General features: G+C 43.1%; 91 protein-coding genes and 2 pseudogenes (1 of these 93 running past the window's edge). 78 read left to right on the forward strand and 15 right to left on the reverse strand.

Translation table 11 applies throughout. The features are described from left to right. The 19 genes from dnaA (at position 1) to N4597_RS00095 (ending at position 24492) form a co-directional block, all read left to right on the forward strand. Complete coding sequence (gene dnaA, locus N4597_RS00005; RefSeq protein ID WP_089144520.1) at positions 1-1365, forward strand: chromosomal replication initiator protein DnaA; 1365 nt, start codon at positions 1-3, stop codon at positions 1363-1365. Between the two features lie 150 nt (positions 1366-1515). After that, entirely contained in the window at positions 1516-2661 is a 1146-nt protein-coding gene (dnaN, locus tag N4597_RS00010) for a DNA polymerase III subunit beta (protein WP_260903960.1), read from the forward strand. A 192-nt stretch (positions 2662-2853) separates the two neighbouring features. Next, complete coding sequence (gene yaaA / locus N4597_RS00015; protein ID WP_056975570.1) at positions 2854-3075, forward strand: S4 domain-containing protein YaaA; 222 nt, start codon at positions 2854-2856, stop codon at positions 3073-3075. A gap of 1 nt (position 3076) precedes the next feature. Continuing rightward, the gene (recF, locus tag N4597_RS00020; protein WP_260903965.1) at positions 3077-4261 is read left to right on the forward strand and encodes a DNA replication/repair protein RecF; all 1185 of its coding nucleotides are present in this window, start codon (positions 3077-3079) and stop codon (positions 4259-4261) included. Positions 4262-4356: 95 nt separating this feature from the next. Further along, a complete protein-coding gene (gene gyrB / locus N4597_RS00025; RefSeq protein ID WP_371864101.1) occupies positions 4357-6243 on the forward strand; it encodes a DNA topoisomerase (ATP-hydrolyzing) subunit B in 1887 nt (628 codons plus the stop codon). A gap of 18 nt (positions 6244-6261) precedes the next feature. Beyond that, a complete protein-coding gene (gene gyrA / locus N4597_RS00030) occupies positions 6262-8730 on the forward strand; it encodes a DNA gyrase subunit A (RefSeq protein WP_260903968.1) in 2469 nt (822 codons plus the stop codon). Positions 8731-8912: 182 nt separating this feature from the next. Beyond that, a complete protein-coding gene (rpsF, locus tag N4597_RS00035) occupies positions 8913-9203 on the forward strand; it encodes a 30S ribosomal protein S6 (RefSeq protein ID WP_260903970.1) in 291 nt (96 codons plus the stop codon). A gap of 49 nt (positions 9204-9252) precedes the next feature. Further along, positions 9253-9789 (forward strand): single-stranded DNA-binding protein, encoded by a 537-nt coding sequence (gene ssb, locus N4597_RS00040; RefSeq protein ID WP_050611466.1) that lies wholly within the window; start codon positions 9253-9255, stop codon positions 9787-9789. Positions 9790-9809: 20 nt separating this feature from the next. Further along, entirely contained in the window at positions 9810-10046 is a 237-nt protein-coding gene (rpsR, locus tag N4597_RS00045) for a 30S ribosomal protein S18 (protein WP_006500881.1), read from the forward strand. A gap of 259 nt (positions 10047-10305) precedes the next feature. After that, positions 10306-11766 carry an MFS transporter gene (locus N4597_RS00050; RefSeq protein WP_172579567.1) on the forward strand — a complete coding sequence of 487 codons (1461 nt, stop codon included), beginning with the start codon at positions 10306-10308 and terminating at the stop codon, positions 11764-11766. Positions 11767-12000: 234 nt separating this feature from the next. Then, the gene (locus N4597_RS00055; RefSeq protein ID WP_172579568.1) at positions 12001-13161 is read left to right on the forward strand and encodes an MFS transporter; all 1161 of its coding nucleotides are present in this window, start codon (positions 12001-12003) and stop codon (positions 13159-13161) included. Between the two features lie 351 nt (positions 13162-13512). Then, on the forward strand, positions 13513-14625 hold the full coding sequence (locus N4597_RS00060) for a PTS transporter subunit IIC (protein ID WP_172579569.1): 1113 nt from the start codon (positions 13513-13515) through the stop codon (positions 14623-14625). 137 nt (positions 14626-14762) lie between these two features. Continuing rightward, the gene (locus N4597_RS00065) at positions 14763-15464 is read left to right on the forward strand and encodes a response regulator transcription factor (RefSeq protein WP_056975556.1); all 702 of its coding nucleotides are present in this window, start codon (positions 14763-14765) and stop codon (positions 15462-15464) included. 3 nt (positions 15465-15467) lie between these two features. Beyond that, entirely contained in the window at positions 15468-16919 is a 1452-nt protein-coding gene (locus N4597_RS00070; RefSeq protein WP_172584660.1) for a sensor histidine kinase, read from the forward strand. A 151-nt stretch (positions 16920-17070) separates the two neighbouring features. Next, a complete protein-coding gene (asnB, locus tag N4597_RS00075) occupies positions 17071-18963 on the forward strand; it encodes an asparagine synthase (glutamine-hydrolyzing) (protein WP_260903977.1) in 1893 nt (630 codons plus the stop codon). A 758-nt stretch (positions 18964-19721) separates the two neighbouring features. Further along, positions 19722-21656, forward strand: a complete 1935-nt coding sequence (locus tag N4597_RS00080) for a fructose-1,6-bisphosphatase (RefSeq protein ID WP_225363608.1) — start codon at positions 19722-19724, stop codon at positions 21654-21656. Positions 21657-21827: 171 nt separating this feature from the next. Further along, positions 21828-22631 (forward strand): TrmB family transcriptional regulator, encoded by an 804-nt coding sequence (locus tag N4597_RS00085; protein ID WP_172573730.1) that lies wholly within the window; start codon positions 21828-21830, stop codon positions 22629-22631. A gap of 24 nt (positions 22632-22655) precedes the next feature. After that, entirely contained in the window at positions 22656-23522 is an 867-nt protein-coding gene (locus N4597_RS00090) for a sulfite exporter TauE/SafE family protein (protein WP_192944450.1), read from the forward strand. A 4-nt stretch (positions 23523-23526) separates the two neighbouring features. After that, positions 23527-24492, forward strand: coding sequence for an ornithine cyclodeaminase family protein (locus N4597_RS00095; protein WP_192944451.1), 966 nt, complete (start codon positions 23527-23529; stop codon positions 24490-24492). An 85-nt stretch (positions 24493-24577) separates the two neighbouring features. Here the strand turns inward: N4597_RS00095 and N4597_RS00100 are convergent, their stop codons facing one another. Beyond that, complete coding sequence (locus N4597_RS00100; RefSeq protein ID WP_050611456.1) at positions 24578-24817, reverse strand: SemiSWEET transporter; 240 nt, start codon at positions 24815-24817, stop codon at positions 24578-24580. 103 nt (positions 24818-24920) lie between these two features. Here N4597_RS00100 and N4597_RS00105 point away from each other — a divergent pair, with 103 nt between their 5' ends. The 5 genes from N4597_RS00105 (at position 24921) to celB (ending at position 27992) form a co-directional block, all read left to right on the forward strand. Then, complete coding sequence (locus N4597_RS00105) at positions 24921-25256, forward strand: PTS sugar transporter subunit IIB (RefSeq protein WP_056975543.1); 336 nt, start codon at positions 24921-24923, stop codon at positions 25254-25256. 93 nt (positions 25257-25349) lie between these two features. Continuing rightward, complete coding sequence (locus N4597_RS00110; protein WP_050611454.1) at positions 25350-25685, forward strand: PTS sugar transporter subunit IIB; 336 nt, start codon at positions 25350-25352, stop codon at positions 25683-25685. A gap of 22 nt (positions 25686-25707) precedes the next feature. Beyond that, entirely contained in the window at positions 25708-26076 is a 369-nt protein-coding gene (locus N4597_RS00115) for a PTS lactose/cellobiose transporter subunit IIA (RefSeq protein ID WP_170091155.1), read from the forward strand. A 28-nt stretch (positions 26077-26104) separates the two neighbouring features. Continuing rightward, on the forward strand, positions 26105-26602 hold the full coding sequence (locus N4597_RS00120; protein WP_056975538.1) for a hypothetical protein: 498 nt from the start codon (positions 26105-26107) through the stop codon (positions 26600-26602). Between the two features lie 16 nt (positions 26603-26618). Continuing rightward, positions 26619-27992, forward strand: coding sequence for a PTS cellobiose transporter subunit IIC (gene celB, locus N4597_RS00125; RefSeq protein ID WP_056975536.1), 1374 nt, complete (start codon positions 26619-26621; stop codon positions 27990-27992). A gap of 78 nt (positions 27993-28070) precedes the next feature. Here celB and N4597_RS00130 read toward each other — a convergent pair whose 3' ends face one another. From N4597_RS00130 to treR, 4 genes are all read right to left on the reverse strand, one after another. Then, a complete protein-coding gene (locus tag N4597_RS00130) occupies positions 28071-28781 on the reverse strand; it encodes a GntR family transcriptional regulator (RefSeq protein WP_260903986.1) in 711 nt (236 codons plus the stop codon). Between the two features lie 281 nt (positions 28782-29062). Next, positions 29063-29716, reverse strand: coding sequence for a nitroreductase (locus tag N4597_RS00135; RefSeq protein ID WP_260903989.1), 654 nt, complete (start codon positions 29714-29716; stop codon positions 29063-29065). A 117-nt stretch (positions 29717-29833) separates the two neighbouring features. Then, positions 29834-31492, reverse strand: a complete 1659-nt coding sequence (treC, locus tag N4597_RS00140; protein ID WP_260903992.1) for an alpha,alpha-phosphotrehalase — start codon at positions 31490-31492, stop codon at positions 29834-29836. 11 nt (positions 31493-31503) lie between these two features. Next, positions 31504-32220 (reverse strand): trehalose operon repressor, encoded by a 717-nt coding sequence (gene treR, locus N4597_RS00145; protein ID WP_172575627.1) that lies wholly within the window; start codon positions 32218-32220, stop codon positions 31504-31506. A gap of 196 nt (positions 32221-32416) precedes the next feature. On the opposite strand from treR, the gene N4597_RS00150 reads away from it, so the two are divergent. Both N4597_RS00150 and N4597_RS00155 read left to right on the forward strand, forming a co-directional pair. Next, the gene (locus N4597_RS00150; protein WP_260903996.1) at positions 32417-34300 is read left to right on the forward strand and encodes a glucose PTS transporter subunit IIA; all 1884 of its coding nucleotides are present in this window, start codon (positions 32417-32419) and stop codon (positions 34298-34300) included. 59 nt (positions 34301-34359) lie between these two features. Then, a complete protein-coding gene (locus tag N4597_RS00155) occupies positions 34360-35160 on the forward strand; it encodes a Cof-type HAD-IIB family hydrolase (RefSeq protein ID WP_172575629.1) in 801 nt (266 codons plus the stop codon). Between the two features lie 51 nt (positions 35161-35211). Here the strand turns inward: N4597_RS00155 and N4597_RS00160 are convergent, their stop codons facing one another. Continuing rightward, complete coding sequence (locus N4597_RS00160) at positions 35212-35925, reverse strand: GntR family transcriptional regulator (protein ID WP_260904001.1); 714 nt, start codon at positions 35923-35925, stop codon at positions 35212-35214. 610 nt (positions 35926-36535) lie between these two features. On the opposite strand from N4597_RS00160, the gene adhE reads away from it, so the two are divergent. Continuing rightward, the gene (gene adhE, locus N4597_RS00165) at positions 36536-39220 is read left to right on the forward strand and encodes a bifunctional acetaldehyde-CoA/alcohol dehydrogenase (protein ID WP_056975521.1); all 2685 of its coding nucleotides are present in this window, start codon (positions 36536-36538) and stop codon (positions 39218-39220) included. Between the two features lie 188 nt (positions 39221-39408). Here adhE and N4597_RS00170 read toward each other — a convergent pair whose 3' ends face one another. Further along, the gene (locus N4597_RS00170; protein ID WP_101811461.1) at positions 39409-40713 is read right to left on the reverse strand and encodes an MFS transporter; all 1305 of its coding nucleotides are present in this window, start codon (positions 40711-40713) and stop codon (positions 39409-39411) included. Positions 40714-41112: 399 nt separating this feature from the next. On the opposite strand from N4597_RS00170, the gene N4597_RS00175 reads away from it, so the two are divergent. The 10 genes from N4597_RS00175 to N4597_RS00220 all read left to right on the forward strand — a co-directional run bounded on the left by N4597_RS00175 (position 41113) and on the right by N4597_RS00220 (position 51312). Further along, positions 41113-41511: a hypothetical protein gene (locus N4597_RS00175; protein WP_172576903.1), complete on the forward strand. Its 399-nt coding sequence runs from the start codon at positions 41113-41115 to the stop codon at positions 41509-41511. A gap of 12 nt (positions 41512-41523) precedes the next feature. Further along, positions 41524-44337: a sigma-54-dependent transcriptional regulator gene (locus tag N4597_RS00180; protein ID WP_260904005.1), complete on the forward strand. Its 2814-nt coding sequence runs from the start codon at positions 41524-41526 to the stop codon at positions 44335-44337. Between the two features lie 184 nt (positions 44338-44521). Continuing rightward, positions 44522-44962 (forward strand): PTS sugar transporter subunit IIA, encoded by a 441-nt coding sequence (locus N4597_RS00185; RefSeq protein WP_056975513.1) that lies wholly within the window; start codon positions 44522-44524, stop codon positions 44960-44962. Beyond that, positions 44962-45450 (forward strand): PTS system mannose/fructose/N-acetylgalactosamine-transporter subunit IIB, encoded by a 489-nt coding sequence (locus N4597_RS00190; protein ID WP_056975511.1) that lies wholly within the window; start codon positions 44962-44964, stop codon positions 45448-45450. The genes N4597_RS00185 and N4597_RS00190 overlap by 1 nt, the downstream gene beginning before the upstream one ends. A 21-nt stretch (positions 45451-45471) precedes the next feature. Further along, positions 45472-46290, forward strand: a complete 819-nt coding sequence (locus N4597_RS00195; protein WP_056975509.1) for a PTS mannose/fructose/sorbose transporter subunit IIC — start codon at positions 45472-45474, stop codon at positions 46288-46290. Positions 46291-46301: 11 nt separating this feature from the next. Continuing rightward, positions 46302-47135 carry a PTS system mannose/fructose/sorbose family transporter subunit IID gene (locus tag N4597_RS00200; protein WP_056975507.1) on the forward strand — a complete coding sequence of 278 codons (834 nt, stop codon included), beginning with the start codon at positions 46302-46304 and terminating at the stop codon, positions 47133-47135. Between the two features lie 339 nt (positions 47136-47474). Beyond that, positions 47475-47876, forward strand: coding sequence for a hypothetical protein (locus N4597_RS00205; protein ID WP_172585770.1), 402 nt, complete (start codon positions 47475-47477; stop codon positions 47874-47876). Between the two features lie 365 nt (positions 47877-48241). Next, entirely contained in the window at positions 48242-50173 is a 1932-nt protein-coding gene (locus tag N4597_RS00210) for a PTS sugar transporter subunit IIA (RefSeq protein ID WP_050611437.1), read from the forward strand. 217 nt (positions 50174-50390) lie between these two features. After that, complete coding sequence (locus N4597_RS00215; protein ID WP_260904007.1) at positions 50391-50912, forward strand: hypothetical protein; 522 nt, start codon at positions 50391-50393, stop codon at positions 50910-50912. Positions 50913-50925: 13 nt separating this feature from the next. Continuing rightward, positions 50926-51312: a hypothetical protein gene (locus tag N4597_RS00220; RefSeq protein ID WP_260904009.1), complete on the forward strand. Its 387-nt coding sequence runs from the start codon at positions 50926-50928 to the stop codon at positions 51310-51312. Between the two features lie 82 nt (positions 51313-51394). Here N4597_RS00220 and N4597_RS00225 read toward each other — a convergent pair whose 3' ends face one another. Then, the gene (locus N4597_RS00225) at positions 51395-51925 is read right to left on the reverse strand and encodes a GNAT family N-acetyltransferase (protein WP_202021546.1); all 531 of its coding nucleotides are present in this window, start codon (positions 51923-51925) and stop codon (positions 51395-51397) included. Positions 51926-51935: 10 nt separating this feature from the next. Continuing rightward, complete coding sequence (locus N4597_RS00230; RefSeq protein ID WP_260904012.1) at positions 51936-52940, reverse strand: LacI family DNA-binding transcriptional regulator; 1005 nt, start codon at positions 52938-52940, stop codon at positions 51936-51938. A gap of 165 nt (positions 52941-53105) precedes the next feature. On the opposite strand from N4597_RS00230, the gene N4597_RS00235 reads away from it, so the two are divergent. The 5 genes from N4597_RS00235 to N4597_RS00255 all read left to right on the forward strand — a co-directional run bounded on the left by N4597_RS00235 (position 53106) and on the right by N4597_RS00255 (position 61802). Further along, positions 53106-55301: an alpha-galactosidase gene (locus N4597_RS00235; RefSeq protein WP_260904014.1), complete on the forward strand. Its 2196-nt coding sequence runs from the start codon at positions 53106-53108 to the stop codon at positions 55299-55301. Positions 55302-55314: 13 nt separating this feature from the next. Continuing rightward, the gene (locus N4597_RS00240; protein WP_260904018.1) at positions 55315-58323 is read left to right on the forward strand and encodes a glycoside hydrolase family 2 TIM barrel-domain containing protein; all 3009 of its coding nucleotides are present in this window, start codon (positions 55315-55317) and stop codon (positions 58321-58323) included. Between the two features lie 194 nt (positions 58324-58517). Then, positions 58518-59681 (forward strand): galactokinase, encoded by a 1164-nt coding sequence (locus N4597_RS00245; RefSeq protein ID WP_204784121.1) that lies wholly within the window; start codon positions 58518-58520, stop codon positions 59679-59681. Positions 59682-59705: 24 nt separating this feature from the next. Next, complete coding sequence (galT, locus tag N4597_RS00250) at positions 59706-61190, forward strand: UDP-glucose--hexose-1-phosphate uridylyltransferase (RefSeq protein ID WP_260904022.1); 1485 nt, start codon at positions 59706-59708, stop codon at positions 61188-61190. A 300-nt stretch (positions 61191-61490) separates the two neighbouring features. Further along, positions 61491-61802: a hypothetical protein gene (locus tag N4597_RS00255; protein WP_260904025.1), complete on the forward strand. Its 312-nt coding sequence runs from the start codon at positions 61491-61493 to the stop codon at positions 61800-61802. A gap of 46 nt (positions 61803-61848) precedes the next feature. Here N4597_RS00255 and N4597_RS00260 read toward each other — a convergent pair whose 3' ends face one another. Next, the gene (locus N4597_RS00260) at positions 61849-62217 is read right to left on the reverse strand and encodes a hypothetical protein (protein ID WP_101811471.1); all 369 of its coding nucleotides are present in this window, start codon (positions 62215-62217) and stop codon (positions 61849-61851) included. After that, positions 62213-62602: a VOC family protein gene (locus N4597_RS00265; RefSeq protein WP_204784117.1), complete on the reverse strand. Its 390-nt coding sequence runs from the start codon at positions 62600-62602 to the stop codon at positions 62213-62215. Before N4597_RS00265 ends, N4597_RS00260 begins: the two co-directional genes overlap by 5 nt. Before the next feature lie 89 nt (positions 62603-62691). Between N4597_RS00265 and N4597_RS00270 the strand changes: the two are divergent. The 19 genes and pseudogenes from N4597_RS00270 to N4597_RS00355 all read left to right on the forward strand — a co-directional run. Next, a pseudogene (locus tag N4597_RS00270) lies at positions 62692-62823 on the forward strand (nitroreductase family protein); the annotation flags it as partial. Between the two features lie 160 nt (positions 62824-62983). After that, a complete protein-coding gene (locus N4597_RS00275) occupies positions 62984-64309 on the forward strand; it encodes a hypothetical protein (protein ID WP_260904029.1) in 1326 nt (441 codons plus the stop codon). 552 nt (positions 64310-64861) lie between these two features. Continuing rightward, the gene (locus N4597_RS00280; protein WP_260904031.1) at positions 64862-68137 is read left to right on the forward strand and encodes a KxYKxGKxW signal peptide domain-containing protein; all 3276 of its coding nucleotides are present in this window, start codon (positions 64862-64864) and stop codon (positions 68135-68137) included. A gap of 1403 nt (positions 68138-69540) precedes the next feature. Beyond that, positions 69541-70344 (forward strand): annotated as a pseudogene (locus N4597_RS10755) (LPXTG cell wall anchor domain-containing protein); the annotation flags it as partial. Positions 70345-72267: 1923 nt separating this feature from the next. Then, complete coding sequence (locus N4597_RS10760; RefSeq protein ID WP_204773572.1) at positions 72268-72447, forward strand: LPXTG cell wall anchor domain-containing protein; 180 nt, start codon at positions 72268-72270, stop codon at positions 72445-72447. A gap of 129 nt (positions 72448-72576) precedes the next feature. After that, complete coding sequence (secY2, locus tag N4597_RS00290) at positions 72577-73806, forward strand: accessory Sec system protein translocase subunit SecY2 (protein ID WP_192944474.1); 1230 nt, start codon at positions 72577-72579, stop codon at positions 73804-73806. Positions 73807-73817: 11 nt separating this feature from the next. Beyond that, positions 73818-75362, forward strand: a complete 1545-nt coding sequence (asp1, locus tag N4597_RS00295; protein ID WP_260904037.1) for an accessory Sec system protein Asp1 — start codon at positions 73818-73820, stop codon at positions 75360-75362. Between the two features lies 1 nt (position 75363). Further along, positions 75364-76914 carry an accessory Sec system protein Asp2 gene (asp2, locus tag N4597_RS00300; RefSeq protein ID WP_242511015.1) on the forward strand — a complete coding sequence of 517 codons (1551 nt, stop codon included), beginning with the start codon at positions 75364-75366 and terminating at the stop codon, positions 76912-76914. Continuing rightward, the gene (asp3, locus tag N4597_RS00305) at positions 76911-77870 is read left to right on the forward strand and encodes an accessory Sec system protein Asp3 (RefSeq protein ID WP_192944477.1); all 960 of its coding nucleotides are present in this window, start codon (positions 76911-76913) and stop codon (positions 77868-77870) included. Before asp2 ends, asp3 begins: the two co-directional genes overlap by 4 nt. Next, positions 77871-80228, forward strand: a complete 2358-nt coding sequence (secA2, locus tag N4597_RS00310; protein WP_244138516.1) for an accessory Sec system translocase SecA2 — start codon at positions 77871-77873, stop codon at positions 80226-80228. It begins immediately after the preceding gene. 17 nt (positions 80229-80245) lie between these two features. Then, complete coding sequence (locus N4597_RS00315) at positions 80246-80425, forward strand: hypothetical protein (RefSeq protein WP_094051258.1); 180 nt, start codon at positions 80246-80248, stop codon at positions 80423-80425. Positions 80426-80447: 22 nt separating this feature from the next. Beyond that, positions 80448-81953, forward strand: a complete 1506-nt coding sequence (gtfA, locus tag N4597_RS00320) for an accessory Sec system glycosyltransferase GtfA (RefSeq protein WP_192944478.1) — start codon at positions 80448-80450, stop codon at positions 81951-81953. Continuing rightward, positions 81946-83277 (forward strand): accessory Sec system glycosylation chaperone GtfB, encoded by a 1332-nt coding sequence (gtfB, locus tag N4597_RS00325; RefSeq protein WP_192944479.1) that lies wholly within the window; start codon positions 81946-81948, stop codon positions 83275-83277. The genes gtfA (N4597_RS00320) and gtfB (N4597_RS00325) overlap by 8 nt, the downstream gene beginning before the upstream one ends. A 15-nt stretch (positions 83278-83292) precedes the next feature. Continuing rightward, positions 83293-85344: a PilZ domain-containing protein gene (locus N4597_RS00330; protein ID WP_192944480.1), complete on the forward strand. Its 2052-nt coding sequence runs from the start codon at positions 83293-83295 to the stop codon at positions 85342-85344. A gap of 29 nt (positions 85345-85373) precedes the next feature. After that, entirely contained in the window at positions 85374-85643 is a 270-nt protein-coding gene (locus N4597_RS00335) for an SdpI family protein (RefSeq protein ID WP_260904046.1), read from the forward strand. Between the two features lie 12 nt (positions 85644-85655). Beyond that, positions 85656-86102, forward strand: a complete 447-nt coding sequence (locus N4597_RS00340; RefSeq protein WP_260904048.1) for an ASCH domain-containing protein — start codon at positions 85656-85658, stop codon at positions 86100-86102. A gap of 21 nt (positions 86103-86123) precedes the next feature. Further along, a complete protein-coding gene (locus tag N4597_RS00345) occupies positions 86124-86987 on the forward strand; it encodes a glycosyltransferase family 2 protein (RefSeq protein ID WP_192944483.1) in 864 nt (287 codons plus the stop codon). 174 nt (positions 86988-87161) lie between these two features. Further along, positions 87162-88331 (forward strand): glycosyltransferase family 8 protein, encoded by a 1170-nt coding sequence (locus N4597_RS00350; protein ID WP_192944484.1) that lies wholly within the window; start codon positions 87162-87164, stop codon positions 88329-88331. A gap of 185 nt (positions 88332-88516) precedes the next feature. Continuing rightward, the gene (locus N4597_RS00355) at positions 88517-89395 is read left to right on the forward strand and encodes an Rpn family recombination-promoting nuclease/putative transposase (RefSeq protein ID WP_260904052.1); all 879 of its coding nucleotides are present in this window, start codon (positions 88517-88519) and stop codon (positions 89393-89395) included. 135 nt (positions 89396-89530) lie between these two features. On the opposite strand, the gene N4597_RS00360 is transcribed toward N4597_RS00355, so the two are convergent. After that, positions 89531-90970: a 6-phospho-beta-glucosidase gene (locus tag N4597_RS00360; RefSeq protein WP_192944486.1), complete on the reverse strand. Its 1440-nt coding sequence runs from the start codon at positions 90968-90970 to the stop codon at positions 89531-89533. Positions 90971-91135: 165 nt separating this feature from the next. Here N4597_RS00360 and N4597_RS00365 point away from each other — a divergent pair, with 165 nt between their 5' ends. The 7 genes from N4597_RS00365 (at position 91136) to N4597_RS00395 (ending at position 98870) form a co-directional block, all read left to right on the forward strand. Further along, the gene (locus tag N4597_RS00365; RefSeq protein WP_156313902.1) at positions 91136-91294 is read left to right on the forward strand and encodes a hypothetical protein; all 159 of its coding nucleotides are present in this window, start codon (positions 91136-91138) and stop codon (positions 91292-91294) included. Between the two features lie 24 nt (positions 91295-91318). Continuing rightward, complete coding sequence (locus N4597_RS00370) at positions 91319-92332, forward strand: sugar transferase (RefSeq protein WP_192944487.1); 1014 nt, start codon at positions 91319-91321, stop codon at positions 92330-92332. A gap of 28 nt (positions 92333-92360) precedes the next feature. Then, a complete protein-coding gene (gene gtfA / locus N4597_RS00375) occupies positions 92361-93878 on the forward strand; it encodes an accessory Sec system glycosyltransferase GtfA (RefSeq protein WP_192944488.1) in 1518 nt (505 codons plus the stop codon). Further along, positions 93871-95199 (forward strand): accessory Sec system glycosylation chaperone GtfB, encoded by a 1329-nt coding sequence (gtfB, locus tag N4597_RS00380; RefSeq protein ID WP_192944489.1) that lies wholly within the window; start codon positions 93871-93873, stop codon positions 95197-95199. Before gtfA (N4597_RS00375) ends, gtfB (N4597_RS00380) begins: the two co-directional genes overlap by 8 nt. Before the next feature lie 220 nt (positions 95200-95419). Continuing rightward, positions 95420-96742 carry an FAD-dependent oxidoreductase gene (locus N4597_RS00385; protein WP_192944490.1) on the forward strand — a complete coding sequence of 441 codons (1323 nt, stop codon included), beginning with the start codon at positions 95420-95422 and terminating at the stop codon, positions 96740-96742. 143 nt (positions 96743-96885) lie between these two features. Further along, positions 96886-98007 (forward strand): NAD(P)-dependent alcohol dehydrogenase, encoded by a 1122-nt coding sequence (locus tag N4597_RS00390; RefSeq protein ID WP_192944491.1) that lies wholly within the window; start codon positions 96886-96888, stop codon positions 98005-98007. Between the two features lie 320 nt (positions 98008-98327). Next, positions 98328-98870 carry a hypothetical protein gene (locus N4597_RS00395; protein ID WP_260904057.1) on the forward strand — a complete coding sequence of 181 codons (543 nt, stop codon included), beginning with the start codon at positions 98328-98330 and terminating at the stop codon, positions 98868-98870. Between the two features lie 240 nt (positions 98871-99110). Here the strand turns inward: N4597_RS00395 and N4597_RS00400 are convergent, their stop codons facing one another. Beyond that, entirely contained in the window at positions 99111-100004 is an 894-nt protein-coding gene (locus N4597_RS00400) for a glycosyltransferase family 2 protein (protein WP_260904059.1), read from the reverse strand. A 259-nt stretch (positions 100005-100263) separates the two neighbouring features. On the opposite strand from N4597_RS00400, the gene N4597_RS00405 reads away from it, so the two are divergent. From N4597_RS00405 to N4597_RS00430, 6 genes are all read left to right on the forward strand, one after another. Continuing rightward, positions 100264-101721, forward strand: a complete 1458-nt coding sequence (locus tag N4597_RS00405; RefSeq protein ID WP_192944494.1) for an amidase family protein — start codon at positions 100264-100266, stop codon at positions 101719-101721. Between the two features lie 91 nt (positions 101722-101812). Continuing rightward, entirely contained in the window at positions 101813-103963 is a 2151-nt protein-coding gene (locus N4597_RS00410; protein WP_260904063.1) for a glycosyltransferase, read from the forward strand. Next, on the forward strand, positions 103956-106076 hold the full coding sequence (locus N4597_RS00415) for a glycosyltransferase (RefSeq protein ID WP_260904064.1): 2121 nt from the start codon (positions 103956-103958) through the stop codon (positions 106074-106076). The genes N4597_RS00410 and N4597_RS00415 overlap by 8 nt, the downstream gene beginning before the upstream one ends. Positions 106077-106094: 18 nt before the next feature. Then, a complete protein-coding gene (locus N4597_RS00420; RefSeq protein WP_260904066.1) occupies positions 106095-107210 on the forward strand; it encodes an aminotransferase in 1116 nt (371 codons plus the stop codon). A 14-nt stretch (positions 107211-107224) separates the two neighbouring features. After that, entirely contained in the window at positions 107225-109384 is a 2160-nt protein-coding gene (locus tag N4597_RS00425; protein ID WP_260904068.1) for a glycosyltransferase, read from the forward strand. Positions 109385-109542: 158 nt separating this feature from the next. Next, on the forward strand, positions 109543-109815 hold the full coding sequence (locus N4597_RS00430; protein ID WP_260904070.1) for a hypothetical protein: 273 nt from the start codon (positions 109543-109545) through the stop codon (positions 109813-109815). 119 nt (positions 109816-109934) lie between these two features. Here the strand turns inward: N4597_RS00430 and N4597_RS00435 are convergent, their stop codons facing one another. Both N4597_RS00435 and N4597_RS00440 read right to left on the reverse strand, forming a co-directional pair. Next, positions 109935-110795, reverse strand: coding sequence for an NAD(P)-dependent oxidoreductase (locus N4597_RS00435; protein WP_260904071.1), 861 nt, complete (start codon positions 110793-110795; stop codon positions 109935-109937). A gap of 69 nt (positions 110796-110864) precedes the next feature. Then, entirely contained in the window at positions 110865-111173 is a 309-nt protein-coding gene (locus tag N4597_RS00440) for an ArsR/SmtB family transcription factor (protein ID WP_050611404.1), read from the reverse strand. A 159-nt stretch (positions 111174-111332) separates the two neighbouring features. Here N4597_RS00440 and N4597_RS00445 point away from each other — a divergent pair, with 159 nt between their 5' ends. From N4597_RS00445 to N4597_RS00460, 4 genes are all read left to right on the forward strand, one after another. Further along, the gene (locus N4597_RS00445) at positions 111333-113192 is read left to right on the forward strand and encodes a heavy metal translocating P-type ATPase (protein WP_192944500.1); all 1860 of its coding nucleotides are present in this window, start codon (positions 111333-111335) and stop codon (positions 113190-113192) included. A gap of 105 nt (positions 113193-113297) precedes the next feature. Beyond that, positions 113298-114326: a BMP family lipoprotein gene (locus N4597_RS00450; protein ID WP_260904077.1), complete on the forward strand. Its 1029-nt coding sequence runs from the start codon at positions 113298-113300 to the stop codon at positions 114324-114326. 42 nt (positions 114327-114368) lie between these two features. After that, positions 114369-115247, forward strand: coding sequence for an endonuclease/exonuclease/phosphatase family protein (locus N4597_RS00455; protein ID WP_167588892.1), 879 nt, complete (start codon positions 114369-114371; stop codon positions 115245-115247). 41 nt (positions 115248-115288) lie between these two features. After that, positions 115289-115343: the start of a DJ-1 family glyoxalase III gene (locus N4597_RS00460; protein ID WP_260904079.1), read on the forward strand. 521 nt of this gene lie beyond the right edge of the window; only the first 55 of its 576 coding nucleotides appear in the window; its start codon is at positions 115289-115291; its stop codon lies beyond the right edge, outside the window.

Raw genomic sequence — 115343 nt, forward strand, 5'->3', positions numbered from 1 at the left:
GTGCCGAATCTCGATGCACTGTGGCAATTTATCTGTGATAATTTCCATGAGACCTTGTCACTTGTTTCCTATGACACTTGGATTAAAACGGCTGAACCGTTGCAATTTACCGACAACACCCTTGTCATCCAAGTCCCTTCCGATTTCCATCGTGATTACTGGAAACAACGCTTAATTACTAAAGTTAATCAGCTAGTTAATGATAACTTTCAAACAGAAATTGTTGTTTTAATCTTGATTCCTGGAGAAAAAAATCCTTTAGCCAGCGTTGCACCTGTAGTTGAAAAGAAAGCAGCTCAACCAGAAGCTGAAACCACAGGACTATTACGTAATTCACCTTTAAATAAGGCTTATACGTTTGAATCCTTTGTTGTCGGCGATGGCAACCAAATGGCTCACGCGGCTGCGTTAGCTGTTTCAGAAGAACTGGGTACCCTTTACAACCCACTTTACTTTTATGGGGGTGTAGGCCTTGGTAAAACGCACTTAATGCACGCCATTGGTAACCAACTTCTTAAAAACCAGCCAAACGCTAAGGTCAAATATGTCTCTAGTGAAACCTTCACTAATGACTTCGTCAACTCAATCAAAAATAAGCAGCAAGAAGAATTCAGACGCGCTTACCGCAACGTTGACCTCTTATTAGTAGATGATGTCCAATTCTTCGCTAAAAAGCCAGGAACGATTGACGAATTTTTCCACACCTTTAATGACTTGTATGACGATAAGAAACAAATCGTCCTCTCGTCAGACCGGCTGCCAAATATGATTGAAAATTTGGGCGACCGCCTAATTTCGCGCTTTAAGTGGGGCTTACCTGTTGAAATTACCCCCCCAGATTACGAGACTAGAATTGCCATCCTCGAAACAAAGGCAACGTCTGAAAGCCTAACTATCCCTAATGACGTCTTAAAGTTTATCGCCGGGCGCTTTGAAACTAACGTCCGCGAACTTGAAGGGGGCTTAACTAGGGTCAAGGCCTATGCTCAGATGAAAAAGGCGCCGATTACCATCGATTTAGCGGATGAAGCATTACAAAACCTAACGGATATGCCTGCTAAGCGGATTTTGGATATCCATTCCATCCAAACTGCGGTTGCTAAATTCTATAATGTAACTGTGGCTGAAATCGTGGGTAAAAAGCGGGTTAAGCGCATTGTGGTCCCCCGCCAGGTGGCAATGTATCTTGCTAGAGAATTAACGGATGCCTCCCTCCCTAAAATTGGGAAGGCTTTTGGTGGCAAAGACCACACCACCGTTTTACATGCTTGTGACAAAATCGCCGAAGCCATCCTAAACGATGACAAACTTCAAGAAGAAGTCGCCACCCTTAAAAAGCGGCTTGATGTTGAAACTGTGAATTAGTGTGGACAAACTCAAAACTTATCCACAAGCTATCCACAGGGCGATATCCTTGATTTGCCAATGATAGGCGGACTTTTTAACAGTATCCACAAGCCCTAATACTACTACTAATTTTATATAATATATATAATAATAAACAGGAGGATAACTATGAAATTTTCTGTCCAACGAACTGCATTTATCAAATATCTAACTGATGTTCAACGTGCTATTTCCTCAAAAGTTACCCTAGAAATTTTACGTAATATCAAATTAGATTTATTTTCAGATGGCTTAACTTTGACAGGGAGTAACGCTGATATTTCTATCGAAACAATTATTTCAATTGCTGATGAAGATGCTAACTTACAAATCTTTGAAGAAGGCTCAGTTGCATTGCCAGCCAGATTCTTCAGTGAAATTGTTAAAAAGTTACCAGCGGACACAATTACAATTGAAACTGATCCTAACCGCTTTATCACCAAGATTACTTCTGGTTCAACAGAATTTTCCATTAATGGGGTCGATCCAGATAGTTTTCCCCACTTACCAGAAGTTGGTGCTACCCAAAGCTTGCAAATTCCAAGCGATATCTTAAAACAAGTTATTAACCAAACGGTAATGGCAGTTTCCAAGCAAGAAAGCCGGCCAATGTTAATGGGGGTTCACCTCATTATTCAAGATGGCACACTACTAGCAGTCGCAACCGATTCTCACCGTCTAAGTCAACGGAAGATTCAATTAGACTCAGCTAAGAATGCCAACTACAACATTATTGTGCCAGGTAAATCACTGGATGAATTAGCCAAAATGTTGACTGATTCTAGCGAAGAAATCGAAATTCAAATTGCTGAAAATCAAATTCTCTTCATCTTAGGGCATACTTCCTTCTATTCCCGCTTACTAGAAGGAAACTATCCTGATACAGAGCGCTTAATTCCGGCTACATCAGAAACCCAGGTTGAATTCAACGCCTCAGAATTATTAAAGGCAATTGACAGGGCCTCCTTACTATCTCATGCAGGTAGAAGTAACGTCGTTAAGTTAAGTATTGATGTGGATAAACAAGCGGTAATGATTTCAAGTAATTCTCCAGAAGTCGGGATGGTGGAAGAAGCACTTGAATTTACCAATTTGAATGGAAACAGCCTAGAAATTTCGTTTAACCCAGATTATATGAAAGAAGCGCTACGGTCCTTTGGTCAGACGCAAACGACTCTTTCATTTACAATGGCCCTCCGTCCATTTACTTTGGTGCCAACTGAATCGGAGGGAGATTTCGTCCAATTAATCACCCCAATGAGAACAGCCAACTAACCATAAGCGAAAAGCTCTGGAGACTAGCAATAGTTTCCAGAGCTTTTTTTGACGCGTTAAAGTTAAGACCAGTACCTAACCATTACCAAGGTAAAAAAACGCTAAAAACGCAAAATATTGGCGCTAAAATTGTTTTTAACCGCTAAAAAGGGTATAATTAGAAGGTAAAACTATCAAAGTGAGGTTCACCAATTGCAAACAGAAATCAAATTGAAAACACCATATATTACTTTAGGTCAGTTATTGAAAATTGCCGACATTATTTCATCTGGTGGCCAAGCTAAGTTTTTCTTGCAAGAATATGCTGGGAAAATTTTGGTAAATGGTCAACCTGAAAATCGGCGGGGAAAGAAACTCTATCCCGATGATTTAGTGGAAATTGCCGATTTTGGGACCTACATAATGAAGGCTTAAAATGTATTTAAAACAAATTACACTCACTGATTTTCGGAATTATCAAAAGCAAAAGCTAGACTTTTCCCCAGCTGTTAATGTCTTGATTGGGAAAAATGCGCAAGGAAAAACCAACCTGCTAGAAGCCATCTTTGTCTTGGCAATGGCTAAAAGCCACCGGACTAGTAAGGATAAGGAGCTAATTCGCTTTAAACAAGAGGCGGCCCGGCTTGAGGGGACGATTAACCGGAGATTAGGGGACTTAAAGCTAGAGTTAATTTTAAGCAAAAAAGGTAAGATTGCTAAGGTCAACCACTTAGAACGGCCCAAGCTTTCCGAATACATTGGCCAATTAAATGTAATCTTGTTTGCGCCTGAAGACCTGGCCTTGGTTAAGGGGGCGCCCCAGGAGCGACGGCGGTTTATTGATATGGAATTTAGTCAAATAGACCCCCTTTACCTCCATGATTTAAGTCAGTATAAACAAGTTTTACGCCAACGCAATAAATATTTAAAGGCCCTGCAATTAAAACAGGCTAATGATTTGGTTTACCTAGATATTTTAACGGAGCAATTAGCTAACTTGGGTGGCAAGGTCATCGCTAAACGCTTAATCTATCTAAAGCGTTTAGAAACTTACGCTAAGGACTTACACGCCCAGATTACCCAGGGCAAAGAACAGTTGACCCTCAGGTATAAAACGAATTTAAAGGACCTAGGCACTCAAACCGAAAGTAATTTGGCAACTAACCTGTTGGCTAAGTTTCAGCAGTTACGCCAAAAAGAGCTCTCACAGGGAACGAGCTTAGCCGGTCCCCATCGGGACGACCTTAGTTTTTATCTTAATGACAATAACGTGCAAACCTACGGCTCCCAAGGCCAGCAACGGACAACAGCTTTGTCAGTCAAGTTGGCAGAGATTGAACTAATGCATGAACAAACGGGGGAATATCCAGTCTTATTACTAGATGATGTTTTGTCGGAATTGGATGGCCAACGCCAAACCCACCTGTTAAAGACAATTCAAGATAAGGTCCAAACTTTTTTAACCACCCCGGGCCTAAACGATATTGCCCAGCAGTTGATAAAAGAACCAAAAATTTTTCATGTCAATAATGGAAAAATTTCCACAGATAATGAAAACACTTTGCAAGTAGAAATTTTTTATCCCCATAAGGATGAAAATGATGAAAGCACAAAAAACTAATTTGAGGAGGAATTAGCGTGACGGAAGAAGAAAGAACAACAGCCCAACTTGAAGAAAGCAAGGAAGAAAAGGCTAAGGAATACGATGCCAGCCAAATTCAAGTGTTAGAAGGGCTAGAAGCTGTTAGGAAGCGCCCCGGGATGTACATTGGCTCAACTAGCTCCCAAGGCTTACACCACTTGGTTTGGGAAATTATTGACAACGGGATTGATGAAGCCCTAGCCGGTTTTGCCAGTGAAATTAATGTCACTGTGGAAAAAGATAATAGTATCACGGTTATCGACAATGGTCGGGGGATTCCTGTGGATATTCAACCTAAAACAGGGCGCCCTGCTTTGGAAACAGTGTTTACAGTGCTTCACGCCGGAGGTAAGTTTGGCGGTGGTGGCTATAAGGTTTCAGGGGGACTCCACGGGGTTGGTGCTTCCGTAGTTAACGCTTTATCCACAGAATTAGACGTTGAAGTTTACCGCGAGGGTAAAATCTACGGCATGGACTTCAAGTTAGGTAAAGTTGCCCACCCAATGGAAGTGAAGGGGACTTGTGGCAGCCACCAACACGGCACCAAGGTTCACTTCTTACCAGACCCAGATATTTTTACGGAAACTACTATTTATGATATTAAGGTCCTAACCACCCGGATTAGGGAGTTGGCTTTCTTAAATAAGGGTCTAAAAATTACAATCGAAGATAAGCGTCCCGAAGAACCAACCTACCAAGAATTCCACTACGCCGGTGGGATTCGCCACTACGTTGAATTCTTAAACAAGGGCAAAGAACCCTTATTTGAAGAACCTATCTACGTTGAAGGGGAACAAAAGGGAATTACGGTCGAAGTAGCTTTACAGTATACAAATGATTTCACTTCGACTTTACTAACCTTTACGAACAACATCCATACCTATGAAGGGGGGACCCACGAAGCCGGCTTTAAGACTGCGTTAACACGGGTAATTAATGACTACGCCCGCAAGGTGGGCTTACTAAAGGAAAATGATGCTAACCTCAGTGGGGAAGATGTGCGGGAAGGTTTAACAGCTGTTATTTCCATTAAGCACCCTAATCCACAGTTTGAAGGCCAAACCAAGACGAAGCTGGGGAATTCTGACGCACGGGCGGTCACTGATAAAACCTTCTCCGAAACTTTCAACAAGTTCCTGTTGGAAAATCCAACTGTGGCTAAAAAGATTGTGGAAAAAGGAACGGTTGCTGCTAAGGCCCGGGTGGCTGCTAGAAGAGCCCGGGAAATGACTAGAAAGAAAAATGGCCTCGAAATTTCTAATCTGCCTGGTAAGTTAGCGGATAATACCAGCAAGGATCCGGCTATTTCAGAACTCTTCATCGTCGAAGGGGACTCCGCCGGTGGGTCTGCTAAGCAAGGTCGTTCTCGCTTAACCCAAGCTATCTTACCTATTCGGGGGAAGATTTTAAACGTTGAAAAGGCTAGTCTTGATCGGATTTTGGCCAATGAAGAAATTCGTTCCCTCTTCACAGCGCTAGGAACAGGGTTTGGTAAAGATTTTGACGTTACTAAAGCCAACTACCATAAGTTGATCATCATGACTGATGCCGATGTCGATGGGGCCCATATTCGGACCTTGCTGTTGACGCTCTTTTACCGCTTTATGCGCCCAATGATTGACGCAGGTTACGTCTACATTGCCCAACCACCTTTGTACCAGGTGCGGCAAGGTAAGATGGTGCGCTACATTGACTCGGATGCTGAATTAAATGAAGTTTTAGGTCAATTACCACCTTCACCTAAGCCTGCCATTCAACGCTATAAAGGGTTAGGTGAAATGGACGCGGAACAACTATGGGAAACAACCATGGATCCGGAAAATCGGCGCTTATTGCGGGTAGAGTTGTCTGACGCCGAGGAAGCCAACGCCGTATTTGAAATGTTAATGGGTGACCATGTGGGACCAAGACGCCAATTTATCGAAGATAATGCAACCTTTGTTGAAAACTTGGATGCCTAATTAAGGAAGGTGAAATAAGTGGTAGATTTACCAAATCGAATTAAAAATGTTGATCTTTCGAAAGTCATGCGCACGTCCTTTTTAGACTACGCTATGAGTGTTATCGTAGCCCGGGCTTTGCCGGATGTTCGTGATGGGCTAAAGCCGGTTCACCGCCGGATTTTATATGGGATGAATGAACTGGGTGTGACTCCCGATAAACCGTATAAGAAATCGGCCAGAATCGTTGGGGAAGTCATGGGGAAATTCCACCCCCACGGGGACTCAGCTATCTATGAATCCATGGTCCGGATGGCGCAAGACTTTAGCTACCGTTACATGTTAGTCGATGGTCACGGGAACTTTGGGTCTGTCGATGGTGATGGTGCCGCAGCGATGCGTTATACCGAAGCGCGGATGAGCAAGATTACCTTGGAAATGTTGCGGGACATTAATAAGGACACAATCGACTTCCAAGACAACTATGATGGGACCGAAAGGGAACCTAAGGTCTTACCGGCTCGTTTCCCTAACCTCTTAGTCAATGGGGCCACGGGGATTGCGGTTGGGATGACAACTAATATTCCGCCTCATAATTTAGGCGAAGTAATCTCTGGGTTACATATCTTAATGAAGAATCCGGATGCAACCACGGCCGACTTGATGGAAGCCATTCCTGGGCCGGACTTCCCAACCGGGGGAATTGTCATGGGTAAATCTGGAATTCGGAAGGCCTATGAAACTGGTAAGGGTCAGGTAACATTAAGGGCCAAGGTTGATATTGAGGAGCTCAAAAATGGGCGCCAACAAATTATCGTGCACGAACTTCCTTACATGGTAAATAAGGCCCGCTTGATTGAACGGATTGCCGAATTAGCCCGGGAAAAGAAGATTGAAGGAATTACTGATATTAAAGATGAATCCGACCGGGAAGGGATGCGGATTACGATTGATATTAGGCGTGATGTCAGTGCCTCAGTCGTTTTAAATAACTTATATAAATTAACTTTGATGCAATCTTCCTTTGGCTTCAATATGTTAGCCATCGTTGATGGTACGCCTAAGGTCTTGAGTTTAAAGCAAATACTGCAATATTACTTAAATCACCAAGAAAGCGTAATTCGGCGGCGGACAGAGTTTGAATTAAAGAAGGCTAAGGCAAGAGCCCACATCCTGGAAGGGTTACGGATTGCCCTAGACCATATTCAAGCCATTATTGATATCATCCGCAAATCACCAAGTGGAGACGTGGCCAAGGATCGGTTAATTAACGAGTATTCCTTGAGTGACAAGCAAGCCCAAGCCATCTTAGATATGCGGTTAGTTCGCCTAACCGGTTTGGAAAGAGATAAGGTTGAAGCCGAGTATCAAAAGACGATGGAAGCCATTGCCGATTACGAAGATATTTTGGCTAAGCCAGAACGGATTCACCAAATCATCTACGAAGAATTACTCGACATTCAAGCCCGCTTTGGGGATGAACGGCGGACAGAATTAATGGTCGGGGAAGTCCTAAGCATTGAGGATGAAGACTTAATCGAAGAAGAATCTGTTGCCATCACCGTTACCCATAATGGTTACATTAAGCGGATTCCAACCAGTGATTTCAAGCAACAAAATCGTGGTGGTCGTGGGGTTCAAGGAATGGGTGTACATGATGATGACTTTATCGAACAACTCATTACTAGTTCGACCCATGATGAACTCCTCTTCTTTACCAACCTAGGTAAGGTTTACAGCATGAAGGGCTATGAAATTCCTGAGTATGGTCGAGCTGCCAAGGGGATTCCGGTAATCAACCTGTTAAATATTGAAGGTGACGAAAAGATTACCACCGTCATCAATGTGCCAAAAGATAGTAAAGTAGAGCAACCAGATGATTTAGCCCTCTTCTTTACCACTAAACTTGGGGTGGTTAAGCGGACGAGTGTAGCCGAATTTACTAACATCAGAAAGAACGGACTCAAAGCCTTGAATCTCCATGAGGGCGATGAACTAATCAATGTGGTTGCTGTTAAAGCCGACGCTAACGTAATCATTGGGACTCACCAAGGCTACAGCGTTTCATTTGCGGTCGAAAATGTTCGGTTGATGGGCCGGGCAGCCGCCGGGGTTCGTGGAATTCGCTTGCGTGAAGCTGATTATGTAGTCGGCTCAGACGTCTTAGCCGCGGATAGTAAGGTCTTTGTCATTTCAGAAAAAGGTTACGGCAAGCAAACCCTAGCATCTGAATATCCAATTAAAGGTCGCGGTGGTAAAGGGATTAAGACTGCGAATATTGGAACTAAGAATGGGCCGTTAGTCGGTTTAACCACGGTTAAGGGTGACGAAGACATCATGGTCATTACCGATAAAGGGGTTATGATTCGCTTTAACATTGAAACGGTCTCCCAAACCGGTCGTGCTACCATGGGGGTTCACCTGATTAACCTTGATGAAGATTCGGTTGTTTCAACCATGGCTAAGGTCGAACCGGAAGAAAATTCTGAAATTTCTGAAGAAAAATAAATTAATCGTGGATTTTTTGCGTATATTAAATATAGGTGAACTGTATTCAGGATTTTACTTGTTTTTTTAAATTTTTAATGTTATAATTTTTACTCGTGAGTATCTAAATAGCAAAAGTTTAGATTCTCCTTGTTCTCAAATTATATTTAGAACCAATAGTCCATAAGGAGGTGCAAACAGTCATGACAAATTACGAAATTACTTACATCATCAACCCATCACTTGATGAAGCTGCTAAGAACGACTTAGTAGAACGCTTCGACAGCGTGTTAAAGAATGATGGTGCTGAAGTTGTAGATTCAAAAGACTGGTCTAAGCGTCGTTTTGCTTACGAAATTGCTGGTTACACGGAAGGTGTCTACCACATCGTAAACATTAAGGCTGAAAACGCTGATGCAATCAACGAATTTGACCGTCTTGCAAAGATCAACGACGGTATCTTACGTCACATGATTGTTAAGCGTGAAGCTTAATTTTAACTGATTGAATACAATTAACTAATATAAAAAGGAGGAGTAGACTTTGATTAATAATGTCGTACTTGTAGGTCGCCTGACCAGAGATCCTGATTTACGGTTCACCCCCTCTGGTGTTGCAACTGCTAACTTTACGTTGGCGGTTGACCGCAACTTTACTAACCAACAAGGTCAAAGAGATGCAGATTTTATTAACTGTGTCGTTTGGCGTAAGGCTGCGGAAAACTTTGCTAACTATACCCACAAAGGTTCTTTAGTTGGAATCGAAGGCCGGATTCAAACACGGAATTACGAAAACCAACAAGGCCAACGGGTGTACGTTACAGAAGTGGTGGTATCAAACTTCAGCTTCCTCGAATCTAAGGCACAAGCCGATGCTTACCGGCAACAAAACGGCGGTGGTCAAGGTTATGCTCCACAAGGTCAAGGCTATCAAGCTAACCCATACGGGACACCAGCTGCAAACCAAGCGCAACCAGGTGGCTTTACTAACAACAATACTAGTGAAGCACAACCAAGCGCGGATCCATTTGCAGATAACGGTGATACGATTGATATCGCGGATAATGACCTACCATTCTAGATTAGAGGAGGGACACCGACATGGCACAACAACGTAGAGGTGGTCGTCGTCGTCGTAAGGTTGACTTTATCGCAGCTAACCACATCGAATACATCGACTACAAAGATACTGATTTATTGAAGCGTTTCATCTCAGAACGCGGTAAGATTTTACCTCGTCGTGTGACAGGTACTAGCGCTAAGAACCAACGTCGTTTAACAGTTGCTATTAAGCGTGCGCGGATTATGGGCTTATTACCATTCGTTGCTGAAGATTAAGCAAAAGTAAAATACTCCAACTAAGTACGAGTTACTTGGTTGGAGTATTTTTTAGTTATCAACAAACAAGTTATCCACAGTTAGAAATAAAAGAAAGTTACACAGACTTTTATTTCAATAATCCACTTGTGGATTATTGAAAATGAGCACATTCTGAGCAAGTAAGGGCTCTCTTATGAGAACTTGCCCACTTTACTTGTGAATAAGTTCAACCTTGTTTAAGATAAAGGGTGGACTTTTTAACAAGTGAGGGAAAAAGATGACTAGTAAACAAATTAAGTGGGTCACAGCCGGCTTATTATTAGCCAGTGTAATTGCCGGTTTGGACGCAACGATTATTAATACGGCTTTGCCAGCCATTATCAGTGACTTAAACGGAATTGAATATATGGGTTGGATTATTGCCGTCTTTTTATTGGGAATGGCTGTCTTTACCCCTTTATGGAGTAAGTTAGGTGAAAATTGGGGTAACAAAAAGGCTTTTCAGCTGTCGGTAGTATTATTCTTGGCTGGCTCTTTATTGGAAGGGTTGGCGCCTAATATTGGCTTTTTCATTGCCGCCCGTACCTTAATGGGGATTGGGGCCGGCGGAATGGGAGCACTGCCTTACATTATCATCGGTTACGTGTTCGAAAATATTAACAAGCGGGCCCATATTTTAGGGCTCATTTCAGCTTCTTTTAGTGCCGGCTCAATTATCGGTCCACTATTAGGTGGCTGGATTGTGGATACCCTAAGTTGGAATTGGATCTTTTACATCAACGTTCCTTTGGGCCTAGTAACTATCAGCTTGATTCAAGCGGCTTATAAAGAAAAAGTCCGTCAAACTAAGCAAGCCTTCGATTATCGCGGGGCTTGGCTGATGGTCTTAGGCTTAGTAGCCTTTCTATTAGGGATTCAATTATTAGGGATGGTTAGTTGGTATTATTGTGCTGGCTTAGTCTTAGTAGGTAGTTTATTAATTTGGCGCCTATTCAAGGTGGAAGCCAAGCAACAGACTCCCTTAATTCCAGGCCACCTCTTTAAGAATAAGGCCTTAGTGGTTGACTTCATCTTATTTGGGATTGCTTGGGGGGCGTCAATTGCCTTTAATACCTACGTCCCAATGTGGGCGCAAGGCTTGTTAGCAGCTACGGCCTTGGTCGGGGGGTTAACCCAAGTTCCTGGGGCTTTAACCGACTTTTTAGGTGCTAACTTGGCTCCGGCCTTTCAACGGAAATTCCGGGATCTAACGGTAGTTAACCTGGGCCTAATCGGGATCATGGTTTCAGTGTTGGGTTTATATTTCCTAGATGCTAAGGCTGCCTATGGCTGGCTTTTATTTTTAAGTGCCTTTTATGGTTTTGGGGTGGGGCTAGTCTTTGTTGTGTTGCAGATTCGGGTGCAACAAGACGTAGATATAAAGGACATGCCCGCAGCCACTTCCTTGAGCTACCTGCTCAGAATTTTGGCTCAGACCTTAATGGCAGCCGTCTATGGGGTGTTATTAAACTTCGAGCTTGCCAGAGGAGTGGCACAGACTAAGGGCAAGATTAGCTTAGAAATGATGAATAAGCTCAGTAACCCAGTGACTAACAAGGAATTACCCCTAAACTTAATTCCCCAAATGCAACTTATCTTGCATCAGGGTTTACACACCATTATGTTAACAGCTACGGGCTTATTGTTAGTAGGTTTAGCCTTTTCGCTTTGGGCGCAAAAGAAAGTCTTTAAAAATTAGTCGGAATTTCACCCCTAAATGTTCATATAATCTTCATACATTCTAGTTAATATATAACCATACCTAATATCCAAAAACAATTTTTCATTTGCTTTTCTCCCTAAACAAAAGTAATGAGATTATAAAGTTCCCCTAGCTTTGTAATAAATAACTCCTTTTTCCTCCGCAATTTTTTTAAATTGCGGAGTTTTTTATGTTAGAATTGTTTAGATTATCTATAGTAAGGAGTTTCTTATGAAAATTTTCAAAAATGTTGCCTTGGTAATTATTGTGGCCTTTAACCTCCGGTGGGGAATTACCAGTGTTTCTCCCGTGGTAGACTATTTGAAGCTAAAGATGGGCCTCAGTAATTTTCAGGTCAGCCTACTAACCAGTATCCCAGTTTTTTGTATGGGAATTTTTGCCTTTTTTGTCGGGCTACTTCAGACTAAATATGGGCGCAAGCGGAGTATCTTTTACCTCTTGCTCTTGATGTTTATTGCGGCGGCTACACGTTTAGGTAGCCACTCTTTTATTAGTTTATGCTTGTCAGCCTTTATCATTGGTTTAACAATCGCAATCATTGGTCCAATGCTATCTGGCTTTATCAAGGAACAATTTCCCCACCACCAAGGCAGTATGGTGGGAGTTTACTCACTTTCAATGGGGGTCGGGGCTACGGTTGCCTCAGGGACAGCTCTTAGTCTAAGTCACCGTTACTCTTGGCAAGTTGGCCTGGGGATTTGGAGTGTAATCGCCTTAGTTTCAGCCCTAGTTTGGCAGTTTGGGGCAGCCGATGATAAAAAAGCCCCCAAGCTTACTAGCCAAACTTCTTCGCCCTTAAAAGTGAGCGAACTTTTACAAACAAAGCAGATGTGGGCGTTAATCCTCTACTTTGGTTTCCAATCGGGAATTTATTACAGTGCAGTTGCCTGGACCACGTCGTTTTTTTCAAGTCGGAACCTGCCACCGGCAAAAAATACACTTTACTTAACCGTGATGATGGTGCTGATTACGGCTTGCAGTTTCATTATCCCAAGTTTAATGGACCGGTTTGGCTCAACCAAAAACTGGAATATTTTCTGTACCGCGGCAGCCTTTTTTAGTGGCTTGATCTTTTGGTTAGGAAGCAATGAATGGGCCTACCTCTTAGCTATCCTCCTATTTGCGATTGGAAGTGGGGGACTATTTCCAATTTCCTTGCTGTTACCTTTGCAATTTTCAACTCAGGCTGATGAAGCGAGTTTAAAAACAGGGTTAATGCAGGCTGGAGGCTACATTATGGCTGGAATTATTCCTTTGGCCCTAGGCTCTTTGATGGATTGGACCGGTAATTATCTCTATTTGCCGCTTAACTACGTACTTTCTTCGGTTATCATGTTGATAATTGGAACTCGGCTGCTTTCTGAAAAATAAATGAAAAAATTCTTAAAAAAGCCTTGCAATTATTTTTTTATCTGTTATTATAATACTCAACAAAGGAAAAACTAATTTAATTTTAATCTTTATTTAAGAAGGGAGTCGGTCGCAATGACAAACTTGGTAACAGTTTTCGCTACAGTTGAATACATTATTCTCAGCCTAGTCATTATCAACGCGCGTCTGGTGCGATCGAATGTCTCGGCTTATTAGTCTAGGAGCATTTAATCCACGGCGCGCTAACCAAAAGGTAACGAGCGGTGGAATAAGAAGGTAAGCATCCACCGTTTGTAACGGAGGATGCTTTTTTTGTTGGAATTATAAGGGCAAGATAAAAGGAGAAAGAATATGGAAGCAACTACAAAGACGAGTGCCTTTGCGAATGCAGGCCAAGATAGAACAACTGTTAAAGAATACGCCTATAATATCTCAGCTGCGGTAGCTAATGCAATTTTAGTTACCTTAGGGATGGGGTTGTTGATGCAAACCATTGCTGGTTTTGTTCATTTTCAACCACTTTATCAAGCTGGGACGCTGGCACAAGATTTATTAGCACCAGCCTTAGGGCTAGCAGTTGCCTCACAATTACGAGTAACCACTTTGGTAATGTTTAGTTCGATGATTGCCGCAACAGTTGGGGCAAACGCGGTTCACTTTGTTACTGCAGCAAATGGGGTCGCAACCGTAACTGCGACTGGTCAAACCGCAGTTCAAGCCGCTGGCACCGGGGTCTTTTCAACCGGGCAACCTATCTCTGCGGTAGCGGCAGGGTTAGTGGCAGCCTTGGTTGGGAAGTATCTTTCTGGTAAGACTCCACTTGACATGGTGTTAGTACCATTTGGTGCTACCATGATCGGGACTTTAGTCGGACTAGGCTTAGCGGCAGTTGTAACTCCAGCTTTACTTAGTGTTAGTGCCTTTATCGCTGAATCTATGAAGGTTAATCCGTTTGTCGGTTCGGTTTGCATCTCAATGGTGTGGGCGTTATTCTTAATGACCCCAGCTTCATCGGCGGCCTTGGCAGTCGCCTTAACCTTGGATCCCGTTTCAGCTGCGGCGGCAGCAATTGGGACAACGGCTCAATTCGTAGGCTTCACAGCTATGTCATACAAGCAAAATACCATCGGAGCAAACGTTGCTCAATTTGTAGTTACACCTAAATTACAATTCCCTAACTTAATCGTGAATCCTTGGCAATTGTTACCACCGTTGGTTTCAGCCATGGTTTGTGCTCCGTTAGCAACAGTGGTCTTTGGTTTCCAAGCTCCGTACACTGTTGGGGGGTTAGGGCTTAACTCCTTTATCGCGCCAATCTACTTCTGGGGCCAAGGTTTAGGAACATTTGGCGTTTACGTTCTTTGTGGGATTGTTTTACCAGCGTTATTCTCTGTTGTGGGCTTCAAGCTGATGAAGAAAGTTGGCTTGGTAAGAGATAACGAATTACATTTAAACATCCTTTAGGATTGAAAGAGACAGGAAGCTGAAGTACACTTCCTGTCTTTTTATTTGGCTAGCGAGTAATTCAAGTCAGTTCTTATTATTTCCTGGGAAATAATGCTATAATGTAGGTAATTTTTGATTAGTTAAGGGGATTTTTGATGAAGAAAATACTAATTATTGAAGACGAAGAAGCAATCGCTATGATTGAACAGGATTACTTAGAATTAAGTAATTTTGAAACAGAAGTGGTTGGTGATGGGGCTAGTGCCTTACAAAAATTAAACGATAATAGTTACGATTTAATTTTGCTCGACTTGATGCTTCCCGGGGGAATGAGTGGGTACGACGTTTGCAAGAAAATTAGGGGACAAGTCGACATTCCCATTATCATGGTAACGGCTAAAACGGAATCGTTAGATAAGGTGTTGGGCTTGGAACTAGGGGCCGATGACTACTTGACAAAACCTTTTGACCCGGCCGAATTGGTTGCCCGGGTTAAGGCTAACCTCAACCAGTATGAGCGTTTGAAGGGGCAAACTGCTCAAGCTGAAGAAAAGTTGGTTATTGGTAACGGAATTGTAATGGAATTAGGAAGTTATAAGGTGACTAAGGACGGCAAGGAGCTCCGTTTTCCCAATAAGGAATTTGAGTTACTCCGCTTCTTAGCACAAAATCCCAACTACGTTTACTCTAAGGAACAGCTTTTTGAAAAAATTTGGGGCTACGATTACATTGGTGATCCAGCCACAGTAGCTGTTCATATCAACCGGATTCGCGAAAAAATCGAACAGGATAGCAATAACCCCAAGTTGATTGAAACGGTGTGGGGAGTTGGCTACCGTTTTAACGGAGGCAAGTAAAAAATGAGTCTACAAAGGCGAATTGTGACCTCATATGTGATTATTATTGTGTTGGCTTTGTTAACCCTGTTAGGAATCGGGGGGGCTTTCATGGTAGCCTACTATGCTAAGTATGACGAATATGCAACGGATGTCCGTTACTTTCAGATTGAAAAGAATGGCCATAAGGTTAAGCAATTAGTAACTAGTAGCCAGTATAGTAAGGCTAACCAGGCCCAAATAATTAGGGACCTCCACGCTTATCATTACCGGGTTCGGATTTTTAATCAAAAGACCGGCAAGATAATCTATACCGATAAATTTGCGGAAGATGAACTTTACTTCGTAAACTCTATCAGAACTGATGATTTTTCAACCAAGAAGGCCAAGCGTTACCAATGGTCTAATTCTGCCTTTGTTAGCCGCCTCTATAATTATCAGGGGCAAAAGATTGGCTTGGTAGCCACTAAGTTAACCCACTACCGCCCGAAAAAGTATAATACCCATATTTCCAAACTAGATTTAAGAAATCGGATTATCTTTACCTTATGGGCAGGGGTGTTGATTATCGTCATTGTAGCCTTAACGGTGCTCTTCTTTTCCAAACGAACCTTACGCAGAATTATGGCCCCCTTGGATAAGTTAGTCGCAGCTTCTAGGCGAATTGAAGAGGGCCAGGAGTTCAAACCAGTCGTCTATACGGGGGGCGATTATGAAATGGAAGTTTTAATCAAATCATTTAATGATATGCAGACCAGTATTAAGGAATATATGGATAAGACTGCAGCTTATGAACGAGCTAGGACTAAGATGATTTCTGGTATCTCCCATGACTTAAATACCCCCTTAACCTCGATTAAGGGCTGTTTAAAGGGGATAATCGATGGAGTCGCCAGGACACCTGAACGGCAGAAGAAATATATCGAAATTGCTTACAATAAGGCCGCTGAGATGGAAGGTTTGCTTCAACAACTCTTCTATTTATCTAAGCTAGAAACAGGGAATATGCCGGCTAACCCGATTGTTTTGGATTTACGCACCTTCGTTAGCGACTTAGTGGCTAAGAATCGGTTAGCTTGGGAGGAAGAAGGTGCCCAGCTGAGTTTGCGGTTAGGAACAGAGACTAGTCAGGTGAAGATAGACGCAGAGCAATTACGGCGGGTATTGGTTAATATTATCGAAAATGCAATTAAGTATAACGATAAGAACACAGCCCTAGTTACAATCGATTTAATTACCAGCGCTGATGAGGTAAAACTTTGCCTAGGAGATAATGGTCCCGGTGTTCCAGAAGATAAGTTAGGCGAAGTCTTTAATGAATTTTACCGGGGTGACGAATCACGAAACACTAAGAAGAAGGGGAGCGGCTTAGGCCTATACATTGCCCGTACGATTATTAACCAAGCCGGCGGGACAATCTCGGCTAGAAATGAACAGGGCTTAAAGATTACGCTGACCCTACCAAGGATAAATTAAGCAAGGTAATTGCAATTTGGACTGAGAAGAGTAGAATTTAGAGTATGTTTAAAATACTTAAGGTTTGCCAAGAACTTTTTATGTTATGATAAATACTAGGTAGATTTGAACCAATCTAAGTTTAAGGGAAAAATAAAGAGGAGTTTAAAATATGTGTGGATTTGTTGGCTGTCTGACAACAATTAAAAATACCAAAGATCTTAATGATCAGCTGACCGTCAGCGATATGAATTCAATGATTGTTCACCGGGGACCTGATGATTCAGGTTACTTTGAAGATGAACACATCACAATGGGTTTTCGCCGTTTAAGTATTATTGACTTAGAAGGGGGTCACCAACCTCTATCTTACGATAACGACCGTTATTGGATGACCTTCAACGGGGAAATTTATAACTATCTTGAATTAAGAGCCGACTTGAAAAAGGAAGGCTACGAATTTAAAACTGACTCCGATTCAGAAGTTATTATCGCAATGTACGCGCGTTATAAAGAAAAGTGTGTCGACTTCCTGCGGGGAATGTATGCCTTTGTAATTTGGGATCGTGATACCAAGACGATGTTTGCAGCCCGGGATCACTTTGGAATTAAGCCGCTTTACTACGCTGAAGAGGGCGATAAGTTCTACTATGCTTCAGAAGGTAAGGCTATTTACAAGGTTTTGAAGGACAAGAGCTTTGATAAGGCTGCGCTTCAAGATTACATGACCTTCCAATTTGTACCCGAACCTAAGACGTTAACTAAAGAAATTAAGGCCGTCTTACCAGGCCATTACATTATTAAAAAACCAGGCCAAGCCGTCGTTACTAAGCGCTACTTTAAGCCAGAATTCAATGTAATCGCCCGGCCAGAAGAAGAATACGTGAAGCGGGTCCGTAACGTCTTATTGGACTCGGTTGAAAAACACATGCGGGCTGATGTTACCGTCGGTTCCTTCCTTTCGGGTGGGATTGACTCATCCATCGTGGTGGCTTTGGCAAGACAACTAAGTCCGAAGTTAAAGACCTTCTCCGTTGGGTTTGAACGGGAAGGCTATAATGAAATCGATGTTGCTAAGGAAACTGCGGCTAAACTAGACGTGGAAAACTTTAGCACAGTCATCACCCCCCAACGTTTTGTTGAGGCTTTTCCTTGTTTCATCTGGAACATGGATGATCCTTTGGCTGACCCAGCTGCTGTGCCTCAATACTTTGTGGCTAAGGAAGCTCGTAAGCAAGTCAAGGTTGCCTTAACCGGTGAAGGGGCCGATGAGTTATTTGGTGGTTACACTATTTACCACGAACCATACTCACTTAAGATGTTTAATTACACTAAACCATTAAATGGTGCGCTCCATGCCCTAGCCCGTATCATTCCAGAAGGGGTTAAGGGTAAGAGCTTCTTACTTCGGGGGACGACTCCGCTAGAAGAACGTTATGTTGGTAACGCCTTTATCTTTAATGAAAAAGAAAAGCAGCAGTTTATGACCCAATATGATGCTAACCAACCATTTGTAGATGTAACTAAACCATATTACGATATTGCTAAGAACTATGACCCTGTGACGAAGATGCAGTTTGTGGATATTAATCAGTGGCTTAACGGCGACTTGCTCCATAATGCCGATCGCACAACAATGGCGCACAGTCTTGAGTTGCGGACCCCGTTCTTAGATAAGGAAGTCTTTGCCGTTGCCCGGGAAATTCCGGCCGACTTACGGATTGCCAATAATACCACTAAGTACATCTTACGTAAGGCGGTTGAAGGGATTGTTCCTGACCACGTCTTACACAGAAAAAAGCTAGGTTTCCCAGTACCACTCAGATTCTGGCTTAAGGATGAACTTTACGATTGGGCTAAAGACCAAATTTTGGCTTCCCAAACAGACAAGTACTTAGACAAGACATACATGCTTAAGTTATTAGATGACCACCGGGATGGTAAGGCTGATAATTCACGGAAATTATGGACGGTCTTAGCCTTCATGATGTGGCATAAGATTTACGTCGAAAACGATTATTTACCAGACGCTGAAGAAATTCAAGCAACTGCAGCTAAAATTTAATAAGCACATCAACCTGGTTACCCTCGTGGGTAACCAGGTTTTTTTAGCTTGACTTAGACCTTAAATTGACTCCGGAAGAAGTAGCTTACCTAGAGGAATTGTACCAACCACATGAAATCAAGGGGGCACTTAAGCAAAATCCGCCGGCAGGAACGGTTTTAATTGATAAAAGATAAGCTGAAGGAAAAGGGTCGCCATTGGTAGGCGACTCTTTTTTTCTCATAATTAGCTAATAAAACCCTTTCGAGTATAGACAAGTTTCGAAAAAAGATAATTTACAACTTATTGAACTTTAGATTAAAAATTTAGGAAAGAAACCAAACTAGACAAGCTTTAAAACTTGTATATGCTTGTTATGAAGGGCTTTATATTAGTTATACCAATCTCAACTTGTATATATATGACCCTTAAAATTACCTTGATAATTGCTTGCTTTTAGGGGGGAGTATCCATATAATCGTAAGTGTTTTAGGGATACTTGTTTAGGTAAGGACAAAGTTATTGTTTGTTGTTAGTTGTTAGTGTCTTTACCCAAACGATACAAAGGGAAAGCCTTTGGAGAAAAAGGGATTTTAGGATAATTGAATATGAACCTTTTAGGATGTCGGGTTCGTATTATTACATAGTGAGACTTGGAATTTGCGGATTCCGAGTCTTTTTTTATTACCTTTTACGTAAATACTTAAAAATAAAGTTTGAAAATAACGATAGTAAGGAATATAATAAAAACATTCTTTTAATTACTAGGGGGCTTTAAAATGTCACAAACAAGTTTAAAGCAAAGCGATTATATGACCTATACCCGCCGCTTGCTGGCTGAAAAATTTCCGACTAGGGAAGCGGTTGTTACTGAAATAATGAACCTAGAGGCAATTTTACACCTGCCTAAGGCAACTGAGCACTTTGTTTCGGATTTACACGGAGAATATTCGGCCTTTGACCATATTTTGCGTAACGGGTCAGGCAACGTCTATCAAAAAATCAAGGAGACCTTCGGTAGTCGCTTGACTCAAAAGAGTTTGCAAGACTTTGCCTTACTGATTTATTATCCCGAAGATAAGTTACACTTGCAGGAACAAAAGTTAAGCCAAGTGGACCTAGAACAATGGTATTTAGATACAATTATCCGCCTGCTAGAGCTGTTGAAGATGGTTGCTAGCAAGTATACTCGGTCTAAGGTTAGAAAGGCCCTGGACCCTAATTTTGTTTACATAACCGAAGAGTTGCTTTACACCGATCAAGCCCAAGAAGATAAGCGCAACTACTTCAACCAACTCTTGAAAAACCTGGTTAAGATGGGGGTGGTTAAGGAGTTCATTAAAGAAAGTTGCTACACAATCCAAAGGTTGGTGGTAGACCACCTACATGTTATTGGCGACATTTATGACCGGGGTGAGCATCCCGATTTAATTATGGAAACCTTAATGAATTACCATTCCGTCGATATCCAGTGGGGCAACCACGACATGCTTTGGATCGGGGCTGCCAGTGGCTCTGAGCTGTGCATGCTAAACCTCTTACGGATTTGTGCACGCTATAATAACTTGGCGACGGTCGAAGACGCTTACGGTATTAGCTTGCGGCACCTATCGAAGTTTGCCGAGGAAACCTATGGCCTAAACCCTGCTTTTTTGCCTAACTTAGTCAAGGGCGACTCATTTAGCTTTCGCGGGGAGCAGTTACAGTTAACGCAGCTCCAACAAGCCCTGGCGATTATGCAATTTAAATTAGAGGGGCAAGTAATCGCGCGCCAACCAGATTTTAAGATGGAACAAACCGCCCTCCTGTCTAAAATCGACTACCAGGCTCAAACGATTAAGTTAAACAAGCGGACCTATCAGCTAGAAAATACTTGTTTTGATACGATTGATCCTAAGCACCCCTACCAATTAACCCCAGAAGAAGAACAGATTATTTTAGGGTTACGGCAATCCTTTGTGAATTCCAAGGCCCTAAGAAAACACCTAGACTTTTTAGTTAATAAGGGCAGCATGTACTTAACTTACAATGGTAACCTCTTGGTTCACGGCTGCTTACCGGTAGATGAAGCCGGTAACTTTTTAGCCTTTAACTACCAAGGCAAAGCTTATGTGGGCCGGGCCTTACTGGATTTCTTTGATGACCAGGTCCGTTATGCCTATAATCACCCTGAAGGTGACCAAACGGCGCAGGATCTAATTTGGTACTTGTGGCAGGGGCCGATTTCACCTTTGTTTGGCAAACAACAGATGACGACCTTTGCCCGCTACTTTATCAAGGATAAGGCCAGTCACGAAGAAGTCCGTAACCCTTATTTCAAATTGAGAAAGCAAGAGGAGTTCGTTAAGAAGCTCTTAAGTGAATTTGGCCTAGACGTTAGTGGCCACGTTATTAACGGCCACACTCCGGTTAAGCGGGGCCACGAGGCCATCTTAGCCAACGGCCGCATGATTGTGATTGATGGGGGGTATTCTAAGGCTTATCAGCCCACGACAGGCTTTGGTGGTTACACCTTATTGTATAACTCATACGGCCTACAGTTAGTTGCCCACCATCCCTTTACTTCCAAGGAGGAAACCTTAAAGAGTGGGCAAGACATTATTTCCACCACCCGGGTGGTCAACCATGAGCTAAAACGGAAGTTAGTGGCGGATACGGATATTGGCCGGCAGTTGCAGGAAAATATTGCTTTACTCAAGACAATGTTACAGTAAAAAAAGATTGTGAAATAAAAGTTAAATAACCTAAGTTAGACGGGAATTATCATTTGTGAACCACTAACTTAGGTTATTTTTAATGTGAAAAAAATCACTTTTTCACTAGACAAATCGTTTTCAAAGCTATATAGTAGTTACCGTAAGGAACTACTAAAAGAAGGTGTGATTTTGGAAGAAGCACTTACAGCTTTAGAAAAAATTGGGCTCAGTCCCAATGAAGCCCGGGTTTTTTTAACGATTTATAAGGAAGATGGCAAGACGGGCTATAAGATTAGTAAGGATTCGGGGATTGCGCGCTCAAAAATTTATCCCCTTTTATCTAGTCTAGTCGAAAAGGGCCTAATTTTCCAATCGAAGGAAGAACCCATCGTTTATCGGAGTTTAACCTTAAAGGAGTTAGTGGCTAAGTTGGATTTGGATCGGCAAAAGCATATTCAAGACGTAAGGGAAAACTTAACCCAGCTAGACACCAAGGTTGATAAGGCTCCGGTTTGGCAGTTAGCAAGCTATGAGCAAGCCATGGAGCGGGCCTTGTATGAGATTCAGACTGCGCAAAAAAGTCTGTACGTTCAGATATACACCGAGGATTTAACCCCGCCGTTAATTAAAGCTTTAGAGCGAGCTGAAAGTAGACTGCATGATTTTGTGGTCATTCTTTTCAGTCAGCACCATCGCTACTCATTGCCCTTTAGGCGCTATTATAAACACTACTTTGAAGCAGCTAAAAAGGCCGATTATCACGGTCGTTGGCTTAGCGTGGTAGCGGATAGTCAAGCCGTTGTTTCGGGGCGCATTAGTGAGGAAGCAGGTAGTGACTTACTGTGGACGCAAAATAGCTCGATGGTCTTTATGGCCCAAGAATATGTTTTGCATGATGCTTATAATCTAAGAACACTGAATAAATTAGATAAAGAGGCTAGGGAGGTCTTTGGGGCTGATTTAGCAGATGTTCGCAACATTTATTTTGATTGATAAACATCGAGGGGGAAAAGCCTTATGTTAACGATTTTATTAACTGCAATCGTAATTATTAACTTGTTATTTATCTATACCTTAGTTAAGGATTTAATCAAGCACAAGGATGAAGTGATGTCAGAACCAGCAAGCACAATTTGGACACCAATTGCGCAAGTAATTATTTATTTCTTGTCGACCTTTGGAATTTCCGACTTTGCGATTTCTACGGCACTCTATCCGAAAGCTAAGTGGGTCTCAATGAAGAAATTACCAGGAACACTTAACACTCAGTGTGTAATTCCTGTCTTTGTAATGGCTTTGGCCTACATTAACAGTATTTCAGTTGGGGTAACCACCCTATTGGTTTGTATCGTCTGCCAAGTTATCGGCGCTTATGTCGGGCCATACTTTGTGGTTAAGTTACCAGAAAAGGTAATCAAGAATTTCGTGGTGGTCGGGTTATTAGTAGCCAGTCTCTTAATTTTAGCTGGAAAATTCAACTGGATTCCTGCTAACGGGACCGCAACGGAATTAACTGGAACTAAGCTGGTCCTAACTGGTTTGTTGATGTTTGTTTATGGGGCTTTAAATAATATTGGGATTGGTTCTTATGCCCTAACGATGGCGACTGTTTACGCGATGGGGATGAACCCCGCAGCCGCCTTCCCAATCATGATGGGGGCATGTACCTTCTCTGTTTCAATTGGAAGTATGCAATTTATCAAGTTACAAGACTACTCGCGCAAGATTACCATGACGTCAGTTTTCGGGGTAATCGGCGTCTTAATTGCCGTCTTCTTAGTTAAGAGTTTGAATACCCAAATGCTCCAATGGGTGGTTTTAGTTGTGTTACTCTATTCAGCCGTATCATTATTTATGGCTGGTCGTAAAGAAAGTGAGGCTTAAGCTAATGCAATATTTAGACAAAGAACAAATTGCTGCTAATTTTTCCATGGAAGAAGCGATCGCCGCTTGTAAGGAAGCCCTAGAGCTCTATTCCGCTGGCCGGGCCGACATTCCCTTACGGACTAACATTGATGTGCCGGAGAATAACGGCCAAGCCCTCTTTATGCCTGGCTACGTAAGTGGTAGCACCCCAGCCTTGGGAATTAAGATTGTCTCTGTTTTTCCAGATAATATTAAGGCTAACCTGCCATCAGTTCCGGCCACCATGCTGACAATGGATGCGAAAACAGGGATTGTTAACGCGGTTTTAGATGGGACCTTTTTAACCCAGTTACGAACTGGGGCGGTTCAAGGGGCAGCCACCGATTTATTGGCTAGAAAAGATGCAAAAATCGGACTTTTAATCGGGACCGGGGGCCAAGGCTTCCAACAGCTCCGGGCGATGTTGACTGTGCGCAATTTTGAAAAAATGTATATCTTTGACATTGACCAAGCTCGCGCCCAAGCCTTTGCCAAGGAAGTTGCAACTAGTTTAGCTGCCTTTGGGGTTGAATTTGAAGCCGTAGCCGACGTTAATGCCGTTGTGGCTGAATGTGACGTAATTACCACCGTTACAACCGCTAAGGTGCCAACTTTTGATGGGAGTCTAGTTAAGCCGGGGTGTCATATCAATGGGGTAGGTGCTTATACCTTAGAGATGCACGAGCTACCAGAAACAGCCTTGGCTAAAGCTGCGAAAATTTTCACCGATACCGACGATGGGGTCTTAGCAGAAGCTGGTGACGTGGTTGGTGCCTTAGAAAAAGGAACCATCACAAAAGAGGACCTTAGTGGCGAGTTAGGCCAGTTGGTCTCACACCCAGAGCTAGGCCGGCAAAGTGCCAAAGACATCACGGTCTTTAAGACGGTCGGGACCTCGGCTTTAGACGTGGTTGTTGCAGATAAGGTTGTCCGTAAAATTCAAGGATAAATAAAAGTAAGTAAATATAAAGGACGCTAAAGTCGACAATGATGTTGGCTTTAGCGTCTTTTATTTTAGAAAGTTAGTCAGATTACTAACGATAGCGCAATTTATAACCAAGGATGGTTAGTGATAAGCAGAGGGTGACAGCATTGGCTGAAATCAAGGCGAAGTCGCTAATAGATAGGCCATAGATTAACCAGAGGGCAATACCGAGAACTTGAATGGAATACATACCTAATGACAGCGCAGCTGTATCTTTAGTTTTGACAACTTTAATTACTTGGGGAACAAAGGCGAGGGTGGTTAGGATTCCAGCGATAGTACCAATCATAAAGTTTACCTCCGTAAGTAAGCGGTTTATTTTGTTTTTCAAAAGTATTATAATTTGTTGGTATTAATTATTCAAGTACCAACTAGATTACGGAGGTTTTTTTATGAAAATCATGATTTGTTGCGGGGCGGGAATGAGTTCAAGCGTTTTAGTTGAACAGATGAAAAAGGCTGCTCGTAAGCAGGGAGATGATGTAGAAATTAGGGCAATGGCAGCCGAAGCATTAATGCAACATTTGCAGTTTGAAACTTATGATGTGGTTATGTTAGGGCCGCAATTAGCTTTTATGGCTGCAAGACTAGAAGAATTCCTTAAGGATAAAGGTCCAAATGGAAAAGCAATTCCTTTTGAAGTCATTAATTCCTTGGATTACGGCCGCTTACGTGGCGCGGCTGTTTTGGCTAGGGCGAAGCAATTAATTAAAGAAAATCAAAAATAAAAATTCCTTGGGTCTTTACAAATTTGTACCAACGTGTTATATTTATACCGTTGAAAGCGGTTAATAACCGAAAGATTTTAGGAGGCTTTTATTATGGCAAAAGAAACTATTATGTTAAACTGCGCTGCTGGTATGAGTACTAGTGTATTGGTTAAGAAGATGCAAGATGAAGCAAAGGCTCAAGGGCGCGATACTGAAATCTTTGCATGCTCAGCTAGTGAAGCTGACCAAAAACTGGATACAATGAAGATTGACGTAGTTTTATTAGGACCACAAGTTGCATATATGCGTGCTGATTTTGAAAACAAACTAAAAGGCCGTGGTGAAGGCGGTAAGGATATCCCATTTGATGTGATTGATATGCGTGCTTACGGTATGATGGATGGAAAAACTGTACTTGCACAAGCAGATAAACTAATGGGGAAATAATTTAGAGTTAGAGGGTTTAACTATGGCAGAAGAAAAGAAATTAACGCCTGAAGAAGAAGAACAAAAGCAGTTAGAAGTAACTATGGGCTTGATTATTAATGGCGGTAACGCTAAAAGCCTATCTTTTGAAGCTATTCGTGCGGCTAAAGCGGGCAAGATTGAAGAAGCTCGCACAAAATTAAAAGCAGCTGATGAAGCTTTAGTAGAAGCCCATAATACCCAAACAGATATGTTAACTAAAGAAGCACAAGGGCAACATGCCAAGGTCACTTTGTTAACAGTTCACTCCCAAGATCATATGATGAACGCCATTACGTTCCGTGACCTAGCAGGAGAAATGGTTGATTTATATGAATTACTGTATAAGTCAAAAAGTTTAACTACTGAGTAAACGTTAATTCCTAGTAGGAGGTATTAAGATGACTAGAGAAGAAAGAGTAGATAAGCAAAAGCTAGAAGAAAGCTTAAAGTACATGCACTTTAACCGTTTCATGATGGTGCGGTATCTTTCAGCGGCTTATTTCTTTGTTAATGCGGCTTGGGCCTTAGTGGCTTTTTCTTATCAAAGTTGGACATTATATATTCCGTTAGTGATGGTTGTTTTAAACTTACTATCTTCAATGGAGATAGCTGGTAAGTTGCAAAGCAAAACAACGGATGCACCTAAGACGACTTTTTACTTTCTAGTTCAACTGACGCTGAACTTACTACTAGGGATTATTTGTTTTACACCCTTGGCAGCTAGTGTATTTCCGTTTGTAAGCGCTAAAAATGCTAGAGCTATTATTACGATGATTTTATTAATCGGGATTTTTGGTGCAATCATGGTGTTGAATAGACTTCAAGCTGTCAAAACAAATTCAGATAAGTATTACAAGGTTATTTCCGCTTTTAAGAAAAATCACATTAAAAATTAGTTGAGGAGGATTTCTCATGGCATCAAGTTCTGGCTTTCAAGATTTTTTGAACAAGCATATTGTGGGTCCGATGGGGAAGTTTGCTAACTTCCGCTTTGTCCGTGCCGTTATGGCCGCCGGATTTACGGTTATTTCATTTACTATTGTTGGTTCTATGTTTTTGATTTTGAGTAACTTGCAACTGATTATTACTGCTGACTGGTTTGTAGATTTTTATAACAATACTTTAGGTCGCTTCCAAGACCTCTACTCTAACATCTACAATGCCGTTATGGGCTTTATCGCTATTTACTTTGCAGGTTCGTTTGCGTTTAACTTCACTAAGATTTATCGTGACGAAGAAAAGATTGATGTTGATCCATTAAACGGGATGTTTTTAGCACTCTTTGGTTTCTTTATCACCATCCCTCAATATGTGTGGACAGATGGTAAAGCATCTTTCTTGACCAACGCAAGTAAAAAAGCGGTTGAATCTGGAAGCGCTGTTATTAGCGGGTATGGTGCTAGTGCCTCAGGTTTTGCCCGGTTGGGAGCTACTGGGATCTTTACTGGTTTAATCATTGGAACCTTAGCAGTTCAAATTTACCGGATGGTTGTTAAAAAAGGTTGGGGTATTAAAATGCCTGACTCGGTGCCAAAGGGTGTTGCTGATTCCTTCACTGCCTTATTGCCTGGCTTCATGATTGCTTTTGTTGTTGGGATTATTGATGGAATTTTAGTCATGATGGGAACAGATATTTTCAACGTTCTTTATATCCCATTCTCCTTCGTTTCTAAGTTAGTTGATTCTTGGTGGGGAGTTGCAATTATCTTCTTCTTAATTGCTTTGCTATGGTTCGTTGGTATTCACGGTGCCACTATCATTTCAAGTTTCTACCAAGCATTTACACTTTCTAACTTAGCTGCTAATAACGCTGGTGGCTACCATGTTTTCGCTGGTGAATTTGCTAATGCCTTTGTTTTACTTGGTGGTTCAGGTGCAACTTTAGGGGTTGTTTTGTACATGTGCTTTAGAGCTCGTTCTGTGCAATTACGTGAGTTAGGTAAACTGGCTATTGTTCCAGGATTATTCAACATCAATGAACCAATCTTGTTTGGGCTACCAATCGTTTACAACATTGATGTTGCCATTCCATTTGCACTTGCACCAATGACTACGGCCGTAGTTACTTACGCTGCAATCGCTAGTCACCTTGTTCCTAAGATTACCGTTCAACAACCTTGGCCAACTCCAATCGGTTTAGGGGGCTTCATTGCAACCCAAAGTTGGCGTGGTGCTGTCTTAGCCGTTGTAACAGCTGTTATCGCAGCCGTAATTTGGTATCCATTTATCAAACGTTACGACAACAAGCTTTACAAGAATGAACAAGCTGCTAGTCAAGCTAAATAATAGTTAAAAATAACCCAGGAAATTAAAGGGCTTCATACTTGTTAGTAACATAGCTAGCAAGTATGAAGCCCTTTTTTGTTAGTGAAGGTGATTTCTGACATGGTAGTAGAAAGTAAGTTTAGGCTTTAGGTAAAGGGTTTTAGAGTAATTAAAAGGTTGCTCGTTTTTTAAATAATCAACTTCTTCGATGCACATAGCTGGTGTTCCCGCGGGTAAACCAGTTAGACTTGCTTCCTGTTCGGATAAGACGTGTACCTGGGAATATTCATCACCACTGATGATTTCTAAATTATAATGTTCAATAATGAAAGCGTAGATGGCCTTTTGGCAAATCTTTTCGTCTAAATAAGGGACGACATCTTTAAGGTAGTAGGCATCTTCGAGACTAATTAATTCATTGTTTTTGTAGCGTAGTCTGAGCACGTGGTATAAAGGTGTCCCCGGTCGACATTGGAGAAAGTCTGCGGTTCGCTTGGTAGCTGGGATGACTTCGAGAGTGAGAACCTTAGAAATAATGGGTGTTTCAACGCCTAAATCCCGTAAACCATATTTATTTGACATATTAATCACGTTATTCAAACGATCAGGATGAAAACTAACAAAGTAGCCACTACCCTGGATGCGTCGAATAATCCCCTGGTTTGTTAAAATGTCAAGGGCAGACCTAATGGTATTACGACTAACCCCGTAAGCGGAGATTAGTTCCTCCTCTTTAGGTAGTCGTTCCGGATAGACCTTTGCCTCGATTTTTTGGGCTAAATCATTTGCAACTTTTTGATACTTTAACATATTTGAATCCCCCCGATTATAAAAAGAAACCGCTTACTATAAGTTTATATAAATATTATACCCTAATAATAGGTTATTGGTGCTAAAATTTATTCACTAGTTGCCAATAAGGTGACTAGTAAACTTTTATTGGCTAAAAAGCATTTTCGGATAGTATCGTTGACAATTATTAACTTACAACTTAAACCATAGTCTAAGTCAATAGCTAGAAAGGAAAATTTTAAATAGCAGTAACCCCCGTAATGACACAAGGAATTGAAGTGCTATTACGGGGGTCTTTATTAATCAAAAGTATGCACAAATTCGGCTAGCGGCCGGCGGGGTGATTGGTAATCGTTTAGGGCGTGGGAGTCGCGGTAGCCGAGGGCGATACCGGCAATTAGGTTCTCGCTAGCTGGAATTTGGAGGGTAGCTTTGAGTTGGTCGGTATACTTGATTAGCTCATAGGCGATGATGCTATCGACGCCGCGGGACTTGGCAGCAAGGGTTAGGCTTTGGCTGAAAAGTCCTAGGTCAAATAAGGACCAGTCTGGGGCCTTTTGAGGAATGGTCAAGTAACAGATGACGGGGGCATTAAAGAGGTCGATTTGTGCCTGATTAAATTCGGTTAGATTTTCAGCCCCGCCGACAAAAGCCCGCATAGCTTCGCTATTGTTATGCATGTTTTCGCGGGCGAAATCTTCCCAGAAGCGGCGACGCATGGGAGCAAGGGTCGGGCTAGTGGCTAGTTTAGCTGCGGTTGCCTTTTGGTGGGTGGCTTTAATTTTAGCTAAGGTCTCGCCTTGAACCAGGTAGACCTGCCAAGGTTGAGAGTCAGACCAAGAGGGGGCGTAGTTAGCTAAGGTTAAAATTTCGGTTAGTAGGTCGGTTGCCACCGGCTTAGAACTAAAGAAACGGATTGACCGGCGGCTAGTGATAATTTGATCGAAGTCCATATTAATTCCTCCACAAAGAAAATTTAATTCTATTAATATCATAACAGATTTTAGGGTAAACGTTTTCTTTTTAGGAATAAAAAAAGCCCGAATTTTGAGGTATTCGGGCTAAGTTGCTTAGATTTCCCAGGCAATAGTTTCGTACGGACGCAGGGTTAACTTGGCTGGTAACTTGGTTAGGTCTTGGTCGTAGTTGCTGATGACGAGGCGGCAAGCTCTGTCAGCGTAAGTACCTAAATCAAGTTCTGTTTCTTGGCCGTAGAAGTTATTGATAACCAGAAGTTCTTTAGCTTGGTTATCAAGGTAGCGCCGGTAGGCAAAAACCTGTGGGTGGTCTTTGAAGACGGTTTGGAAGTGTCCTGCGGAAATGAGGGGCATTTCTTTTCGGAGCTTGATTAGCTGTTGGTAGTAAGTGAAGATTTGACCACTAGCTAGCTCTTTTTCAACGTTGATTTCTGCTTGGTCAGTTGGCTTTAACCACGGAGTTACGGTAGAAAAACCAGCGTATTTATCGGCATTCCAGTGCATTGGGACCCGGGAATTATCGCGGGCCTTGAGGCTTACGAGGTGGAAGGCCTCTGCAGGTGACTTACCAGCTTCGATGAGGGCTTGGTAGGCGTTCAAAGCTTCAACGTCAACGTATTCGGAGATATCCGTGTAGCTAGGGTCCATCATCCCTAATTCTTCACCCTGATAGATGTAAGGGGTCCCCCGCATCAAGTGGAGGGCAGAAGCCAGCATTTGAGCTGATTCCACCCGGAAGTTAACGGGGTCGCCAAAGCGGTTGAGGGCCCAAGGTTGGTCGTGGTTATTCCAGAAGAGGGCGTTCCAGCCGCCACCTTGGTCCATTTTTTCTTGCCAGTCGGTGAAAAGTTGCTTTAACTTCATGAAGTCAAAGGGATAGTCGCTCCACTTTTCGCCGTCTTTATAATCGACCTTGAGGTGGTGGAAGGTGAAAACCATTGAGAGTTCATGCTCGGCTGGATTGGAGTATGCGATTGAGTTAGGGATAGTTGCCGATGACATTTCCCCTACGGTGATAGCATCTTTATCTTGACCAAAGCTAGTCCGATTCAGCTCTTTAAGGTAATCATGCACGACGGGCGTATCGGTGTAGAGGGCTTTTTCTTCATTAATATCGGTTGAATCAACTAGGACGGTGTCTTTACCAGTAACGTTGATTACGTCAAACCGGAAACCAGCTACGCCCTTACTTCTCCAAAAGTTGATAATTTTACTTGCTTCTTTTCTGACGTTTTCGTTGTGCCAGTCAAGGTCGGCTTGGGTCTTATCGTAGAGGTGGAGGTAGTAGAGGTTAGTGTCGCCAAATTTCTCCCAGGCTGGACCACCAAACTTAGAAGACCAGTTATTAGGGAGACTACCGTCGGCCTTGGCCGGTCTTAAGTAGAAGAAGTCTTGGTAGTACTTGTCGCCGGCTAGGGCCTTCTTAAACCATTCGTGTTCGGTGGAGCAGTGGTTTAACACCATATCGAGCATCACACCCACGTTAATCTCCTTGAGTTTAGCTACTAGTTCTTCAAAATCAGCCATGGTCCCAAACCGGGGATCGATTTGGTAGTAATCGGCGATGTCATAACCATTATCGTTTTGGGGCGAGACAAAGAAGGGGTTAAACCAAATCATGTCGATGTTTAACTTAGCGATATAAGGAATCTTGGCAATAATTCCTCGTAAATCGCCAATGCCATCGTTGTTACTATCATAAAATGACTTAGGGTAAATTTGATAAATTACTTTTTGACCGAGTGTTTGCATAAGAGCCTCCTTTATATTTTTCGTCTGCGGGCAAAATCAAAAAAGCTGAAATCGTCGGGATGGTGATAAGATTCGGTGATTTCAAAGAGCCTAGTGTCTTCTAAGTAAGTTTTACTTGAAACTAAGACCGCACGCCGGTCTGCTTCTAACTTGAGCTTACTAGCGATATAATCATCAACCTTACGGACGGTGATTTCTTTTGTTGCGTAAGAAATTACAAAGCCTAACTTATCTTCCAGGTAAGCGTAAATCGAATTTTGGGCTTCCTCCATAGGTAGGAAATTAACCGGGGGACTTAAGAGGTAGTCACGGTCCAAGACTTTTGGTTGGTCATTGATTAACCGCAGTCTTTCCAAGAAGATGAACTTATCTGCGTCAACCTGTTCGACTTTGATGTTTGCAGGTAACTGTTCAATTTCTTCTAGACGTAAGACCTCTGTTTTAGCCTTCATCCCTAAGGTTTCATTTAATTCCTTAAAAGAAGTGATCCCAGCAACTGGAAAGGCATAGCGACTGCTGTCTAAGACTAACGAGCCCTTTCCCTTGATTTTTTGAATTAAACCTAAGTCTGTTAAGTCCCCGAGCGATTTACGGACGGTATTTCTAGCTGCGCCGTAAAGTTCCGCTAGCTGGTTTTCGCTGGGAAGGTAGTCACCGGGTTTATAAAGTTGATGCTTAATTTTTAAAGCAATATCTTGGGTAATGATTTCTTGTTTACTTTTAACCATCATCAATCATCCTTTAAAAGTAATTCTATGTTTATTATATTATCAGATGTGCGCACAAGCAAGATGAGAGTTATAAAAAAGCTTACATTCTTGTTTTAATAACTTTTTTAGTAAATATGTTGACACATGTGCGCACAGGTTGTAAGATAAATTCGAAGAGTTAAGAAAACGTTTTTGTAAAATGGAGGAAAAGCTTATGGCGAAAAAGGACTACACTAAGTTAGCTCAAACCATTATTGAAAATGTCGGTGGGCAAGAGAATATCGCCAACGTTATTCATTGTATCACTCGCTTACGTTTTTATCTAAAGGATGAAGGTAAGGCTAACGATGATGTTTTGAAGAATACGACTGGGGTGTTAGATGTAATTCACGCTTCCGGCCAATACCAAGTCGTAATCGGAAACGAAGTTACTAACGTGTTTGATGCCGTTGTTAGTCAATTAGGACCTGGCTTTAGCGGGGAAGCAAGCCCTGCTCCCGCTGAAGACGATGGCAAAAACCCGGTTAGTCGTGCAATGGGGAACCTAATTGGGTTTATTACTGGGTCAATGAGTCCGGTTGTTGGGGTAATCGCAGCTTCTGGTATTATTAAAGGGATTTTAGCATTATTAACTTTACCTCAACTAGGCTCATTACTTAGTCCCACTAGTTTAGTTTATATCTCTGTTAGCGCGATGGCTGACTCGGCCTTTTTCTTCTTGCCAATTTTGGTAGGGTTTGCAGCCGCTAAACGCTTGGGAAGTGACCCAATTGTCGCCGCTGTTATCGGTGGGGTTTTAACTTACCCACAACTAGTAACCTTTGGGAAGGCCTTTAAGTTAATGTTTGAAGTTGGGGGCTTTAAGTTCCAATTCCTAAACTATACTTACTCAATTTTCCCAATGATTTTAGCAGCTTGGTTAGCTAAAAAAGTTGGTGACTGGCTCAAAGATCACCTCCCAAGCTACCTACAAATGATTTTCAACCCATTGATTACGATCTTAGTTGTTTCTACGATTACTTTAGTTGTAACTGGCCCAGTTATCCAAGGGTTCGCCAACGGCATTGCGGACTTAATTAACTGGATGGTGCACGTATCCGGTTGGTTAGGTGGGCTTCTAATTGGTGGCTTCTACCAATTACTTGTTATCTTCGGTCTACACTGGGGCGTTGTGCCTTTGGTGGCTCAACAAATTACCGGTAGTGGGGAAAGTGCCCTAAACGCAATTATTTCCACAACGATGGTTTCTCAAGGTGCCGCTGTTTTAGCTGTTGCTATCAAGTCAAGAAAAGATGATATTAAGGAATTAGGTTTTGCCGCTACCATCTCCGCTTTCTGTGGGGTAACTGAACCAGCTATTTACGGGATTAACTTGCGCTTCCGCCGGGTATTTATCTCTGGTTTAATTGGGTCTGCAGTCGGGGGCTTCATTACCGGCTTAATGCACGGGACAATGTACGGCTTCACTGGGTCATTAATCGGTTTTTCTTCCTTCTTCAACCCTAAGAACCCAAGTGACTTAAATAGTTTCTATGCCTTCTTACTTTCATCTGCAGCTGCTTTAGTCGTTTCCTTTGTAATTGCCTGGGTTTGGGGTTACAACGACAAGATGGAAATGGGTAAAAAGGTTGAAAAGAAGCAACGGCCAGGCTCAACTCCTAAGCCAGCAGCTAACTTAGACGCTAAGGCTTCAGAAGAAACATTGGTTGCCCCTGTTGAAGGACAAATCATTCCTTTAGCCGAAGTAAAAGATCAGGTCTTCTCAACTGGGATGATGGGTCAAGGTTTCGGAGTGATTCCAAGTAAAGGCGTGTTGACAGCACCAGCGGATGCAGAAGTAACAGTTGCTTATGAAACGGGTCATGCGATTGGTTTGACTACCACTGCCGGGGCAGAAGTCCTCTTACACATTGGTTTAGACACTGTCATGCTAAAAGGGCAAGGATTTGACGTTAAGGTTAAGCAAGGGCAATTTGTCAAAGCCGGGGATGTTTTGGTAGAATTTGATAAAGCTCAAATTGAAAAAGCAGGTTATGATACGACTGTCATCTGCGTGGTCACAGATCCACATGATGTTAAAGTCAACTTGCCTAAGTAAAAATTAAAAATAACGGGCTGGGATTGTTACCGGCCCGTTTTGTTTAAGGAGGAATTTTGATGGCACCATTTAAAGCGATTGCAGTTGATATGGATGGGACTTTTTTGGATGATCAAAAAAACTACGATAAGGAACTTTTCGCTTATCTGTTAACCAAGATGAACGAGCAGGGCATCCATTTCATTGTGGCTAGCGGTAACCAGTACGAGCGCTTGCGCTTGGACTTTGTGGAACACTACCAAGACTTGGCCTTCGTAGCCGAAAATGGTGCCTATCTGATTGACCGGACACAAGCGGTGTTAACGCAAGCGCTAGATTTAGATGTGATTAAGCAGGTAGTAACCTTTAAGCAGGCCTACCCAGAATTGCACCTAGCAGCTTGTGGGGTCAAGGCAGCTTATATTCCCCATGACGAAGAAACGGATTTTGTGGAAGGGATGAAGTACTATTGTCCCAAACACGAATTGATTGAGAGTTTGGAGAAGTTACCGGTTGATGCCTACCTAAAGTTGACAGCGGGCATGAGGGCTGAAGACACTAAGCCACTATTAGCAGCCTTGCAAGCCGAATTTGGGCAGGTCTTAAAGATTACCTCGTCAGGCTTTGGTAGCATCGACCTCATGAAAAAAGGGGTTAATAAGGCTCAAGGCTTAGATTTAATGCTTAAGCGCTGGAACTTAGGCCATGATGACTTAATCGCCTTTGGGGACGGGGGCAATGACATTGAAATGTTAACCCACGCTAAGTATGGTTACGCCATGGAAAACGGTGATCCTAAGGTTAAAGCCATTGCGGACTATATTGCTCCTGCTAACAACGAAGCGGGCGTATTACAAGTCCTTAAGGGCTACCTCGAATAATTAATAAAAAAGACCAGCTCAGAAGTAAATTACTTCCGGGCTGGTTTTTAATTAGTTAAGGTAGTTACTTACGTGGTAGTAAAGGGTTAAGTCGCTTTGAAGGTAGAGCGTCTTGGAGTAGTTAAACGGCTGCTCGTTTTTAAGGTAGTTAACCTCTGTTAGGTGTAAGGCCGGGGTGGCTACTTCTAGGCCGGTTAAGTCGGCTTCCGCTTTAGTTAGGCGGGCTAGCTTAATGAATTCATCCCCATTTTTAATTTCCACCCCGTAGGTTTTAGTGATGAAATTAAAGATGGATTCACGACAGACTTCTTCGGTCAAGTAAGGCACAACACTTTTGAGGTAGTAAGCATCTTCCAGGCTGACAACTTCCTTGCTATTTGAACGCAGACGTTTAACGTGGTAAATATCTGTTGCAAGTGGGCATTGCAAGCGCGTGGCAATTTCTTGGTCGGCGGGAATTACTTCCAGGCTCAGAACCTTAGAAGAGATGGGGTCGGCCTTTTCCAAGTCATAGAGGCCTTTTTTAGACCCACCGTTAACGATTAATTCCCCTGGTTGAGCACTAGTGTTAACGAAGTAGCCGCTCCCTTGGATCGAACGCACCATGCCTTGGTTATAAAGGAGGTTTAAAGCGTTTCTGATGGTGTTACGACTAACTTGGTAGTGGTTAATCAGTTCTTGTTCACTCGGCAGTTTATCTGTATAAACTTGGTCGTCGATTTTTTGCGCAATGTTCTTAGCAACTAATTTGTATTTTAATGTCATATTGATCCCTTCTCTTTGATTCTTTCTAACTAATCATTTTTATGCTAATAACTTTATTATACAGGTTAAGCTGGAAAAAGGTAAGGCGGCTTAGGTGGGAAAAATAAGGGATATTTAAGGGGATGATAGTTAAAAATCTCACAATTTCAGTGGGAAATTAAGCGTCCCTGTGGGAACAAATCCCTTTAAAATAAGGAAGTCAAAGGTTTGACCAAAATATTTAAATATAATAAAAATCACTTTATGTAATCTTTTTTAAGGATATTCCACGGATTTGAGCGTAATTTGTCTGAAAAAAGATTTGAAAACAAAAAAATAAAAATTTTTTTGCAGGAATTTTTAAATTTGAAAACCATAAAAAATTTAAATTAAAAACTAAATTGAGTATTTGGGAAATGTTATTAGATAAACTTTTGTAACGAAAACGCTTAAGTTTTATGAAAGAAAACCATTCCAAAAAAATTAAGTTTTCCTCAACGTAACAAGCGTGATAAGTCACAAACTACAATTATTTTTAAAAAATTACCGTTGAAAAGCAATTCTTTTTGCGTTATATTGTTAGTGAAGAAATTCACATTATGCTTTTTAAATTATTGGAGGTATTTGATATATGGCTGCAAAAGAAAAGAAAGTTCCTACAGCTGAAGAAAAGGCTGCTGAAATGGAAAAGGCACGTGCCTACACAGATAGTTTAGTTCAAAAAGCATTGAAGGCGGAAGCAGAATTCGCAACCTTCACTCAAGAACAAGTAGATAAGATTGTGGCTGCTGCTGCGTTAGCCGGTTCAGAAGCTGCTTTAATGTTAGCACACGAAGCCGTTGATGAAACAGGTCGTGGGGTTGTTGAAGATAAGGATACTAAGAACCGCTTTGCGACAGAAAATGTTTACCACGCTATCAAGAATGATAAAACAGTTGGAATTATTGAAGAAGATAAAACCAAAGGTGAAGTTAAGATTGCCGCTCCACTAGGGGTGTTAGCAGGGATTGTTCCTACGACTAACCCAACTTCAACCGCAATGTTTAAGTCAATCATTACTTTGAAGACTAGAAATGCGATTGTCTTTGCTTTCCACCCACAAGCTCAAAAATGTTCTGCACACGCTGCTAAGATTGTTTACGATGCAGCCGTAGCAGCTGGGGCTCCTAAGGACATCATCCAATGGATTGAAACCCCATCATTGGCCAATACCACCGCATTAATTCAAAACCCTAAGATTGCTTCTATCTTAGCAACTGGGGGTCCTGGGATGGTTAACGCCGCCCTCAAATCAGGGAACCCATCACTCGGGGTTGGTGCTGGTAACGGGGCTATCTACGTTGACCACACAGCTCACCTTGACCGGGCGGTAGAAGATTTACTTCTTTCCAAGCGGTTTGATAACGGGATGATTTGTGCAACTGAAAACTCGGCCGTTGTTGAAGCTCCAATCTATGACGAATGGTTAAAGAAGATGCAAGAAAAGGGTGCTTACTTAGTACCTAAGAAGGACTACCAAAAGATTGCGGACTTTGTCTTCAACGACCGCCACGGGGTTAACGGTCCAGTTGCCGGGATGCCAGCTAAGTGGATTGCAGAACATGCCGGGGTAGACCTTCCAGCCGGTAAGGATGTCATGCTCTTTGAACTTGATGAAAAGAACATTGGCGAAAAACTTTCCTCTGAAAAATTATCTCCATTATTGTCAGTTTATAAGGCTAAGGACCGTGAAAATGGGGTTCAAATCGTAGCCAAGTTACTTGACTACCAAGGGGCCGGCCACAACGCCGCTATCCAAATTGGTTCTCAAGCAGACCCATTCGTAACAGAATTTGGTGACAGAACTAAGGCTGCCCGGATCTTGGTTAACCAACCAGACTCCATCGGTGGTATTGGTGATGTTTACACAGACGCATTACGTGCAAGTTTAACTCTTGGAACAGGATCATGGGGGAAGAATTCATTGTCACACAACTTATCAACTGCAGACCTCTTGAACGTCAAAACTGTTGCAAAACGGCGTAACCGTCCACAATGGGTCCGCCTACCAGAAAAGATTTACTATGAAAAGAATGCTATCTCTTACTTACAAGATGAATATGAAGACATCAACCGTGCCTTCATCGTAGCCGACCCAGGAATGGTTCAATTCGGCTTTGTTGATAAGGTATACGCTCAACTTGAAGTAAGAAATAACGAAGTTAAGACTGCTATTTACGGGACAGTTCGTCCTGACCCAACCTTAGGCCAAACAATCGAAATTGCTAAGCAAATGGCTCAATTTAAGCCAGATACAGTTATTGCTATCGGTGGTGGGTCAGCCCTTGATGCAGCTAAGATTGCACGCTACATCTACGAATACTCACTAGACCAAGAACCAGGCTTCTTGGAAAGCTACGAAGCAGTAAGTGAACTCTTTACCCGCTTACAACAAAAGTACTTGGATATCCGGAAGAGAATTGTTAAGTTCCACCACTCAACTAACACGAAGCTCTTCGCAATCCCAACTACTTCAGGGACAGGTTCAGAAGTAACTCCATTTGCGGTTATCACTGACGACCATACTCACGTAAAATACCCACTTGCTGACTACGAATTGACACCACAAGTTGCAATCGTTGACCCAGAATTTGTTATGACTGTGCCTAAGAGAACCGTTGCACTTTCAGGGTTAGACTCATTGTCACACGCTTTAGAATCATACGTATCCGTAATGGCTTCAGACTTTACCCGTCCATGGGCCTTACAAGCCATCAAGTTAGTCTTTGAAAACTTGGAAACATCTTACAAGTACGATCCTAAGCACCCAACCCTTGAAGGGGAAACAGCCCGTGAAAACATGCACTATGCTGCAACCTTAGCCGGGATGTCATTTGCTAATGCCTTCTTAGGAATTAACCACTCATTAGCTCACAAGACTGGTGGGGAATTCGGGTTACCACACGGGTTAGCAATTTCAATCGCAATGCAACACGTTATTCGTTTCAACGGTGCTTCTGGTAACGTTAAACGGACACCATTCCCTCGTTACGAAGTATACCGTGGTCAAAAGGACTACGCCGACATCGCTCGTTACCTTGGTTTGAAGGGTAAGGACGACGCTGAATTAGTTGAAGCACTTTGCGCTAAGATTGCCGAATTAATGAAGGCCTTAGACGTAGAACCTAAGTTATCAGCTAATGGTGTTACTAAGGAACAATTTGACAAGTCACTTGATAAGTTGGTTGACCTTGTTTACAACGACCAATGTACACCAGCTAACCCACGGCAACCATACTTGTCAGAAATCAGACAAATGTTGATTGACCAATTCTAGTCGCTAGCCATATATCAAAAGGTCGGAAACTATTGTTTCCGACCTTTTTAATGTCTAAAAAATACCCACCCTAACTTATGTAAGTGTACAAATAGGAAAGTTTAGGGTGGGTACATGTTGGTTAAAACATGTATATTATATCATGTTAGTTGACATGTTGTTGTAACAAAAACAACTGAGTGTAGCGTTTATTTACTGAAGTCCATGTCCTTAGTTTCCTTGGTTAAAACAAGGGCAACGACTGCCAAGACGGCTAAGGCGCCCATGTAGTATCCGGCTGACATTAAGCCAAACTTGCTGATGCACCAAGTGGTGATGGAAGGAGCCAAGGCTGCCCCAACTACCGCCGCCATGTTATAAGCAATACCGGCTCCGGAATAACGAACGTTGGTTGGGAAGAGTTCTGGAAGTAAGGCACCAACGGGACCGTAAAGGGTACCCATGATGACGAACCCAACCCCTAGGAAGGTGAGCATCCCAGCCATGTTGTGTTGGCCCTTCAGTAAGACTGGAAAGACAAAGGAGAAGACCAGTAGGGCAACCGTTGTCCATAAGAGGACGGATTTACGACCAACTTTATCAGCGTAAAGGCATGATAATAAGATCATGACTGCAAAGATGACGATGGCCATCATCAACAAGAAGAGGAATTCTTGGTGACCGAAGCCAAGGGCAGTCGTGGCATAAGAAAGTGACCAGGTTGTTAGGGTGAAGAAGAAAGCGTAAGTTGAGCCCATGATGAAAGTTCCTTGAAGGATTTGCTTCCAGTGGTGCTTTAAGACAACCTTTAATGGGGAGTGGTTAACTTCGGCCTTTTCTTGGGCTAACCTAAAGAGTGGTGTTTCTTGAAGTTTATGCCGGACGTAAAGGCCAACTACCACGAGGACAGCTGAGGCCCAGAAAGGAATCCGCCAGCCAAAGCTCATCATTTGGGCAGGACTTAGGAAACTTTCTAAGACGAAGAAGAGCCCGTTGCAAAGGAAGAAACCGATAGGAGCCCCTAGTTCGGGGAAAGAACCATAGAGGGCGCGTTTTTCCTTAGGAGCATTTTCTGTGGCGACTAAAACGGCCCCAGACCATTCACCCCCAAGACCTACCCCTTGAACGAAGCGGAGTAAGCAAAGTAGTAAGACGGCTGCTACCCCTAAAGTGCGGTAACCGGGCAGAAAACCGATTAAAACGGTGGATAACCCCATCAATAAGAGGGAAACGACTAGGGTCTTCTTACGACCCATCTTATCGCCGAAGTGACCGAAGACAAAGGAACCGACTGGGCGGGCAACAAAGGCAACCCCGAATGTTAATAATGAGAGCATGGTTGCGATTAAGGGGGTCATTGCTGGGAAGAAAATTTTAGGGAAATAAGCGGCCGCTGCGGTCCCGTAGGCGTAAAAATCAAAGAATTCAATGGCGGTGCCCACCATCGAAGCGGCAATAACAGTTTTCACCGGGTCTTTTTCTACTTTAAAGTTGGTACTTTCTACTGATTCCATAGACGTCACATCCATTCTAAAAAAATTTCAACAAAACAAACAAAAAAGCGCCGGTGACTGTGGATAGTCACCAGCGCTTGGCTAACTCCTACCCGCATCTTCTTGCAAGCGATGCGGGCACAACCATGCAAGCCGCATCATTAACTAATAATGACCCGAATGCTTGCAATAATAATGTTGTTGAAGTTAGTCTTTTTCATAATCAATTACCTCGTTCATCTTGTTGGTTATTAATTTAGCATGAAATAAATTAAAAATCAATAACAAAATGCGGAAAAATTAATTATTTTACCAACCGAGTTGAAACACTTAAAACACTTACCTTGAAATTTTTATTGAAAGTGTTTTAAAAACTGGGTATAGTTGAATTTGTAATAACGTTTTCAGAAGGTGAGTCAGATGGGATTATTTATTAAACGGGAAAAATTTAAAGAGTATATGTTGGATGACCAACCAGACATTAAGTATGATGAAAATGCAGTGCTCTTATCTTTGAACACGGTTCGGGGCAAGGCGGTTACTAACTGTATTCACTTCTCTAAGGAAGCGGGTTTGTATGCAGCTCAATATGAGAGTATGTGGGATATCTTTGGGGATGGCTTTTATATCCCGGCTGCTAAGATTAAGAAGGTTTACCGCAAGGAACAGCTGCTTTCAACCTACCTCTACATTGAAACAACTCAAGAGGTCAACGGCCAGTTGATGAAGCTTAAGCTCAACTTGCCTAAATTAAACCGTACCCCTTGGCACATTAAGAATTTGAAACGCCTCCAAGCCCAGGTTCCGGTAGCAAAATAAGGGGTGTTACACATGAAACGAATTGATAAGGTTTACCAAGGACTAGTGACCAAATGGCAGGCGGCCACTAAGGAAGAAGTCTTAGCCAAGCAGGGCAGCGCGGCTAAAGAATTGGCGGCGGAATTAGGCTTAACCCGGGCTAATACGTCCTTAGAATTAAATAAGCTAGTCAGACAGGCCCAGGTTGTTAAGATTAAGACCTTTCCGGTACGCTATTTGCCGATGATAGTGATTGAACAGCATTTTGGTCTAAAGCAACTAGATTACTATGAAGTGGCCTCCTTAACGGCCCTAACTAAAAAAACAGCCAAACCGACTGCAAAACCAGAGGCTATCAAGGAAGCTGCTTCTGAGCAGGTTAACCAGACAGATCCGCTTGAATCAATGATAGGTTACCGGGGCAGCCTCCATAACGCTGTTTCCCAAGCCAAGGCGGCCTTAATGTACCCCCCACACGGCTTACATATGATGCTTTTGGGCCAAACTGGGGTAGGGAAGACCTACTTTGCCAATAAGATTTACGCTTACGCAAAGTTTGCCCAGATTCTTAAGGAAGATGCCCCCTTTGTCTCCTTTAACTGCGCCGATTATTACAATAATCCGCAACTGTTGATGGCTACGCTTTTTGGTCACGCTAAGGGAGCTTACACCGGGGCTGAACAAGAAAAAGCCGGCTTAGTCGAACAGGCTAACGGGGGGATTTTGCTCTTAGACGAAGTCCACCGCCTCCCGCCTGAAGGCCAGGAAATGCTCTTTTATTTTATTGATAACGGGGTCTTTAATCGCTTGGGTGAGAGCCAAAAGAAGCGGCACGCCCAAGTCTTGATTATTTGCGCAACAACAGAAAATCCAGATTCTGCCATGCTGGCTACCTTCTTACGGCGTATTCCAATGTCAATTACCATTCCGGCTTTAGATGAGCGGCCAATTACCGAGCGGATTGAGTTAGCCCACTTCCTCTTTCAAACCGAAACCAAACGTATTAAACGGGCGTTAAGCGTTAAGCGTAGCGTCTTTGAGATTATCCTAAATGAGGATAACTATGGCAATGTCGGCCAGTTAAAATCGCAGATTCAGCTTACCTGTGCCCAAGCCTTTTTGAATAGCATGGGGGAAAAGACGACGATTAGTGTCACCGATAACGACCTACCGGAAAAACTACGGCAAAGTTGGCTGGCGGTTAGTAGGGCCGAACGTAAGCAAAGCGACCTGTCCCGTTACCTAAAAAGTCAGATTTTAATCGAGGTGGGGCAACCTAGCCTTGATAAGTTAGACAACGAGGAAAACATCTACAGTACGATTGAAACTAAGGTTCATAAGCTCCGCGCTGAAGGGATTAATGAAAAAGAAATTCACCAGTACATTATGACTGACCTGCATTTGCACATTAAAAACTTCTTTAAACAGGAAATCAACGAGGAAAACTTTAGTAAGTTTGTAGACCCGGCGGCAATTAAGTTAGCCGAGAAATTAAAGTTAATTGCGGAAGAAGAAATGGACCTCCGCTTTGACGCTAGCTTTATCCATTACTTCAGCCTCCACCTAGATGCTTTCTTTAAACGGGGCAGTAAAAATGACCTGCTGATGTCTGCCGAGATTGAAAATATCAAGCGCGAACATGGATTAGAGTATCAGGTAGCCAAGCTGTTTCAAACGGAAATCCTCAAGGAGACTGGGACCGCCATCCCGGATATTGAAGTTATTTACCTAACGATGCTTTTAACCTCGATTGAATCGATGTCGGCGACTAAAAAGATTGGCTTACTAGTGGTGGCTCACGGCAATTCGACCGCGACTTCCATGGTGAATGTGGCGACAGAACTGTTGGGTAAAGGCAACATTGACGCCTTAGACATGCCCCTAACCGTTTCGCCTTCCACCATTTATGAACAGATGAAAGCCAAGGTAAGGGAGCTCAACCAAGGAAAAGGGGTCTTATTACTGGTGGACATGGGGTCGTTAGGGATGTTTACCCAAAAGTTAGCCACCGAAACGGGTATTCCCGTGCGGGCAGTCCAAAATGTAACGACCTCCATTATTTTGGAGGCCTTACGTAAGGTCAACTATATTGATATGGACCTTAATAGTTTGGCTAACCAGTTGCGGCGCGACTTCATTAAAAACTTCGCAGTCCAAGAAAAAAGCACGGGCAAGAAGCGGGCGATTGTGTCAATCTGTATGACCGGGAGTGGGACGGCCCTTAAATTGAAAAAATTAATCGAGGGCATTATTAGAAAAACAACCACCGAAAATATCGAGGTAAAAACTGTTTCAGCGCTAAAGATGAGCGAATCCATTCCACCTTTAGCCAAGGAGTATGAATTAATCGCCACCGTCGGCACCAAGGAACCAAGTGTGGCGGTGCCCTTTATTTCCCTAGAAGACTTAATCGCTAGCAATGGCGAGGCCCGCTTAGAAGCGATTATTCGCCAGCAGACGCCGCCTGCGAAAGAAAAACAGTCGCAAAGTAACGTAGTTGTTTCGCAGATGTGTGAAGATATTTTAAATGAGCACTTAGTCTATCTCAATCCTCGTCCGGTTAACCAGATGTTACAAAACTGGTTAGAAGATCTTAGGAGAAGGCTTAAGATAGAGATGTCCAATAGTCAGCAGATTGCTTGCATTGTGCATACTGCCTTTGCCTTGGAACGGGCATCACATCACCAGACTAGTCTCAATTACGATGAAACACCTAGTCCGGAGCTGTTAGAACTATTGCCGGTGGTTAAGCAAACCCTAGATCACGCGGTTTCGTCCTTGAAATTAACGCTCCCGCAAGATGAATACTACTTTATTGCCGAGACTGTTATTGATAATCAACGCTAACCTGTTTCAAGTAAAGACAAACCTGTTTTATTTTAAAATACTTAAGAGCAAATTAAGGCTGGACCTGTTTTGATTAGTAAAAAACGGGTCCGGCCTTGTTATTGGTTTAAAAGCGTTTTCTAAAATTGGCACGCAAATTGCTATATAAAAAGTGTAGCTAAGTTGAAAGAAGGGAGTTTCAAAAATGGTTTCGTTAATTGTTTCTGGTCACGGCCAGTTGGCGCCCGGGTTGCTAAGCGCAGCCGAGATGATTTTTGGCACCAACGATACGATTAAGGCCGTGCCATTTAAAAAAGAAGAAGGGCTAGAGGATCTCAAAGCGCACTTTGAAGAAGCGCTCCAAAGCTTTGAACCTAACAGCGAAGTGCTATTTTTAATAGACCTGTTTGGGGGCAGCCCTTATAATGCGGCAGTTTCCTTAGCCTATGGGAAGGATAATTTGGACGTAGTGACAGGTGTTAGTTTACCAATGGTCTTAGAAGCGTTAGCCAATGCGCCAATGATGAGCTTAAAAGAATTGACCAGTCACCTACAAACCGTAAATCAAGACAGTTTTAAGGTCTTCTCACTTGAAGCAGCCAAGCTAGCTCAAGCCCAAGAAGACGAAGAGGAGGACGAATTATAATGAAAATTACCGTTGCAAGAATTGATGATCGTTACATTCATGGTCAAGTTTTGACTAAGTGGATTAAGTTATTACCAGCAGAAAGAATTATTGTCGTAAGTAATGAAGTAGCTAACGACCCAATGAGAAAAACCTTAGTTTTATCGGTTGCCCCTTCTAACGTTAAGGCCAGCGCCGTAACCCCTGAAAAGATGGGCCGGGTCTTCAAGAACCCTAAGTATGCCGATACTACGGCCATGCTATTGTTTGGTAATCCAAGCGAAATTGTAACTGCGGTGGAAGCAGGAGTTGATATTAAGGTTGTTAATGTCGGGGGAATGCGTTTTGATCCAAGCAAGAAGCAAGTAACGGAAGCCGTTAGTGTTACACCAGAAGATGTAGCTGCTTTCAAGAAACTGCATGAATTAGGGGTTGAATTGGAACTACGTCAATTACCAGGAGATAGCAAGCAAGACTTTATGAAAATCTTAGATACAAAATTAGGCTAGGCCTCAAAGGAGGAGATTGTAGTGAATGCTCTACAAATTGTATTAATCTTAATTGTTGCCGGGATTGCCGGGATGGGATCCGTTTTAGACGAAGCCCAAACACACAGACCCTTAGTGGTTTGTACCTTAATCGGTTTGATTTTAGGGGATCTCAAGATGGGGATTATCTTAGGTGGGACCCTAGAAATGATGGCCCTTGGTTGGATGAACGTTGGGTTAGCAATGGCACCTGATACTGCCTTAGCTTCAGCAATTTCTACTTTAATCGTTATTAATACTCATACCAGTGTTGGTGAAGGGATTGCCATTGCCGTACCATTGGCCGCAGCCGGTCAAGCTTTAACCATCTTTGTGCGGACAATCGTTGTTTTCTTTGTTCACAAAGGTGATGACTTCGCTGCTAAGGGGAACTACCGGGCTATTGAATGGATGCACGGGATTGCCTTAGCCTTGCAAGCCTTGCGGGTAATGATTCCAACCGCAATTATCATGACTTTGAGTACCGCAGCTGTGCAACACATGTTAGCTGCGATTCCAACCGTGATTACCAAGGGGCTCCAAATTGGTGGGGGTATCATCGTGGTTGTAGGTTATGCGATGGTTATTAATATGATGGATGTTCCGCAATTAAAACCATTCTTCTACATGGGCTTCCTCTTTGCCGCCTTCACTAACTTCAACTTAGTTGGTTTTGGTGGCTTAGGTCTAATCATGGCCTTGCTTTACTTACAATTAGAATACCGCAATGAAAATAAGGCTCCTAGGGTAGCAACTGTAAGTAATACCAGTGCTAGCGATGACGACTTAGACGATGATCTAGACGACGACTTGGATGACTAGGAGGGATTTTGATGCAAACACCAGCAGACTTAAACAACAAACAAGTAAAATTAACTAAAGGCGATATTCGCAATATGTATATCCGGTCTTGGTTCTTGCTAGGGTCATTTAACTTTGAACGGGCCCAAAACATGGGTTACTGCTTCACCATGATTCCAGCCATCAAGCGCTTATACAAGCCAGGTAAGGAAAGAAACGAAGCTTTGGTTCGGCACATGGAATGGTTCAACACCCACCCATGGTTAACCGCTCCAATCTTTGGGGTAACAGCCGCTATGGAAGAAGAAAAGGCCAACGGTGGTAACATTGACGGGACTGCCATTGCTGCCATGAAGATTGGGTTGATGGGGCCCCTTGCCGGGGTTGGTGACCCACTATTCTGGGGGACGGCTCGGCCCGTGTTAGCCGCCTTAGGGGCTGGGATTGCCATGACTGGTAGCATCCTGGGACCATTATTGTTCTTCGTCTTAATCAATGCCATTCGCTTGACCATGAAATGGTACTTCCTCCGTTACGGTTACGTTAAGGGAAGCGAAATCATCCAAGACATGGCCGGCAACCGGATTAAGAAATTAACTGAAGGTGCTTCAATTGTAGGGTTATTCGTTATGGGGGCGCTGGTATCTAAGTGGACCACAATTAACATTCCAATTGTGGCAACTAAGATTAACGGTAAGACCCAAACGGTGCAAGACATCTTGGATTCCGTGATGCCTGGGATGTTAGCCTTACTGTTAACCCTCTTTGTTTCCTGGTTACTTAAGAAGGGTGTAAACCCAATGTTAATTATCGTGGCAATCTTTGCCCTTGGTATCTTAGGTAAATGGTTAGGTTTCTTAGGCTAAATTAGCACTAAAACTTTAGTTGCTAATAAGAAAGAATCCTTCGTAATGACAGGCTCATTGCGAAGGATTTTTTACTATTATTTATAAGTTAAAATTTGAACATTGATTATCAAATTAGTATAAGTAACTTTTAATATCGCAGGCAAGTCAAACACTTATAAGCGGTTAATGTTACATTAGTATATACCATTGTAACAATGACGGTAGCTAATTTAAAGGCTTTAAGATTTTAATTAAAAAAGCGGTAGATTTTGTGCAATTTAACTAAAAAAGAATTGCAAAAAGTTACACAAAATGATAGTTTTAGGGTAAATAGTGTTGGCAGAATGGAGGTGTGGAATGGAGTTTAGATTTTCACATCGTGAAAAATTCCGGGATTACATGCAGTCGGTAATTCCCGAGGTAACATATCAACCTGAAGCAGTTTTGCTTTCCGTTAACGCCCTGCGTAAGGATAAGGTTGAGACTAGTTACGTCCACATTTCGCGTTTAGGGGGTTTTTTCACCGCGGAATATGAAAGCAAGCAAGGGACGTTTCATGATGGACTATATATACCCGCTGAAAAGATTGCAAAGGCGTCAATTTATGAACGAGAACTGGCCACTAGCTTAGTGCTAGAACTAACTGAGCAGGCTAGGGATGGTGAAGGGGTCAAGTTGTTTGTTGATTTTCCTAAGTTGAGTATGATTGGTTGGCACAACAAAAATTTAAAGAGGCTACGTGAGGCACTAGGTGCGTAACTATCTGAGGCTGAATATTTTAATCCTTTTTTTGAATGTTAGAAAACATTGCTTTTTAAATAGGTTTCCATTTTATTTAATTCCCAGTGTTTATGGTTTAATTTCTTCGGTAATTTTTGTAGTAAATATTAGTTAAAAAGTCCGAGGAAATCATCCAAGGACTTTTTGTTATGGTTAGAAAGTACATCTTATATATAGTAGAAAGTAGTTACCAGTGAGACAGCGGTGAGGTAACTACTATTTTTTTGTGGTAAAAAACAATAAATATTTCACTAAAAATTTACTAAAAAGTATTGAAAAATTTCTTGAAATCGTTTACTATAATGCTTGTAAAGAAATTATAGTAGAAAAGGGGATAGACTCCTATGGAAAGTACTAGTCAAGCTGTACCTCAAACAAGCGGTAACGCTAAATCACGGATTGCGTACTCATTTGGGGCATTTGGTCACGATATTTTTTATGCGACCTTATCAACATTCTTCATTACTTTTGTTACCTCGCACCTATTTAACACGGGGAACGAAGCCCAAAATGACCGGATGGTTTTATACATTACCAACATTATCGCGGCCTTACGAATTGTCGAATTAGTAATTGACCCATTTATTGGAAACGCTATCGACAACACTAAGACCCGCTGGGGTAAATTTAAGCCTTGGGTTGTAATTGGTGGATTAATCAGTTCTGTTTCGTTGTTAATTTTATTTACCGACATGGGTGGTTTAAACAAGACTAATCCAGGCTTATACCTAATCTTATTTGCAATTATTTACATCACCATGGATATCTTTTATTCCTTTAAAGATATTGGTTTTTGGTCCATGATTCCCGCCTTATCCTTCTCATCACAGGAACGGGAAAAGACAGCGACCTTCGCCCGGATTGGTTCTACCATCGGTGGTAACATTGTCAGTGTGGTTATCATGCCAATCGTCCTCTTCTTCTCAATGAGTAGAAATGGTGGGGCCGGTGATAATCGGGGTTGGTTCTGGTTTGCCTTTATTGTGGCTGCTATCTCCTTCTTGACTGCCGTCGGGGTTGGACTTGGTACCCATGAAATTGATTCAGACTTGCGGAAAAACACTGAAAAAACTGGGTTTAAAGACGTTTTGAAAGTGTTAGTGAAAAATGATCAGTTAATGGCAATTGCCTTGTCTTACGTTTTATATACAACTGGGGTAAGTATCTTAAACGCTTCCGAGCTTTACTACTTTACCTACGTATTGGGTCACGCAGCTCAATTCACATTACTAGGGACCATCAACACCTTAGTGGGGTTGTTATCAGTATCGCTTTTCCCTAAACTAGCAGACAAGATTAACAGAAGAAACCTCTTCTTCATTTGCATCTTCATCATGCTTTGCGGGATTGGGGTCTTCACGATTGCCGGCACCTCATTGGCAATGGTCTTAGTTGCAGCCGAACTCTTCTTCATCCCACAACCATTAGTATTCTTAGTAGTTTTAATGACAATTACTGACTGCGTTGAATACGGGCAACTTAAGTTAGGTCACCGTGACGAATCACTTACCTTATCAGTTCGTCCTTTACTTGATAAATTCGGGGGTGCGGTTTCTAACTCAGTCATCGGGATTGCGGCCGTAGCTGCCGGAATGACCACTGGGGCAACCGCTAAGACAATGACTGCTCACGGAATTATGTCCTTCAAGTTATATGTATTTGGGATTCCATTTGTTTTAATCATCTTAGGGGCCCTAGTCTTCTTCTTCAAGGTTAAGTTAACCGAAGAAAAGCACGCCGAAATTGTGGCTGAACTTGAAAAGACTTGGGATGAATACTTAGGTGAAGGCGAAACGGAAGCCGTTTCTAGCCAAGCATTAAGTGTCAAGGCTCCAATCGCAGGCCAATTAATTTCCCTAGCAGAAGTTAATGATGCAACCTTTGCTAGCGGCAAATTAGGCCAAGGTTTTGCAATTAAGCCTAGTGACGGCCGCGTCTTTGCTCCATTTGACGCTACCGTTCGCCAAGCCTTCACTACCCGCCACGCCGTGGGCTTAGTGTCAGATGATGGGGTCGTCCTTTTGATTCACGTTGGGTTAGGAACAGTTAAGCTAAAGGGCACGGGCTTTGTTTCCTACGTGACAGAAGGGCAGCGCGTTAAGGCTGGCCAAGAAATTCTAGAGTTCTGGGATCCAACCATTAAGAAAGCCGGTTTAGATGACACCGTGATTGTGACGGTTACTAACTCCGATGCTTTCAAAGACATTGACCTCAAGCTAGCTAGTGGCACCATGGTCAGCGCCAAAGATGAAGTACTAAGTTTACAAAGTAAATAGCAAGTTGGTTTAACCAAACCTTGAACCAACGTCACTGAAATAGGCTACCACTGCAGAAGTTGGTAGCCTATTTTTTAGTAGTAGTGGCATTAATTGGTAGCTAAATAGTTAGCGGAGTTGGTAATCTGACAAGAGAGGGTTATAATTAACCTACGGCCCTATTTTAGGGATTTGACTAGGAGTGTTTAGCTGTCAAGCTACTGAGGAGGTTACGGAGTTGTTAAAAAATTTAAAATTAGCGCTTGATTTGATAAGTCTAGTACTGCTTACACTAATTGCTGCTTTACCTAAATTAATCCAAGCTTTGCGATTAAATGCATTTTTTATGTTGATCCTATTTTTAGCACTACTAATTTTGAGTACGATTTTTTTAACAAGGATTGCAGTATGTATTATAAAAATTAGAAAATTAAGAACTAGAGTTATTAGACAAGGACTGAGCAAGAAAAAAGTTACGTCAGATGAAGCGGATGCAAAATCAGAAGAAAGAAAAGCGACAGAAGTTGAAATTATTTCGTTGAGAAGAATACTTTTCCAGCGGGCTACTATGGCTCAGCGTAAGAGTAATTTAAAAAAGTGGTGGAAAGATGCAAAAAAATATTGGCAAGATGCTAAAAAAGAAGTGACGAGGGTATGGAGAGTTAGCAAGCAGAGAATTAAAAAGAAGAAGCAAATCCGAAAAGATGTCCGCCAACAAATCAAAAAAGAAAATATGTTTTATTGGTATATAGATAGATAGGGGATTACGGATAGTGATTCTGATAGTCCTTGGTGGTGTCGTCGTCTTAATGATTGGAAATATAAGTGGTATTATTCCAAATAGCATGTCAAAATATAGTCTATGGATACTAAGCGTACTTTTTGTGCTTATTAGCTGCCAAGCTTCTATAATGGTAGCTATAAATGATAAAACACCGGGAATACTGAAAGCGTATTTTGCTAAACTTGAGGAGCGTAAAGGACTTGAGGAATATAAAGAATACGAGCAGTATAAAGAATACGAGCAGTATAAAGAATATGTTCTCAACTATGTAAAAGATGTGTTAACAGAATATAGACTACTTCAAAAAAAGATAGCTCATTTGAGTTTGTGGCTAGCGTTGTGGTTGTTTTTGCTAGGAGTAGTGCTGCCGATTTAGAAAATCTACTAAATTCAATTTTTCAATAGAAAAAGGTTGAAATCAACTTGGAGGTAAGCTGATTTCAACCTTTTTTGTTGGGCTAGTCTAGGTAAAAAGCATAGAGGTTAGCCGAATGAATTGTGCCATCGTAGTGTTTGAGGCGGTGCTTGAGGCAGGCTTCAAAAGTGAAATTGAGTCGCTTGGCAACATTATTACTGCGGGTGTTGGCTACGTCTGCTAGTAATTCCAAGCGTTTAATGTGGGGATAATCTTCTTTGACTAAGGAGATGAGGCCAGCGACTGACCGACTCATGATGCCGCGACCTTCAAACTCTTGCCCGAGCCAGTAACCAATGTCGGCGTGGCAATCATGGATGCTATTTAGGCTAAGCGTACCGACGACTTGGTTGCGGTAGTGGATGACTAGGTTTAAAGAGCGCCCCTTGGCCCAGTGTTCATTACATTGGCGTAGAAAACTCTCTTCATCAGCCGCCACTTTAGTAAGTTTAACCCAGGGAAGAAAGTCGCCTAGGTTGGGACTGGCCTGGATTAGCGCAAAGAGCTTAGGGCCGTCGATTTCTGGGCGGGGTAGGGCTAGTTTGATTTCGGAATCAACATTATAGGTTAGCATAGAATTCCCCCTAGTTAAGGCTACTGCCACGTAAGGTCAACTTGGTAGCAATTTTAATCATCCGCGGTACGCCTAGGTCCTGTTGATCTAGTTTACGCTTGAGTAAATCGACGGCCGCTTGGCCCATTTCCTTAGTGTAGACCGTGACTGCAGATAAAGGGGGGTAGACGAACTTAGCTGCAGAGGTGTCGTTAAAGGAAATGAGGCTGACACGGTCAGGAACACTGAGATTGGCTTCTTGTAAGGCACGTAAAGCCCCGATAGCTAAGGCGTCATTAGCGGCGAAGAAAGCTTGGGGTAGGTCGGCTCCTAGTTCATTGATGGCGGCCTTCATCATTTTATAGCCGGTATCGGTAGTGAAGGGACCTACGTAGACGTACTTAGAATTATAGAGGCCATTTTCACTGAGGTAGTGTTTGAAGGTGGAAAAACGTGGGTCAATCAAGGATAGCTTGCGGTCAGAGGTGGCTTCTTCACCGGCTAACATCCCAATTTTGGTTTGCCCTTGGTTAATGAAGTGGTCCAAAACGTTGGTGACCGAATTTTGGAAGTCGGTGCAAACGCAACTGTAACCTGCATTTAAGGTGTCGCTATCGACAAAAACCAGGTTGCTATTGAGTTTGGCTAGGCTCTTGATTTGGCTGGCGGAAAATTTACCGATGGCGATGATGCCGTCCACATTTTGAGCGTCGGTTAACGGATCGTTGTTGAAGATTCGGACGAGGTCAAAGCCTAGCTCCTGGGCATGTTTTTCGAGCCCGACCCGAATGGAGTAGTAGTATAAATCATCTAATTCTTCTTCTTTGGTATACCATTGAACAATTGCTAGCTTATTAGTTGCCGTTTTGCTTGGATGTTGCTTTTTATGCTTGGTGTAGTCTAATTCATCGGCAACTTCAAAAATACGTTGTTTAGTTTCAGCGCTAACTGACATGGACTTGTCATTATTGAGGACCCGGGAAACGGTTGCGGTCGAAACCTGGGCGCGCTCAGCAATGTCTTTAATTGTAGCCATGAGAAAACCCCCTTAGAACAGTTCTTAATTAAAAATATTGTAGCATAGATAAGTTAAAAATAAAATCGTTAACTAAATTAATTGAAACATTAAGTAAAATATAGTAAAATTTACTAGTAAGCGTTTTCTGAAATAGTAGAAACGACAGTTGGAGGAGGTTTTTTGATGACCGCATTAATTACTTTTGATGAACAGCAAGGCGTTTTTCACCTACATAACTGCAAAATATCCTATTTATTGGCGCTGGAAGAAGGAGGCGTTTTGAGTCACCTATACTTTGGGAGCGCTATTGATAGTTACCATGGTCAATTGAGGTATCCGCGGGTTGACCGGGGTTTTTCAGGAAATTTACCTGGGCACACAGACCGGACTTATTCGCTAGATACTTTACCACAAGAATATAGTGCCAGTGGGGATAGTGATTACCGCTTGCCAGCAGCTATCATTGAACATGCTGATGGCAGCCGGGCAGCTAGGTGGATTTTTAAAGACTACCAAATTGTGGACGGCAAGCCAGAATTAGCTGGCTTACCCCAAGCCTTTGTGGAAGATAAGACGGAAGCTCAAACCTTAATTATTAACTTAGTCGATGAAGTCAGCCACTTAGAGCTAGCGTTGAACTATACGATTTACCGAGATCAGGCCATTATTACTCGGTCTAGCAAGCTGACTAACTTGGGGAGCCAGGCGGTTACGATTAAAAAGTTAGCCTCACTGCAGATAGACTTTGTTGCCAAGGACTTTGAATCGATTTGCCTACCGGGCGCGCACGCTAATGAACGCCACTTAACGCGGGCTAAGGTGACGGCGGGGGTGAAGAGTTTTGAAAGCCGCCGGGGCAGTTCCAGTCACCACATGAACCCGTTTTTGGCCTTGGTTGAACCGAAAACGGATGAATTTAGTGGGGAAGCCTATGGTTTTGCCTTGGTTTATTCCGGTAACCACAAATTCGAACTGGAACAAGATCAAATTGACCAAACCCGCTTATTGATTGGAATTAACGATTATAACTTTAGTTGGGACCTACAGCCCCAGGCAAGTTTTACGACGCCGGAAGTGTTAATGACTTACTCGGAGGCCGGCTTAAACCGAATGAGTCAAGCCTTCCACCAAATTATTCAAGAGCGGGTGGTTAGAAGTAAGTTTAAGCACCAAGCACGCCCAATTTTAGTGAATAATTGGGAGGCGACTTACTTTGATTTTGACGAAGAAAAGCTCAAACCAATTGTGGCTGACGCTAAGAAGTTAGGGATTGAAATGTTTGTCTTAGATGATGGTTGGTTTGGCCACCGGGATGATGACACCAGTTCGTTAGGTGATTGGTCCGTTTATAAAAAGAAGTTTCCTCAAGGAATTAAGCATTTTAGCGACTACGTACATGAACAGGGATTGAAATTTGGAATCTGGGTTGAACCTGAAATGATTTCGCTTGATTCGGACTTGTACCGGCAACACCCAGACTACCTAATGCAAGTTCCAGGTCGTGCCCCTAGTCCGTCACGGAGCCAATTTGTTTTAGATATGAGTCGGCCTGAGGTGCAAGCTAATGTCTACCAACAATTAAGCCAGGTTTTAGACCAAGGAATTGACTACATTAAGTGGGACATGAACCGCAATATCTCTGATGTTTACTCGGTGGGCCTACCAGCAAGCAGACAGGGGGAAGTTTATCACCGCTACATTTTAGGAGTATATGCCCTCTTAGAGAAGCTAACCACGAACTATCCGGACGTCTTATTTGAAGGCTGCTCTGGTGGTGGGGGCCGTTTCGATGCCGGCTGGGCTTATTACATGCCACAATCATGGGCGAGTGATAATACCGACGCAATTGCCCGCTTAACCATCCAATACGGGACTTCGCTAGCCTACCCAATTTCAACGATGACAGCCCACGTTTCAGCCGTGCCTAATCACCAAACAGGGCGGCAAACACCACTGAAAACTAGGGGGGCCGTAGCGATGAGCGGGGTCTTTGGTTATGAACTAGACTTAACGAAGATGAGTCAAGCAGAGCAGGCTGCCGTCAAAAAGCAGGTTGCTAGCTACCAGCGGATTCGGACCTTAATCCAGTATGGTAAGTTCTACCGCTTGAAGGGCCCACACGAAGGAAATCAAACGGCCTGGATGTTTGTCAGTCCGGACCAAAGAGAAGCGATGCTCTTTACCTTCCAGGAGCAAGCTTTTGCTCAGGGGGCGCTGACTAAGACACACTTAGCCGGGTTAAAGCCAGAATTGCTCTATCGTGAAGAAGCCACGGGGCAAGTATATAGTGGGGCCGAGTTAATGAAGCTGGGTCTTTATGATCCGGTGGTCCACCAAGATTACACGTCAAAAAGTTATCATTTTAAGGCACTAGATTAGGAGGTTACATTTAATGGAAGCAAGTTTAGCATGGTTAGAAGATCCGGAAGTTTTTGCGGTTAATAAAATTCCCGCCCATTCAGACCATAAGTACTATCAATCTTATGAAGAGGCGGCGACTAAGCAGATGAAGTTGCGCCAGTCGCTAAATGGCACCTGGCAATTTAGTTACGCTCAAAACCCCAGCTTACGGGTCAAGGATTTTTACCGACTTGATTTTGATACGACTGGTTTTGATAAAATTCAAGTTCCAGGGCACATTCAGATGCAAGGTTATGATAAAAACCAATACATTAATACGATGTATCCGTGGGATGGCTTAGATGAGCTACGACCACCTAAGATTTCTAAAGACTATAACCCAGTTGGATCTTATGTCAAAACCTTTGAACTTGATGAAGCCTTACAGCAAAAAGAGGTCTTTATCTCATTTCAGGGGGTGGAAACAGCCTTTTACGTTTGGTTAAACGGTCACTTTGTTGGTTACGGGGAAGATGCTTTTAGTCCAACCGAATTTAGACTGAGCGACTACCTGGTAGCTGGGGAAAACAAGCTGGCGGTGGAAGTCTACAAGCGCTCGGCTGCTAGTTGGATTGAGGACCAAGATTTTTGGCGCTTTTCCGGTATCTTCCGGGATGTCTACCTTTACGCAGTTCCTAAGACCCACTTGGAAGATGTCTTTGTCAAAGCGACTATGGGGACCGATTATCAAAAGGGTCAGCTGGAGCTAGCAGGCAAGTTGACTGGTGATTTGGCTGAAGTGACGGTTTCTTACGCTTTGAGAGACCAAGAAAACCATTTAATCACAGAGGGCTTTGTGGATGGTCAACCAGAGATTGGCTTTAAACTGACAGACCTTGCTGTGGCTGCTTGGAGCGCAGAAAGCCCTACCTTATACACGCTGGAATTGGCAATCTTAAAAGACTCTCAGTTAGTCGAAGTTGTCCAACAACCAGTAGGGTTTAGGACCTTTGAACTCAAAGACGGCTTGATGCTCTTGAATGGCCACCGCCTCATTTTTAAAGGAATTAACCGTCATGAGTTCTCCTATAAGAAGGGCCGGGCCATTGGGGAAGAGGAGATGCTGTGGGACATTAAGTTTATGAAGGCCCACAACATTAACGCGGTTAGGACCTCTCATTACCCTAACCAGAGTCGCTGGTATGAGCTTTGTGATGAATACGGCCTGTACATGATTGACGAAACGAACCTAGAAAGTCACGGCTCTTGGCAAAAGCTAGGTCAATGTGAACCAAGTTGGAATGTACCGGGCAATAAACCTGAGTGGCAGGCTAACGTTTTAGATCGAGCTAATAGCCTCTTTCAGCGGGATAAGAACCACGCGGCCGTTTTGATTTGGTCTTGTGGAAATGAGTCTTACGCCGGGAGCGATATTTTAGCGATGACCAAGTTCTTCCACCGGGTAGACGACAGCCGGCTAGTTCACTATGAAGGGGTCTTTTGGAACCGGGATTATGATGAAATTTCCGATATGGAAAGTCGGATGTATGCTAAGCCGCAAGAAATTGCAGCCTACCTAGAAACCAAGCCGAAAAAACCTTACCTTTCCTGTGAATACATGCACGCGATGGGTAATTCCTTGGGCGGGATGAGCCTGTATACTGACTTGGAAGACAAGTACCAACAGTATCAAGGAGGGTTCATCTGGGATTACATTGACCAAGCCCTCCTCAAGCACAATGAATTTGGCCAGGAAGTCTTAACCTACGGTGGTGATTGGGATGACCGGGCTACCGACTATGAATTTTGTGGGGACGGGATTGTCTTTGCCGACCGGACTCCCTCGCCTAAGGCCCAAGAAGTAAAGCAACTATATGCCAACGTTAAGCTGAGTCTAACTGACAAGGAAGTCACCGTTAGAAATACTAACTTATTTGTTGATACCAGTGACAGTTACTTTGAAGTTAGCTTGAAAAAAGCTGGGCAATCGATCTGGCACAAGGATTACCAGTGGGTAGTGCCAGCTGGGCAAACAGCTAGTTTCAAGGTGGACTTTCCAAAAGCACTTGCGCCGGGTGAGTATACTTATGAGGTTAGTCAAAAATTGCGCCAGGCTACAAATTGGGCTCCGGCTGGTTATGAACTAACCTTTGGCCAATTTATTAAGCAGGTTGCAGGTCAAACCAAGCCTGCTAAGCCAGCCACACTTAAGGTTGTTCACGGCGACGTTAACATTGGCGTGCACGGGCCAAACTTTAGCGTGCTACTCTCCTTAGCCGAAGGAGGTTTGGTTTCCTATGTCTACGCCGGCAAAGAATACATTACCCGGACGCCGAAGACGAGCTTTTGGCGGGCCCAAACCGATAATGACCGCGGGGTTAAACATGGTTTTGACCGGGGGATGTGGTTAGCAGCTGGTCTTTACCAAAAGCACGTTGACGCTAAGATTGAAGAACAGGCAGATTGTGTCACGGTTACCTTTAAACACCAACTAGCACTAGCTGGTGAATACTACCACACGGTGGCTTATACCGTTGATAGTCACGGTAAGGTTACGATTAAGTTGAGCTATCCAGGCTATGAAAACTTACCGTCAATTCCCGCATACGGGATGGACTTTAAACTAAAGGCCCCTTACCAAAACGTGCGCTACTATGGTTACGGTCCATCTGAAAATTATTGCGACCGGAAAGCCGGTGCCCGCTTAGGGATTTTTGAGACCACCGCTAAGGAAAATAAGGCGCCTTACCTGGTTCCCCAAGAAACAGGGAACCGGACTGGCCTACGCTGGTTGGAAGTTACCGATGAATTAGGACACGGCCTGCGGTTTAGTGCTGGCGACCAGGCCTTTGAAGGCAGTGTCTTACCTAACTCGGTTTACGAATTAGAAACTGCCAGTCACCAGGAAGAATTACCAGCCGCTCACTTTGTTTGGGTCCGGATTTTAGCGGCCCAAATGGGAGTTGGGGGCGATGACTCTTGGGGCGCGCCAGTGCATAAGCGCTACTGGCTGGATGCAGCCAAGCCGTTAACCGTCACCTTTAGTTTGGAAGGAATTTAGGCATAAAGTTTAAACGAGCTCTCTTTGTAAAAAGAGGTTCGTTTTTTTACTGGCCAAAATTATTTGGTAAATAAATTCGGTTAAGTTAGTAAAAATTAACTAAATAATACTTGAAATTTTACTCAGTTAAGGATAGAATAAGCTTGTAAATAAAAACGCTTTCTGATAATACGACTTAAAGGGGTAAATTAATTATGAATAAAGCAGATTTAAAAGCAGAATTTAGTAAAATTTTTCAACAAGAAGCAGATGCAACTTTCTTCTCACCTGGACGGATTAATTTAATTGGTGAACATACCGACTATAACGGGGGCCACGTATTCCCATGTGCGATTACCCTAGGTACATACGGAGCTGCGCGGAAGCGTGACGACCAAACACTCCGTTTCTACTCAGCTAACTTTGCAGACCAAGGGATTGTGGAAGTGCCTTTGGCCGACTTACATTTTGATAAGGCTGATGGTTGGACTAACTACCTTAAAGGGATGATTCACTTCTTAAAGGAAGCTGGTTATCCAATCGACAAGGGGATGGATATTTACCTAAATGGTAATATTCCTAACGGTTCGGGGCTTTCATCTTCAGCCTCAATCGAAATGTTGATGGGGGTTATCGCCCAAGAGTTATTCGACCTAGACATTGAACGCCTTGAAATCGTCAAAATCGGGATGAAGACTGAAAACGACTTTATCGGGGTTAACTCAGGGATTATGGATCAATTCGCAGTCGGGATGGGGGCAGCCAACCGGGCCATCTTGTTAGATACTAACACCCTAGACTATGAATTAGTTCCCCTTGATTTAAAGGATAACGTAATTGTGATTATGAACACCAACAAGCGCCGGGAATTGGCTGATTCTAAGTACAATGAACGGCGGGGTGAATGTGAACAAGCTTTGGCCGAACTCCAAACTAAGTTAGATGTTCAAAGCTTGGGTCAATTAGATGCCCAAACCTTTGACGAATATAGCTACTTAATCGCTGACGAAAACCGTTTGAAGCGCGCTCGTCACGCTGTTTGGGAAAACCAACGGACCTTGCAAGCCCAAGAAGCTTTGCAAGCAGGTGATTTGGACAAGTTTGGTCGCCTAGTCAACGCTTCCCACGTTTCATTAGAGCATGACTACGAAGTAACTGGGGTTGAGTTAGATACCTTGGCACACACAGCTTGGAAGCAAGCTGGTGTCCTTGGTGCCCGCATGACCGGGGCTGGATTTGGTGGTTGCGGAATCGCAATTGTTGCCAAAGACAAGGTAGCAGCCTTTACAGAAGAAGTGGGTAAGGTTTATACAGCTAAAATTGGTTACGCCCCAGCCTTCTACATTGCAGAAATCGCTGATGGCACCAAGGTATTGTAATTTTTAATTAAGGACGGGATTGAGATGGCAGGTAAATTAGTAGATGAATTTGTAGCGCAGGTAATTGCTAATAGTGATTACACTGACCTAGACGCAGTTTATTTGAAGAATCGGGTGCTAGCCCTAGTTGGTGAAGCTGGTGCTGACCGCACTACCACTAAAGAAGCAATCATTGATTTGAAAGATGAGTTGGTAGCCCTTGCGCAAGCAAACGGCAAGGTGGGAGCAAGTTTTAACGAAGGCGATACGTTGGGGGCAGAGTTAATGAACTTCATCACCCCTAGACCGAGTGTGGTTAACCAACGCTTCTGGGAAACTTATCATCAGAATCCAAGTCAAGCCATCAGTGATTTTTATGCCTTAAGTAGGCAAAACGACTATGTTAAGGTAAAGGCCATCGCCAAGAATATCTACTACCAAGTGCCAACCGAGTATGGTGAGATTGAAATTACCATCAACCTCTCTAAGCCAGAAAAGGACCCTAAGGCCATCGCGCTTGCTAAAAAGATGAAGCAAGCTGGCTATCCTAAGTGCCAACTGTGCTTAGAAAATGAGGGGTATCAAGGGCGGGTTGACTACCCTGCGCGGGCTAACCACCGAATTATTCGCTTTAAGCTCGGACGAGAAACCTGGGGCTTCCAATATTCACCTTACGCTTACTTTAACGAGCACTGCATCTTCCTAGATAGCCAACATGAGCCGATGGAAATTAACCAGGCAACCTTTGAACGCCTGTTGAGTATTGTCAATCAGTTTGACGGTTACTTTGTAGGAAGCAACGCCGACTTACCAATCGTTGGGGGATCAATTTTAACCCACGAACATTATCAAGGTGGGCGGCACGTGTTCGCCATGGAAAAGGCCCCAGTTGAAAAACAGTTACAATTCGCTGGTTATCCTAACGTCGCAGCCGGGATTGTTAAGTGGCCAATGTCTGTCATCCGCTTGAGTTCAGACAGTAAGGAAGAGCTAGTGGCACTGGCAAGCAAGATTTTGGCTAAGTGGCGTACTTACTCCGATGAGGACTTACAAATCGTGGCCGAATCGGAGGGAGAGTTGCACCATACAATCACACCGATTGCCCGTAAGCGGGATGGCAAGTTTGAGTTAGACCTGGTTTTACGGGATAACCAAACTTCAGCCAAGTACCCCGATGGAATCTACCATCCTCACCAAGACGTCCAACACATTAAGAAGGAAAACATTGGGCTTATTGAAGTCATGGGCTTGGCAATCTTGCCGCCGCGCTTGAAAGCAGAACTAGCTGAAGTAGCCAAGTACCTGTTAGGGCAGCCTAATGAAATCAAGGCCTACCACCAAGCTTGGGCCGATGAAATTAAGGCTAAGCATCCGGAATTAACGCCTGCTAATGCTAGCGAAATCGTCAAGGCAGAGGTGGGGCAAGTCTTCAAGCGGGTGCTTGAGGATGCTGGTGTATATAAGCGTACGAAAGCTGGTCAGGCAGGCTTCATGCGCTTCGCCCACTATGTGGGTTTAGTTGGCGACTAAGTTAGCTGAACTTAGTCGGTGCGCCTGAATTTAACAGCAAATCAAAAAATATTTTAAGCAAAATCTACAAAAATAAATTGTCTACCAAATAGGCCTCGCAAAGCCGAAACTGACTTTGCGAGGCTTTTATTTAGTTTGCTTTTAGAAAGCTTGCACTGCCTAAGTAAATAGCACAACTTAGTAGGCAAAAGACTAAAGAAGCGCCGACTTGTTCGAACATTTTATAATCTGAGCGTTGTGTTAAACTTTAGGTGGTAGCGGTGAGTGGATATTTTTTTTGACACAGTTAGGTGATGGCAAATGAAAAAGAGTTACTTGGAGTATGTGTTAGTTATTTTTATAGATACCTTGGGGATTGGGGACTTGCCATCCGCTAACGTACTAGAAATGCTGACTAGCGTTACATTAGAAATGTTAGTAGTGTTGGTATTAGTAGTGCCGGTCCCCAAGAAATGGAGGTTTGCACCACTGCCAGCTTTTCTAGTCTGCTGTTACTTTTTACTACTGGTGAACTATTTAAACTGGACTAATTGGTTAGCAAATCTGACGAACTGTCTAATGATTATTGGTTCTTGCTATGGCTTATACGGATATTTACAAAGGCCGAAATGAGAAAATAAGCTCGCAAAGTCAGAAACAATGGCTTGGCGAGCTTATTTTAGTGACGACTGGCCCGGTAATTGTGATTACCTTTTATCTTATGGACGTGCTGCTTGAATTTGGGCTGATTTTGGCTAACCAGTTTAAAGTTCTTCATCTTACCGTTAAATGGTTGGTTACTTAAACGCAACTTAGTCCAAGTCTGCATAGCCACAATCATATTAGCCAGGTCAGCTAACTGTTTTTTGTCATTTTCGCGGACGGCTTCGCGGTAAATATCTGTCTGTAACCGGTTGGCCAAGTTGGTGTGATAATCAAGTAACTCTTTGGTCAAAGCTGCGTGCCGGTATTGATTGAAGAGTTTTTGGATGGTCTCCATGGCTTCCTTGACATTTTTAGGTTTGAGATAGCGATTGGACATACTAATCCTTCCTTCTAGCGACGATTTCTAATTTGATGCGGTCGGGGTCTTCAAAAAAGCAAGCATAATGGTCCTTGCCCCCGGCGTAAGGGTAGCGCTCGGGGTAAAGCAAGGTAACCTGCTGCTGTTCAAGTTGCTTTTTGAAAAAGTCCACTTTGGCGCGACTACTTACTGAAAAAGCCAAGTGGTTTAGACCGACGTTACACCTATTATAACCGTTTGCTAGATATTTAGCTTGAGTTTGGACGAAAACCAGGTAAAAGTCCTTTTTTCGAAAGGAAAATCCAGCCGCCCAATTTTGGTAAGCTTCAAAACCTAGTTGTGGTAACAGCCAGCTATAAAAGGCGTAGCTCGTCTTTAGGTTACTAACATAAATTTCTAAATGATCCACGCTAACCTTCCTTTCGTTAGAAAATGTAATCCAAAGCCTATTGTAAACTTATCTTAGCTAATTATTTAAAGAAATTAGATTAGAATTTGATTGCAAGCGAATTTGACTTGCCAAGCAACTGGAAGCTTAGGGCGCAAATGCCATTTGGTTCGATTGAAGCGCCTGCTAGCAGTAAGGATTTCATTGCGGATGAAGAACGCTTTAAGGTTCGCTTTGAATAAGATAACTAGACTGGTGTAGTTTACCCAGCCTATTTTTTAGCTTCGCTAGATAGAAAGATTTTTTGGTTTACCTTGAGCAAAATTTAATTTATAATGAGGCTGAAGAATCATTGTTTGTCGTCAGGTAAGGGTTAGATAGAGTTTATGGGGGATGATGTCTATGCAAGTTAACAAGCATAACAAATTGTATAAAGATAAAGAAACTAAACACGAGCCTAAAAACTTCCGCTTAGGTAAGAAGGGCCAAGAGCTACTAGCTAAGGTGGGCTTGGTTCATTCTGCTAGTGAGGCGGTTAGTGATAAGGCCAAGACTATGGCTCAAATTGAAGACCAACGGATTGCGGCTGAAAATGCGCAAATTAGCACCAACACCAAGAAAAGGTTGAAGCAATCTTTGGCAGCTGGGGTAGCCCTGGGCGGGGCAGTGATGACAGCTCAAGTAGCTCATGCGGATACTACTCAAGGTAGCAGTCAAAATGTGACTACAGACACTGCTTTAGCTGCAAGCAAAGCCCGGGTACAAGCATTTATCGACCAGGCTAATGGGTTCATGGCTAGTTCAGCCTATCAAAATGCGACCCCAGCTGACCAAGCTTTATATCAAAATACGGTTGCACAGGCCAAAGTCGATTTAGCTAGTGGCAGTTTTAATACGGATTACTACAATAATGTGGCCGACACCTTCCAACGAGTAATCAACCAAGTGGAACGGCCGAGCCAAATTCGCTTCTCACACGTTGCAAGTGAAGAAGAAAATACTAACGCTACTACTACCACGCAACAAGTGCAAGCTGGCAAGGCAGAGTTACAAACGTTGGTAAACCAGGCCGATAGCTTCATGGCTAGCCCTGCTTACCAAAACGCAACGCCAGCAGATCAAAGCCTCTACCAAACAGCTTTAAGCCAAGCTAAGGCCCAGTTGGCAACAGACCAAGCCGATTACACTAGCGCTTTGGATAACTTCCAACGGGTAATCAACCAAGTAGAACATCCAAGCCACTTAGTCTACTCACATACTGCAAGTGAAGAAGAAGCGCCAGCCAGTGAAACTACTACCAGCCAAGCTGCAACTAGTGAGGCCAGTGCAACTGTTGCTTCTGAAGCAGAAACTAGTTCACAAGCTCCAACTACAACAGCTAGCCAAGCCCAAGCAACGACTGTGTTAGCAGCTAACCACGAAGAAGCTGCCCCTCTTCAGTCTGACTTTGGCAAGTTAGTAACGGAAGCCAAAGCAACTGGTAACTTGACAGCCGTTAGCCAAACAATGGCTGAATTTATCAATACTCCTCAAGGAGAAACGGCAACGGCAGCCGCTACTCCAAGTGCAAGTCAGGCTAAACCAGCTCCAGCTACTAGTCAAGCGTCTGAAAAGGATTCAGCTAGCCAAGCTAAAGACCACCTAAGTTCTGCTAGTATGGGTGTAACTGGTGCAGTAATGACAGCTGCAGTTGGTGCTGCCCGGCTCAAACAAGTTAAGGATAATTAGTAAGTTTTAAAGAGTGCTGGAATCAATGTTTTAAAAACGTTGATTTCAGCGCTTTTTTGTTGCTATTTTCTAAGTTCTATCTGAAAAAAAGCTATTTTTTGTAACAAATTTGTTAAAAAAGTGTTTGATAGTTATTTTAAACATTTATCGGCGTTTAAAGTCAGTAAATACTTATATTCAAAAAAATAGTTAAAAATTGAATATACAACTGTATATATAACATTTAACGAATTTAAATATAACAAAATCTAAGAAAGAGCAATAGCTTAACGGAAAAAGCTATTAAAAATAAAAAGTTGTGAAAAACTTAAGGAAGAAAAAGCGTAAACTCACACATGATTTTAACTTGTCCACCAATAAGTATATACAAGTCTGCGAAACCCACTAAAATATGAAGCGCTATCATCGTTAAGGGAGGGGCGAAAAAAGACTGATATAGAGAAGATAATTTTAATTTGCTTTCTAAAATTTTAGGTATAAAATAAAGCTAGAATGAACTTTCTATAATTATTTGTTTGTTTAATTTATGTCAGCGGGGGTGGCGAGTAATCTATGAAAAGAAGGAAATATAATAAGCTTTACAAAGAAACAGATCGCAAGACTCGTGTCAAGATGTATAAGGCTGGTAAACATTGGGTGCAAGCCTTATTATCACGGATTGGGTTATTGCGGATTGCAAGCGACGATGTCGCAGACAAATCTGTTCAAGTTAATAATATCGAATTAAAGCGCGCTGCTGAAAAAGATAGTAGCGCTAGGGATAATGACGCGAAAAAGAAGGCCTTGCGAACGGCAGTTACGGCTGGAACAGTTTTAGGTGGTGCGGTAGTCAGTACGCAAGTTGCTCATGCGGATACTACACAGGCAACCGAACAAAATGTAACAGCCCAATCTACGAGTGATAGTCAAGCTTCTACAAGTGTTAGCCAAGGTAGTACTACAAGTACTATCTCTGAAAAGTCTGTTGTAACTAGTACTTCCGAATTAAATACTGAGTCTGATAGTAGTTCACAAGTTAACTCTACATCAGTAAGTACTTCCGTGAGCGCTTCTCAATCTAGCTCTGTGAGTGCTTCTCAATCTAATTCTGTAAGTACTTCACAATCTAATTCAGAGGCGCATTCTACATCTGAGACTACAGCTAGTGCTAGTAGCGAGACTACTAGTGGGTCTGAAGCTTCAACAGTAGCAAGTGAAGCAAATACTGTAACTGAGAGTGAATCAGCAACAAATGCGTCAAGTGTCCAACCAAGCTCTGAAGTTAGTGCTACGACAAGTACTACGAACAAGGATAAGCTTGAGAGTTTGTTGAATCAAGCAGATGAAATAACAGCAACTGATGGCTATAAGCAAGCTAATCAAAGTTATCAAGTAGCGTATCAAGCTGCTATTCAACGTTATCGTGAAGTGTTAGCTAATCCTACACAGAATCAATCAGATGAATATTATGGTTATGGTATTGATAACCTTACTTTGTTGATGAACGAAATAAAGACACCGTCAATAAAGCCTAATATCTTTATGGCAAATGCTCAAACTAATTCAAGTTTAGGCACGCCGGATGAAAATACAGCTCCTAAAGATACGCCTGCCTATTGGGGAAGTAATGGCAACGATAAATACAAGTGGATTGTCGGAGATAAAAACAACCGGTTATGGTGGGATGTTAATGCTTACACCAGTCGAGGGACTAATCAAACAATTAATGAGGCTAAGAACAACGTTAATGTACAAAAAGAGGACCTAGATGGTGGAAAAACTCAATGGACGATTACCTTCTACCCTGGACAAGGGATGTATTATGATGGTGATGAGGCTTTGAATAATGGTTTACAAAACGCCCAAATGGGTTTTTACCTGACCAAGGATTACCAAATCATTGGTGATGTGAATGTCCATATTAGCTTACGACCAGGAACGACTTATGCCTATTGGGGTGGCGGACTATCAACTGGTCTGAAGGTACGAAACTCGCCAAATAATCTCAATTCAGGGGATGTCAACCCAGAAACAGATATCACATTTAAGCCAGGGGACGTTAATCAAACAAACGGGGTAATTAGTAAAGCTACGAATCCGTACTATCAATTCGGGCGGTATGCGGATATTTGGAATATGACCCCTGAAAACTTTAATAAGTCGGTCTTTACCAGTAGTGATAATAGCGATAAAAATCATGAATTGTTTATGCGTGCGAACGAATTTGACAATGCAACAGCACGAGACGGACAAAATTCCAAAGATATGGTGGTAAATAAAGCACCATTTACCACGTCCTTTAATAAGGACACAATTGGGACAGCTATGTATTTTCAATCGTGGGGCGATCGTTCCCGAAGCATGAATGCTTCTTACACGGTGACCTTTACGACTCAGCATAGTAACGCGGACCAAGCCGAGCTTGCGGCCGGAGATTATAACGGGGCTTTCTCGGGGGGTTATGCAATTATTAACTCCTGGCAAAATGGTATTACTAGTGATGCTAAAAACTTGCAAGGGCAATTGGTTGGTCAAGAAGTCTACAACTACGATCAGGATACTCGTTCAGTTGATTCGACGATTCCAAGTCAATTGACGAGTGAGAGTGAAAGCGAGTCTGAATCAAGTAGCAAGAGTGAGAGTGAAAGAGAGTCGGAATCAAGGAGAGTGAGTGAATCCGCTTCGACGAGTGTGAGTGAATCAGCCTCAATGAGCGCAAGTAAATCAGCCTCAACGAGTGCCAGCGAATCAGCCTCAACGAGCGCAAGTGAGTCCGCTTCAACGAGTGCAAGCGAAAGTGCTTCAACAAGCGCAAGTGAATCAGCTTCAACGAGCGCAAGCGAAAGTGCCTCAACAAGTGCAAGCGAATCTGCTTCAACGAGCGCAAGTGAGAGTGCATCCACGAGTGCAAGCGAAAGTGCTTCAACGAGCGCAAGCACGTCAGCGAGCGAAGCTCAAAGTACAAGTGAAACGGATTCTAATAGCACTAGCGAGGATTCAAGCAGCAGTGAGACGCAATCAGAAACAGGCAGCGAATCCGGTTCTGAAAGTGTAAGTGGCTCAGGAAGCCAAAGTGAGGATCCAAGCAGCAGCGAGACCCAATCAGAAACAGGAAGTGAATCTAGTTCTGAAAGTGTAAGTGGCTCAGGAAGCCAAAGCGAGGATCCAAGCAGCAGCGAGACGCAATCAGAAACAGGCAGCGAATCCGGTTCTGAAAGTGTAAGTGGCTCAGGTAACCAAAGCGCAACGCCAAGTGGCAGCGAATCAACGTCAGAAAGGCCAAGTACTTTACCAAACCACAGTGAGGACAGTAAGTCTGAAAGTGGTTCAGATAGTCAAAGCAAGGATCCAAGCGGTAGCGAAACCCAATCAGAAACAGGAAGTGAATCTAGTTCTGAAAGTGTGAGTGGCTCAGGTAACCAAAGCGCAACGCCAAGTGGCAGCGAATCAACGTCAGAAAGACCAAGTACTTTACCTGATCACAGCGAAGACAGTAAGTCTGAAAGTGCAAGCACATCAGCTACGACATCTACGAGCGAAAGTGTAAGCCAGTCAACTTCAACTTCTGCAAGTCAAAGTGCTTTAGTAAGTACGAGTGAATCTACTTCTAACGCAAATGGTTCTAGTGCATCTGAGAGCGTTGTTCCACTTGCAAACCACAGAACGGTAACTAAGACTAACCTTGCAGAAAATAACAAGGCCAAGAATGTTTCTGCTGGTCGTCAAGCCTTGCCACAGACAGGTCAAGAAAACAACCACTATGCAGAAATTGGTTTAGCTAGTGCAGCCTTGAGTGCATTACTACTTGCAACGGCAAGAAAGAAGAACAAGCACGATAAAAAAGAATAGTGGCTAGTTAACTAGCAAGAAAGGGATCTCCAATGGAGGTCCTTTTTCTTTTGATTAAAAATATGTAAAACTATATTTATAAAAAATATAAGATATATATTTTGTAATATTTGTTTTGGGTATAAAATAGATGTTGAGATATAAGTTACTATTAATCTTTGGTATGAAGATGGTACACGTTGAGGTGACCTAGAATGAAACTTAGAAAATACAACAAACTATATAGAGAAACAGATAGAACTACGCGGGTAAAAATGTACAAAACAAAGAGAGGCTGGGTACAAAAATTACTTGCCTGGATAGGAGTTTTGCGCGTATTCAAAAATGATGCGACTGATAAAGAAGTTGAAGTACATAAGGTTGAATTAGAGCGAACTGAGGAAGAAGAAAAGAAGCATGCAGAGAATCGCCGGTTAATAAAATCAGCCCTGACAACTGCTGCCCTAGTTGGGGTTGGTGGTGCAAGTGTAACGACGCAAGCATATGTGGCTAAGGCAGATACAACTTTGGCTACGTCACAAAATTTGTCTGCGCCAAGCGAAAATGATGGTACAAGTACAACAGAAAGTACAAGTCAAACTGACGAAGACTCAGTGTCTGCAAGTAAATCCTCATCAAGTTCAACTAGTGAATCAGTGTCAATCAGCCAATCGGCGTCAATTTTAACCAGTGAGTCAGTATCTACGAGTCAGTCATTGTCAATTTCACTCAGTGAATCTACGAGTTTGCAAAAGGCAGCTTCAGAAACAGCTCCTACTACAGAACAAGAAAGTAATAGTGGGTCGCAGACTGGCAGTGACGAACCTACTAATACAAGTGAAACAAATTCCTCTGAAAGTGTGGTTAGTGGCTCTACAGGTACACCTGTTGTTGCTAGTGCAAATACTCAAATGAGTGAGCCGGTTACATTAACATACACAAGTAATGATAGTAATCAACCAATTAAGCAAATTGTTGGTGAGTATAATCCCCAAAACAATTCAATTACGTGGAGTGTCGATGTTTCTTTAATTGAGAATAAATCTAAAAATTACGTACATCTCTATCTCAATACGAGTGATCCTAATGGGAACAGTTACCTGGCTGACGTTAATAGTGTGACTTATTCAGTAAATGGTAGCGGAAATATAGTGCTTTCTGATACGGAATACCATGGGACAATTGTGCCTACGTGGGGCGGAGCTAGTTCAGAATTAACAAAGATTTACCGGACACAAGAAGATTATGATCCTGGAACTACAGTCACATTTAACTTTACTACTAAGTTTACTGGTAGCAGTTATAGCGACTTAGCGAATGTTAATATGGATATAATTACTTATAGTACATACCACTCTGAAAAACCATTTGGTACAGAAAATAGTGCCAACAATGAGGAAACCTTCTTGTTAAATACTGGGAATTTGGGTACAAAAGTAGATATGACTTCAGAAACAAGTAACCAGCTCAATAGTTTAATTGGTAGTGAAAGTACTTCAGTTTCTACATTAGGTTCTATTTCAATTAGTACAAGTCAGAGTATTTCGGGTTCTGTAAGTAAGTCTGTTTCGATGAGTGCCAGCCAAAGTGCCTCAACCTCGGCAAGTAAGTCAGCCTCAACAAGTGCAAGTCAAAGCGCCTCAACCTCCGCGAGTGAATCCGCCTCAACTTCAGCAAGTCAAAGTGCATCGACTTCCGCAAGTGAGTCAGCTTCGACAAGTGCAAGCACATCGGCAAGTGAGTCGGCTTCAACGAGTGCAAGCCAAAGCGCATCGACGTCAGCAAGCGAGTCGGCTTCAACTTCAGCAAGCCAAAGTGCAAGCACGTCCGCAAGCGAATCAGCTTCAACGAGTGCAAGCGAGAGTGCTTCGACTTCTGCAAGTGAATCAGCATCCACAAGTGCAAGCGAATCTGCTTCAACCAGCGCAAGTGAGTCTGCTTCAACAAGTGCAAGTGAGAGTGCCTCAACAAGTGCAAGTGAGTCCGCATCGACCAGCGCAAGCGAGTCAGCATCCACGAGTGCAAGTGAATCAGCATCAACCAGCGCAAGCGAATCTGCTTCAACGAGTGCAAGTGAATCAGCATCAACCAGCGCAAGCGAGTCCGCATCGACCAGCGCAAGCGAAAGTGCCTCAACGAGTGCAAGTGAGTCAGCATCCACGAGTGCAAGCGAATCTGCTTCAACGAGTGCAAGTGAATCAGCTTCAACCAGCGCAAGCGAGTCAGCTTCAACAAGTGCAAGTGAGAGTGCATCCACGAGCGCAAGTGAATCAGCATCCACAAGTGCAAGTGAGTCCGCATCTACGAGTGCAAGTGAATCAGCATCAACCAGCGCAAGCGAATCTGCTTCAACAAGTGCAAGTGAGTCAGCCTCAACGAGTGCAAGTGAATCAGCATCCACGAGTGCAAGCGAAAGTGCTTCGACAAGTGCAAGTGAATCGGCTTCAACAAGTTTGAGTGAAAGTGAAGCTAGCGCCTCCACGAGTGAGAGCATTTCAAAGAGTAACTCAGAAAGCGCAAGTAAGTCAGCGTTAGAATCAATTTCAACAAGTCAAAGTGAGAGTGAAGCCAGTGAGTTTACAAGTGAAAGTATCTCAAAGAGCGAGTCAGAGAGCGCAAGTAAGTCAGCGTTAGAATCAATTTCAACAAGCCTGAGTGAAAGTGAAGCTAGCGCCTCCACGAGTGAGAGCGTTTCAAAGAGTAACTCAGAAAGTGCAAGCAAGTCGGCGTTAGAATCGGCTTCAACAAGTGAAAGTGAAGCTAGCGCCTCCACGAGTGAGAGCGTTTCAAAGAGTAATTCAGAAAGTGCAAGCAAGTCGGCGTTAGAATCGGCTTCAACAAGTGAAAGTGAAGCCAGCGCCTCAATGAGTGAAAGCATTTCAAAGAGTAATTCAGAGAGTGCAAGTAAGTCAGCCATGGAATCTGCTTCGCAAAGTTTGAGTGAAAGTGAAGCCAGCGCCTCAATGAGTGAAAGCATTTCAAAGAGCGAGTCAGAGAGCGCAAGTAAGTCAGCGTTAGAATCAATTTCAACAAGCTTGAGTGAAAGTGAAGCCAGCGCCTCCACGAGCGAGAGCATTTCAAAGAGTAACTCAGAGAGTGCAAGCAAGTCGGCGTTAGAATCGGCTTCAACAAGTGAAGCCAGTGCCTCCACGAGTGAGAGTATTTCAAAGAGTAATTCAGAGAGCGCAAGTAAGTCTATAAGTGAATCAGTATCGACGAGTGATTTAGAGAGTGCGAGTGGTTCAGATACTCAAAGTACAAGGCCAAGTGACAGCGAGAGCACAAGTGAAACAGAGTCAACAACGTCCAGTGAGTCTAATTCCGAGAGTGTGAGTGATTCGGGTAGCCAAAGTGCGACACCAAGTGATAGCGAGAGCACAAGTGAAACAGAGTCAACAACGTCCAGTGAGTCTAACTCTGAGAGTGTGAGTGATTCAGATAGTCAAAGCACAAGGCCAAGTGACAGCGAGAATACGAGTGAAACAGAGTCAACAACGGTAAGTGAATCTAATTCCGAGAGTGTGAGTGATTCGGGTAGCCAAAGTGCGACACCAAGTGACAGCGAGAGCACAAGTGAAACAGAGTCAACAACGTCCAGTGAGTCTAATTCCGAGAGTGTGAGTGATTCGGGTAGCCAAAGTGCGACACCAAGTGATAGCGAGAGCACAAGTGAAACAGAGTCAGCAACGTCCAGTGAGTCTAATTCCGAGAGTGCAAGTGGCTCAGGTAGCCAAAGCACAACACAGAGTGACAGCGAGAGCACGAGTGAAACAGAGTCAACAACGTCCAGTGAGTCTAATTCCGAGAGTGTGAGTGATTCGGGTAGTCAAAGTACAAGGCCAAGTGATAGTGGGACCACGAGTGAGACAGAGTCAGCAACGTCCAGTGAGTCTAACTCTGAAAGTGTGAGTGAGGCCGGGTCAGAAAGTGCTTCTGAATCGTTGAGCTATTCGGTAGCTGATAGTATCTCGATGGAATCGCTAAGCCTTTCTGTTTTGGCGGCTAAGGAAAGCCAGTCAGAATATGAGGCCAGCCTTTCTAAAGAACATTCTCTAGAAGAAAGCATCGAGGCCTCCGAGAGTGCTTCCTTGTTTACTAGCGAATCCTTGCTGATAGAGCAATCTGAGAGTATGTCGCAAAGCCTTGCGATGATGGCTTCAGAAAGTTTGGTTCAAAGCGAAGATTCAGCAAAATTGCAGAAACAGACGCCGCCTGTAACTAAGCAAAGCTTGCCACAAACGGGTCAAGGACAGGAAAGTTACCTGGGAATTGGTTTGGCGAGTGCGGCTTTGAGTGCATTATTGCTGGCACGGGCTAGGAAGAAAAATTAAGTGAAATCTAGTAAAAGAGCTTCGATTTTTGCGAAGCTTTTTTACTTTTGCTCCGGCTGAAATGGCCTATAAAATTAAGGAACGTGGTATAATTTTTATATATAAATAATTAATTAGCAGGGGGAGAAAATGATTACGGGTCTTAAAATGAAATTTAGAAAATCATTGCTACTAAGAAAGGGAATTGTAACTATCTTGATTATGATGGTTTATCTTTTTGGTAGGAATGTTGCTTTACCCCACGTAGTGATAACTAATAAAGGTTTAGATGAAATGCTACAACTAGCTAGTATTACAACCGGTGGTGATATGGCTAGCAATTCTGTCTTTAGTCTCGGCTTAACTCCGTGGATGACGGCGGTAATTATCATGAGCTTATTTACCACGAGACAAGATTCGACTTTTGCAAAGAAATCGCAAAAAGAGCAGAGTATGTGGCAGATGTTATTGGCCTTAGTCCTAGGGGTGTTGCAAGGCTTGGTTAAAATTATGGAAACAGATTTTGAGGTGCCGGGTCTAGGACCTAAGCTAGCAGCCTTAGTAGTCCTACTAGGCGGAAGCTTTTTTGTTGTTTGGCTAGCTAGCATGAACACCCAGTTCGGTGTCGGGGGTGCCGGGGCCATCTTCATGAGTAACATTGTGATGGCGAATGGTAAGATGCTTGGTCCTGGGATTAGCTACGTGTTAAAGCACCGGCAGCTACTATGGCCAGCCCTGATTGGGGGCACGCTTATAATGGTCCTCATTATAATGGTGGCAGTTATTTTTGACCGTTCGGAGTACCGGATGCCCCTAAAGCGGGTAATGGTGACTAATGAGTACGGTAACGATATTTATCTCCCCATTAAGACCGCCCCTGCTGGAGCGATGCCGGTTATGTTTGGGATGGCGTTAGTGACCTTACCCCAGTATTTCTGCCAGCTATTGTTGGTAATTTGGCCGGATAGTAAAATTTTGAACTGGTTAACTACTAACTTAGTCATTAACAGTGCGCTCGGGACGGTTGCCTATATTATCTCCTTACTGGCTCTTTCGCTAGCCTTCGCTTACGTAAACATTAACCCGGAGGATACAGCGGAAGGATTGCAAAAGTCAGGCGACTATATTACCGGTATTGCCTATGGTGATGAGACCAAGAAGTATATTGCTCACTACATGTGGCACATGGGGATTTTAGGTGGCTTATATATGGCGGTTATAGCCGGGTGTCCTTTAATTTTAGGCCTCTATTATCCTGAGTTACAACGAATGGTTCTGTTACCAGGAAACTTAATGTTAAATACGACCTTTTTCTTGGTGATTATTGATCAGATAAGGACGCTACGCTTGGCAACCCGGTATACTAAAATCTTGGATTAGGGGGAAAAGGAATGTATTACTTTGTGACGTCATGGTATGGTGACCAAGGAAACTGGGCTAGCCCCAATAAATATTGGTACTATGAACAAAGAAAAATGGAATTTGATGATTCCGTAAACCAGGTGAAGATGTTCACCTTGACTAATAACCACTGTGAATTACTAGTCCTTAACTACTACCCCCAATTACGCAATTTCATGCACAGGCAAGGAATCTACGCGGTGCCTTACCATAATTTTTTTGATGAGTTGCAAGGTATTGACAGTAACCTAATACGTAAGATTAGCTTTCGGGACTTAAACTGGCCCCAGGGGACTGACTTTCGTTATACTCCCTTCAATGTATGGGCCTCTAAGGATGAAGAGGTCCTAGCTTACATTGAGTTTACCGATGAGGGAAATTTAAACATAATCGATTGGCAACTTAATGGCCGGACCGACCATACGTATATTTTTGATGACCGGGGCTTCTTATCAAGTATTCGCTACTATACCGCTGACGGTAACGAGTGGTACCAAGATTACTTTGATTTGGCCGGGCAAAAACAATTCAGACAGTACTTTAACGGCCAGGGAGTTGATATTTTCCCAGGGGCTAACTGTGATTTTGCTAAGCAACACTACCAGGATATGGACGAAGTCTTGGCAGAACGCATCCAAGTTTTTAGCCAGCGACATCTAAGTCCAAAAGACACGGTGGTGGTTACTGCTAATAAGCGCCACAATGACCTCTTTGTGGGGCAAGTTCCCGCTAAGCTGGCCTTGTCCTTCTTTAACAATCGGTACAACTTAACTGATGAAGACCAGCTAACTAAGTTGCTTGACCAAGTAGATTTAGCGGTAGCTGCGTCTACCAAGGAAGCAGCTCAGCTGAAACGGTTGGCGCCGACAACACAAGTGGTAGAGGTTACCCCTTTTGATACCCGCTTAGAGATAGGGAAAAGCCAACAGACCGAGTATTTGAAGCTTTTGTATTGGCTAGGAGATCAAACGGATGAGGAAATAGTTGAAGCCTTAGCTGCCTTGGTGGCCTTGGCGACTAAGTTCCCTAAGTTGGCCTTGAAATTTGCCAGTTATCGCTCAGAAGAAGAGCGAATTAAGACCTTGGTGGAGAACTACCTTGCAGAAAACGACTTGGAAGAAGAATTTTGTTTTGGGGAACCAAAATTTGACCCGACCGACATTGATAACTTAGAGCTGGAGCAAAAAGAAGTTAAGGTCATCGACTTCTTGGAAGTTAAAAGCGAACGCGATTTAGTTAGTGAATTGGAATTTACCCGCCTAATCGTTGATTTAGGAAGTGAACCCGATTTGTTCTTGCAGATTGCGGGGATTAGTGCAGGGATTCCTCAAATTAACAAGGTGCCTTCAACTTATATTGAAGCTGGGAAAAACGGTTTGGTGGTAGCCGATATAGCTGGGCTAACACAAGCAGTAACTTATTACTTCGACGGGTTAAAGAATTGGAATCGGGCGATGATGTACGCTGTCAACAAGATTATGGATTATACCAGTGGGAAGTTGGTAGCTAAGTGGAAAGAATTGTTAGGTGATTAGGATGAAAGTTTTACAGATTGGAAAGCATAATTGGGCTGAACAGTATGAAATAGATGAGAGCGTTGAGTGGGATTATTGTAGCGCCAACCAGGTAGTGGCAACGGTTACGGCTTATATTGCCGAAACGATTAAGGAAAAAGGCCGCTTGGAAACCTACGACTGCCTATTGCTTACTGATGCTAACTTTAGCCTGTTTGCTTTAGATAAGCTATCCCAAATAATTGATCCCTACCGGGTTATTTATGACCGAACTTTAGAGCTGTCGCCTGAGCTACAAACTTTTTTAGGTTATAAGTGTGCTTGGAAATTAGATGTGACTAAGCCGGCTGAGCTAATTCGGCAGATTACTTACTACTTCTTTCCAGGGCAATCGGGGGTTAGGACGACACCGTTGCAAATTAACATTAGCCCCAATTATTTTGGGCCAGTTAATTACCGCGGAAGTAGTCAATTAGACTTGGAGATAGACTATGGAAACACCTACCAGCCCTTGCTTTCCTGGGGAAGCGGGTTTCATATGGACTCTTTAAAGGACCTAGAGTTTTGGTTGGAATTTCAAAAGGATGACGGTTGTGATTTACAATTAATTTTTGAAGAAGTAGGTAGCATCCCCCATTATAGTGGCAAAAATCGCTATGTTGTTACAGGAAGTGAACTAAAGTGGCCAAGTCTTATACGTGGGCATAAATATCAATCTAGTTTAATGATAACTTTGTATGCTAAGGGCAAAGGAAAAATTACGATAGGAACTCTTCATTCACGTTGGTCGCGGGGGCCATTTGGCAATTACTTCTTGGGCGGTAAACGGACCGTCGATCCTAAGCGCGAAGAGGTCTACTCCTTCTTTAGTCCCGGTAATTTAAAACCACCGCTTTGTGTCTACTTCTCAGGTTATCGTCCTTTGGAAGGGTTTGAAGGCTACTTCATGATGCGCAGTCTCAAGCACCCCTTTTTACTGATAACTGACCCTAGATTAGAGGGGGGCGCCTTTTATATCGGCACTAAGGAGTATGAGCAACAGGTGAAGGCTGCGATTGAAGCGGCCTTGAAGCGGTTAAACTTTACTAACGAGCAGTTGATTTTATCAGGGATGTCGATGGGAACCTTTGGGGCCCTTTATTACGGAGCCCAACTCAGTCCGCATGCCATCATTCTCAACAAGCCCTTAATCCATTTGGGCCAAATGGCGGCCAAGATTCAAACCGCAAGGCCCTACGTTTTTGGGACCGCATTAGACTTGTTGTTGAAGATGACTGCTAGAAATGATGTGGCTGGGGCCGATAGCTTAGATCAACGAATTTGGGCGGCTTTTTCAAAGGGGGACTTTGAAAAGACCACTTTTGCGATTGCCTACATGGAAAACGATGACTATGACCTAACTGCCTTTAATGTAATTATGGAACTACTGGCTTCACGCAAGAGCCAGGCTAAGCTAATCAGTCAAGGTTTTCTAGGCCGGCATAATGACGATTTTGTCGAAAACACCAAGTGGTTTAAGTCTCAATACAAACGGATCTTGGCGGAAGACTTTACGAGGGGGGCTAAGCAGTGAGAAATATTATTTACTGGAATAATTTCAAGCGGACCTATGCGTTTGGCTCCCAAATCGAGGTCCAAGGTGAAGAAAGTGTCTTCTTTGAAAACCACTTACTAACCTCGGGGCAAGTACTAGCAACCTGGGTTATGCAGGCAAATTATCAAATTGAAAGAAACGAACCCCAGCTGCCATTACTTTATCCCGGGCATAGTTACCGCCTACACTTAATTGCGCAAACTTGGCCGGCAGCTAGCGTCTATATGCGGATTATTTTTAAAGATATTAACGGCCACGTGCTAAAACGCCAGGTAATTCGGGGCTTTGACGGGAACTTTACCTACCCTAAGACCGCGCACGAATACCAAGTTGAATTATTAGCGGCCGGCTGTTACAAGTTGCATTTTAAACGGTTGGAAATTGAAGAATATGGCCTAACGGTCGGAGACGACGACTACCTTTTTTCCGGGGTTATAAATAATAACGAGCAAACGGCCGTCTTAAACGTAATTTTTACGGAACCACTAGCGCGCTTGCAAGCCGAGCTGACTTATGAGGGCTTATTAGACCGGGTGACTAACTGTTTGGTTATTAATAGCACCCTGTCTAACGCTAAATTTTACCTGGATGACAAGGTGAAAGCCAAACTTCAAGAGCTGGTTAAAACCTACCAGCACGTTAATTTAATAAGCTACGGGCCGGTTACGAACCTAACGACTTGGTATTACGGACGTTACTTTGGCAAAAAGGTGACGGTCTACGGCACAAATGACTTTTACTCCCTTAAACGTTACCAGAAGCTTTTTCGGGAGTATCTGCACGAGATGTTTGCCGTGGATACAGATCTACTGGTTGCTCGCCTAGAGAAACTACCCAAGAAGGCTGCTAGAACGGACTTAGACCTCGTCAAGCCCTTGTTTAATTTAGAAACCAAGCTGTTAGCCTTCCCAATGTTTAGAAAGGGGGAAGCTTAAATGGGGTTATCAATGAATGTCTTAGCCTTGCGTAAGGTTAAAAAGATTTTAAAGAAAGTTAATGCCTTGAAGGAGTCGGTAGCCCAATTAAGTGACGAGGAACTCCAAGCTAAGACCCCTTATTTTAAGCAAAAGATTAAAGAGGGGGTCAGCCTCGACAAACTTTTGCCCGAAGCCTTTGCCGTGATGCGGGAGGCGGATAAACGGGTCTTAGGCCTCTTTCCCTTCGATGTTCAAGTGATGGGGGGAATCGTCCTTCATCAAGGCAACGTTGCCGAAATGAAGACCGGCGAAGGTAAGACACTAACCGCCACGCTGCCACTGTATTTAAACGCCCTAACAGGTAAGGGGACCTTTTTAGTCACGACCAACGGCTACCTGGCAGAGCGTGACTGCGAGGAATTAAAGCCAGTCTACCAATTTATGGGCTTAAGTTGTTGCTTCGGTGCACCTGAGGAAAAGAACCTCAAGCCAGCAGTTAAGCGGAGAATCTATGACCATGACATTGTTTATACGACTAACTCGGCTTTGGGTTTTGATTACCTTATTGATAACTTGGCAAAGGATAAGGAGAGCAAGTACATGCGTCCCTTTAACTACGCGATTATTGATGAGGCCGACCAAGTCTTACTAGATACCGCCCAGATGCCCTTAATTATTGCGGGGGCGCCACGGGTGCAGTCTAACCAATACGGGACCGCCAACACCTTCGTTACAACCTTGAAAAAGGATGAAGACTACGAATTTAACGAAGAGGAGACCAACGTTTGGTTGACCGAAGACGGGGTGAAACGCGCCCAAGCCTATTATGGGATTGAAAATATTTTTACCGAGGAGCACCATGAACTCCTCCAGCATATCGTTTTGGCCTTACGTGTGAACTACCTATTGAAGCGGGGGGATGACTACGTTGTTCAAGACGGGGAGGTTAAACTTTTGGATAAGAATAACGGCCGAGTCATGGAAGGAAACAAACTGGAATCGGGGATGCACCAGGCGATTGAAGCTAAGGAAGAAGTCAAAATTACCCCGGCAATGCGGGCGATGGCCTCAGTTACCTACCAAAACTTCTTCCGGATGTTTCCTAAAATTGCCGGGATGACTGGGACCGGTAAGGTGGCCGAAGAGGAGTTCATCAATACCTACTATATGAAGGTAGTTCAGATTCCAACTAACCGGCCGGTGCAACGCGTTGACTTACCTGACCGGATCTACGTTACCTTGCCCGAAAAGCTCTTGGCCTCATTAGAAGTGGTGAAAAAAATCCATGCTACTGGCCAGCCCTTATTGATTGCGACTGCAAACGTAGAAATTTCTGAAATTTACTCTGAGTTACTGTTACGGGAAAAAATTCCGCACAACGTCTTAAATGCCAATAACGTGCCTAAGGAAGCCGAGATTATCAAGGAAGCCGGCCAAAAAGATGCTGTGACCGTGGCCACCTTGATGGCCGGTCGGGGCACCGATATTAAGCTTGGTCCCGGGGTGAAGGAACTCGGCGGCTTAGCGGTGATTGGAACCGAAAAACTTGCAAGTAAGCGGGATGACTTACAGTTACGGGGCCGGTCGGGCCGACAAGGCGATCCTGGCATGAGTCTCTTTTTCACCTCCTTAGAAGACGAGGTGGTTATCAAGCACGGCTTAACCTGGGTGCATAAGTACTATGATAAAAATAAGGACTTCGACTGGGACCAGCCGCGCTTATTAACCAAGCGTAAGTTTCGGCGGGCCTTAGAGAATGCCCAAAAAGCCAGTGATAATGAAGGGCAAAAGGGGCGGGAAACGTCGCTTGAATTCGATGAAAGTTTACGGATGCAACGGGAGATTATCTATCAACAACGCAACGAACTGATTAACGCCCAAGGCGGTTACGACGTTGAAAAAATCATTACGGATCAAATTGAGCAGTTTGTAAGCACGCACCCTAAACTAGATGCCTTTACCCTTAGTCACTATATTTTTTCCAACTTGACCTACCATTATCAAGGTGACATCACGCAGGTAGATTTAACTAACGCTAATGCAGTTAAAGAGCACCTTTTGGGGATTGCGCGTGAGGAATTAGCCTTGAAGAAGGGCCAGTTGGCTAATCAAGCTGAGGTGGCTAACTTCTATCGGACCGCAATTTTGCGCGCAATCGATGCTTGCTGGATCGAAGAAGTTGATAACCTCCAGCAGTTGCGGACGGTGGTAAGTAGCCGGTCGCTGGCCCAACGGCAACCGATGTATGAGTACCATAAAGAAGCCTTTCGCAGCTACGGCAAGATGAAGGCCGATGTTTACCAAAAGATTGTTAAGAACCTCTTGTTGAGTTCGGTGGTTAAGACCAAGAAAGGGAATGTGATTTATTTTGTTTAAAATAGAAGGTGAGAGAGATGGCCAATAAAAGAGAAGATGATTTATTAAAGCAAAGTGCCAAACAAAGACTAGCAAAAGTTCGTTACGACTATCAACCACCTAAGAAGAAAAAGAGCAGGGTACGCGATTATTTAAACGTTGTAATCATTATCCTGGTTCTATCTGGGTTGGTGATTTCGTTGTTACAGCTTTTATAAGTAAAGTTAGCGGGGATGGAAAATGACAGTTTACAATATTAATTTAGGCATCGGCTGGGCAAGTAGCGGAGTCGAATATGCCCAAGCTTACCGAGCGACAGTGTTACGCAAATTAGGTATCAAGGCAAAATTCATCTTTATGGATTATTTCAACTCTGAAAATCTAGCTGATTTGACGACTAATATTGGCTTTAAAAACGAAGAGGTCCTGTGGTTATATACGGCCTTTAGTGACTTAGCTTTGAGCCAACCAAGTATTAGTGTCGCCCAATTCAAGGAACAATTAGGGCAAGAAATTTTACACGAACAAATCTTACCTAGGCAGGTGGTGTTACAACTAGCCAACAATTTAGAGTTACGGCTTCACTTAAGTAGGCTGGCTCCTCACTGTGTTAGCTGGGTGGAATACCTGGTTGCGGGTAAGTTACAGAAAAAGGCCTACTACACTAGCCAATTAAGCCACGAAGAAGTCTATGGTGATAAGCAGGTTAGCTACCGACAATTCTACAATCAAGACGGATCAGTGGCTTTAACCGAGATGTTAACTGCGGGCAAGGCTAGCTTGTACCGGACCCCAGACCAAGTCTTTTACTCGAAGGAAGAGTTGATTGCCGCCTTCATGAAAAAATTAGGCCTAACGGCGCAAGATATTGTCATACTCGACCGGGAAACCGGTATTGGACAGGTTATCTTTGAAAACGTCCGGCCGGCCAAGCTAGGAGTGGTTGTTCACGCCGAACACTTTTCAGAAAGTAGCACCAACGCTGACTATATCTTATGGAATAACTACTATGACTACCAGTTTACCAATGCTAAGTGGGTTGATTTCTTTGTGGTGGCGACTTCAGTTCAGCAGGAAATCCTAACTGAACAATTACGGCGCTATAACCACCACGCCGCTAAGGTTTACACGATCCCAGTTGGGAGTTTGGCCCAGTTAAAGGAAGCAAGTGAACCGCGTAGGATGTGGAGCTTGGTGACTGCTTCACGTTTGGCGAATGAAAAGCACCTTGACTGGTTAATCGAAGCTGTGGTCAAGGCTAAACAAGTCGTGACCGATTTAAGCTTAGATATTTATGGCGAAGGTAATGATCGGGCCAAGTTGGCTAAGGAAATTGAACAGGCGGATGCCAACGCCTATATTAGGTTAAAGGGGCACCAAGATTTAAGCCACGTTTATACCAAGTATGAGGCCTATATTTCCGCTTCGACTAGCGAAGGGTTTGGTCTCACCTTATTAGAAGCCTTAGGTTCAGGTTTACCTTTAATCGGCCTGGATGTCCGCTATGGTAACCAGACCTTTATTGACGATGGGCAAAATGGTTACCTACTAAACCTGGCTTCGTACACGGATAAAAAAGCGGTGGTTGCAGCTTTGAGTCAAGCAATTATCAAGTTATTTACTCAGGCCGACTTAGCAGCCTTTTCTAAACATTCTTATGAGAAGGCGGCTGCTTACTTAGATAGTGAAATTGAAACTAAGTGGGAACAGTTAGTCTCAGCGGAGGTAGGTGCAGGTAATGATTAATTTATTTGAACGTGATACAGAGGATAGTCGGCTATTATTGGCTTCTTTAAGGCAGGCAGGCTATGACCACCCAACCGTTTTTCTAGAGGAAACTGGTTATTTACCTCAAGGGGTAACTTCACCATATGCCTTCTTTTTAGCCCAAGCAGGCGCTAAACTAGCTGGTAAACCACTCTTTTTCAACCAGGTCCCAGTACCAGCTTATTGGGAGATTAAGGGGAGTTTAAGTCAAGCCGAAGTGGCCAACCATAACCAAAGGGTAGCAACGATTAGCTATGACCAAACGCGCGGCCAAGAACGGCTAGTGGCTAAGGTAGCTTGGCAAGATGCCAACGGCAAGGTGCGCCTAGTTGATTACTATAACCAGTATGGCTGGTGTTTTAAACACAGTTACTATGATGAAACCGGTCGGGAGCTACGGGCTACCTACCAGACTGACCAGGGAGTTGAGGTTATTAGTGAGGATAAGCTAACCCAGACAATCAGCTTAACCTACCACAAGCAGCAGTACTTCTTTAAGAACCTGGTTGACTTTACCATCTTCTTCTTAAAGGAAGCCGGCTATAAGTTAGACCAAATCTGGTATAATTCGCTGTCAACTCCAATGTTTGTTGCCACTAGACTAGGAGTAACGGGAGCAGACATTTTATTTTGGCAAGAGGGAAAACGGGATGAGGTTCCAGGCAACATGGACTATCTCTTGCATTCTAACCCCCAACGCCCAACTAAAATCTGTGTAACCGATAAGGAAGCTTACGCTGGTTTTGCCGACCTCTTTAGTCCGGCAGATCAAGACAGTTTAGCCTACATTGGGTATCTATATAATTACCGCCGTGAAAATCAAGCCCGTAAGCAGGCCTTAATTATGACTAATTCGGACCAAATTGCTCACCTGCAAGAATTAGTGGAACAATTGCCAAACCTCACCTTCCATATCGCGGCGTTGACTGAGATGTCGCCTAAATTAATGGCCTTTGCTGCTTACGATAACGTTAAGCTTTACCCTAATGTTAATCCCAAGCAGGTCAGTCAGTTATGGCAGTTGGCAGATTATTATTTAGACATTAACTACCAAAATGAAATTTTAAGAGCAACTAAGCAGGCCTTTTTGAACCAAATGTTAATTTTAGGTTTTAATGAAACGAGCCACACCAATAAGTTCGGGCTCGCTGAGAACCGCTTCCCGGTAGCTACTTACCAAGACTTAATTGCTAAGTTAGATCAGCTATTGGCTCATGATGAAGAGGTAAGTAAGGAAGTCTTCTTGCAAAAACAAGCAGCGGAACAGACAAGCGTGGCTCATTACCACGAGGTTTTAGGATAGTAAGGCGGTGAGATAATGACGAAATTAGGCTGGCTACTAATGGCCATCTTATGTATTGAAATTTTATGCTACTACGGGGGCAAAAAATTTAAGTTTATCAGCAAGTTAATGGCGCTTTTAAGTGTGGGTCTGATTTTTGCAGGCTTAGTGATTGCCAGTCAATTTGTAAACTATCATAATATTCTAGCCGACTTGCTGCTGGCTACCCTGTGGTGGACGGGCTTAATGATTATCGTCTACTTCTTGACGGGAATCAAAAAAGATCGGATGCAAAAACCCCAGGGGATTTATGGGCAAACAGAGCCGCCGGTTGCCATCATTTTATCAGTCCACGATGAAGACTACGAAGTGGTGGAGCGGGCTGCTGCTGCCGTTAAAAACCTCTATTATGAAGACAAGAGCAAACTAGCTTACTATTTGGTCGATAGTAGTGAACGCGCGGAATTAAAGGACTTAGCAGCCGACATGAAAATGACCTACTGTCAGAAAAGTCAGGATTTCTTGGCTGATTACCAGCAATTTAAGGGGGAGTACCTCTTACTGTTAGCAGCCGATAAGGTAGTCCAAAATAATTTTTTGTACCGGACCCTAGGTTACTTCGACGATTCTAAGGTGGCGGCTTTGCAAGTGGCTTTCACCCACTATAACGATTACGTCCTCCAGTATCAGCCGTTTGCGGCCTATTCAGCCACTAGCCAGCGCCGGCGGGACAAATTTGGGGCGGCAATAACAACCGGTGAGTGTACGATGTTAAGGCGGCAGGCTTTGGCTAGTTTGCAGCTAAAAAAGCCAGTGCAAGAAATTATTGAACTAGCTCCTTACTTCCAACGGCAAGGCTGGTTAATCCGCTATGTGAAGGAAAGTTTGGCTAACGGCTTAGCCCCTGAAAATATGCCGGCCTTGTTGCGGCGCTTCCGCTACAATATGCGCTTAAACCGACTAGGCCGCAGAATCATTGCTTTAAGGCTAGGCTTTTGGCGGCAACTGTTGCACCTAGAATGGTTTACTTATGTCACCTTTAGCTGGCGTAAAACCTTACTGTGGGCTTGTCCGGTTATCTACTTTTGGTTAAATAAGCAGGCCTTTTTGCACATGCACCACCTCTTTTTAGCGGCCCTCGTTCCAGGGGGGCTTGCAATTATCTTAAGTTTGAAGCTTCAAGGTTACTCACTACGTGATACGCTAGGCTTGTTAGTCTATGAAAATGCGCTAACCCCTTATATTTTATGGGATAGTTTAGTCGGCTTTATCTATAAGGGTAACCGTGATTACCCAGCCTACCACAACAATAGTAACTTGAAATTCCGCTTAAACTTTAAGTACGCTTGGATTTTCTTAGTGGAATTATTGTTAACCTTGGTTACTTGCTACAAGGCTGTTAGCGATGGTTTTCAAGGTTACCGGGAGTATTTTTTGGCAGCTTGGTTACTCTACACGGCCTTTATGAACTTAGCAACCTTAATTCTGTATGCGGAAATGCCCCGTTACCGGCGGGCAGAACGTTTTATCAGTGATAAGACCTGCCAAGTCTACTGTCAGCAATATAGCTTGCCGGCTAAAATTGCCGATTGGAACGAAATTGGGGCCAGGGTCAATTTATTAGCAACTGATATTTACAACGCAGCCGACATCTTGCGGGACATGCCGGGCAAGTTGGTAGTCGATAACCAGTTGTTAAATTTCAAGGTTATCTGGGCCAGTCCTACTGCTTTAGGGATTGTCTTTGATGAGATTGACAGCGACCAGTATTCATATTTGATTGATAATACCTACGCTCAACCAATCGAAAATGTTAAGCCAAGTCGCTACCAAGAAATTTCCCGCCGGGATATGCGTTTCGAGGAAATGCGGCCAGTGACCTTCAAGCTAAGCCAGCTCCCAGAACGAGGCCAGTTGCTAGACATTTCTAACAGTGGCTGTAAGCTCCAAGCGCGGGGGGACCTTCAAGTTGAAGAGAAGCGTTATATTTTAATTCAACTTAACGAGCACCTCTGGCAGCCGGGGAAGGTGCGCTGGCTAAGTAAGGCCAACGATAAGACGACTTTAGGGGTTGAATTTGATAAGTAACAATGACTTTATGGAAGGGACTGAGATCAATGAATATTTTGTTTGGCATCGTATTTATCGTTTTAGGCTTGGTTTGCTTAGTGGTTAAACCTAATCACTACGTTGGGATTAGGTTACCTTGGACTTTGAATGACCGAAAGGTTTGGTATCAGACTAATAGGTTAGCAGGTGGGTTAGGGATTATTATTGGCCTAGTAATCTGGTTAATGCCATACTCCCTTACCAATGTTATTTTGGGGCTAGTAATTTTTATAGCCATACCAGTCCTAGTTGCCTATCGGTTAAGTCACGTTAATTGAGAGGATGTTTCGATGGATTATCAGAAGCTTTTTGAAGAGCTAAAAATGCGGTTAGGCTTAGCTCCTGATGATAAGCTCCAGGCAGCTTATCAATATGGGGTGCAGGCAAATGAATTAGCTCGATTAGTTGTTAAGAAGATTAAGACGGCTACTACCAGTGCGTACGATTTATATGAAAAAGATGAGCCGTTGCCGCAAGTTGGGGCTTATGATTTAATTTTGGATAGTAGAGATTGGCCAGTGGCTTTAATTCAAGTGGACCAGGTGCAGATTGTCCCTTACCTAGAAGTTGATGAAGAGCATGCTTTTAGGGAAGGAGAAGGGGCGAGGACGCTATCCTACTGGCGGAAGGCGCATGACGCTTTCTTCAAAGAAGACTACGCTTTAGCGGGAAAAGTTTTTGATCCCCAAACTGCAAAGATGGTGTTAGAGAAATTTCACTTAGTAGCTGTAATATAATTATTGGAAGGGGGAAAGCAGGTGAAAATTAGTATAATTGTCCCTGTCTATAATGTTGAGGACTACTTACCAGCTTGTTTAGAGTCAATTTTAGCTCAGACTTTCTCTGACTTTGAGGTCATTTTGATTAACGATGGGTCAACGGACCGTTCTGCTAAAATATGCCGGGAGTTTGCCCAAAAAGATGAGCGGATTCGCCTGGTGACTCAAGAAAATAAGGGCCAGGCTCTCGCACGTAACCTCGGCTTAGATTATGCGCAAGGGGAGTATATCACCTTTATTGACGCAGATGATAGGGTGGCCCCTCATTATCTCGCGGCCCTCTATGAAGCAGCACTTGCCCAAGACGCTGAGGTAGTGGTCGGGGAGTATTATCGCTATGAGGAAGAAGGCAACCAGCTCTTTTATCATATCTTTGAAAAAGATAAACGGGTGGAAGTTTTTGAAAACAATGACTTTTTAAGCAAGTTTAGTCAGGTTTTATTCACTCCGGTTTGGGGAAAGCTGTTTAAGGCGGACTTATTTAAGTATGTCCGCTTCCCTAACCTAAGTGTGCACGAAGATAATTTTGTAATTCAAAAGCTCTACCTGTTGGCCAACCGGGTTGCCTACGTGGTCGATAATCTTTACTGTTATCAAACTCGGCTTGGAAGTATGATGCGCACGGAAAAAAGCCTGCAAAAGATAAGGGACTATGTTACTGCCTTAGAGGAACAATATTTTGATTTAATGCTGGCCCAGCAGGATTTAACGGCCGTCAATGAAATGTATCAAGTGGCGTTAACTAGTTACCAAAACTTTTTGGCGGAACGCGAACTGACAGATACGGGGATCTATTTGAAAATTTGCCAACGTTTAGAGATGATTGCTAAGTACGGAAGGTGAGGCTTATGAAAAAGGTAATTTGCTTTAGCTGCAAATTACGGCTATAGATAAGGCCGAGACCACCTTAAAATTGATCACTTGTATTCGGACATTATTGGATAACTAAAGCAATGATTGTTATTTAGGTATATTAAATTGAGGAATATGTTTTTTATTAATGAGGGGGAACTTATTATGAGAAGAGTAATTGCGTTAGCTGCTAACTATAGCTACTTAGACAAGGTCGAAACCACTTTAAAATCAATTTTCAAGTACACCCCCAAGGTCGAAGTTTACTTGGCTAACATGGATATTCCGCAAGAATGGTTTGTAGCAGTTAATAAAAAGTTAGCTTCCGTGGGTAGTGTGCTATATGATCTTAAAATCGACTTAGATAAATTTGAGATTGGCAGGGTTAGCTTTGAACATATCAATAACTATTCTTATGTGAGAATTTATTTGCCACGCTTGATAGAAGCAGAGCGTATCTTATATTTGGATAGCGATATTATAGTTAGGGGCGATTTGAATCCTTTCTTAGAACTAGAAATGGATAGTAAAAAAGCAATAGCAATGGTTAAGGACATCTATTCTATGAAAGAATTCAATTCAGGGGTGATGTTGATTGATACCATTAACTGGCGAAAATATCAGCTAGAAGAAGCTTGTATTGATATTATAAAACGGGAAGATTTGGAAATTAATAATGGTGACCAAACAGTTATTAATGTAGCTTGTCAAGAATATATTCAAGAGTTGCCATTTTTATATAATAGTCAGATTGGCTATGATATGTTGACTAGTTATGATAAGCAGGAGGAAATTTTTGACAGGTTTGTTCCCAAAGAGGCACTAATTTACCACTATTTGTCGCACGATAAACCATGGAATTTATTATCATTTAATCGCTACCGTTCACTATGGTGGGCTTATCGGAATTTAGATTGGTGTCAAGTTGTAAGTGAGACCAAAGTCGAAACTAACCAAACAAACCGGCCGCAAATATTGATTTTTACGCAGACCGATCAGTTGGGACCAATTGAGCAACTAATTACTGCGATACCTGAAGCCGATTTTGTGATTGCAGCCTTTACCTTAGTTAGCAACAAGATTAAGCGCCTATTGCAGTATTCTAATGTTAGGGTTCAACACGCTACTACTATGAGACGCTTATTAGAAACAGCCCAAACAGCCAAACTCTTTTTAGATCTCAGTGACCCAATTGATGAGGGTGTTCAAACACAATTACAGGCGCTAGCTAAACCTTATCTAGCGTTAAAGCGACCTGGTTATGAAAACGACCGGGTAGAAATGATAGCCACTCCGGCTGAGTTGATTGAGAGGATTAAAGCGGAAATTAAGTAAAAGGTATAGAGAAGGATTTCAAGAAAGTCACATGGTTTTCTTGAAATCCTTTATGTATTTTTAGGCCCTTGCTAAAAAAGTTGCAACTTTTTTGAATTAATCGGCAGTCATTTTGCGTATATCTATAATGAAGGATAAATTATTCTCTTTACCTTTCAAATTTTATATAATTAAAGGAGAAGCAAATGGTAAGTAAGCAAAAAATCCGGCGCAAACTGGCCCAAGCCGACTTCACAGACGACGTCATGTTTGAGCTGGTCATGTCTCAGTTAGAAATCTGTCGCAAGTTCTTAAAGGCGGTTTTACCGAAGTTAGACTTTACTAAGATTAAAGTCGTCGACCAAAGCCACTTAAAAACTGACTATCTTTCTAAGGCAGGCCGCTTAGACATCCACTGTACCGATGCTTATGGTAACCAATTCGATATCGAGCTGCAGATGACCAACGAGCACAACGTCGCTCAACGGGCTAAGTATTATCACGCCTTGATGACCAACCACATGTTAACAGCCGGTGAGGACTACCAAAGTTTAAAGGAGACTTACGTCATCTTCTTGTGTCCCTTTAACCCCCTGGCTACCGAGCAACAACGAGCGGTTGGGCACTATCAGATGATTTCTGAGGAGGGTGACTACCTAAATGATGGGACCCACACTTTGATTTTGAATGCCAGTGGTGATTGGGAAGGCGTCAGTGATGAACTCAAAGGAATTTTTCAGTTAGTTTTAAGGCAGCCGGTTTCACATGGCCAGTTAGGAGCACAAATCATGAACAAAATTGATGAAATTAAGCACAGTAAGACAGGAGGGCGCAAGTATATGGAATTAACAGAAGCATTTTGGCAAGATGCCAGAGACGAAGGTAAAAAGGCAGGCATTAAGATTGGTGAACGTCGTGGTAAAAAACAAGGAGCCGACGAAACAATTATTAAGTTAATCCCGGATTTAGTTGCTTTAACCAATGACCGACAAGCCGTCATCAAAATTTTGATGAATAAGATGAATCTAAGCCAGGCTCAAGCAGAAAGTTACTACAAGCGGGCTATGGAGCCAACAAAGAAGTAGTCAGCTTAGAGTTAACATGAGGTAAGAAAATAGAAAACCGCCCTAACTTTCACATTCAACCATGAAAGTTAGAGCGGTTTTTGTGATATGAATTTAAAGGTTAAAATGAACTAGTCAAACGGGAAATTAACTAGTTTAATCTAGGTCAGCACCGTTAGTCTTGATGACCTTTTGGTACCAGTAGAAGGAATCTTTGCGGCTGCGGGCAAGTGTTCCGTGGCCTTCGTCGTCCTTATCAACGTAGATAAAGCCGTAGCGCTTGGACATTTGGCCGGTACCAGCAGAAACAAGGTCGATGCAGCCCCATGGGGTGTAACCCATTAAATCAACTCCATCTAAAGCGACAGCCTTGCGGACTTCCTCTAAGTGCTTTCTCAAGTAGTCTACCCGGTATGGGTCGTGGATGCTACCGTCGTCTTCCACTTTATCAACTGCGCCTAAGCCGTTTTCAACGATGAAGAGCGGTAAGTGGTAGCGGTCGGTTAATTCGTTTAAAGCATAACGTAAACCAACGGGGTCGATTTCCCAATCCCAGTCGCTCTTTTCGACGTAAGGGTTAGGAACCACTGCTTCTGTTGGGTCAGCTAAATCATCTGGAGCAACTTTGTCAGTTGAAACTACCATTGATTGGTAGTAACTAAAACCGATGTAATCAACAGTTCCTTCTTTGAGGACGATGCGGTCTTCTGCGGTAATGTCTGGTCGGAAGCCCTTGCGTTCAATGTAAGCTTCGACGTTAGCTGGATAGTAGCCCCAAGCTTGAACATCTGAGAACCAATTGCGTCGTTGGTCTAGGCGTTGAGCCAATAAGACATCAGCTGGTTTTGAACTAGCAGGGTAAACAGGGGTGAAGTTAATCATCGTTCCAATCTTGAAGTCAGGGTTAATCTTCTTACCTTCTTTTACGGCCAAGGCACTAGCAACCAATTCGTAGTGAGCGGCTTGGTACATTTCGGCTTCGTTATCCTTATCGTTGTTTAGAAGCAAGCCGGAGTTAGTGCACATTAGGAAGTCGTTGTTAAAGCTACTTTGATTGTCAATTTCATTAAAAGTCATCCAGTACTTTACTTTATCCTTGTAACGTTTGAAGCAAGTAACTGCAAAGCGAACAAAGAAGTCGATAACTTTCCGGTTGGCAAACCCACCATAGGCTTCCACTAAGTGGTAGGGCATTTCAAAGTGGGCCAGGGTAATCACTGGTTCGATTCCATACTTATGACATTCATCAAAGAGATCGTCATAAAATTTTAGGCCGTCTTCGTTTGGTTCGAGTTCGTCACCATTAGGGAAAATTCGGGTCCAAGCAATAGAGGTTCTGAAACACTTGAAGCCCATTTCAGCGAAGAGCTTAATATCTTCACGATAGTGATGATAAAAGTCGATGGCATCGTGATTAGGGTAATTTTTACCAGGAATAACTCCGGCTGTAATTTCGCGTGGAATCTTGTTAGCACCGGCTGTCATTACGTCAGCCACACTGACACCCTTACCACCTGCTTGCCAAGCACCTTCTAGTTGGTGGGCAGCCACCGCCCCACCCCATAAGAAGCCAGCTGGGAATTGTAACTTAGTCATTAAAAAAACCTCGCTTCCATTTATTAAAACGTTTTCTACACTGTTAGTATATGTTGTTGGTACAAATTAGTCAAGTCCCAACTAAAACAAATTAAGCTAAGCTAGCAAAAAGCGCTTAAGCTTGCTATTATAAAGGTAAATAGATAAATTTTTGGAGTGATTGAAATGGTAAAGGATGATAAGGAACGACAAGCTAAGATTGATGCGTTAGTAAAGCGCTTAGATAACATGAGTGACAAGGACTGGGAAGCCGAACACAAGAAGAATGTTCAAGTTTGGATTCAGAATTCACTTACAAAAACAGTCCCACTGAAAAAAGACTAACGGGACAATCTGGGGGTGTATTTGATGCAAGTACATATTACTAATTTGCATGGCCAAGATTCTAAGAGTACCGCACAGCGGGCGCAAAATATGGTTACGGAGGTTGCCACTAAGCAGTTAGGTTTTAGTGAGATGGGACTGTATTTTTATGATGTCAGTACCGACAGTCCCGATAAGCTTAGTGGACGTTTGGATGGAATAATATCTTCCCTTAGCATGGGGGACGTGGTTATCTTGCAGACTCCGACCTGGAATGGAGTTGCTTATGAAAATCACTTATTAGATAAGTTCAGGGGTTACCGTGGCGTTAAGGTGGTGGCCTTTATTCACGATATGGTTCCGTGGATGTTTGAAGGTTCGGCTGGGATGCTAACAGACTATATCAAGCTCTATAATCGCTGTGACTTGGTAATTAGCCCGACTGAGAAGATGACGGCCCGCTTGCGCAAGCATGGTTTAACCGTTAAAAAGGTAATTAACCAAGAATTCTGGGACCATCCGGTGGCGGTGGATACTGCTACGTTTCCTCCCTTTAACCGGGTAGTTAATTTTATTGGCCGGGGTAAGAAGTTTGATTTCGTGAAAAATTGGTCAGCTGCGGATGTGAAGCTTATCTTAACGGATACAGACACTGGCTGGGGAGCTGGTAAGAACATTGAATTTATTGGCTACCAAAATGATGCCGATTTAGTCTCTAGAATGCACCGAACGGGTGGCTTTGGACTGGTTTGGTCAGAAAATCCGCTTGTCCGTGATTATATGAAGTATTGCGTGTCCTATAAGCTAAGCACCTACCTGGCGGCTGGAATCCCAGTGATTGTCGAGCCGGATACGCCTCAAGCAAATACAATCTTAGCCAAGAAGCTAGGCTTGGTGGTTAATTCACTGGACGAGGCGGTAGAGCAAGTTAAGCAAATGACACCAGCTGACTACCAAGAAATGGTAGTGGCAGTGGAGCACTTTGCCCGGCTAATTAGGGGTGGCTACTTCACTAAACGGTTATTAACACAGGCAGTGTTTGATTTGTTTTATGATTAATTTTTAACTGGGTAAAGAGGTTAGTTTAATGACAATTTATAACTTTAACTTAGGAATTGGTTGGGCTAATAGTGGGGTTGAATATGCGCAAAGCTACCGGGCCAAGTTGCTTCGTGAGCTGGGCCAGGAAGCCAAGTTTATTTTTACTGACTTGATTTTAAGCGAAAACATTGAGCACCTGACCGCTAATCTAGGCCTAAAGGATGAAGAGGTTATCTGGCTTTATTCGTATTTTACAGACGTTAAAATTAGTCCGACTACCTATACTTTAACCGATTTAAAGGCTAGTTTGGGGCAAGAGGTGGTGAAGGAAGTCAGAAATGGCAAGGCAGTCTACCTTTACTTGGCCCCTAAAAATAGCTGGGTGGCGGCTTACCTTAAAAATAGCCAAAGTGACTTGGTTGAACGGGCGGAGTTTGTTTCTAATAACTGCCTTTACCGTAAGGACTATTACACTTATACGCGCCTATTTAGCGAGTACTATACCCCCCGCGATAACCGGGCTTATGTCTACCAACGACGTTTTTTCAATGAAGACGGTAGCGTGGCTTACGAAGAAATTATGGACGGGGACAGTCCCCAAATGTTTCGTTTCCCGGATAAGATTCTTTATTCAAAGGCGGAATTCATTGACTACTTTATTAGCAAGTTAGCCTTTAAGACCGGAGACATTTTATTGCTAGACAGGTCTAAGGGCTTGGGGCAACAAGTCTTTAGGAATAAGGGCGAAGCTAAGCTAGGGGTCATGGTTCACGCAGATCATTTTAGTGAACACTCGGTAGACGATGACTACATTTTATGGAATGATTACTATGATTATCAGTTTACCAATAGTGAAGCGGTGGACTTCTTTGTGGTGGCCACTGCGAGCCAACGCGACTTGTTGTTAAAACAGTTTGCTAAGTATGAGCACAAGCAACCGAAAGTAGTGGTAATTCCGGTCGGCAGTGTGGATAAGCTCCGCCACCCGAAGGAGCCCCGGCAGCCGTTTGCCTTAATAACCGCCTCAAGGTTGGCACCCGAAAAGCATGTCGACTGGTTGGTTAATGCCTGCATCCGTGCCCACAAGGAAATTCCCGATTTAACCTTGGATGTTTATGGTGAAGGCAGCGGTAAGGAGCAGTTAGAAAAGCTAATTGCAAATAACCAGGCCCAAAAGTATATCCGCTTAAAGGGCCACCAAGATTTAAAAGAGCAGTATGTTAACTACGCGGCCTATATTACGGCTTCAACCACAGAGGGCTTTGGCTTGTCGTTACTCGAAGCGATTGCGTCAGGCTTGCCATTAATTGGTTTAGACGTCCGATATGGGATGCAAACCTTTGTGGATAACGGTCAAAATGGGTACGTTTGCCCTTGGTCAGACTCGATGGGAGCTCCTAGGATTGTGGATAACTTAGCTTTTGCAATTACCGAACTCTTCAAAGCCGATTTGAGCAAGTTTAGGGAACATTCCTACCACAAGGCGCAACCTTTTATGGAAGCTAATGTCCGAAAGACCTGGGCGGAATTGATTGCTACGGAAGGGGGCTTAGGTCATGCTTAATTTGTTTGCTAATTATAATGAGCAAGCTGAGTTGCTCTACCATTCCCTCCAGGCTGCAGGTTACAGTCACCCAACCGTTGTTTTAGAGGATAATGGCTTTTTGCCTGCCGAAGTAGAGTCGCCTTATAAATACTTTGTTGAAGCGACTCAGCGTTCAACGACCGGCAAACCTTGCTTCTTTAACCAGGTAAAGGTACCGGCCCTGTGGGAAATTAAGGGCGATGCCAAGGGAGCTGGGGTCTACTATTTGGATGAAAAGCGGGCTAATATCAACTATCACTACCCTAAGGATAGACGCCTAGTCGAAAGCGTTACTTGGTTGGACCGCCAAGGAAACGCGCGCTTTGTAGAGCACTATAATCAGAATGGGTGGATTTTTGCTAAGACGAGCTATAACCTCTTACACGAGGCAATCACCACGGCTTACTTTACCCAGAGTGGGCAAGAAGTAATTGTGGAAAACCACATTACCCATGATGTCACCTTGAATTTCCAAGGCAAAATCTATAACTTCCCCACTAAGTTAGACTTTGTGCTATACTACCTAAACTTTAGGCACTTTGAATTAGACCGAATTTTCTATAATTCTTTGGCCTTACCGTTCATGGTAGTTTTACGCTTACCCCAAACTGGGTCAGATGTCCTCTTTTGGCAGGAAGGCTTAGGCGACCAGGTTCCAGGCAACATGCAGTTGATTTTCAACAACCAAGCTAGGCGCACGAAGAAGATTGTGGTTACAAATGAAGAAGTCTATCAGAAGCTGCGGTCATTGGTCGGACATAACCAGCGTAAATTGATTAAGTACTTACCATATGTCTACCAAGTCTTTAGGCATAACCTCCTGCGGCCGGTCAGCTTTACCTTAACTAATACCGATAATTTATTAAACTTTGAGAAACTGTTAAAGGCCGCTCCGGATATTACCTTCAACGTGGCGGCTTTGACTAACATGTCCAATAAATTATTAGACTTGCTTAAGTATCCCAACGTGATTTTATATCCGAACGCCAACCAAGCTCGGCTTAACCTCCTCTGGCAGGGGGCAGATATTTATCTCGACCTTAATGTGGGTGAGGAGGTCAATAATGCTAGTCGGAAGGCCTTCGAAAATAACATGTTAATCCTCGGGTTTGAAAATTCGGTCCACGACGACAAGCTGGTCGATCCAGAAAGTATTTACTCAACCCCAAATTACAAAGCGCTGGGGAAAAAGTTAAATGAATTAGCTAATAAACCTAACTTGATGAAGGATTTACTTCTTAAGCAGACTAAGGCTGCCCGGGCGGCTAACATTAGTAAATACAAAAATATTTTAGACTAGGCAAAACGCCTAAATTCCGGTGGAAAGCTGGAATTTAGGCGTTTTTTTTCTAGGGGAAAAACTGTTAAAAGCTTGTGGTTATTAAGTTAGTAATTATGTAAATAAGTGGGGCAGCTAAGCTTAAGTTGTAGTTTAGCATAATTAAGCAAATAATTTGACTTACAAAATGTAAGTTATCATAATGACTAATATCAGTGATATTTTTCTAGGAGGAGTTGTTATGAAAGTTTACCAAAATATTGTAGTCGGTTTTGGCAAGGGGGGTAAAACTTTGGCCAAAACGCTTGCCAATAATGGGCAAGAGGTCCTAGTAATTGAAGCTTCTGCACAAATGTATGGTGGGACCTGCATTAACGTAGGTTGTTTACCTTCTAAAAATTTGATTATCAATGGTCAAGCAGGCTTAAGTTTTGAAGAAGCGAGCCGGCAAAAGAGGGCATTGACCGAGAAGTTGAGACTGAAAAATTACCATATGATTGCTGATTTGCCAACTGCAACTGTTTTAACTGGACAGGCCAAGTTTATTAGCAACTATGAATTAGAGGTAACGAAACTTGATGGAAGTAGGGAACGAGTTAGGGGTGAACGAATTTTTATAAATACGGGTGCAACCCCAGTGGTTCCTAAGGTTGCCGGCCTTAACTTAAGTGATAGGATTGTAACCTCTAAGGAGGCTATGGATTGGACTGAAAAGCCTACTAAGTTGATAATTATTGGAGCAGGATATATTGGGCTTGAGTTTGCTTCGATGTTTAATTCATACGGAACTGAAGTAACGATGATTGATAGTGGAAAACAAATTCTAAAAAAAGAAGACGACGACGTAAGCCAACTTGTAACGGCGGATTTAAAGGCAAGTGGGATTGATTTTAAACTAGATGTTAAGCTAGAAAAAGTCGAGGAAGTAGTAGGTGGAGTTGAGCTATTTTTAAGCAATGGTGAGGTTTTACGAGCACCTAAGGTGTTAGTGGCAACCGGCCGAAAGCCTAATACTGCTAACTTGGGGTTAGAAAATACAGATATTATATTGACCGACAAGGGTGCAATTAGAGTAGATGAGTATTTAAGAACTAATGTTGAAAATATTTGGGCTCTAGGTGATGTTAATGGCGGTCCGCAGTTTACCTATATTTCATTAGATGACTTTAGGATTGTCAAAGACCAGTTATTTGGTAATGGGCAGAAGAGCTTGAAAGATAGATTACTAGTTCCTTATACCGCTTTTATTACCCCGCCCCTTTCTAGTGTGGGCTTAAAAGAAAAAGAGGTTGCACAGCTAGGATATGATTATCAGATTTTAAAGTTACCTGTTAATGGGATTCCTAAAGCTCATGTAGCTGGAGATAGTCGTGGATTGTTTAAGATAATTGTTTCTAAGGAAAGTAATCAGATTCTAGGGGCGACTTTATACGGATTAGAGTCGCATGAAGTAATTAACCTTATTACCCTGGCGATGAAAGCCGGTTTGCCTTATCAAGAATTAGGACAATTGATTTATACCCACCCGACAATGAGTGAATCATTGAATGATTTGTTAGGCTGAGTTATTGCTTAGTTCAGAGGAGGCATCAATTAACAAGCTGTAAATCTGTAGAAATGGTACTAAAAACCTGTAGAAATGATATTGTGAATATTGAAACAAGCAACTATAATGAGGGTGAAAACGTTGACAAAGAGGGTTTTAGTATGAAGATTAAAGCTGCAGTTGTTCCTGAAGTTGGGGCACAATTTGAAATTAGAGATAACATCGATTTACATGAAGTTGGGCCAACCGACCTGCAAATTCACATGGTTGCTAGTGGAATTTGTCACTCTGATGAAGCCATCAGAAAAGGGGATGCCTCCTTAGGCTACCCGGTTATCTTGGGACACGAAGGTGCTGGGATTGTTGAAAAGGTTGGTTCTGAAGTAAAGGATTTTGAAGTGGGCGACCACGTTATCCTGTCATTTTATTCTGACGGCACCTGTGATAATTGTTTGAAGGGGATGCCAACAAAATGTCGTTCCTATGCCCAATACAATTTGTCTGGGGTAAGGGCCGATGGTGAAGATCATTTCCAAGAAAACGGCCAACATATTTCTGATATGTTTAACCAATCATCATTTACTACGACCACAGTGGTCGATCAACGTAACGCTGTTAAAATTGATAAGAGTTTTGATCTGCGGAAAGTTGGGCCGTTAGGCTGTGGTTATGTAACTGGGTCTGGGACAGTGCTTAACACCCTCAAACCTAAGCCAGGAGACACGATTGCAGTCTTTGGGACCGGGGCCGTTGGTTTAGCTGCTATGATGGCTGGCCGCATTTCTGGCTGCATTAAAGTAATTGCGATTGACATTGTGCCAGAACGGCTTGAATTAGCTAAAGAATTAGGGGCCACTCACACTATCAATAGTAAGCAAGAAGATGCCGTCGCTAAAATTAAGGAATTAACCGGAGGCTATGGGGTAGATTGGACGGTTGATACCACTGGGTTACCAGCCGTAATTAAGGACGCCATCGCTGCCTTAGCTCAAGGTGGAACTTGTGCTGCAATTGCCGTCACTCCTCACCTAATTGAACTTTCGACTTGGAATGACCTGTGCGTAGACGATAAGAAGGTAGTTGGTGTTAATATGGGTGACTCAATCCCTCAAATTGACATTCCACGCTTGCTTGAATTTTACAAGTTAGGCTGGTTTGATTTTGATAAGACTGAGAAGTTTTATGATTTTGAAGAAATTAATCAAGCTAACGCTGACTCCGTTTCAGGTAAGACCATTAAACCTGTCTTAATCATTGACAAGGACTACCAACCAAAAGCTTAAGTTAATAAAAATTAGCCCCCGCCTAGTGGCTTGCAATCAGAAAACCGCTGGGCGGGGGTAACTTAACATAAATAAGCAAAAAACTTACAAAATAGATTAAAAAATGATAGAATTGCAGTAGTTAGTTAAGGTATCTTTCTATAAAAATTGCTAAAATGTAAATAATTAGAGCATCTAGTATCATTTCCATCCAAATATTGAAACCTGCCTTTGAAATAATTAGACAAGTTAGTGCAGAAAATATGCCGATAAAGATAGCCTGTCTGTGTTTGTTCATTGTTTTGCCCCCAATAATTAAAAAGTTGAAAGGAGAAAATAAAATGAAAAGGACGGTTACTTTTTTATTGATAGCGGTATCAGTGGTAATTATACCATGGTCAACTGTGTCTAGCAATGCTAATTTATCACCAACTTCTGAAAATTTCACGGTGGTGAACAGCAAAGTTAATAGCTCCGAAACTGATTTTTTAACTAAATATATTAAGGTTGTGGATAATCAGTTTGTACTTGATTTACCTAGCAATGTTGTAGTTTCACCCGAAGTAAATAGATTAGCAATAGAAGAAGTAGCAGCAAGTAATGAATTTGTAAAAGAGAATGGATTATCTATTAATCCTAGAACACTAACTGCAGAAGCAAAAATAGTAGATGGAAAACTAGTGACTTCAGGTATAAGCGTTAGGAGTTATGGGAAGACGGGCGTTTTAAAAGTTGGATGGAATTATGTAAGGATTGGACTAGATGCAGGACTTACAAAAGATATTTTAACGGCGGGAGTTGCAGGAGCAGCTGGATACTTAGGTTTTATTGCTGGAGGACCGACAGTGGCCGCAATTGTTGCAGCTGTAAGTGGTGTTGTTTGATTTTAATCCGTTAACGAAGTCAATAACTGCAGTAGGTAGGCAATAAGATTTATAAAAGAATTTGTAGAATTAAAGGGAATGATATGAAGCTAGCGTGCAAGATTTATTAGACAAGGTAAATGTAAGACCATTAAACCTGTCTTAATCATTGATAAGGATTATCGACCAGAAGCTTAAGTTAATAAAAATCATCCCCCGCCTAGTGGTTTGCAATCAGAAAACCGCTGGGCGGGGGTTTTGTTATTTAGATACTTTGTTACGGTTCATTAATTTTAAGAGCCATTGGATTTCGCGATACTCTTCGCTATTGGTTTGCTTAGCTTGCTCTAAGGCATAGGCATCCTGGGTCAAATTATGATGTAGTTCGCCTAAAAATGATTTAGGGTCTACTTGAGCAGCCAGCATGTCTAAGGCCCGGTAGCGAAAGGCGGTTAAAATATCCATATCGCCCTTTAAAATTTTAGGACCCTGGGTAATATTGTTACTATGGTTGACGCGGTAGGTGTAACTATCTACTAGAAGCCCGACGACTTTATCAGCGCCTAAAAAGGTCCGCAAGGAATTGGGCCCATCTTCAAAGTAGAGGTTAGGGATGAAAGGATTTTGTAAGTAGAGTTCTTTTTTACCGAGCTTTCCCCACGGATGGACGTAGCAACCATGGCGAAAGGGTAACTTCTCATCTGGCATTGCAGCTGCCTGCTCAGCGGTGAGCTCGTAGACTTTGCCTTTGACTTCGGGCTTTACGTTAAAATAAAACATGCCGGCTTGTTGATCAAGCATATTAAACTCTGAAAAAACCAGGTCGGCTTGATAATCTTCTAAAGTAGTGACTAGTGCCAGTAAGTAATCCTCAGCTACAAAGTCATCGCTATCAATAAAAGCAATCAAGGCTCCCCGAGCATTTTTAACGCCGATGTTACGGGCAGTAGAGACTCCTAGCCGCTCAGTTAGGTGGACTACCCTAACCTGTGAGTTACTGGCATAATAATCACAGATTTGACCTGAGTCATCGGTGGAGCAGTCATCTACTAATAAGAGTTCAAAGTCGGTAAAAGTCTGTGCCAGAATAGAATCAAGACACTGCTCGAGGTAGGTGGCAGCATTATAAACAGGAACAACAACGCTAACTTTCATAAAACTTCCCCCTTTTACCTTATATTACCTAATTTTGACAGCGGATACAAAAATCATTTTTAGTTAATTGTTGCATTTTTAATAAATTATTTATTGAGGAGTTATAGATTGATTATCGCTTAAAAATAAGGACTGATAACTAATTAATAACTTAAAAAAATTGCGGTAATTTAATTTATTGTCAAAAATTTTACGATTTGATTGAAAGCGAGTACAATTAAATGGATAAATATCTTTTTAGACTTAAGGGGGTATTGCCATGGTAGCTGATGCAACTTACTGGGCGGAGTGTTTACGGCAAAGAGAAATTAGTTTTAGCGAGTTAGTGAGTTTGATGCAAAAACGGGTAGCCAATTTAAATGGCCAACTAAATGCTTTAACTAGTTTTAACCCAGCCTTAGCCCAAGCGGAATATGAACAAAGTAATTTTGAAGATAGCTTATTTGCCGGCTTGCCGGTTCCTGTAAAAGTGCTAGGACCCGACGCACGGGGGCTGGCTAATAGCGGGGCAGCACGCTTGTTTAAAGATAGTGTGGCTACGCGGGATTCTAACTTCATTAAGCGGGCTAAAAAAATCGGCCTTATTCCGATTGGAACGACTAACGCGCCTGAGTTTGGTTTTAAAAATGTTACTGACTCATACTTGTATGGTGACTGCCATAATCCCTGGGATTTAGCTAGGACTCCGGGTGGTTCTAGTGGTGGGGCGGCGGCCGCAGTTGCTGCTGGTATCTTTCCCTTGGCACTCGCTAGCGATGGGGGTGGTTCGATTAGGATTCCGGCTGCCTATACTGGGTTAATTGGGCTAAAGCCTAGCCGGGGAACAATGCCACTAGGGCCGAATGGCTGGCGGTCTTGGCAGGGAGCTGCGGTTAACTTTGCCTTGACAGTTTCATTACGCGATACCAGAAACCTCTTTTACGGTTTAAGGAAGCAAGGGCCAACCGCGCCCTACCAACCAGTTCAGGCAGAGTGGTGCCACTTTTTAGAAGACGACTATGGAAAAAGGCCCCTACGGGTAGCTTTTACCACCGAGTCGCCGGTCAAGACTAAGGTTAGTCCAGCTGCTAAGCAGGCTGTTTTAGCGGCGGTTAACTTTATGGAAACCGAACTTGGTTATCAGGTAAGTGAAGCCCAGCCTCAAGTTAACGGCAGGGAGTTGATGAACCAGTATTATCTGATGAACGGAGCTGAGACGGCCGCGATGTTAGCCTCCTTTGAAGAACAGCGCCAGGCCAAGTTAGCTTTTGAGGAAGTAGAACCATTGACTTATGCCCTGTATCGCTATGGCCAAAATATTCCGGCGGCAGCTTACGTTAACTCGCTCAATTATTGGGACCAAACTGCTTATCAAGTCGATGAATTCTTTAAAGACTATGATCTTTATTTAAGCCCCACTACGGCCCAGGTTGCCCCTAAAATTAGCGAACGAGAGGAACTGTTAGCTCCGGCCCTAGTTAGTTTTGAACCACTTTCCCTAAGCGAACATGCAGAATTAATTTACCAAATGTTTGCCCCCAGCTTAGCTCAAACACCCTTTACCCAGTTGGCTAACTTGACAGGTAACCCGGCAATCAGTTTACCCACTGGCCTAGATGAACACCTTCCCCTGGGGATCCACATTATGGCTGCTAAGGGGCGGGAGGACTTACTATTTGAAGTCGGTCACGAATTTGAACAGGCTGGGCGCTTTAAGTTACCACCATTTTACGAATAAGATTTGATTTTATTTTGAAAAGGCGCAACTATTCAAAAAATAGCTAAAAAGTTATAATGGAGATAGCAATTGATGAATGGGGGGATTAAGTATGGAAGTTAAGGTTACCGTAGTCGTAATTGATCGGGGTTCACCACAAGTAAAGCTGACTAAATGCTTGGAGAGTGTAACTAAACAAACACTAGTTGATAAGGAAATTTTGTTAATCAGTCCCAAAACTGAGGTGGATGCGGCGGTTGACATGCACCTTGTTCAACCAGCTACTGTTTCCTTTAGCCAACTTTTAAGATTAGTAGCTAAGTATGCGCAGGGAGAGTTTATAAGCATACTTGAGGCAGAAAATTTCTATTTAAATGAACAGGCCCTAGCCAAGAATTTAGCTGACTTGGCAACTAATAAGGCTGATTTAGGGGTGGCTCCGCTAGTTGTTCTAGACCAAGGCACCTTTTATTTTAAAACCAATCCAACTAACGTTCATAAGTTAGTAACGACTAACAATATTATCCCCTATATGCGCCTTTTTGAAGCCTTCCGCTATGTCCAGGGAAGCTTATTTAGCCACGAATTGTTAGTGGATGTCTTAGCTGAACAAGCAGTTAAGACGGAACAACAACTGCTATATTACTTAGTTCATACTTGTCAAAAGGCAGTCTTACTTCCAGAAACGCTCTGCTGTTTTGTCCTAACGGAAGGCCATCAGCTGCCGGCTTTTAAATGGGAGGAAGCCTACCGGTATTCTAATGCACAAAGTTTTGTGCAGGCAATCAAGCAAAGTGATTATCATGAAGAAATTCCTGACCGAATCCAGCTTACGATTGGGGTCGATGACGGCTTGATTTTGCACCTAGAAGCCCTGGTCCACTCGCTTGATAAGAATACGGATACGCCCATAGACCTCTACATTATCTATGCCAGCTTAACGGCCGAGAGTATTTCCCGGGTGAAGTTTATCAACGACAAGCTAGAGGCGGTTACTTTAATTCTGCGACCTATTCCTAAAGAAAGTAGACAATTTATCGAAAATATTAATATGGATAAAGCCCGGCTGCCAATCGGGACCTACTTTAGAATTATTGTGCCCGAAGTACTGACTGATTTAGACCGGGTAATTTACCTAGATACAGATATGGTTGTAAACGCAAGTCTAAAGCCTTTGTGGCAAACGCCATTAGAAGGTAACTTCATTGGGGCATGCGAAGACAGCCTAGTCTTTTATCACCGGCGGGTTAACGCTGAGTCCGTCCTGTTTGGAAAGCAGGGTGAGCGCTACTTTAACGCGGGCATGATGCTGATGGACTTGAAACTGATGCGGCAGTACAGTACCAGTTTTTACAGTGCCCAACTGGCCTTAGATACGGCCGACGTCATTAAGTATGCCGACCAGGACGTTCAAAATCTGTATTTTTACGGAGCCAATAAGCAAATAGACCTTACTTATAACTACGGCCTAGAATACGTGCAGTATACTGACCGGCCCTTAAGCGAAGTCGCAATCATCCACTACTATGGTTGGAAGAAGCCCTGGATGAATATGGTTACGGAAACGTTTATGCACCCTAGCCGGCGGCCGGCTATGCACCTTTACCGCCAATATCATAACGAGATGAAGGCAATCTTAGGCGATAACCCTGACGTAATCTCGGTGATTTTAGCTGCCGACCAAGCCCAAAGTGGTGAATTTGAACGGTGTTTTGAGGGCTTTTTAACCCAAACTTACACCAACTTAGAACTTTTAATTGTGACCGCTAAAGGCTTAACCTCAGACTTGCAAACTTATTTGAAAACTATCAAACCTTATTACCCTAATATTAAGGTGGTAACGGGGACGCTGGCTCAAGCAGTGAAGCAAAGTCAGGGAAGTTATCTGTATTTCTTTAACCTCGATGATTTACTTTCGGAAAAGACCGCGTTAGCCCAGCTAGTAGCAGCTTGTCAACAAGGAGTCCAGGTGGTTTATTCAGGTTATCAACGCTTAGACCTCCAAAAGAAAGTTATCTACTGGCAAAAGCACCGCTCTAATGAGGTGCGGGCGTTAAGCTTGGCTGAACACCAAAAGGCGGCAACTGAGCTAACTAGTTTAGATGGCCTGTTAGTGCCCAAGGGTGTGGCTGCTGAGATTGTTAGACAGTCGGGGGGAATAACTAGCGCCGGGCTACTAAAAGCTGCCACTAAGGCGGCATTTGTTGACCGAGATTTATGGATCCAAAGTTTTAATAAGGTAAGGAGGGAGACCAATGCCTAAGGTAACGATTGTAATTATGGATACAACTGGTAAGCAGGCAGATTTAGCTAAGTGCCTAGATAGCATCAGCAAGCAAACTTACTCTGACTACGAGCTACTTTTGGTTAATTCAGAAGAATCCTCCCTAGCTGTGCCCCCAAGTGTCACCCAGTATGAGCTTTCAGGCCAGGTGGATTTAGCTAAGACCATCACGCTTGCCAAACAACATGCTAACGGCCAGTTTGTAACCTTTATGCAAGCTAGAGACTTTATCTTTGGGGATGATGCCTTAGCAAATTGTCTACAAGAAGTTGATAAACGTGATGTTGACTTGGGGATGGCAAACCTGGTGAGTTTAGCGGACGATAAATTCTATCTAAGTGATCACCACTTGGGAAATTATGGACTAATCAACACCAATAATCTCATCCCTTATATGCGTTTTTACCGGGCCTTCCGTAATATTTGGAGCTTGTTTATTAATAAGGAATTATTAGAAAAATTAGCCGCCCAAAATCAAGGCCAGCGGGTCTTATACCAGGCTGTGCACCTGGCTAAAAAAGCAATCATTATGCAGAGTAAATTTTACTGCTTGGTTGAAGCGGCTGATAATCAAGTGGAGCCGTTTAGGTGGCAGACTGACTATGAGTACTCGGAGGCTAAGCGCTTGGTTAGTGAAATTAGGGCGCGCGGTTATCAGGCCCAGATTCCTAAGGTCATCAACGTCGCCTTGTGTATTGATGATAACCTGGTTAAACGCTTAGTGCCTTTGATTTATTCGCTAGCTAAGAATAACCGGGAGCTGAATTTGTACCTGGTCTACTACCACTTAAGTTCAAGTAATAAGGATTACTTACGCCAACTGGCAACTAACTTTAGTAACCTCAACTTTCATTTGCGCAAGTTGACCAAGGAACTCCACCAATTCATTGAACCAATTAATTTATCGAAGACCAAGCTGCCGGTAGCAACTTATACCCGGGTGTTGTTACCCCACATCTTGCCGGAAGTTAAGCGCATCATATACCTTGATACTGATACCCAGGTGTTAGCCAGTTTAGAAGAGCTCTGGCAAACAGATTTAGAGGGGAACTTTTTGGGAGCGGCTGGCGATAATGCGCCCTATCTTCATCGGGAGTTAGGGACTCGGCACAGAATGTTCGGTGACCAAGGGGATAATTACTTTAACTCGGGGGTCTTGTTAATGGACCTAGAGTTAATGCGTAAATACCATGTTGCCTTTAAAGTGATTAAGGAAGCGCTAGATACGGCCCAAATCTTCGTCCAAGCAGATCAAGATGCTCATAACCTTTATTACTATGATGCCTATAAGTGCTTGGATTTAAAATATAATTATGGTAGCCCGCTGTTCGAATACGAACCGTACCCCTTAGAGGCAATTACTATTTTGCACCACTATGTGTATAAGCCGTGGAAAGCCGGGGTTTTGGAGGAAGCTGATTCACTAGTGTTAGCGGCTCTAAATACCTACTATCAGGCTAAGCGGGAAGCAGATGAGTTGTTAGGAAAATGGCCTGATAAAATCTCAGTAATTGTGGATCTACGGCAGAATGAACGGGCTAATCTAAAACGCTGCTTAGGTGGGTTACTCTACCAAAGTTATACTAACCTTGAGATTTTAGTCTTGACTAAGGGAACGTTGACTAAGCAGCAAGCGGAGTTTTTGGCCGAATTGCAGCCATACCATCGGATTGAAATCGTCGAGGCTAGCCAACTAAAAGAGGCTGTGGCTAAGGCTAGTGGGGCTTACGTCTACTTCTTAAATATTAATGACCTCCTGTTAAAGGAAGATGTGTTAGCTAAATTCTACCAAGTGGCTAACAAAGGAGCTGATCTGGTTGCCAGTGACTATCAACGCTTTGATTACCAAACCAGTAAATTTTATTGGATTAATAAAGATAAACAAGTAATTTTTTTACGTTCCAATGATTTAGCAAGCAATTACCAACGCGAGCTGGGAGAATTAGCTGGCTGGTTAGTGCAAACTAGCTTGGCTAAAGAGTGTTTAGTTAGTGGGGTTAGTGAGCAACTGGCAGCCAAGTTATTGCGACAAGAAGCTAAGCAAGTCGCGGTTATTAGTGAGCAACTATGGCTGAAAACATTTAACAAGTAAGAAAGGAATTTATAATTAATGGACTTACCAGCATTTGGAGTGGAAGAATGGTTAAATAAATGGGAAACCAAGGCCAAGTATGATATTTCGCAAAGTTCGATTAAGGCCTTAACCTTAGAGGAGCTGATTGGGCTAGACGGAACTGAGGTGGCAGACTTTTTTGCGCGCTATGCTAACACTAGTTTAGATTACGGCGCGATTGAAGGTTCAGCCGAGTTTAAACGGTTGGTGGCTGGCCTGTATCGGCATGTAGAAGCAGATAACATTTTACAAATGAATGGTGCCACCGGCGGGAACTTTTTGGCCCTGTATGCGTTAGTTAACCCTGGTGACCAAGTTATCTCCATGCTGCCTTCCTACCAGCAACTATATGATATTCCCAAGTCATTAGGCGCGGAGGTTAAGTTTGTCCGCCTGAAAGAAGAAGCAAATTGGGATTATGATTTAAACCAGCTGGCCAAATTGGTAACGCCCCAAACTAAGTTAATTACTTTAAATAGTGCCAATAATCCGACTGGGACTTGGTTGAAAGCAGACCAGGTTAAACGTTTGGCTAAAATTGCGGCTAGTGTGGATGCTTATGTCTTAGTCGATGAAGTTTATGAACCCCTGGAAGCCAGGGAGAACTTCTTGTCGATTGTAGATGCCTATGATAAAGGGATTGCAGTTAGTTCGCTATCTAAAACTTACTCGCTTCCGGGCCTACGCATTGGTTGGACTGCTTCTAACAAGGAAGTAGCTGATTTATTTAGAAAATATCGGGACTATACCACGATTTGTGGTGGGGTTTTGAATGATGCTTTGGCAGTGCATGCCCTTAAAAATAAGGATAAAATCTTAGCCCGCAACCGGAAGATAGTAGCCGAAAACATGCAGTTAGTCAAAGACTGGGTTGCCTCTGAACCTAAGGTAGCACTGGTGGAACCAGAGTCTGTTTCAACGGCCTTTATTAAGTTGGAGCTAAAAGAAGATGATTATCGTTTCTTTACTAGGTTAGTTAAAGAAACCGGGGTCTTATTAGTTCCTGGGTCGGCCTTTGGTTTTCCAGGTCATGCCCGCTTGGGCTATTGTTGTCAAAAAGAAGTTTTACAAGCAGGACTGAGGAGGTTATCAACCTTTTTACACCAACAGTGAGGAAGTGAGCGGGAGTGGAAGCAAATATTTCACTAGTATTGTTAGCTAATGGGAGTCAAGCCGCCCTAGATAGGTGTTTAGACTCTTGTTTTAGGCAAAGCTATTCTGAATTTGAATTACTTGTCTTTACGGACGAAACGGTGCAGGTTGCCCGCGAAGATGAACGTCTCAGGGTTTATGAGACCTCGTTAGCGGATCCAGGTGCCTTAAGGGTGGCCGCCCTAAGACGGGCGACTACTGACTACCTAATGTTTTTAGAGGCTGCTGATTTTTTGGTGGGAACGGATGCGCTAGCTATTTTTATGACCAGGTTAGCCGAGCAGCAAAGTGACCTAGCCATAACTAACCTTGTTTTTTATAAGGAGGCTGAGTTGATCTATCCTTTTTCCCGGGCTAAAACTAGGGCGCTTACTGTCAATAACTACTTGTTATGTGCCCGTTTGTACGGTAGTTTTAGACGACTAGGGGGAAATCTTATTGCTAAGGACCTCCTAAGTAGGTTGGGGGAACAACTAGGAACGTTAGCGACGCAAGACTTATATTTAAGATTATGCCTACTGGCTAAGCAGCCGGTTTATCTCAGCGATGCCTGCTATGCTTACAGTATTGAAAACGGCCGGCAACTCCCCGCTTTTAGTTGGCAAGCGGATTACCATTTAGGACCGGCTGCAGACTTAGTTAAACAAATCCAAGCAAGTCATTACCAAGCAAGTGTCCCTGAGAAATTAACACTAGCTGTTTGTCTAGATGAGTATAGCGCCGGTAAGGTTGATGTCTTGCTTTATTCGCTTGAAAGAAACAATCCAAGCGGAGGAGTAGTTTACCTGATTTACGAAGAGTTAACACCACAGACTAAGGCTTGGTTGGTTAGACTGGGGCAGGGCTTTGTTAACTTTAAGTTGGAATTTATCAAGCTCTCCTTACTTGACCGTCACTTACTTAATAAAATCTCACTGGCTGGCAACCATCTACCTGTGAGTGCTTACTACCGAATATTATTGCCTAACCTCTTACCCGAAGTAGACCGGGTGCTTTACTTAGATTACGACACCCTGGTAGTTAACGATTTAACGAGTTTATGGCAAAGCGACCTGGAGGGACACTTTCTTGGCTGCATTCGAGATTTAGGGGTAACTATAAAGAATGGTTGGAGTAATGATTTATTAGGAAAATACGGGGAAAATTACTTTAACTCCGGGGTCTTATTGATGGATTTAGCATTGCTGAGAAAATACAGTCTCGCCAGCTATTTTTACCAATTTATCCTAGAAGCTACCGACTTTTTTGTTTTAGGTGATCAGGATGCTTACAATCTTTACTTTAAGGATGCGGTTAAGTACTTGGGGGTCGAAAACAATTATGTCTGCAAGTTATTTAGTAGCGACTTAGCTAGTGAACACCGAAAGCTACAGGAAATTAATGTTTTGCACTTCCTGGGTGCTGAAAAGCCTTGGCGTGATGCTAGCAACTACCCTAAAGAAATGTTGCCTGCAGTCACTAGTTATCGTAACTACCGCCAGGAGTTACGGGCCAAATATAATTTAAAGGCGGAACAACCGGCTTTAACCGTCTTGGTGTTAGTAACTACTGCGTTAGAATTAGACCGATGCCTCGAAAGCATCTACTACCAGGACTACCCTAATTTAGAACTAGTAGTGGTTGATATGAGTGAAGCTGCAGCAGTTTTAACAAGCTTACAAAAGTATCAGGCAATCTATGGGGACATTAAATATTACCAGGCTAGCTCGACGGCTAATGCAGCTGAATTAATTCAAAGCTGGGCTAACCAAGCTAAGGGTGAGTTAATGACCGTTATTTCTAGCAAAGATGCTTTTAATAAAAACGAACCGTTTAGGCAAATGGTGACTTACTTACAGCAGGAACAATTAGATTTAATCGGGTCGATGCACATGCGTTACCTAACTGAAGATGGATCTTTTAGGGGCTTTCCGGTTAGTGGTGAGTTTGAAGATACTGGTAGCCATAGCATTACTGACCTGGTGGCAAGTTATGCAGGTGAGTATCAACAACTTAGTGGCTTTATTTTTAAACGGGAGCTACTAGCTACTAGCGAGCCGGCTACAAGTGAACTTGAGCTAGTGAAGAATTTACTTGCGGCTAGCCAAAAACGTGCTACCTGGAAGGATTATGCTTGGATTTTAACAGTTAAATAATATTGGGAAGCGGTTCTTACGAAAGGATTTTAAGAAAGCAATGTATTTCTTAAAATCCTTTATTTAGTTTGGAGCCTTAGTAAAAAAAGTTGCAACTTTTTTGAATTAATCGCCGGTTATCTGAGGAGGGTGACTACTTAAATGATGGGACCCACACGTTGATTTTAAACGCCAGTAGTGATTGGGAAGGCGTCAGTGATGAACTCAAAGGAATTTTTCAGTTAGTTTTAAGACAGCCGGCGTCATTTGGCCAGTTAGGAGCGCAAATTATGGATAAGATTGATGAAATTAAGCACAGTAAGACAGGAGGGCGCAAGGAAGGCACCGACGAAGCGATTATCAAGTTAATTCCAGACCTGGTTGCCCTAACCAATGACCGCCAGGCCGTCATCAAAATCTTGATGACTAAGATGAATCTAAGTCAAGAATAAGCAGGAAGCTACTACAAGCAGGCCGTGGCAGCGGGTCAAAAAGGAAAGTAAGTGTTCTTCTTAGCAGGAGCAAACTAAAAGGTCACCACTAGCAGCGCTAGTTGGTGGCCTTATTAGCTTTAATTGTAGCTATTAATTAACCCTTGTGTTCCTTGGTCGCCAAGCTTGCAATCATCAACCATTACTTGGTAGAGGCGTTTGGCTTCCTTAGTGGCTGGTAAATCAAGGTTCATTGCTTTAGCTTCTTCAAGTGCAATTCTTAAATCCTTTAAGAAATGACGAGAGAAAAATCCCGGTTTGAAGTCGCCGGCTAAAATCCGCGGACCGTAGTTGGATAAGCTCCAGTTAGCCGCCGAGCCTTTGGAGACCGTTTCGAGAACCTTCTTAGGGTCGAGGCCAGCTTTTTTAGCATACAGCAACATTTCAGTTAAGCCGGTCATAGTGCCGGCAATCATGATTTGGTTAGCCATCTTGGTGTGTTGTCCGCTGCCGGCGGGGCCGAAGTAGTTAACCGCTTGACCAATTTGGTTGAAAATTGGTTCAACCTTAGTGAAGGTTGCCTCAGCGCCCCCAACCATAATAGTTAGGGTGGCATTTTTGGCTCCCACGTCGCCACCGGAAACAGGCGCATCTAAGACTTCAATCCCTAATTTTTTGCCTGCAGCATAGAGTTTAGCCGCTAATTTTGGCTTGCTAGTAGTTAGGTCGACTGCAATTTTACCCGTGGTTAGGCCGGCGAAAACCCCGTCGTCACCAAAGTAGACACTTTCTACATCGCTAGGCATTCCGACCATGGTAAAGACCAGGTCGCTTCTAGTTGCAACTTCCTTAGGGCTGGCAGCCCACTTAGCTCCGAGGGCGACCAGGTTATCGGTCTTGGCCTTAGTCCGATTGTAGACGGTTAGGTTGTGACCGGCTTTAATCAAATTTTGGGAAATAGCGTTACCCATTACTCCGGTACCAATAAAACCAATTTGCATAAAAATACCTCCCATAATTAAAGTGCTTACAACTTAATTATAGGAGGATAAATTTAGTAAAACAAATAACTAATCTTCACTGATGTGTTCTTTAACTTGCCTAAAAATCATGATGATGTGCTCATCGGCTAGCTGGTAGTTGACTTTTTGACCAGCGCGAATGCCTTTAACAAGACCAGTTTGGCGTAAGATTTTTAATTGGTGGGAGATAGCAGATTGTGAAAGACCGATAGCTGTGGCAATTTCTGTGACCGAGAGCGTCTTATTGAAGAGTAAGTATAAAATGCGGTAGCGGGTCTGATCGCCAAAGGCTTTAAAGATTTCTACACTCCGTTCGGTTTCTTCATCGGTTGGCAAGAAGTGGTTGCTTTTTTCCATATGATTTAGATTAAACCTTTCTAAATTAGTGATTAAACTAATTTTACGTCAAAAAATTTCTAGGCGCAAATAAGACTATTGACTTACCTGCAAGCGGTGTTATACTTTAGTTAGATATATGAGCATGTGTTCATAAGTTTGGGTAAAGGGGGGCTAAAAATGGTACTAACATTCAAGCAATTAACTAAAGAGGAACGACTTGATTTAAGTCAGATTGGCTTAAGCCTGCTCTTAGTGGTGTTAGCGCGGTTTTGTCTTGGGGACACGCAGTTGGCAGTCATTGTTTACATAGGGGCTTATTTAGTAGCCGGGTTTCAAATTATCGTAACGGCCGCTAAAAATATTTGGCAGGGAGATTGGTTTGACGAAAATTTCCTAATGACGCTAGCAACATTGGGGGCGCTTTTGATTAAGCAATACCCAGAAGCCTGCGCCGTGATGATTTTCTACCGGTTGGGAGAGTTTTTTCAGGAACGAGCGGTTGCCAAGTCGCAACGGGCGATTACGTCTTTACTAGACTTGCGACCTGACTTTGCGAGACTGGCGGGTCAAAGTGAGCAGATTGATCCTGCCCAGGTAAAGGTTGGCCAAGTAATTTCAGTCTTACCAGGTGAACGAATCCCCCTAGATGGGATTGTTACCCAGGGAACAGCTTACCTCGATACCGCTGCCTTGACAGGGGAGTCTAAGCCAAGACCAGTAACTGTAGGGCAAGAAGTTTTAAGCGGGATGGTGGTACTATCTAGCAGTATCGAACTGCGGGTTACTAAGAGTTTTGGTCAGAGTACGGTTTCCAAGTTGTTGGACCTAGTCCAAAACAGCAGTCAGCAAAAGGCTCAGACTGAAAACTTCATCCGCCGGTTTGCCAAGCGTTATACTCCGGTAGTGGTGCTATTAGCCCTAGTCTTGGCCCTCCTTGGCCCCTTAGTTAGCGGGGGACCATTCCAAACTTGGCTTTATAGGGCCTGTGTTTTTTTGGTAATTTCTTGTCCCTGTGCCTTGGTAATCTCAATTCCCCTGGGCTTTTTCGGTGGAATCGGAGCAGCTTCACGTGCAGGGGTACTGATTAAGGGCAGTAATTACCTAGAAGCCCTAACCAAGGTGACAACGATTGTTTATGATAAAACGGGCACCCTAACGGAGGGAAAATTTAAGGTAAGTCAAGTTTTACCGGTTGAACCGGACCAAGCTGAAAAGCTAATCACCCTAGCAGCGCTAGCGGAAAAGGATTCACCTCACCCTGTTGCCCAGGCAATCGTTGCTAATTTCCCGGGAAATATTGCCACTTATAAAGTCGATCAAGTCGAACAACTGGTAGGTCTAGGTGTAAAGGCCCTTTATGAAGGCCACACGATTTTCTTGGGTAATGCTCGCTTGATGGAAAAACAAAAGATAGCCTACCAAGCTGTGGCTGCCCCCCAAGCCACTGTCTGTTACCTAGCATATGATGGTGTTTACCTAGGTGCAATCTTAGTCGCTGACGAATTGAAGAAGACCACCAAGCAAGCTTTAGCCAATTTGAAAAAACTAGGCATTAAGCAGCAGTTGATGCTGACTGGAGATAACCAACAGGTAGCAACTAAGGTGGCAAGTGAGTTGGGGATTGCCGTCAAAAGTGAGCTCCTTCCACAAGCAAAGGTTGCTGAAGTGGCTAAGCTAAAAGAACAGCTCAGTCCAACGGAGAAGTTAGCCTTTGTTGGCGACGGCTTAAATGATACCCCGGTTTTAAAACAAGCCGACATCGGAATTGCGATGGGAGCCTTGGGGTCGGATGCAGCTATCGAGGCAGCTGACATTGTCTTAATGAACGATGAGTTGCTAACGTTGACCCAGGCAATTTTGATTGCGCGTAAGACTAAACGGATTGTATGGGAAAATATCAGCTTTGCCTTAATCATTAAAGCTTTGTTCTTACTACTAGGTTTATTTGGGTTAACGACGATGTGGGTGGCTGTTTTTGCTGACGTAGGGGTAACCTTGTTGGCAGTAGCCAATGCGTTAAGGTTAGTCTTAAAGTAAATGAGTTGAAAATCCTCACCTTTCTCTATAAACTTGGCCGATTATTTAGTATAATCAAGTTAAGTATTCGGCTGTAAGCGAATTCGGAAGGTGGGGTGTTTTTGTGTGAAAAAGATTGTGACAATAATTGTTGGGTTAGTGTTATTAGGAGTGGTTTTTTGGTTTGGGGTTGTCTATTCAAATAACCGCAATCACAAGCAAATTCCAACGGTAGCTATGGTTACCGACGGGGGCGGTGTCGAAGATGGTTCCTTTAACGCTGCGACTTGGAAAGGGTTAGTAGAATGGGGGAAGGAACATCATGTAGCTAAGGGACCAAATGGTTATACCTATGCGCAGTCCCTTTCCGATGCTGACTTTTTCCCTAATATGGATAAGTTGGTCAAAAAGGGATATAACACGATTATTGCGACTGGCTACCGCCTAACGGATGCGATTAAAAAAGCTTCCCAAAAGTATCCGGATACTAACTTTGTGATGATTGATACCGTAGTTAAGCGTCCTAATGTGGCATCGGTTCAATTTAGGGATAACGAGGCAGCTTTTTTGGCAGGCGTAGCCGCTGCTAAGACTAGTAAATCCAAGCAGGTCGGCTTTATCGGGGGGACCGATAGTCCGGTTATGGCTGTCTTTTACAAAGGTTTTGTTCAAGGAGTACATACTGTTGACCCTAATATTAGGATTAATAAAAAGTACGTGGGCACTTTTTCCCAGCCTAGAATTGGCCAGTCTTTGGCCGCAGCGATGTATGATAACGGAGTTGATGTTATTTACACTGTAGCAGGAGGTTCTGGTGAAGGGGCCTTTACTGCTGCCAAGGCGGTAAGAAAGAACCTTGGACGTACGGTTTGGGTAATTGGAGTTGACCAAGATCAAGGCGAGCTGGGCGAGTATGACGGTGGTAACGTCACCCTAGCCTCGACTATAAAGCGGGTTGATGTTGCGGTTAAAGATATGGCTAACAAGGCGATGACTAAGAAATTTCCTGGAGGCAAGACAATCTATTATGATCTTAGCGACCGCGGGGTGGACATCGTTAATACTAGCTTGCCTAAAAGTACTTGGAAGTTAATCCAATCATACAAACAGCAAATTATAGCCGGGCAAATTAAGGTGGCGGGTCGGCAAAGTTAGGTCCGTCACTAAAAATTAATCTAAGCAAACGAGGTTTATTCTATGCGAATCTTAACGTTAAATTGTCACTCACTGTTAGAGTATGAAGTCAATGAACAGATTCAAGAGTTAGTTGATTTTGTTGTTAGGGAATCTGTTACAATCATTGCGCTCCAAGAGGCTAGTCAGTCAATGAAAAGTCCAATTCTTTCACAGACTGAGCTATTGGGCAGTGGTTTTGTTCCTCCTAGTGAAAGTGATGTACCTGTTAAGGTGGACAATTTTGCTTATTTATTAGTAAGAGCGCTTAGGAGAGTTAAGTTAAAATTTGCTTGGTCATGGACGGCCAGTCACGTTGGTTATGATAAGTTGGATGAAGGTATCGCCCTGCTTAGTTTGAAGCCACTACAAGCAGTCCATGCTCCTGTAATCGTAGCTAAGCCAGAATTTGCGAGTTATCAAGATTACCGCCGGCGGAAGCTATTGCTAGCCAAGCTTGCTGGCAGCGGTAACCTAACAATCGCTACCGGACACTTTGATGGCTGGCAGGCCGAGATTTTTGAAGCGGAGTGGCAACAAGCGTTGAGTCACTTTGATTTGAAAGAACCAGTCTATTTAATGGGTGACTTAAATGTCGATGCCGAACAAAATGATTGCAGTTATCAAAAAATCTGTCAATCCTTCCAGGATACCTATGAATTAGCAGTCGCTAAGGGTGATGGGCTAACAGTTCGTGGGGCGATTGATGGTTGGGAAGATAGTCAAGTTGGAAAAAGAATCGACTATATTTTAACGACCGCTAGTAATGAGGTGCTTTCTAGTCGGGTTTGCTTCGACGGCCAAGATTCAGCCCGCATCTCAGATCATGCCGGCATCATCGTTGAGGTAGCAGATACCCCTAGTTTAGCTACAGTCAAAAAACGTCAATATTATACTGCTTAGTGTTAGAATTAAAGTTGAATTAATTTACAGGAGGGATTTTAATGGCAAAGAAAATTGCAGTTATGATTGCAGATGGTTGTGAAGAAATCGAAGCCT

It is taken from the genome of Ligilactobacillus agilis (genome assembly GCF_025311475.1).
Classification (GTDB): Bacteria; Bacillota; Bacilli; order Lactobacillales; family Lactobacillaceae; genus Ligilactobacillus; species Ligilactobacillus agilis.

Excerpts from the sequence above, each read along its gene's own strand:
- N4597_RS00360 (WP_192944486.1), bottom strand. The coding sequence starts at position 90,970 with ATGACTAAGTTACAATTCCCAGCTGGCTTCTTATGGGGTGGGGCGGTG.
- N4597_RS00435 (WP_260904071.1), bottom strand. The coding sequence starts at position 110,795 with ATGCAAATTGGTTTTATTGGTACCGGAGTAATGGGTAACGCTATTTCC.
- N4597_RS00275 (WP_260904029.1), top strand. The coding sequence starts at position 62,984 with ATGCAAGTTAACAAGCATAACAAATTGTATAAAGATAAAGAAACTAAA.
- gtfA (WP_192944488.1), top strand. The coding sequence starts at position 92,361 with ATGACAATTTATAACTTTAACTTAGGAATTGGTTGGGCTAATAGTGGG.
- N4597_RS00335 (WP_260904046.1), top strand. The coding sequence starts at position 85,374 with ATGAATATTTTGTTTGGCATCGTATTTATCGTTTTAGGCTTGGTTTGC.
- dnaN (WP_260903960.1), top strand. The coding sequence starts at position 1,516 with ATGAAATTTTCTGTCCAACGAACTGCATTTATCAAATATCTAACTGAT.
- N4597_RS00190 (WP_056975511.1), top strand. The coding sequence starts at position 44,962 with ATGAAAATTACCGTTGCAAGAATTGATGATCGTTACATTCATGGTCAA.
- secA2 (WP_244138516.1), top strand. The coding sequence starts at position 77,871 with ATGGGGTTATCAATGAATGTCTTAGCCTTGCGTAAGGTTAAAAAGATT.
- N4597_RS00185 (WP_056975513.1), top strand. The coding sequence starts at position 44,522 with ATGGTTTCGTTAATTGTTTCTGGTCACGGCCAGTTGGCGCCCGGGTTG.
- N4597_RS00385 (WP_192944490.1), top strand. The coding sequence starts at position 95,420 with ATGAAAGTTTACCAAAATATTGTAGTCGGTTTTGGCAAGGGGGGTAAA.
- N4597_RS00110 (WP_050611454.1), top strand. The coding sequence starts at position 25,350 with ATGGCAAAAGAAACTATTATGTTAAACTGCGCTGCTGGTATGAGTACT.
- N4597_RS00400 (WP_260904059.1), bottom strand. The coding sequence starts at position 100,004 with ATGAAAGTTAGCGTTGTTGTTCCTGTTTATAATGCTGCCACCTACCTC.
- N4597_RS00210 (WP_050611437.1), top strand. The coding sequence starts at position 48,242 with ATGGAAAGTACTAGTCAAGCTGTACCTCAAACAAGCGGTAACGCTAAA.
- N4597_RS00355 (WP_260904052.1), top strand. The coding sequence starts at position 88,517 with ATGGTAAGTAAGCAAAAAATCCGGCGCAAACTGGCCCAAGCCGACTTC.
- N4597_RS00280 (WP_260904031.1), top strand. The coding sequence starts at position 64,862 with ATGAAAAGAAGGAAATATAATAAGCTTTACAAAGAAACAGATCGCAAG.
- asnB (WP_260903977.1), top strand. The coding sequence starts at position 17,071 with ATGTGTGGATTTGTTGGCTGTCTGACAACAATTAAAAATACCAAAGAT.
- asp2 (WP_242511015.1), top strand. The coding sequence starts at position 75,364 with ATGAAAGTTTTACAGATTGGAAAGCATAATTGGGCTGAACAGTATGAA.
- rpsR (WP_006500881.1), top strand. The coding sequence starts at position 9,810 with ATGGCACAACAACGTAGAGGTGGTCGTCGTCGTCGTAAGGTTGACTTT.
- N4597_RS00240 (WP_260904018.1), top strand. The coding sequence starts at position 55,315 with ATGGAAGCAAGTTTAGCATGGTTAGAAGATCCGGAAGTTTTTGCGGTT.
- galT (WP_260904022.1), top strand. The coding sequence starts at position 59,706 with ATGGCAGGTAAATTAGTAGATGAATTTGTAGCGCAGGTAATTGCTAAT.
- N4597_RS00120 (WP_056975538.1), top strand. The coding sequence starts at position 26,105 with ATGACTAGAGAAGAAAGAGTAGATAAGCAAAAGCTAGAAGAAAGCTTA.
- N4597_RS00255 (WP_260904025.1), top strand. The coding sequence starts at position 61,491 with ATGAAAAAGAGTTACTTGGAGTATGTGTTAGTTATTTTTATAGATACC.
- N4597_RS00175 (WP_172576903.1), top strand. The coding sequence starts at position 41,113 with ATGGGATTATTTATTAAACGGGAAAAATTTAAAGAGTATATGTTGGAT.
- N4597_RS10760 (WP_204773572.1), top strand. The coding sequence starts at position 72,268 with ATGGCTTCAGAAAGTTTGGTTCAAAGCGAAGATTCAGCAAAATTGCAG.
- secY2 (WP_192944474.1), top strand. The coding sequence starts at position 72,577 with ATGATTACGGGTCTTAAAATGAAATTTAGAAAATCATTGCTACTAAGA.
- N4597_RS00105 (WP_056975543.1), top strand. The coding sequence starts at position 24,921 with ATGAAAATCATGATTTGTTGCGGGGCGGGAATGAGTTCAAGCGTTTTA.
- N4597_RS00235 (WP_260904014.1), top strand. The coding sequence starts at position 53,106 with ATGACCGCATTAATTACTTTTGATGAACAGCAAGGCGTTTTTCACCTA.
- N4597_RS00245 (WP_204784121.1), top strand. The coding sequence starts at position 58,518 with ATGAATAAAGCAGATTTAAAAGCAGAATTTAGTAAAATTTTTCAACAA.
- N4597_RS00390 (WP_192944491.1), top strand. The coding sequence starts at position 96,886 with ATGAAGATTAAAGCTGCAGTTGTTCCTGAAGTTGGGGCACAATTTGAA.
- recF (WP_260903965.1), top strand. The coding sequence starts at position 3,077 with ATGTATTTAAAACAAATTACACTCACTGATTTTCGGAATTATCAAAAG.
- N4597_RS00055 (WP_172579568.1), top strand. The coding sequence starts at position 12,001 with ATGAAAATTTTCAAAAATGTTGCCTTGGTAATTATTGTGGCCTTTAAC.
- N4597_RS00330 (WP_192944480.1), top strand. The coding sequence starts at position 83,293 with ATGACGAAATTAGGCTGGCTACTAATGGCCATCTTATGTATTGAAATT.
- N4597_RS00225 (WP_202021546.1), bottom strand. The coding sequence starts at position 51,925 with ATGCTAACCTATAATGTTGATTCCGAAATCAAACTAGCCCTACCCCGC.
- N4597_RS00115 (WP_170091155.1), top strand. The coding sequence starts at position 25,708 with ATGGCAGAAGAAAAGAAATTAACGCCTGAAGAAGAAGAACAAAAGCAG.
- N4597_RS00410 (WP_260904063.1), top strand. The coding sequence starts at position 101,813 with ATGGAAGTTAAGGTTACCGTAGTCGTAATTGATCGGGGTTCACCACAA.
- treR (WP_172575627.1), bottom strand. The coding sequence starts at position 32,220 with ATGGTTAAAAGTAAACAAGAAATCATTACCCAAGATATTGCTTTAAAA.
- celB (WP_056975536.1), top strand. The coding sequence starts at position 26,619 with ATGGCATCAAGTTCTGGCTTTCAAGATTTTTTGAACAAGCATATTGTG.
- N4597_RS00180 (WP_260904005.1), top strand. The coding sequence starts at position 41,524 with ATGAAACGAATTGATAAGGTTTACCAAGGACTAGTGACCAAATGGCAG.
- N4597_RS00070 (WP_172584660.1), top strand. The coding sequence starts at position 15,468 with ATGAGTCTACAAAGGCGAATTGTGACCTCATATGTGATTATTATTGTG.
- N4597_RS00100 (WP_050611456.1), bottom strand. The coding sequence starts at position 24,817 with ATGATTGGTACTATCGCTGGAATCCTAACCACCCTCGCCTTTGTTCCC.
- N4597_RS00420 (WP_260904066.1), top strand. The coding sequence starts at position 106,095 with ATGGACTTACCAGCATTTGGAGTGGAAGAATGGTTAAATAAATGGGAA.
- N4597_RS00150 (WP_260903996.1), top strand. The coding sequence starts at position 32,417 with ATGGCGAAAAAGGACTACACTAAGTTAGCTCAAACCATTATTGAAAAT.
- N4597_RS00350 (WP_192944484.1), top strand. The coding sequence starts at position 87,162 with ATGAGAAGAGTAATTGCGTTAGCTGCTAACTATAGCTACTTAGACAAG.
- N4597_RS00090 (WP_192944450.1), top strand. The coding sequence starts at position 22,656 with ATGTTAACGATTTTATTAACTGCAATCGTAATTATTAACTTGTTATTT.
- N4597_RS00370 (WP_192944487.1), top strand. The coding sequence starts at position 91,319 with ATGCAAGTACATATTACTAATTTGCATGGCCAAGATTCTAAGAGTACC.
- N4597_RS00365 (WP_156313902.1), top strand. The coding sequence starts at position 91,136 with ATGGTAAAGGATGATAAGGAACGACAAGCTAAGATTGATGCGTTAGTA.
- N4597_RS00415 (WP_260904064.1), top strand. The coding sequence starts at position 103,956 with ATGCCTAAGGTAACGATTGTAATTATGGATACAACTGGTAAGCAGGCA.
- adhE (WP_056975521.1), top strand. The coding sequence starts at position 36,536 with ATGGCTGCAAAAGAAAAGAAAGTTCCTACAGCTGAAGAAAAGGCTGCT.
- N4597_RS00405 (WP_192944494.1), top strand. The coding sequence starts at position 100,264 with ATGGTAGCTGATGCAACTTACTGGGCGGAGTGTTTACGGCAAAGAGAA.
- N4597_RS00095 (WP_192944451.1), top strand. The coding sequence starts at position 23,527 with ATGCAATATTTAGACAAAGAACAAATTGCTGCTAATTTTTCCATGGAA.
- N4597_RS00130 (WP_260903986.1), bottom strand. The coding sequence starts at position 28,781 with ATGTTAAAGTATCAAAAAGTTGCAAATGATTTAGCCCAAAAAATCGAG.
- N4597_RS00200 (WP_056975507.1), top strand. The coding sequence starts at position 46,302 with ATGCAAACACCAGCAGACTTAAACAACAAACAAGTAAAATTAACTAAA.
- N4597_RS00395 (WP_260904057.1), top strand. The coding sequence starts at position 98,328 with ATGAAAAGGACGGTTACTTTTTTATTGATAGCGGTATCAGTGGTAATT.
- N4597_RS00080 (WP_225363608.1), top strand. The coding sequence starts at position 19,722 with ATGTCACAAACAAGTTTAAAGCAAAGCGATTATATGACCTATACCCGC.
- N4597_RS00315 (WP_094051258.1), top strand. The coding sequence starts at position 80,246 with ATGGCCAATAAAAGAGAAGATGATTTATTAAAGCAAAGTGCCAAACAA.
- N4597_RS00445 (WP_192944500.1), top strand. The coding sequence starts at position 111,333 with ATGGTACTAACATTCAAGCAATTAACTAAAGAGGAACGACTTGATTTA.
- N4597_RS00160 (WP_260904001.1), bottom strand. The coding sequence starts at position 35,925 with ATGACATTAAAATACAAATTAGTTGCTAAGAACATTGCGCAAAAAATC.
- N4597_RS00205 (WP_172585770.1), top strand. The coding sequence starts at position 47,475 with ATGGAGTTTAGATTTTCACATCGTGAAAAATTCCGGGATTACATGCAG.
- N4597_RS00155 (WP_172575629.1), top strand. The coding sequence starts at position 34,360 with ATGGCACCATTTAAAGCGATTGCAGTTGATATGGATGGGACTTTTTTG.
- gtfA (WP_192944478.1), top strand. The coding sequence starts at position 80,448 with ATGACAGTTTACAATATTAATTTAGGCATCGGCTGGGCAAGTAGCGGA.
- rpsF (WP_260903970.1), top strand. The coding sequence starts at position 8,913 with ATGACAAATTACGAAATTACTTACATCATCAACCCATCACTTGATGAA.
- N4597_RS00170 (WP_101811461.1), bottom strand. The coding sequence starts at position 40,713 with ATGGAATCAGTAGAAAGTACCAACTTTAAAGTAGAAAAAGACCCGGTG.
- N4597_RS00340 (WP_260904048.1), top strand. The coding sequence starts at position 85,656 with ATGGATTATCAGAAGCTTTTTGAAGAGCTAAAAATGCGGTTAGGCTTA.
- N4597_RS00230 (WP_260904012.1), bottom strand. The coding sequence starts at position 52,940 with ATGGCTACAATTAAAGACATTGCTGAGCGCGCCCAGGTTTCGACCGCA.
- N4597_RS00060 (WP_172579569.1), top strand. The coding sequence starts at position 13,513 with ATGGAAGCAACTACAAAGACGAGTGCCTTTGCGAATGCAGGCCAAGAT.
- asp1 (WP_260904037.1), top strand. The coding sequence starts at position 73,818 with ATGTATTACTTTGTGACGTCATGGTATGGTGACCAAGGAAACTGGGCT.
- N4597_RS00440 (WP_050611404.1), bottom strand. The coding sequence starts at position 111,173 with ATGGAAAAAAGCAACCACTTCTTGCCAACCGATGAAGAAACCGAACGG.
- gtfB (WP_192944489.1), top strand. The coding sequence starts at position 93,871 with ATGCTTAATTTGTTTGCTAATTATAATGAGCAAGCTGAGTTGCTCTAC.
- treC (WP_260903992.1), bottom strand. The coding sequence starts at position 31,492 with ATGCAAACACTCGGTCAAAAAGTAATTTATCAAATTTACCCTAAGTCA.
- gtfB (WP_192944479.1), top strand. The coding sequence starts at position 81,946 with ATGATTAATTTATTTGAACGTGATACAGAGGATAGTCGGCTATTATTG.
- N4597_RS00455 (WP_167588892.1), top strand. The coding sequence starts at position 114,369 with ATGCGAATCTTAACGTTAAATTGTCACTCACTGTTAGAGTATGAAGTC.
- N4597_RS00135 (WP_260903989.1), bottom strand. The coding sequence starts at position 29,716 with ATGGACTTCGATCAAATTATCACTAGCCGCCGGTCAATCCGTTTCTTT.
- N4597_RS00050 (WP_172579567.1), top strand. The coding sequence starts at position 10,306 with ATGACTAGTAAACAAATTAAGTGGGTCACAGCCGGCTTATTATTAGCC.
- N4597_RS00065 (WP_056975556.1), top strand. The coding sequence starts at position 14,763 with ATGAAGAAAATACTAATTATTGAAGACGAAGAAGCAATCGCTATGATT.